Raw genomic sequence first — 88,243 nt, forward strand, 5'->3', positions numbered from 1 at the left:
GGCGCCTGCGGCGGCGAAGAAGGGCTGTTGCCGTTGTCGTCGGGATGATCGTCATCATTGTCGGCGTCATCGCGCCAACGCCAGTCGGCCAGCGTCAACGGATCCAGGCCATAGGCGATGCGCGCCTTGTCGCACTGCGGGCTGGCCTTGCCGTACTCCCACGATGCATCCACCTCACGGCACACGCTGGGCCGGTTGGGGTGGATGGTGCAGCGTGAATACACGCCGATCTGCGCATCCAGCGCCACGCAGCGCACCGGCTTGGAATGGGTGCCGCGCATGCACAGGCGATGCGGGTCCAGTACCTCGGTGAGCTGGTGTGGCACGCCACCGGGGGTGACCTCGTCTGATTCCATCCAGTGGAAGGCCACGCGGTATTGGGTGCAGCAGGCGCCGCAGGTCATGCAGGGATGTTGCATGGGCAAGCCGCCTCGGGCGGCAGTCGGAATCAGGAACGAGGGTGCGGATTTTCCACGAAGTGGGGCGCCGCGCAAGAAATTCCGTAAGCGGCGACAATGAACGGATGAACCGACCCTGCAACATTGCCGCGCGCCTGCCTGAACTGGCGCGTGAACGCCCCGACCAGATCGCCATCCGTTGCCCCGGCCGCCGGGGCGCCGGCAACGGCATGGCCGCCTACGACGTCACCCTGGATTACCGCCAGCTGGACGCCCGCAGCGACGCCATGGCCGCCGGCCTGGCCGGCTACGGGATCGGCCGCGGGGTGCGCACGGTGGTGATGGTGCGGCCCTCGCCGGAGTTCTTCCTGTTGATGTTCGCCCTGTTCAAGCTGGGCGCGGTGCCGGTGCTGGTCGACCCGGGCATCGACAGGCGCGCGCTGAAGCAGTGCCTGGACGAGGCACAGCCGGAAGCCTTCATCGGCATTCCGCTGGCCCATGTGGCGCGGCTGGTGCTGCGCTGGGCACCGTCGGCGGCGCGCCTGGTGACCGTCGGCCGCCGCCTCGGCTGGGGCGGAACCACCTTGGCCGCGCTGGAGCGCGCCGGCGCCAACGGGGGGGCGACGCTGGCCGCCACCGACGGTGAGGACATGGCGGCGATCCTGTTCACCAGCGGCTCCACCGGCGTGCCCAAGGGCGTGGTCTACCGCCATCGCCACTTCGTCGGCCAGATCCAGCTGCTGGGCAGCGCCTTCGGCATGGAAGCGGGCGGGGTGGACCTGCCGACCTTCCCGCCGTTCGCGCTGTTCGATCCTGCGCTGGGCCTGACCTCGGTGATCCCGGACATGGACCCGACCCGGCCGGCGCAGGCCGACCCGGCGCGCCTGCACGACGCCATCCAGCGTTTCGGCGTGACCCAGCTGTTCGGCTCGCCGGCGCTGATGCGGGTGCTGGCGAAGCATGGCCGGCCGCTGCCGACGGTGACCCGGGTGACCTCGGCCGGTGCGCCGGTGCCGCCGGACGTGGTCGCCACCATCCGCAGCCTGCTGCCGGCCGACGCGCAGTTCTGGACGCCGTATGGCGCCACCGAGTGCCTGCCGGTGGCGGTGGTCGAGGGCCGCGAGCTGGAGCGTACCCGTGCCGCCACCGAGGCCGGCGCCGGGACCTGCGTGGGCAATGTGGTTGAACCGAACGAAGTGCGCATCATCGCCATTGATGACGCGCCGCTGCCGGACTGGTCGCAGGCACGCGTGCTGGCCACCGGCGAGGTCGGCGAGATCACCGTAGCCGGGCCGACCGCCACCGACAGTTATTTCAACCGCCCGCAGGCCACGGCGGCGGCAAAGATCCACGAGACGCTGGCCGATGGCAGCACGCGCGTGGTCCATCGCATGGGCGACGTCGGTTACTTCGATGCGCAGGGCCGACTGTGGTTCTGCGGGCGCAAGACGCAGCGCGTGGAGACCACGCGCGGACCGCTGTACACCGAACAGGTCGAGCCGGTGTTCAACACCGTGGCCGGGGTGGCGCGCACGGCGCTGGTCGGTGTCGGCGCCCCGGGTGCACAGGTGCCGGTGCTGTGCGTGGAACTGCAGCGTGGCCAGGCAGACAGCCCGGCGCTGCAGGAAGCGCTGCGTGCGCATGCCGCAGCGCGCACGCCTGAGGCCGGCCTGCAGCACTTCCTGGTGCATCCGGCGTTCCCCGTCGATATCCGTCACAACGCCAAGATCGGCCGCGAGAAGCTCGCCGTCTGGGCCAGCGCCGAACTGGAGAAGCGCGCATGAAGATCCTGGTCACCGGTGGTGGTGGTTTCCTTGGCCAGGCGCTGTGCCGCGGGCTGGTCGAACGTGGCCACCAGGTACTGGCGTTCAACCGCAGCCATTACCCGGAACTGCAGGCGATGGGCGTGGGCCAGATCCGTGGCGACCTGGCCGATGCGCAGGCAGTGCTGCACGCGGTGGCCAGCGTTGACGCGGTGTTCCACAACGGTGCCAAGGCCGGTGCGTGGGGCAGCTATGACAGCTACCACCAGGCCAACGTGGTCGGCACCGACAATGTGATCGCCGCCTGCCGCGCGCACGGCATCAGCCGGCTGGTCTACACCTCCACGCCCAGCGTGACGCACCGTGCCACCCACCCGGTGGAAGGCCTGGGCGCGGATGAAGTGCCCTACGGTGAGGACTTCCAGGCCCCGTATGCGGCGACCAAGGCGATTGCCGAACAGCGCGTGCTGGCGGCCAACGACGCCTCGCTGGCGACGGTGGCACTGCGCCCGCGCCTGATCTGGGGCCCGGGCGATCAGCAGCTGGTGCCGCGCCTGGCCGAACGTGCACGGCAGGGCCGCCTGCGTCTGGTGGGCGATGGCAACAACAAGGTGGATACCACCTACATCGACAACGCCGCGCTCGCACACTTTCTCGCTTTCGAGGCATTGACGCCGGGGGCCGCGTGTGCGGGCAAGGCCTACTTCATTTCCAACGGCGAACCGCTGCCGATGCGCGAGCTGGTCAACAAGCTGCTGGCCGCCGTTGGTGCGCCGACGGTGGACAAGGCGATCAGCTTCAAGGCCGCTTACCGCATCGGTGCGCTCTGCGAGCGCCTGTGGCCGCTACTGCGCCTGCGCGGCGAGCCGCCATTGACCCGCTTCCTGGCCGAGCAGCTGTGCACGCCGCACTGGTACAGCATGGAGCCGGCACGCCGTGACTTCGGCTACGTGCCGCAGGTCAGCGTCGAAGAAGGGCTGCGCAGGCTGAAGGCTTCATCTGCTGCATAGATCGCCGTCACTGGCTGCACACCGCCAGATCGGGAGGATGGACCCACGCCATCCAACGGCCCGGACATCTGCGAGGAGCGCCATGCTGCATTACGCCGTCATCTTTTTCGTCATCGCCATCATCGCCGCTGTGCTCGGCTTCTCCGGCATTGCCGGCGCTGCCAGCAACATTGCCTGGATCCTGTTCGTTGTGTTCCTGGTACTGGCAGTGATCTCGATGTTCCGCAAGCGCGGGTAGAAGACCGCAGGGTAGTGCCGGCCGCTGGCCGGCACGCCCTCTTTGTAGCGTCGAGCATGGCTCGACGCTACACACAGCGCCGCTACACGGCGCTGTGCAATCCGCGATCGGCTTCATGGCGCTCCAGCGCCAGTTCGATCAGCCGCGTGATCAGCGTCGTGTAGTCCACACCGCTGGCGCCCCACAGCTTCGGGTACATGCTGATGCGGGTGAAGCCCGGCAGCGTGTTGACCTCGTTGATGACGATGTCACCGTCTGTGGTGAGGAACACATCCACGCGCGCCATGCCCGCACACTCCAGCGCCTGGTAGGCCCGCAGCGCGGTCTGCTGGATGCGCGCCTGGGTTGCAGCATCGATATCCGCCGGCACCACCACCTCGGCGCCGTCGGCGTTGATGTACTTGGTGTCGTAGGCGTAGAACTCGTCGTGCACCACCACTTCCCCACACAGGCTGGCCTGAGGATGTTCGTTGCCCAGCACCGCGCACTCGATCTCGCGACCGACCACCGCCGATTCCACCAGCACCTTGTGGTCGTAGCGCAGCGCCAATGCCAGCGCCTCGGCGAAGCCCGCTGCATCCTTGACCTTGCTCACCCCCACCGACGAACCCTGGTTGGCCGGCTTCACGAACAACGGCAGGCCGAGCTGCGCGATCACCGCATCGACATCGACTGCCGCCGCCTGATGGCGACGGATGCACAGCCACGGTGCCACCTGCAGCCCGGCGTCGCGCAGCAGGCGCTTGGTCACGTCCTTGTCCATCGCCACCGCCGAGCCCAGTACCGGTGAACCGACGAAGGGCAGGTTGGCCATGCGCAGCAGCCCCTGCAGCGCACCGTCCTCGCCCAGCGGCCCGTGCACGATCGGCAGCACCACATCGATCTGGACGAGCGCGCTGGCCGCATCGGACGGCTGCAGCTGCGCCTGCTCGGCGCCCGGGCGCACCGCCAGCGACGTACCGGACCGATGCAGGGCGATGCGCGACGGATCATCGGCATTGATCAGGAAGGTATCCGGCTGGCTCAGATGCCACTGGCCCTGCTTGTCGATACCGACCAGCACCGGCTCGAAGCGCTCGCGATCGAGCGCATCGAGGATGTTCTTCGCTGACTGCAGCGAAACTTCGTGCTCGGAAGACTTGCCACCGAAGATGATGCCGACCCGGGTCCGTGCCATGGGGAATGCGATGTCCTGTGCGTTGCGTGGCCTCATAGCATGAACCTTCATCGGCCTTCCGCGTGAGGCACAGATGAACCAGAAATCCATCCACGCATGGCGTGGATCTACCGTGTCGACCAAGGTCGACACCCACCACAGCAACACAGAAAGCCGCCCTGACAGCAGCGGGAAACTGTCGAAGGCGGGGTGGGTCCGGTTGTGGGGGTGTCCGCGGCATGGATGCCGCGGCCAAGCCCCCACGGACGGGTTTACGGCGTCCCCCGCCACTGGATCCGCCCCGCCCCCCACGGAATGCCCGCTCTTGCTGTTGCTTCGGCTACTGCTGTTGCCGTTGCCTCTGCGGGTGCCGGGCGGCAGCCCGGCCCAAGCCCCCCACCCACGCAGGTAGAATGCACACATGGCTCTCTCCCTGCTCAAGTCCCTCAAGCCGGTCGCCGGCCGCGCCCTGCAGATCGCCCTGAACCGCGCGCTGGCGCTGGATCCGGATACCCGCCATGCGCTGACCAGCCTGGATGGCCGGCATATCGATCTGACCCTGGAAGCGCCGTCGCTGGCCATGCGCATCAGCGTCGACGGCGACCAGCTGCGGGTCGGCCCGGTGGATGCGCAGGAAGCCGACCTGGCCGTGCGCAGCAGCCTGGCCGGCGTGCTCGCGCAGCTGCCGCTGCTGGCCAACGCACGGCGCGGTGACAACAACGGCAAGGGCCGCGTGCGCGTGGCCGGCGACGCCGAACTGGCACGCCGCCTGCAGCAGCTCGCCAAGGGCTTCGACCCGGACTGGCAGCAGCCCTTCGTCACCGTGTTCGGCGAGGTACTGGGCGTGCAGGTCGCCAATACCCTGCGCAGCGCCCTGCAGCACGCACGCCAGGGCGCGGTCGACCTGGCCCACAGCGCCGCAGAATTCATCACCGAGGAATCGCGCGATGTAGTGCCGCGCGCTGAACTGGATGCCTTCCACGATGATGTGGACGTGCTGCGCGACGACGTGGAGCGCCTTGGTGCACGCGTACAGCGCCTGCGGGGTGCCGCATGAAGGCCGTGCTGCGCGCCAGCCGCATCGGCCGGGTGATCCTGCGTTACCGCCTCGACGACCTGCTGCAGGGCACACCGGCCGAGCGCTGGTTGCGCCTGGCCAAGCCGTTCGTGCCGCGCGCCTCGGCCGACATCGCCGCACAGTCGCGCGGTGCGCGCCTGCGCCTGGCGCTGCAGGATCTCGGCCCGATCTTCGTCAAGTTCGGCCAGATCCTGTCCACCCGCCGCGATCTGGTGCCGCCGGATGTGGCCAATGAGCTGACTCTGCTGCAGGACCGGGTCAAGCCGTTTGATGGTGAGACCGCGCGTCGCATCGTCGAGGAAGCGCTCGGCCTGCCGGTCAGCGAGGCCTTCGCCAGTTTCGACACCGAACCGCTGGCCTCGGCCTCCATCGCACAGGTGCACGCGGCCACGCTGGCCGATGGCCGCCAGGTGGTGGTCAAGGTGCTGCGCCCGGGCATCGAGAAGCAGATCGACGCTGATATCGCCCTGCTCAATTCGCTGGCCGCCCTGGTCGAGCGCACCCATCCACGCGCCGACAAGATCCGTCCGCGCGAAGTGGTGGCCGAGGTCGAAAACACCCTGTCCGCCGAGCTGGACCTGCAGCGCGAAGGCGCCAATGCCAGCGTGCTGCGCCGCTTCTGGGAAAACAGCGACGACCTGTACGTGCCGGAAGTGATCTGGAGCCACACCGCCGAGCGCGCGCTGACCCTGGAGCGCGTGTGGGGCATTCCGTCCGACGACATCGCCGCGCTGGACAAGGCCGGCATCGACCGCAAGGCGCTGGCCGCCAAGGGCGTGCGGGTGTTCTACACCCAGGTGTTCCGCGACAACTTCTTCCATGCCGACGCGCACGCCGGCAACATCTGGGTCGACACCGATCCGTCGCGTCGCGCCAACCCGCGCTTCATCGCGCTGGACTTCGGCATCATGGGCCAGCTCTCGCAGGAAGATCAGTACTACCTGGCCGAGAACTTCATGGCCATCTTCAACCGCGACTACCGCCGCATCGCCGAACTGCATGTGCAGGCGCGCTGGATGCCGGACAACGTGCGCATCGATGATCTGGAAGCGGCGGTGCGTTCGGTATGCGAGCCGTACTTCACCCGGCCGCTGTCGCAGATCTCGCTGGCCGAAGTGCTGATGAAGCTGTTCCGCGTGGCGCAGCGTTACCAGCTGACGTTGCAGCCGCAGCTGATCCTGCTGCAGAAGACCCTGCTGAACATCGAGGGCGTCGGCCGCCAGCTGGACCCGCAGATCGACATCTGGGCGGTGGCCAAGCCGGTGCTGGCGAAGATCCTGCGCGAGCGTTACAGCCCGCGCCGGGTGGTGCGCGAGCTCGGCAAGCGCCTGCCGGAAATCATGACCCATGCGCCGGACATGCCACGCCTGGTACACGCCTGGCTGACCCAGCAGGTGGAAGGCCGCCACGAACTGTCGATGCGTTCGCGCGACCTGGCCGCACTGGATGCCAGCGTGCAGCGCCTGCAGAAGCGTGCGGTGGGCGCGATCACCGGTGTCGGCCTGCTGGCCATCGCCGCGCTGATCTATGTGGTGCAGCCGCCGGGCTGGTACTGGGGCGACCTGCCGATGTGGAGCTGGCTGTCCGGTGTGGTCGGCGTGGTGGCGCTGGCGCGCGCGTGGTGGAAGTAGGTCCCATGCTGCAGGCACTCAAGGACGAACTGGCCCGCTTCGGCACCGACAACGATGCCCGCGAAAGCGCGCGCGGGCGCCGCATGCTCAACATCACGCCGGAGACGGGTGAATTCCTGTCCGTGCTGGTCCGCTTCGGCGCTGCGCGCCAGGTGCTGGAGATCGGCACCTCCAACGGCTATTCGACGCTGTGGCTGGCCGAGGCTGCCACAGCCATCGACGGCCACGTGACCACGCTCGAACACGCCGAGGACAAGGTGGCGATGGCGCGTGACACCTTCGCGCGCAGTGGCCTGGCCGATCGCATCACGCTGGTCCACGACGATGCGGGACCGTGGCTGGCGCTGGTCGCCGATGCCAGCGTCGACCTGCTGTTCCTCGATTCGGATCGCGGGCAGTACGCCGGCTGGTGGCCGCAGCTGCGCCGCGTGCTGCGGCCCGGCGGCCTGCTGGTGGTGGACAACGCCACCTCGCATGCAGAACACATGGAACCGCTGCGGGCGCTGCTGGAGGCTGATCCGGACTTCAGCACCAGCCTGGTGCCGGTGGGCAATGGCGAGCTGTTGGCCGTACGCAGCGCCTGACTGCTCTACAGGCAGGTGCCAACCTTGGTTGGCACGCCGTTGCCGGTCGCGCAGAGCCGCCGAGCGCGGGCTCGGCTCTACAGAAGGCAGGCCTTTATAATCCCGCGGTGAGCACCGAACCCGAGACCCTCGCCGCGGTCGAGACCGACACCGCGCCCCTGCAGCTGCTGCACCTGGATGAACGCCTGGCCGTGGTCAACAAGCCTGCCGGGCTGATGGTCCACGACAGCAAGCTGGCCCGTGGCGAAGACGACTTCCTGGCCGACCGCCTGCGCGAGCAGCTGGGCCGCCCGATCTTCCTCGTGCATCGCCTGGACCGGGCCACCAGCGGCTGCCTGCTGTTGGCCTTCGACCGCGAAACCGCCAGCGCGCTGGGCAAGGCATTGATGGGCGGTGAAGTGCTGAAGGACTACCTGACCGTCTGCCGTGGCTGGCCGGCAGAACCGTCCTGGCGGGTCGACCACGACCTCGACGGTGGCCCGGGCAAGCCGGTGAAGAAGCCGGCGGTCACCGACTTCCAGCGCCTGGCCACCGGCGAGCTGTCGGTCCCGGTCGGTGAGTTCACCCGTTCGCGCTACGCGCTGCTGCGCTGCCAGCCACAGACCGGGCGCTTCCGGCAGATCCGCCGGCACCTGAAGCATCTCTCGCATCACATGATCGGCGACACCAGCCACGGTGATGGTCGCCACAACCGCATCTTCCGCATGCAGGGCGTGCACCGCATGCTGCTGCATGCCGAGCGCCTGCGTTTCCCGCATCCGGACGGTGGCACGGTGGATGTGCGTGCGCCGCTGGACCGCGAGTTCCAGAAGGCGCTGGGCCTGTTCGGCTGGCAGGTGGACGACGCCTGATGCTGCTGCGGTAAGCCGAGCGTGGGCTCGGCTCTACAGCCAGCGGCTGGGCGTGGCTCGGCGCACCCCGTTATTTCTTTTCCGGCTCGTTGACGATCGCTTCCAGGTCCTTCTGCAGATCCGCGAACAGCGGCTGCATGCGCGCCTGGATGGCCACCATCACGTTCTGCATCAGCGCCGGGGTCTTGTCCAGCAGGCTCTGGCCGGCCGCGCTCTCGTAGAACTCGGCCATCGCCAGCACGTCTTCCTTGCTGAAGGTCTTCTTGTAGAGGTCCACGTACATCGGCCGCAGCTGCTGCCACGACAGGGCCTGGCGCAGGGTCTGGCTGGTCCGCGCCTGGATCCGCTTCAGCTGTTCCTGCTGCTGGGCGTTGAGCTGGCGCTGTGCGGCCACCTGCTGGAACTGCTGCTGCTGCATCGCCTCGATCTGCGGCAGCATGGTGTCGATCATGCTCTGCGCCCGTGACGCGGACAGCAGGCGGTTGATGTCGCCATCGGTCGGTGGCGCGGCCAGGGCCGGAACGCTGGCCACGGCCAGCGCCAGCAGCAGGGCGGCGCGGCGCAGCAGGGACGGCAGGCCGGGTGCGGTGCGGGTCATGCGGGCTTCCTGCGGTACATGGGACGGCCAGCATACCCGCAGCCAAGGCGAAGGCGGCGTGTTCGGTACCTGATCGGCGGCATACGGTGCGCGATGCCGCACTCCGGCACGTGGCTGCCGCTACAATGCGCGGATGGGCAGTGGACCGGTCACCATCAGCGCGCAGCTTGAAATCCCCGACGGCGAGATCGTCGAGCGGTTCGTGCGTGCCAGCGGTGCCGGTGGCCAGAACGTCAACAAGGTCTCCACCGCGGTGGAACTGCGTTTCGATGTGGCCAACTCGCCCTCGTTGCCCGAACCGTTGCGCGCGCGCCTGTTGGCGCGGCGTGACCGGCGCATGACCGGCGAAGGCGTGCTGGTCATCGGCGCGCAACGTTTCCGGACCCAGGATCGCAATCGCGAGGATGCGCGCGAGCGGCTGGCGGCCTTCATCCAGGCCGGGCTGAGCGTGCCCAAGCCGCGCAAGGCCACCAAGCCGACCCTCGGGTCGAAACTGCGTCGTCTGGACGCCAAACGCGGGCGCGCGCAGATCAAGCGCGGGCGCTCATCACGTGACTGGGAGTGATTGCTTGAACAACCCGACTTCGTTGCTGCCGGCCGTGCCGCCGCAGATGCCGCAGGTCAAACCCAACGCCTTCCTGCGCTGGCTGGCGCGCTGCACCCTGCGCATGGGCGGCTGGAAGGTGACCGGCACCCTGCCTGACATTCCCCGCCTGGTGTTCATCATCGCGCCGCATTCGTCCAACTGGGACGGCCTGTGGGGCATGGCGGCCAAGATCGCGCTGGGAATGAAGGTCAAGGTGCTGGGCAAGGCATCGCTGTTCTGGTGGCCGCTGGGCCCGCTGCTGCACAAGCTGGGCGTGATCCCGCTGGACCGCAGCTCGCCGCAGGGCACGGTGGGCCAGGCGGTGGACCTGCTGCGCAACAACGAGAAGATGTGGTTCGCCATCACCCCCGAGGGCACCCGCAAGGCCGTGAAGGACTGGAAGGCCGGCTTCCTGAAGATCGCCCGGATGGCCGACGTGCCGATCCTGGCCGCGTATTTCCACTACCCGGAAAAGACCATCGGCATCGGCCCGCTGTTCACGCCCAGCGGCGATGATGCCGCCGACATGGCCGCCATCCGCGAGTTCTACCGGCCGTGGATGGGCAAGACCCGCGGTACGGTCTGAGCCTGCCGCAGGCCGCCGCATAGACGCCACGTCCGGCACATGCCGGGCGAGCGCGACAGGAGTAGGGTGGAGGGCTGGTATCCCGTACCGTCTGCCCAAGGAGTGTTTTACATGTCGCGTACCGTAGTCCTGGCCGCCGCCATCAGCCTGGCGCTGGCGGCCTGTTCCGGCAAGGAGTCCACCCCCGTGTCCGATGCCCAGAAAGCCCCGGCCCAGCAGCCGGCCGAAGCCTCCACCAATCCGCTGCTGAGCGCCAGCACGTTGCCGTTCCAGGCGCCGCAGTTCGACAAGATCAAGGACAGCGACTACCTGCCGGCGTTCGAGGAAGGCATGCGCCAGCACCTGGCCGACGTGCGCAAGATCGCCGACAGCAGCGAGCCTGCCACCTTCGACAACACCATCGTGGCGATGGAGCGCAGCGGCGAGACCCTGAACCGCGTGTCGCGCATTTTCTTCGGCCTGGTCCAGGCCGATACCAACGATGCACGCCAGAAGATCCAGGAAGAAGTGGCGCCGAAGCTGGCCGCGCACCAGGACGAGATCAACCTCGATCCGAAGCTGTTCGCGCGCGTGAAGTCGCTGTACGACCAGCGTGACACGCTGGAACTGGACCCGGTGCAGAAGCGCCTGGTCGAGCATTACTACGACGGCCTGGTGCGCGCTGGCGCACAGCTGTCCGACGCCGACAAGGCGAGCCTGCGCAAGCTCAACGTGGAAGAAACCACCCTTTCCACCCAGTTCCATACCCGTCTGGTGGCCGCCACGGCCGCTGCGGCCGTCGTTGTCGACGACAAGGCCAAGCTGGCCGGCCTGGACGAGAATGCGATCAACAACGCTGCCACCGCCGCCAAGGATCGCAAGCTGGATGGCAAGTTCCTGCTGCCGTTGCAGAACACCACACAGCAGCCGGTGCTCGGCTCGCTGAGCGACCGCGACCAGCGCGCCGCCGTGCTGAAGGCTTCGGAAACCCGCGCCGAGCGCGGCGATGCCAACGACACCCGGCAGACCGTGCAGCGCCTGGCCCAGCTGCGTGCGCAGAAGGCCAAGCTGCTCGGCTTCGACACCTTCGCCGACTACCAGCTGGGCGACCAGATGGCCAAGACCCCGGCTGCCGCGCTCAAGCTGCTGACCGACACCGTGCCGGCCGCCACCGCCAAGGCACGCGCCGAAGCCGGCGAGATCCAGAAGGTGATCGACGCGCAGAAGGGTGGTTTCCAGGTCGCCGCTTCGGACTGGGACTTCTACGCCGAGCAGGTGCGCAAGGCCAAGTACGATCTGGACGAATCGCAGATCAAGCCGTACTTCGAACTGGACAACGTGCTGCAGAACGGCGTCTTCTACGCCGCCACCCAGCTGTACGGCATCACCTTCAAGCCGCGTACCGACATTCCGACCTACAACCCGGACATGAAGGTGTACGAAGTGTTCGACAAGGACGGCACCTCGCTGGCGCTGTTCTACACCGACTACTTCAAGCGTGACAGCAAGTCCGGCGGCGCCTGGATGGACGTGTTCGTCGAGCAGGACGGCCTGACCGGTGCCAAGCCGGTGGTCTACAACGTCTGCAACTTCACCAAGCCGGCCGCCGGCCAGCCTGCGCTGATCAGCTTCGACGACGTCACCACCATGTTCCATGAGTTCGGCCATGCGCTGCACGGCATGTTCTCGAACGTGAAGTACCCGTCGATTGCCGGCACCGCCACCTCGCGTGATTTCGTCGAGTTCCCGTCGCAGTTCAACGAGCACTGGGCGCTGGATCCGAAGGTGTTCGCCAACTACGCCAAGCACTACAAGACCGGCGAGGCGATGCCGCAGGAACTGGTCGACAAGATCCTCAAGGCGCGCAGCTTCAACCAGGGCTATGCGACCACCGAATACCTGTCGGCCGCGCTGCTGGACCTGGCCTGGCACACGCAGAAGGCCGACGCGCCGCTGCAGGATGTCGGCGCCTTTGAAGCCAGCGCGCTGAAGAAGTTCAAGGTCGACCTGCCGCAGGTGCCGCCGCGTTACCGCACCACCTACTTCGACCACATCTGGGGTGGCGGTTACTCGGCCGGCTACTACGCCTACTTCTGGGCCGAAGTGCTGGACCATGACGCCTACCAGTGGTTCACCGAACACGGTGGCCTGACCGCGGCCAACGGCCAGGAATTCCGCGACAAGATCCTCTCGCGCGGCAACAGTGTGGAGCTGTCGACCCTGTACCGCGATTTCCGTGGCAAGGACCCGTCGGTGGAACCGCTGCTGAAGTTCCGCGGGCTGAAATGAGAAGGCGAAAACGGCGGGGGCAACCCCGCCGTTTTTCCTTGCTCTTCTGTAGAGCCGAGCCTACGCTCGGCTGCCTTTCGCGCCCTTGTAGAGCCGAGCCCATGCTCGGCTGGTTTTCCACGAAAGGAAGCACGCTACGTCCCCACATGCACCCGGTTCGCCTGCTCGGCCAGCCCCAGGTGATCCAGTGCGATGTCCAGCGCCAGCACATAGCTCTGCGCGCCATAGCCGGCGGCGATGCCCAGGCGCTGGCCGACACCGGCCGGCAGGCACGGCTCGGCCACCGCGCCGTCGTCATGCACTTCCACGTACGCGTTGTGCAGATAGGGCAGCAACCGTTGCAGGCGCAGGCTGTTGGCACATGCACCCGGATCGAGCAGCGTCACCTCGCCGCGACTGTGGTCGGCCACGCGCAGTGCGTCCAGCAGTTCCTGTTCCGAACCGCAGGCACGGATCGCCACGCTGGTGCCGGCATCGATCGCGCGATGCACCAGCGACTTCAGTACCGGCGCCGGCAGTGGCATTGCCGTGCGAATCAAGGCGCCGGCGGCTTCCGGGCCGCGGATGATGAAGATCGACATGGCTCAGCCCTCCTGCGCCAGGCGACGGCCGACGATGGCCAGCGACAGCGGATAGCCGGCCTGCTGGCTGCGCTGGTCGACCACCACCGCGGCGGGGCCGTGCTGCAGGCGCAGGCGCGCATCCAGGCCGGGCTCGCTGGGCGACTGCAGCTCGATGTACTGCGCCGGCAGCCGTTCCAGCGCCGCCTGCAGTGCGCCACCCTCGGCCTGCCATTGCGCCTCGTCGGCCACGCCGACATCCAGCAGCACCCAGTCGGCCGAGCGCGCCTGCGGCTGGCACAGGCACTGGCGCACTTCGGACAGACTGGCGCAGTCGCTGCACAGCACGCGATGGCCGCTCAGCTGCGCCGGCAACTGCGGGCGCGGCGCCGACGGAGACGCGTGGCGGATCACCAGGAGGGTCATACAACACCTTGCGGAATGCGCCCTGCGGCGCGGTGGAGACACGATGCGCGTGCTGGCCGTAAAGGTGCGATGCCCGTGGCCGGGGCACGGCGTAAAACCTGCGTAACCCATCCTGTAGAGCCGAGCCTACGCTCGGCTGGCGTGCACCGACGCTTGAAGAGCAGCCGAGCGCGGGCTCGGCTCTACAGCAAGCCGGTGCGGGAACCTCTTCGGCCCGGATGTGGTCTGATGCAGCTACCACTGACCCGGAGCCTGCCATGGACGCTGTTGCCCGCCCTCCCTTTTCCGAACGCGCGCTGGCCTGGCTGAAGAAAGAGGCGCTGCCGTTGCTGGTGATGCTCGGCCTGCTCGCCGCCGCCCGCGATACCCTGGCCAACCACTACGTAGTGCCCAGTGGCTCGATGCAGCCGACCCTGCAGCCCGGCGACCGGGTGGTGGTGGACATGCGTGCCTATGGGCTGCGCCTGCCGTTTACCGGCAAGGAACTGATGGCGACCGGCACCCCGCAGCGCGGCGAGGTGGCGGTGTTCGATTCGCCGGCCGACGGCACCCGCCTGATCAAGCGGGTGGCCGCGGTGGCCGGTGACCATGTGCAGCTGCACGAAGGGCACCTGAGCATCAACGGCCAGCCACTGCAGACCGCCGACCTGCAGGACGCGGAAGCCTTCGGTGAACGCCGTGCCCGCCTCGATCTGGACATGGGCGGCGGCCCGGACATCGCCGATCTGGTGGTGCCCAACGGTAAGGTGCTGGTGCTGGGTGACCACCGCGGCAACAGCTTCGATGGCCGCTTCTTCGGCTTCGTCGACGCTGACAAGGTCTACGGCCGCGCTGTGGCGGTGTACTACCGCCGGGGCGCCGGCTTCGAGTGGCAGCGCCTGTAAGCTGAATTGATACTTTCTGTGTATCAATCCTGACCTATCAGGTTATGGATCGACTGGATGGACGGGCCTAGTCTGAGGCCCGTTCCCTCCCATACCCGGCCGTCCCCACCGGCCCACCGATCCCATGACTGGCGAAACCGCCGCGACCGTCGAACGCCGCCCCCACGCTGTTGACCCCGCTTCCGACACCCGCATCCAGCAGGGCACGCCGGCTTTCCGCCGCACCGCGCTGGCGCTGTTCCTGGCCGGCTTCTCCACCTTCGGGCTGCTGTACACGGTGCAGCCGCTGCTGCCCGAATTCAGCCGCCACTTCGGCGTGTCCGCCGCCGGCAGCGCAATGTCGCTGTCGCTGACCACCGGCACGCTGGCGGTGGCCATGCTGCTGGCCGGCCTGCTGTCCGACGCGGTCGGCCGCCGCCCGTTGATGATTGCTGCGCTGCTGGCCTCGGCCATGCTGTCGCTGAGCACCGCGCTGGTGGACGACTGGACCACGTTGCTGTTGCTGCGCACCCTGCTGGGCCTGGCGCTGAGCGGCGTGCCGGCCGTGGCGATGACCTACCTGGTCGAGGAAATGGACAGCCGCGCGCTGGGCCTGGCGATGGGCCTGTACATTGGCGGTAACGCCATCGGTGGCATGAGCGGGCGACTGCTGGCAGGCATCATCGCCGACCACTGGGGCTGGCGCTGGGGCATCGGCGTGGTCTCGATCATCGCCGTGGCCAGCACCGTGCTGCTGTGGCTGCAGCTGCCGCCGTCGCGTCACTTCCACCCCCGCCGTGATGGACTGCGCCAGTTGCCGTCACGCTGGCGCATGCTGTTCGCCGACCCGGGCCTGCCGTGGCTGTTCGCCACCTCGTTCGTGCTGATGGGCGTGTTCGTCACCCTCTACAACTACCTGGGCTACCACCTGCTGGCGCCGCCGTACCACCTCAGCCAGACCGTGGTAGGCCTGATCTTCAGCGTCTACCTGGTGGGCACTTTCAGTTCGGCGTGGATGGGCCAGCAGGCTACGCGTTACGGACGCGGCCGCATCCTGTCGATCTCGTTCGCGCTGATCGGTGCCGGCATCGCGCTGCTGGCATTGCCTTGGCTGAGCACGATGGCACTGGGCATCGCGCTGGTCACGTTCGGCTTCTTCGGTGGTCACTCGGTGGCCAGCAGCTGGGTTGGCAGCCGTGCCGGCACGATGCGCGCGGAAGCCTCGGCGCTGTATCTGTTTGCCTATTACCTGGGTTCGAGTGTGCTCGGTGGTTTAGGCGGCCTGGCTTATGCGGCGTGGGACTGGCTGGGTGTGTGCCTGTTCGCCGCCGTGCTGACCCTGATCGGCGGTGGCATTGTCTGGGCGCTGCAGCAGCGCGCCCCGCAGCCGGTGACCGCGTGATCCTGGTCTGGTAGAGGCCGACCTTGGTCGGCGTTGTGGTCGTGGGCCAACCAAGGTTGGCCACTACCGGGGGGTGCACGCTCAGCCCTCCACGAACGCCTCGCGCAACAACCCGGCGAAATTGCGGATCAGCGGCGTCACCCCCTCGCGGTGCCACGCCAGCTGCACCTCCGAATGCGCACCGGCATCGGCCAGCGCCACGAAGCGCGCGCCCTCCACCCGGATGTGATCGCATGACGACGGCAGGATCGCCGCACCCAGGCCGGCAGCAGCAAGACTGATCAGGGTCGAGGCTTCGCCCGCCTCCTGCGCGATGCGCGGCGTGAACCCGGCGGCCGCGCACAACGCGATCATGTGGTCATGGATGCCCGCACCGGCGCTGCGGCGAAATGCCACGAACGGCTCCTGCGCGAAGTCGCGCAGCGACAACGTGCCCTGCTTCGAAAGCCTGTGCAGGGCAGGGTGGCCGGCATGCACGATCAACGCCAGCGGATCGACGAACAGGCTGTGCGCCACCAGTTCCGGCGGCAACGCGCGCTTGCGGATGATGCCCACGTCCAGGCTGCCGTCGAGCAGCGCATCGATCTGCTGCAGCGTGTTCATCTCGCTCAGCTGCAGCCGTACCTGCGGGTACTGCTGGCGGTAGCGCAGGATCGAACGCGGAATCTGCGGTGACAGTGGCGTGGCCCGGGTCAGGCCGATACGCAGTTCGCCCTGCTCGCCGCGCTGCGCGCGCTGCACCTCGTCCACCGCTGTTTCCACCTGCTGCACGATGGCGCGTGCACGCTCCTGCAGCAGCTCACCGGCAGGCGTCAGCTGCACACGACGGTGGCTGCGCACGAACAGGCGCGCCCCGATCAGTTCCTCCAGCTGGCGGATCTGCTGGCTGAGCGGCGGCTGCGACATGCCCAACCGCTCCGCCGCCTGGCCGAAGTGCAGTGTATCGGCAACAGCGAGGAAGTAGCGCAGGTGACGGAGTTCGATGGACATGGGTCCAGTTTATTCATCGTCAGCCGGAAATGAATCAGAGGCGGGGTCAGAGCCCGTTGCGCAGCAACGGGATCCGACCCCGTGCCGACCAACGGTCGGCATCCACCATGGGAAGCATTTGCCACAGTTCGCAGAAAACGGTCGAAGGCGGGGTGGGTCCGGTTGCGGGGGCGTGAGCGCCATGGATGGCGCGACCGAGCCTCCATGGACGGATTTACGGCGTCCCCCGTAACCGGACCCACCCCGCCATCCCACGGAAAGCCCGCTGTCGCCGTTGCTGTTGCTTCGGCCTCTGCGGGTGCAGGGCGCAGCCCTGCCGAACACCCCTACCGCTCGGAATGCCCGCTCTGGTCGTAATCGCGCGGACTGAACAACTCCGGCTGGATCAGCTCGATGAACGCCCGCGCCTGCGCCGACAACGCCTTGCCACGCCGCACGATCACCCCGTAGCTGCGCTCGGGGAACCAGCGCTTCATCGACCGCGCCGCCAGCCGCTCGTGGTCGGCCTCGTTCAGGCACAGCGCCGGCACGATGGAAATGCCCATGCCCATCGCCACGTACTGCTTGATCACTTCCCAGCCCCCCACCTCCAGCGCCACGGTGTAGGCGATGCGGTGGCGCTGGAACACCTGGTCCACCAGCCGGTAGGTGATCTGCCGCTTCGGCGGCAGCACCAGCGGATAGCGCGCAATATCGGCCAACTCCAGCTCGCCGCCCTTGGCCAGCGGATGGTCATGCGGCGCGATCAGCACCTGTTCGAAGCGGTAGGCCGGGGCGTAGGTCAGGTCGGCCGGCACATCGGTCATCGAACCGATCGCCAGGTCGGCGGCATCCTCGCGCAGCAGGTCGGTGCCGTCGGCGCTGATCGCGTTGTGCAGGGTCAGGCGCACGTCCGGGTAGTGCAGGCGGAAGCGTTCGACGATCTTCGGCAGCAGGTACAGGATGGTCGAGCTGTTGGCGGCGATGTTCAGCTCGCCCGCATCCAGGCCGCGTACCTTGTCGCGGAAGCGTGCCTCCAGCCCGTCCAGGTTCTCCACCAGCGGCTGCGCCATTTCGTACAGCAGCTGGCCCTCGCGGCTGGGCACCAGGCGACGCCCGCTGCGCTCGAACAACGGCACGCCCAGCTCCCGTTCCAGGGCCTGCAACTGCAGGCTGATGGCCGGCTGGCTGACGAACAATGCCTCAGCCGCCCGTGAGACAGAGCCCAGACGCACGGTCTGGCAGAACGCGCGCAACGGCTTCAACCGGTCGGATTTGTAGGAAAAACGCGGACTTGGCGAGGGGCGCGTGGTCATGGCGTTACAAGTATTAGCACAACTTATGTAGAGCATTGCAAAAACTGTTTTGCCAAATACTCGGCCCGGGCGGCACCGTGGAGGCGTTCCCCACCGCTGGAGTCGCCCCATGTCCGCCGTCGCTTCCGCTGTTCCCACCCCTGCCAGCAAGGCCACCCCCGGCATCGCCCTGGCGACCCGCGTGGCCGGTCAGGACACCGTGCTGCCGGCGCCGCTGCTGGCCCTGCTGGTGTCGCTGCACCGTGCGGTGGAACCGGGCCGGCAGGCACGGCTGCAGGCCCGCCGTGAACGCCAGGCGTTCTTCGACCAGGGCGGCCTGCCGGACTTCCGTGAAGACACCACCGCGATCCGTAGCGGCGACTGGCGCGTTGCGCCGCTGCCGGCCGCGCTGCAGGATCGCCGCGTCGAGATCACCGGCCCGACCGACCCAAAGATGGTCATCAACGCACTGAACTCCGGCGCCAAGGTGTTCATGGCCGATTTCGAGGATTCGACCTCGCCGACCTGGCGCAATCTGCTGGCCGGGCAGCAGTCGCTGGCGGCGGCGGTGCGTGGTGATCTGGAATTCACCGCCGCCAACGGCAAGCACTACACGCTGCGCCCGTACGACGAACAGGCCGTGCTGATCGTGCGCCCGCGCGGCTGGCATCTGGACGAGAAGCACGTGCGCATCGACGGCCAGTTCATCGCCGGCGGCCTGTTCGACGCGGCGGTGTTCGCCTTCCACAACGCCCGCACCCTGCAGGCCAAGGACCGCGGCCCGTACTTCTACCTGCCCAAGCTGCAGAGCATGGAAGAGGCCGCGCTGTGGGAGACCGCGCTGTCGCACATCGAAGGCATGCTCGGCCTGCCGCACGGCCAGATCAAGGTGACCGTGCTGATCGAAACGCTGCCGGCGGTGTTCGAGATGGACGAGATCCTGCACGCACTGCGTGACCGCATCGTCGGCCTGAATTGCGGGCGCTGGGATTACATCTTCTCGTACCTGAAGACCTTCCGCCGCCACGCCGACCGCGTGCTGCCCGAACGCGGCCAGGTGACCATGACCCAGCCGTTCCTGAAGGCCTATTCGGAGCTGCTGATCCAGACCTGCCACCGCCGTGGTGCGCATGCGATGGGCGGCATGGCCGCGCAGATCCCGATCAACAACGATGCCGCCGCCAACGAACAGGCGATGGCCCGGGTGCGCGCCGACAAGCTGCGCGAAGTCACCGCCGGCCATGACGGCACCTGGGTTGCGCACCCGGCGCTGATTCCGGTGGCGATGGCGATCTTCGACGAACACATGCCCGGTGCGAACCAGCACAGCGTGCTGCGCCAGGATGTGCGCGTGGGCCGCGATGAACTGATCGCGCGGCCGCCGGGCACCATCACCCGTGCCGGCTTCGAAGGCAACGTGGAAGTCTGCGTGCGCTATCTGGCGGCGTGGCTGGATGGCAACGGCTGTGTGCCGATCCACCACCTGATGGAGGACGCGGCTACCGCCGAGATCAGCCGCAGCCAGCTGTGGCAGTGGCTGCATACGCCGGGCCAGCAGCTGGACGATGGCACTGCGATCGATCTGGCGCTGCTGGATTCCACTCTCTCGCAGCTGCCGGCACGGCTGGGCGATACCGCCGCGCTGCCCGGTGGTGCACGCATCGGGGAGGCCATCACCCTGCTCGGCGAACTGAGCCGCAGCGACGAACTGACCGATTTCCTGACCCTGCCGGCCTACGCGCGCATCGATTGACTCCCGCCCGCGTTTCCACGCCGTTTCCCTCCCCGCTGCACGCACGAACCGAACTGGAGAAAGACATGAGCAAGCTGCCCACTGCCGAACAGATCCAGCACGACTGGGATACCAACCCGCGTTGGGAAGGCATCCAGCGCAACTACAGCGCCGCCGACGTGGTGCGCCTGCGCGGCACCGTCCACATCGAGCACTCGCTGGCCCGCCTGGGTGCGGAGAAGCTGTGGGCGTCGCTGCATGAGCGCGAGTTCGTCAACGCGCTGGGTGCGCTGACCGGCAACCAGGCCATGCAGCAGGTCAAGGCTGGCCTGAAGGCCATCTACCTGTCCGGCTGGCAGGTGGCGGCCGACGCCAACCTGGCCGGCCAGATGTACCCGGACCAGTCGCTGTACCCGGCCGATTCGGTGCCGGCAGTGGTCAAGCGCATCAACAACACGCTGCTGCGCGCCGACCAACTGCACCACGCCGAAGGCAAGGATGACATCGACTTCCTGCAGCCGATCGTGGCCGATGCAGAGGCCGGTTTCGGTGGCGTGCTCAATGCCTTCGAACTGATGAAGGCGATGATCGAGGCCGGTGCCGCCGGCGTGCACTTCGAGGATCAGCTGGCCTCGGTGAAGAAGTGCGGCCACATGGGCGGCAAGGTGCTGGTGCCGACCCGTGAGGCGATCGAGAAGCTCAACGCGGCGCGCCTGGCCGCCGACGTGCTGGGCGTGCCGACCCTGCTGGTCGCGCGCACCGATGCTGAAGCAGCGGATCTGCTGACCAGTGACATCGACGGCAACGACAAGCCGTTCACCACCGGTGAGCGCACCGTCGAAGGCTTCTACAAGACCCGCAATGGCCTGGACCAGGCGATCAGCCGTGGCCTGGCCTATGCACCCTACGCCGACCTGGTGTGGTGCGAGACCGGCAAGCCGGATCTGGAATTCGCACGCAAGTTCGCCGAGGCGATCCATGCGAAGTTCCCGGGCAAGCTGCTGGCCTACAACTGCTCGCCCAGCTTCAACTGGAAGAAGAACCTGGACGACGCCACCATCGCGAAGTTCCAGCGCGAGCTGGGCAGCTACGGCTACAAGTTCCAGTTCATCACCTTGGCCGGCTTCCATGCGCTGAACTACGGCATGTTCAACCTGGCCCACGGCTATGCACGCCGCCAGATGAGCGCGTTCGTGGAGCTGCAGGAAGCCGAGTTCGAAGCGGCCGAGCGTGGCTTCACTGCGGTCAAGCACCAGCGTGAGGTCGGTACCGGTTACTTCGACGCGGTGACCCAGGCGATCCAGCAGGGCCAGTCGTCGACCACCGCGCTGACCGGCTCGACCGAGGAAGAGCAGTTCCACGGCGGGCGCAGCGAACGCGCTGCGTGATGCGGTAGTGCCGGCCGCTGGCCGGCAACCATCTGGACCTCGGGAACATCGACGGGTTGCCGGCCAGCGGCCGGCACTACCGGGCCTCAGAGCGATCAGGGTGGCCAGGGAAGGGCCAGACAACGCCGGCCGGTCGGGGGACCTGCCGGCGTTGTTGTATCGATGCAAAGGCGCGGCCAGCAGGCAGCGTCAATCAGGCGCACCCCGTGTGCCGGCAACTTAGCCGAAACCCTGTGAAACCCGGCATCGGATTGATCCAGCAGGGGTTTTGCCCGGACACCCGTGACCAGAACGCGCCACCATCGATCTTCACATCAATCAAGATCGGCAGAAGGGTCAAAATGAGATAGGGCGCACACTTTAAAGCGGTGCTATGCTCCGCGGCTCACCAGGGGACGCTGGCGGCGGGTGCAGGGAATGACCGGCAGGGGTGCGGCCGAGAACAGTGATGTGACGTCAGGTATCGCCCGGGTGGCGATGGCCGAGATCGTGCACGCGCTGCTGTCCGCTGCCGAGGTGGCATTGTTCGCCAGATTTGCCCGTCCATGCAAGCTTCATGCCGGACAGTGGTTGTTCCAGCGTGGCCATCGCGGCGAACGGATGTATGTGATCCTCCAGGGCCAGATCGAACTGGACTTCGGCGAGGACCTGGTGATCAAGACGCTCGGCCAGCATGAGTTCTTCGGTGAGCTTGGCCTGCTGGTCGGTGATCACCTGCGCAGCGCCAGTGCACGCGCGCTGGCCGACTGCGAAGTACTGGAGCTGGGCCCGGCCGATTTCCATCGCCTGGTGGAATCCGATCCCGGCCTGGTCGCCTACTTCCTGCGGCGCACGATCATGCGCGTGCTGACCAACGAGCAGGCCCTGATCAGCCAGCTGCGCCGGCGCAACCATGATCTGGAAACCGCGCTGGACAATCTGTACATCACCACCCATCAGCTGACCCACACCCGTGAGCTGGTGCGTACCGATGAACTGACCGGGCTGCACAACCGCCGTGGCCTGACCCTGTACCTGCAGGAGTGCCGCGCCGACGGTGACGGGTTGCCGCAGGCCCTGCTGCTGATCGACTGCGACCGCTTCAAGCAGATCAATGATCGTCACGGCCACCAGGCCGGCGACCGTGTGCTGCAGAGCATGGGCAACATCCTGCGCTCGATGGCCGGTGAGCAGGACCTGGCCTGCCGCCTCGGCGGCGATGAGTTCTGCCTGATCCTGCGCCGTGGCAATCACGAGATCGTGCAGCACGCGGCCGAGTTCATCCTCAGCGCGGTGCATGGCCTGCTCGAACGCAGTCATGGCACGCCGCATGTCAGCCTGGTCAGCATCGGTGCCAGCCTGCTGGCGCCGGAGGCCGGCTGGAGCGAGTGGTATGCCAGTGCGGACCGCGCGCTGTACCAGGCCAAGCGCGATGGCGGCAACTGCCTGCGCTGGGTGGATGCTCCGGACGGCCCATAGGGAGATGCAGGCGATGAATGGCGACAACGGAACGTCAGCCCCGCATAGCCCCCAGCTACGCGCCCTGCTGTTCACCGATCTGTGTGATTCGCTGCAGCTGGTCGAGCGGATCGGCGACGTCGCGGCCGCGAGCCTGTTCCAGGAACACGACCGCCTGGTGCTGGTGTTGCAGCACCGCTGGAATGGCCAGCTGATCGATCGCTCCGACGGTCTGTTCATGCTGTTCGAGCGCGCCATCGATGCGCTCGGTTTCGCGCTGGACTACCAGTGCGAACTGCACACGCTGGGCCAGCAGCGTTCGATTGAACTGCGCGCACGTGCCGGCCTGCATGTGGGTGACGTACTGACCTGGGACAACAGTCCCGAAGCGGTGCGCGCCGGCGCCAAGTCGATGGAAGTGGAAGGGCTGGCCAAGCCGATGGCGGCGCGCCTGATGATGCTGGCACGGCCTGGCCAGATCCTGTTGTCGGCCGTCGCTGAGTCACTGACGCGCCGCGCCACCGATGCGTTGGGCGAGCGCGGCCCGCGCCTGCTGTGGAAGTCGCACGGGCGCTGGCGCTTCAAGGGCGTGCCGGTGGTGCAGGAAGTGATCGAAGTGGGCGAGATCGGTGCGGCGCCGTTGCGCATGCCGCGTGCCAATGCCAAGGCGCGCCGTGACCTGCCGCTGTGGCGGCAGCCGCTGGTGCTGGCCGCTGAAGGTCTGGTACTGACGGTGGTGGTGCTGGGCGGCTGGCTGCTGCTGCGACCGGAACCGGCGATCGCGTTCGCCGAGCGCGACTGGGTGGTGCTCGGCGATGTCGACAACCTCACTGGCGACCCGATCTTCGACGACTCGATGCGGCACGCCATCCGGATTGCGCTGGAGCAGTCGCGTTACGTGAACGTGCTGTCGGAGGGCAAGATCCGCGAGAGCCTGGAAATGGCGCGGCTCTCGGGCGATACCCGGCTCAACCGCGATACCGCGGCCGAGGTGGCGGTGCGCGAGGGTGCGCGCGCCGTGTTGTTGCCGACCGTGCGGCAGAAGATTGGTGGCTATGAGCTGGCCATCGACGTCGCCGCACCCGGCACCGGCCAGGTGATCCAGACGTTCACCGCCACCGTGGATCGATCCGATCAGATGGTGTTCGCGGTGGACGACGTGGTCGGGCGCCTGCGACGTGGCCTGGGCGAATCGGTGGCGAGCCTGGAACAGTCGTTGCCGCTGCCGCGGGCATCGACCCAGGACCTGCGCGCACTGCGTGCGTTTGCCCTGGCCGAAAGCGCACTGGGCCAGCGTCGCTTCGAAGAAGCACGCAACCTCTACCAGGCGGCGATCGATATCGATCCCGGTTTTGCCCTGGCCTACATGGGCGTGGCCAAGCTGCTGGCCCGCACCGCGCAGGTTGCGGACGCGCGTGACGCGCTGGAGCACGCGCTGGCCCAGCAGCAGCGTTTGCCCGCGCGTGAGCGCCTGTACCTGAAGGGCTGGCAGGCCGAACTGGAACCCGGTGGCTGGCCGCTGGAACAGTGGCGTGCACTGGCCAAGATCTATCCGGATTCGTTTGCGGGGCTGTCCAATACCTCCTGGGGGCTGCTGCAGGACAATCGCTTCGCCGAGGCCGTGCCCTACGCGCGCGCCGCGACGGTGCCTCAGGACCCGTTGCGGCTGTATCCGATGATCCATCTGGCGCGGGCACAGTTGGGCCTCGGCCAGCCGCAGCAGGCAATGCGCACCTTGCACCAGGCACAGATGCTGCGCGGCAATGACGAGGCCGACGACCTGGATGTGGACGTGCTGGTTGCGCAGGGCCTGGACGCACAGGCACAGCAGCTGTTGATGCGGTTGCCGCGGGGGGATGACCTGCAACAGCGCATGCGCCTGCGGGCAAACCTGCTGGTGGCTGCGGAGCAGCGTGATTGCAGCAGCCTGCATGCCGCGATCGCTGCGGATGGCCCGGCACCGGATCTGATCGACTACCAGATCCATCAGCGCCTGCAACACGCCACCGTGACCACGTTGTGCACGGCCGGCGATGCAAAGGAGCTTGAATCCATCGCCGCCATGCTGCGACCGCTGCTGCGGAAGAACGACGACTCCGCCGTGGGTAGCCGCAGTCTGCAGTTGCTGGCCCTGACCTATCTGGCCCAGCGCCAGGGCCAGCATGCGCTGGCCGCAGAGTGGCTGCGTGACCACGGCGAACTGCTGGAGCGGCAGCGCAGCCCTGTGGTGGGCAAGTGGCGCCGGGTTGTGCTGGCGATGGCCGAACTGGCGCAACAGCGTCCGCAAGCGGCACGCCATCTGCTCGAGCCCACCTTTGATGGCAGCGAACCGGTGCAGGCCCATGTTGTGCTGCTGCAGGCATTGCGTGCCGAGCAGGACACTGCCGGCGTGCGCCGCGAGCAGGCCTGGCTGGCCCGGCACCACGGTCAGGCCATTGCCGAGGTGGCGTCCATGCAGGTCTGGCAGCCCCTGAATGTGCACGACATCGCCACGGAGGCGACGTCGGTGCGGGTGCCGCGCTGATGCGGACTCAGGCGTTGACGCGCTCGTCGATCCGGTCGGCTTCGAAGCAGAACACCACCGTCATCGAGGCGGTTGAGGCACTCAGGTACGCATGCAGCGAATCGCGGGTGCGGCGCAGCTCCTCGACCGAAGCCAGGGTGCCGATCTTCATGCAGTCGTTCTCGCCAACCGCACCGTCCAGGCCGATCGAGGCCAGGGCCCTGCCCGGCGATGCGGTGAAGTGGTTGCGGAAGTCGTCGTTGCCGATGAGGTGGTCCAGCAGGGTGCTGGCGTCTTCGGCGGAAAGGCGGGGATGGGTGCTCATGGGGATCGTCCGTAGGTTGAGTTTCTCGTATCGGCCGCGACAGCCTGCCATTGAGGGCGGTGGCGTGCATGTCGCTAAAGTTGGCCGCGTCGCGGTCGTTGCTGCTATGCCGGTTGTGCGGCAGAAGGAAGGAAACCCATGCGCCTGCGCCGCTGCGCCAGCCTGATGTTCGAGCCCCGCGAGTCGGTCACCCTGGACCTGCGCGCGATGCTGGCCGGCCAGGCCGAGATGGACAGCCAGATCAGCTGGGTGGCCCTGGCCGCCCATCTGGACCAGCCGCTGCCGGTGGACGCCGAGGAGCGCCAGCTGCTGGGCGAGCTCAGCGCGCACCGCTGGAGCGAACCGCCGGCCGGCACCTCTCCGGCGATGCTGGCGCGCCTGGTCGAGCAGGGGCTGGTGCTGACCGACCCGCCGGATGAGGTCGGGCACCAGATGCGTGATGAGGCATTGCGACGCAGCCAGTGGTGGCCGTTGGCCGCATTGGCCCATCGCCATGCGCGCTGGCAGGCGGTGGACAGCGTGGAGGACATGCGTCGCCAGGGTCTGGATACCGCTGCCGGCCTGCGCCAGCGGCTGGGGCCGCCGCCACCGGTGGTGCAAGCCCTGCAGGGCGACTACCAGCCGCTGCCGCGCAGCGAAGAGGCCGCGTTCGACGCGCTGCTGGCGCAGCGCACGACCTGCCGCAATTTCGACCCGCAGCGTGCACTGCCATTGCCGCTGCTGGCCCAGGTGCTGCAGCGCACGCTGATGGCCCACGCGGTGCAGAAGGTCGAGCGTGATACGGAGTTCCTGAAGAAGAACGTGCCCTCCGGCGGCGGCCTGCATCCCACCGAAGGTTTCCTGCTGGTACAGAACGTGGAAGGGCTGGTACCAGGGCTGTACCACTACCACCCCGTGCAGCACGCGGTACTGCCGTTGCCCTCGCCGCCCCCCGATGCATTGCCCGCGCTGGCACGGCGGATACTGTCCGGTCAGGAGTGGTTCGCCGATGCACCGGCGCTGCTGGTGCTGGCACCGCGGTACGACCGCTGCTTCTGGAAGTACCGCAACCACGCCAAGGCGTATCGTGCGGTGACGCTGGATGTCGGCCACATCTCGCAGCTGCTGTACCTGTGCGCAACCGAGCGTGGCCTGGCGGCATTCGTCACCGCAGCCATCAACGATGCCGATGTCGATCGTGCCTTCGGTTTCGACGGCATCGGGCAGAGCGCGATGGCCATCTGCGGCCTGGGCTGGCGCAGTGCCACGCTGGACACGGCCGAATTCGATCCTGCTGGCCGGGTGGTGGTGGGCGACGACCGCTGAGCGGTCGCCGCCGCGGCGTTCACGCCGCCTCGAAGTCCACCAGTACTGCACCGTCACCCACCTGGTCGCCGGCCTTGGCGCGGTAACCCTTCACCGTGCCGTCCGCCGGTGCCTGCAGCGTGTGCTCCATCTTCATCGCTTCCAGCACCACCAGCGGCGTGCCGCGCTTGACCTCGGTACCGGCGGCGACCAGCGTCGCAACGATCCTGCCCGGCATCGGCGCCAGCAGGCTGCCGGCGTCGGCCACGGCGTGATCCGATTCACCCACCGGATCGTGCAGGGTGAAGCGGTGCTGGCCGTCGGCGCCGAACAGGTACAGCTGGTCACCGTCGCGCAGCAGCTGCAACGACCAGCGGCGCTCGCCCAGCTGCACCGTCAGGCCCTGCATATTGGCCGTGCCGATCACCTGCACCGGCGCCGCATCGTCGCACTGCACGCGCCAGCCATCGGCCTGCGCCCACACCTTCAGCGTGTGCCGGCGATCGCCCTGCTGCAGCGGCAGCACGCGTGGTGCCGATGCGCCGAGGCGCCAGCCGTCCTGGGCCTGCCACGGCGAATGCGGGTCGCGCGCGTCGGTGCTGGCACCGGCAGTGCTTGCAACGGCGGCCACGGCGACCAGCTGCCACAGGGCATCATCCGTATCGCCCCCTGCACTCAATGCCGCCTGTTCGCGTTCGATCAGCGCGGTATCCAGCTTGGCGTGCGCGAACGAATCGGTGTTCACCAGCCGGCGCAGGAAGCCGGCATTGGTGGTCACGCCCACTACCTGGCAGTCGGCCAGCGCCTGGCTCATGCGGCGCAGCGCGGCATCGCGGTCCACGTCCCAGACGATCAGCTTGGCAATCATCGGATCGTAGTACGGGGTGATGCTGTCGCCTTCCTCCACGCCGGTATCCACGCGCACATGGGCAGACGGCGCCGGCAGGCGCAGGCGGCGCAGGGTACCGGTGGAGGGCAGGAAGCCGCGGTCGGCATCTTCTGCGTACAGGCGTGCTTCGATGGCATGGCCGTGGATCGCCAGCTGCTCCTGGCGCAGCGGCAGCGGCAAGCCCGAGGCCACGCGCAGCTGCCATTCCACCAGGTCGGTGCCGGTGATGTATTCGGTCACCGGGTGCTCGACCTGAAGGCGGGTGTTCATTTCCATGAAGTAGAAATCGCCGTCCGGGCCGGCGATGAACTCCACCGTGCCGGCACCGACGTAGCCCACCGCGCGCGCGGCATCGACCGCCGCCTTGCCCATTGCAGCACGACGTTCTGCGCTCATGCCCGGGGCGGGTGCTTCTTCCAGCACCTTCTGGTGGCGGCGCTGCACCGAGCAGTCGCGCTCGAACAGGTAGACCGCCTCACCGTGGCTGTCGCCGAACACCTGGATCTCGATATGGCGCGGGCGCTCGACATACTTCTCGACCAGCACGTGGTCGTTGCCGAACGCCGAGGCGGCCTCGCGCTGGCAGCTGGCCAGCGCATCGACGAAGTCCTCGCTGCGCTCGACCTTGCGCATGCCCTTGCCACCGCCACCGGCGCTGGCCTTGATCAGCACCGGGTAACCGATGGCGTCGGCCTGTTCGCGCAGGAAGGACGGTTCCTGCTGGTCGCCGTGGTAGCCCGGAGTCAGCGGCACGCCGGCTTTCGCCATCAATGCCTTGGCCGCGCTCTTGTCGCCCATCGCGCGGATGGCGCTGGCCGGCGGCCCGATGAAGGTGATGCCGGCGGCGGCGCAGGCATCGGCGAAGTCGGCATTCTCGGAGAGGAAGCCGTAGCCGGGGTGGATGGCCTGCGCGCCGGTCGCGCGTGCGGCGTCGAGCAGGGCATCGCCGCGCAGGTAACTCTCACGTGCGGCGGCCGGGCCGATGTGGATGGCTTCGTCGGCCAGCCGGACGTGACGCGCGTTGCGGTCGGCATCGGAATATACCGCCACGGTGGCGATGCCGAGGCGGCGGCAGGTGGCGATGACGCGACAGGCGATTTCGCCGCGATTGGCGATCAGGACTTTGGTGAACATGGCAACAGGCTCGGTCATGGCACGGGTTACATGCGGAACACGCCGAAGCGCGTCTGCTGCGGGGCGGCGTTGAGGCTGGCCGACAGCGCCAGGGCCAGTACGCGGCGGGTGTCGGCCGGATCGATCACGCCGTCGTCCCACAGGCGCGCGCTGGCGTAGTACGGGTGGCCCTGCTGCTCGAACTGCTCGCGGATCGGTGCCTTGAACGCATCTTCCTCCGCTGCCGGCCACTGGCCGCCCTTGGCTTCGATGCCATCGCGCTTGACCGTGGCCAGAACGCTGGCGGCCTGTTCGCCGCCCATCACGCCGATGCGTGCGTTGGGCCACATCCACAGGAAGTTGGGCGAATAGGCGCGGCCGCACATGCCGTAGTTGCCGGCACCGAACGAGCCGCCGATGACCACGGTGAACTTGGGAACCTTGGCGCAGGCTACTGCCATCACCAGCTTGGCGCCGTCCTTGGCGATGCCGCCCTGTTCGTACTTGCGGCCGACCATGAAGCCGGTGATGTTCTGCAGGAACACCAGCGGGACGTTGCGCTGGGTGCACAGCTCGATGAAGTGCGCGCCTTTCAGTGCCGACTCGGAGAACAGGATGCCGTTGTTGGCGATGATGCCGATCGGGTAGCCGTTCAGATGCGCGAAGCCGGTAACCAGTGTTGCGCCATAGCGCGGCTTGAACTCGTCAAAGCGCGAGCCATCGACCAGGCGTGCGATCACTTCGCGCACGTCGTAGGGCTTGCGCGTATCGGCGGGAATCACCCCATACAGTTCATGCGCCGGCAGCAGCGGTTCCTCGGGCGCCTGCACCGCCATCGCCGGCTCCGGCTTGCGCCAGTTCAGCTGGGCGATGATCGCGCGTACCCGTGCCAGCGCCTGCAGATCGTTGTCGGCCATGTGGTCGGCCACGCCGGAGATGCGCGTGTGTACGTCGGCACCGCCCAGTTCCTCGGCCGTCACCACTTCACCGGTGGCGGCCTTCACCAGCGGCGGGCCGCCGAGGAAGATCGTGCCCTGCTCGCGCACGATCACCGTCTCGTCGCTCATCGCCGGCACGTAGGCACCACCGGCGGTGCAGCTGCCCATCACGCAGGCGATCTGCGGAATGCCCTGCGCCGACAGGTTGGCCTGGTTGTAGAAGATGCGGCCGAAATGATCGCGGTCGGGGAACACCTCATCCTGCAGCGGCAGGAAGGCGCCGCCGGAATCGACCAGGTAGATGCACGGCAGGTGGTTCTGCTCGGCGATCTCCTGCGCGCGCAGGTGCTTCTTCACCGTCATCGGGTAGTAGGTGCCGCCCTTGACCGTGGCGTCGTTGGCCACGATCACGCATTCCACGCCGCTCACGCGGCCGATGCCGGCCACCACGCCGGCGGCGGGCACGGCATCGTCATACATGCCGTGCGCGGCCAGCGGCGCGATTTCCAGGAAGGCGCTGCCGGGGTCGAGCAGGGCGTCGATACGGTCGCGCACCAGCAGCTTGCCGCGCGCGGTGTGCTTGGCGCGTGCCGCCTCGCTTCCGCCCAGTGCAGTGCGGGCAAGCGTGGCGTGCAGGTCGTCGACCACGGCCTGCATGGCCGCGCGGTTGCTTTCAAACGTTTCGCTGCCCGGTTGCAGCTGGCTGTTCAGGACGGTCATCGCGGTGGCCTTACAGGGTGCGCTGGAACAGTTCGCGGCCGATCAGCATGCGGCGGATCTCCGAGGTGCCGGCGCCGATTTCATACAGCTTGGCGTCGCGCCACAAACGGCCGGTCGGGTATTCGTTGATGTAGCCGTTGCCGCCCAGGATCTGGATCGCCTGGCCGGTCAGCCAGGTCGCCTTCTCGGCGGCGTACAGGATGGCACCGGCGGCGTCCTGGCGGGTGGTGCGGCCCTGGTCGCAGGCGCGTGCCACGGCATAGACATACGCACGGCAGGCGCCCAGGCCCACGTACATGTCGGCAATCTTGCCCTGGATCAGCTGGAAGCTGCCGATCGCCTCACCGAACTGGTGGCGCTCGTGCACGTAGGGCATCACCACGTCCATCGCCGCGGCCATCAGGCCCAGCGGGCCGCCGGACAGCACCACGCGCTCGTAGTCCAGGCCGGACATCAGCACGCGCACGCCGCCACCGATCTGGCCCAGCACGTTTTCTTCCGGTACTTCGCAGTCCTGGAACACCAGCTCGCAGGTGGGCGAGGAACGCATGCCCAGCTTGTCCAGCTTCTGCGCGGTGGAGAAGCCCTTCATGCCCTTCTCGACCAGGAACGCGGTGATGCCCTTGGCGCCGGCGTCCATGTCGGTCTTGGCATAGACCACCAGCACGTCGGCATCCGGGCCGTTGGTGATCCACATCTTGTTGCCGTTGAGCACGTAGCGGTCACCACGCTTGTCGGCGCGCAGTTTCATCGACACCACGTCCGAACCGGCACCCGGCTCGCTCATCGCCAGCGCGCCGACCAGGCTGCCGTTGCACAGGCCCGGCAGGAAGCGCTGTTTCTGTTCTTCGTTGCCATTCTTGCGCAGCTGGTTCACGCACAGGTTGGAGTGCGCGCCGTAGGACAGGCCGATGCCGCCGGAAGCACGCGAGATCTCTTCCATCGCCACCACGTGGGCCAGGTAGCCCATGCCGGTGCCGCCGTATTCTTCTTCCACGGTGAGGCCGAGCAGGCCCTGTTCGCCCAGCTTCGGCCACAGGGCCAGCGGGAACTGATTGGTGGCATCGGCCTCGGCGGCCAGCGGTGCGACCTCGGCGGCGGCAAAATGGGCCACGCTCTGGCGCAGCAGGTCGATGTCTTCGCCAAGGTCGAAGTTCAGGGATGGCACGTGCATTGTGGTGGCTCCACGGCGGGATGGCAGGAAATGGACGCACCCGGCGGGGGAGCGGGCGGCGGTCTGCAGGACCGCTGCCCGCACGGGCGATTGGACCCCAGCGTAGCGGGGTTCGGGTAAGAAGTGAATACAAATTCAAAAATTGAAACTAGAATCAAAACATGGCCTACAAACGCTCTGCACTGATGGAAGAACGGCTGGCCGGGGCCCGTGAACGGATCCTGTTGGCCACCCGCGAGCTGGTCGCCACCGGCGGCTGGCGCAATGCTCCGGTAACCGCCGTGGCGACCCAGGCGGGGGTGTCCACCGGCCTGATCTACCGGCACTTCCCGTCCAAGGCCGAGTTGTTCGTGGAGGTGCTCAACGCCGCCGTGGCCCACGAGGTTGCGATCATGGAACGCATCGCCAGCGGCCCGGAGGTGGCCAGCGAGCGCCTGCGGCTGGCGATCACCGCCTTCGTCCGCCGCGCCCTGGCCGGGCCGGGGTTGGCGCACGCCTTCATCGTTGAACCGGTCGACCCGGACGTGGAAGCCGAGCGCATGCGCGGTCGCCGCGCGTTCGGTGACGTGTTCCTGCGGCTGGTGGAGGAGGGCGTGGCGGCCGGTGAGCTGCCGGCGCAGGACGCGCATGTGGCCGCCGCCTGCCTGGTCGGCGCCTTCACCGAAGCCATGGTCGGCCCGACCGCGCCCAGCCGCGAAGCACACCGCGACGAAGACGCACTGGTGGATGCGATCTGCAGCTTCTGCCTGCGTGCGATCGGCGCCCCCGCAAAACGGTAGCGCCGGGCCATGCCCGGCGGCTGTTGCCATCCTCGACCGTTGTTGCCGCGCTTCGCGCTCGCCGGGCACGGCCCGGCGCTACCCGCATGCGGCCACGGCCGCATGTTGCGCCGCACCAGCAGTGACGCCTGTTGTCGCACGCAAAGCGCGTTCTATACTCGGTCCATCACGCAGTCGCTCAGCCGTGGTCCAACGACTATCAGCCAGGGGTAACGAAGAGTGCGGAATTACGATCTGGAGTTCCTGAAACGCTTCTCCATGGTGATCGCGCTGCTGGCGACCATCACCCTCGGCCTCATCCTCCTTGCCGCCTACATCCACACCCGGATTCCGCCCGAGGTGTCGCCGACCGCGGCCAAGCGCACCGAACAGCGCATCTCGCCCACCGGCGCGGTCTATGCCGGCAGCACCGGCGCCGCCGCGCAGGCCGCCGCCAAGGCCGCCGCGCTGGCCAAGGCCGCGTCGCAGGTGGCCTACGGCGGCACCAAGGACGGCAAGGTCATCTTCGACAACCTGTGCACCGCCTGCCACACCACCGGTGTGGGCATGGCGCCGACACTGGACCATTCGCACTGGGACAAGCGCATCGCACAGGGCAAGGACACCCTCTACAAGCACGCCATCGAGGGCTACACCGGCCCGGACGGCGGCATCATGCCGCCCAAGGGCGGCAACCCGGCGCTGACCGAGGAACAGATCCACGCCACCGTGGACTGGATGCTGGGCAACCTGAAGTAGACGCCCCAACGCGCCGCTTCCTGTAGAGCCGAGCCCACGCTCGGCTGCTCTCCGCGCGGCGTGGCCATGTGCAGCCGAGCATGGGCTCGGCCCTACGATCCCGAGGCTTTGCCCAGCGAGGCCTGATCGCTCAGATGACCCCGCTGCGCAGGCGGGGTTTCGCATTTCAGGGTTAGTCTGTGCGCCTCTTCCATGGAGTCGCCCGTCGATGCGCCGCCGTTCCCTCGCCCTTGCCCTGTCCCTGCTGCTGCCGGCCAGCGCCTTTGCCCAGGCCCAGCCGCAGGCCGCACCGGCTACGACGCCCGCTGCCGCGCGCAGCAGCGCCAGCGTGGTGCTGACCGCCGCGCCGGCCGACTGGCGCGCGCTGGATGGCCAGCGCGTGCGCATCGCCGCACCGCTCACCCTGGCCGGCACCGATGGCCTGGAGCGCTTCGGCCAGCTCACCGTGGCCTTCGATGGCCGCCTCTGGCAGCCGACCGAAGTGGCCGCGCCGGGTACGGCCGGCTATGAGCAGGTGATGGCCGACAACCAGCGTCGTCGCCTGGTGCTGGACGATGGCAGCGATGCCCGCGATCCGGCCAGCGTGGCCTACCTGCCGGGCAACCCGGTGCTGCGCACTGGCATGCAGCTGCGCAATGTGGAGGGCATCGTGCGCGTGGATGCACAAGGCCGTCCGCGCCTGCAGGTCGAGGGTGCGCTGAAACTGCCGGAACTCAAGCGCCCGGCAGTGCCGACCGTGCCGGGTAGCCTGCATGTGGCCGCTTTCAACCTGGAGAACTTCTTCAACGGTGATGGCCAGGGCGGTGGCTTCCCGACCCTGCGCGGCGCGCGCACGCTGGACGAGCACAAGGCGCAGGTGGTCAAGCTGGTCACCACGGTCAACGCGCTGGGCGCCGATGTCGCCGCGCTGATGGAGCTGGAGAACGACGGCTACGGTCCGCAGTCGGCCATCGCCGAACTGGTCGATGCGCTCAACCGGGACCGCGGTGCGCAGGGCGACTGGCGCTTCGTCGACGCGGGCAACGGCCCCGGCGACAACCCGATCCGGGTCGGCATCATCTACCGCAGCGCGCGCCTGCAGCCGGTCGGCAAGCCGGCCACGCTGACCGGTGGCCCGTTCGTCGAGCACAGCCGCGTGCCGCTGGCGCAGGCCTTCCAGGGCAAGCACGGCGCGCCGTTCGTGGTGGTGGCCAACCACTTCAAGTCGAAGGGCTGCCGCGACGCCGCCGGAGCCGACGCCGACCGCAACGACAACCAGGGCTGCTGGAACGCCACCCGCGTGACCTCGGCGCAGCAGCTGCATGCCTGGCTGCAGACGGATCCAACCGGTACCGGTGCAAAGGACGCGGTGCTGCTCGGCGATTTCAATGCCTACGCGATGGAAGACCCGATCCGCACCCTGCATGACCTGGGCTGGCAGGACGCGTTCAAGGTCGCCAAGGTCGAGCATCCCTACAGCTACGTCTACAACGGCTATACCGGCCGCCTCGACCACGCGCTGCTGAGCCCGGGCATGGCCAAGCGCCTGCGCGGCGCCGCCGAATGGCACAGCAACGCCGACGAGCAGGACGCCAGCGGCTACCAGGGCCGCAACGTGCAGGGCTCGTGGCGCAGCTCCGACCACGACCCGCTGCTGCTGGGCTTCGACAGATAAGGTTCGCCGGGGATCTGCTCTGGGAGGCACCTTGATCGGCACGGATGCTGCCGTTGCTTTTGATCTACCAGTCCGCCTTCAAGCGAGCCGAGCATCGCAGGTGAATCAGGGGCGAAGAGGCGCCGATGTCTGAGCGCAGCGACTTCGGCGCCGTCCCCTGGTTCACCGAGAAGCGCAGGGAACCGGTGCACAGCACCGGCTCGCGGCTGGCGGCGCGTTTCTTTTGGTTACTTTTCTTTTCGCGCGAAAAGAAAAGTGACATCCCACCGCGGGCGCGGAAATGGCCCGCCGCAACCAACGCTCACCCCCAGGCGATCAACCCGATCGCCAGCACCGCCAGCGCCAGACCTGTGCGGTTCCACCTCGTGGTCGCCTCGCCGAAGACGAACACGCCCACCAGCGCGCCCAGCACCACCACGCCGATGTTCATGCCGGCGAACACGGTGGCTGGGCTCTCCGGCATCGACTGGTGCGCATGCACATAGAACAGGATGTTGCCGCCGTTGAGCAGGCCCAGCAGCGCACCCGCGCCGAGGTTGCGCCAGGCCAGCCGGCTGCGGCCACTGAAGTGCCGCCACAGCTGCAGCGCCAGCATCAGTACGAAGGCCACGCTGAAGCTGGCCAGCACCGCCGCCATCGACGGCGTGCCCGACAGCGCCACCTGCTTGAGCAGCACGTCGACCACCGCGAACCCGGCCCAGACGCCCAGCAGCCAGCCCCAGCCACCGGGTGAGGACGACACCGCCGGTCCGCGCGGGCGCAGGCTGATCGCCACCATGGCGACCAGGCCCAGCGCCAGGCCGACCAACTTCCACGGCGTGGCGGTCTGGCCGAAGAACAGGAACGCGGCGGCCAATGACAGCAGCAGCGACAGCCGCTGCGCCACGTCGCTGCGGACGATGCCGGCCACCGCCACCGCGCGGCCCAGCACCAGGAAGATCGACGGCAGCACCACCGCCAGCGCCAGCAATGACAGCCACGGCGCATGCGGCGCGCGCAGTGCATCCAGCGGCGGCTGCAGCACCCCGGCGGTGAGCGTTGCAGCCACCAGATAGTTCCAGGTGACCATCTGCGCCACATCCAGCTGGCGGCGGTTGGCCAGCTTCAACAACACCGAAACCAGCACGCTGCAGATCACGGCCAAGGAAAGGTAGAGCATGGGGCGGGCACAGGGCGGGGGCAGGGGACGGTATCATGGTGCCATGCACAAGCCTTCGTTCCCCGTCGCCCCTGGCGAAACCGCCTGCCTCGAACTGGACGGCCCGGCCGGCCCGCTGGAAGTGGTCGTCGACCTGCCCAAGGCCGATGTGCCGGTGCAGCCGATCGTGGCCATCGTCTGCCATCCGCTGTCCACCGAGGGCGGCACCCTGCACAACAAGGTGGTCACCATGACCGCCACCACCCTGCGCGAGCTGGGCATCGCCACGGTGCGCTTCAACTTCCGCAGTGTTGGCGCGTCGGCCGGTGAGTTCGACCACGGCGTGGGCGAGCAGGACGACCTGAAGGCCGTCGCCGCCTGGGTGCGCAGCCAGCGTCCGGACGACCGCCTGTGGTTGGCCGGTTTCAGCTTCGGCTCGTTCGTGTCGCTGAAGGCCGCTGCCGCGCTGCAGCCGGAAGCGCTGATCTCGATCGCGCCGCCGGCCGGTCGCTGGGATTTCGATGGCATCGCACCGCCGGCGCGCTGGCTGGTGATCCAGGGCGAGCAGGACGAGATCGTCGACCCGCAGGCCGTCTACCAGTGGCTGGACACGCTGGACTTCCCGCATGAGCTGGTGCGCATGCCCGAGACCAGCCACTTCTTCCACCGCAAGCTGATCGACCTGCGTGGCGCGCTGACCCACGGCGTGAAGCATTGGCTGGGCGCAGCGGCATGAGTGCAACCGAGTTGACCCCGTCGCAGCGGTACGCGGAAGGGGTCGCCCGTGGCGACTGGCAGAACGACCCGGCCCAGCATGCGGCGCTGGCCGAGCTGGACCGCATCCACCTGGGCCTGCTGGACAGTGCCGAGGACGGTTGGCTGGACCGCCTGTCCTCGTTCTGGAAGAAGCCCGAGCCGGTGAAGGGCCTGTACTTCTGGGGCGGCGTCGGCCGCGGCAAGACCTTCCTGGTCGACCTGTTCTACGACGGCCTGCCGATCAAGCAGAAGTACCGCACCCATTTCCATCGCTTCATGCGCAGCGTCCACGAGCGCCTGCGCGAGCACCAGGGCCAGAGCGACCCGCTGGCGAAGATCGCCCAGGAATGGCGCAGCAACCTGCGCGTGCTGGTGCTCGACGAGTTCTTCGTCACCGACATCGGCGATGCGATGCTGCTGGCGCGGTTGCTGGAGCGCCTGTTCGCCGAGGGCGTGACCCTGGTCACCACCTCCAACACGGCGGTGGAGAACCTGTACCTCAATGGCCTGCAGCGCGAGAGCTTCCTGCCGGCCATCGGCCTGCTGCAGCGCTTCTGCGTCGAGTTGTACGCCGAAGGCACCGAGGATTACCGCATGCGCGCGCTGACCCGCTCGCCGGTGTACCGCGCACCGCTGGCGGCCGACAGCGATGAGTGGCTGGCTACGCGCTGGAACGAGCTGAGTGGTGGCCAGCCGGCCAAGGCCGGCAACATCGAGATCGAGGGTCGCAAGATTCCGGTCCGTGGCCGCGGCAAGAGCATCGCCTGGTTCGATTTCGCCGCGCTGTGCGAGGGCCCGCGGGGGCCCTCGGACTACATCGAGATCGCGCACGAGTTCAACACGGTGCTGCTGGGCGGCATTCCGGCATTCGATCGCCTGAACGAAGATGCCGCGCGCCGCTTCGTCAACCTGATCGACGAGCTGTACGACCGCCACGTCAACCTGGTCTGCACCGCCAGCACCTCGCCGATCGAGCTGTACACCGGCCAGCGCCTGCAGGGCGCGTTCGAGCGCACTGCTTCGCGCCTGATCGAAATGCAGAGCGCCGAATACCTGGGCACCCCGCACCGGGCGTGAGGGTAGTGCCGTTTGTAGAGCCGAACCCACGCTCGGCTGCCTTTGCATGATGTGCCGAAAAGCAGCCGAGCGTGGGCTCGGCTCTACGACAGCACAGCGCGGCTATCGGGTGGGCGCAACCGCGCTCCCCAACGGCCGCTCATCCGGCCCGGCCGACACATGCAGCCCCGTACCGCTGCCGTGCTCCGCCCGTACGCTCTCGCCGCGCTCCAGCAGCCGCAGTGGCTGTCCCTGGTAGCGCACTTCCAGCGCATCGTGGGCCTCTGCCAGTGAACGCACCAGCGGGCAAAGGGCCATTGCCTTGGCTTCCAGCTGCTGGCTGCGCGCTTCCATGCGGCGGTCGACCTCGGCATCGAGGCGGTCGGCGCGGCGCTCCATGGCCCCGGCGCGGCCGGTGAACACCTGCCACAGCACGCTGCGGGTCATCGACCCGGCCATCGTCTCGGCCATCTGCTCGATGTGCGCGTCGAAGCCGTCGCCGAAGGCTTCCTGTTCCCAGTAGCCGCGGCCCAGGCTGGCGTCGATCCAGTCCTGCATCTCGCCGCGCATCGCCCGCATCTGGCGGTTGCGGGACTTGCCGGTGATGGCCTCGAAGGCAGCGTCCAGCGCATCGAAGGTGACCCCGGAGACTTCGTGGGCCAGTGCGGTGGCCGCCGGCATCAACTGGCGGGCACCGGCCTCCATCTGCCGCAGGCGGGCGGCATCGGCGGCGCTGACCGGCACCATGGTGCCGTCCAGGCTCAGCTCGCCATCGTGGAACACCACTTCATGCGGCGCCTGCGGGCCATGCCGCAGCCAGATGCCGCCGCTGTCCACCAGCACGTCATAGTCGGTATGGATGCCGCACTGGTCCGAACGCAGGTCCGGCCCCTCGGCGGCCAGCGCCGGGGCAATGAACAGGGCAGGCAGCAGGGCCAGCGCGGGCAACCACAAGTGCATCGGAGCATCCTTTTCCCGGAGCGAGTGGCCAGCATCCGCTGCCCGCCCGAGCGCGTCACCGGCCGGAAGTCACCCGTCCACCGGATTCCCACCGGCTGCCCACCACCTATCCACAGGGTTGTCCCTAGCCAGTTTCATCACTGTCATGTGAAGCTGTCATTGTTCCGTTTTCGCGGTGCGTTGTACCACCGCAATGACGCCTTTCGGGCTTGACTGCGCAGCCCGTTCCGGCAGGTCTGAAGCGTCTGATCCGGGCGCCGATGGCACGATCCTTGCGGCGCAAGGGATTGCCGAATTTCACTACATTTGGCGTTGACGGACCCCATTACCCCCACTATCTTGTGGCCATCGGTCGCAGCAACCCCAATTCCAGGGGGTGCCAGGGGTACCCATCCGCGATCGCCAACGGCAGTGGCAGGCGCAGGGTCTCATCCCCTGCGACGCCGTCCTGCCATCCTGGGCTGTCATGTCCCGGGCTGCGTCACCCGATGCATCGAGCACCCACCAATCACGCCAAGAGGACACACGCCGTGACCACCGAATCCAGCGCCACCATCGAGAAGGAAAGCGAATTCCTGTTGACGTCGCCGCCGACGGCCAACGCGATGAGTGTGACCAAGCGCAATGGCACGACCGAACTGGTGGACCTGAACAAGATCGTGCGCGCGGTGCAGCGTTCCTCCGAAGGCCTGCACGCCGTCGATCCGATGCGCGTGGCCACCCGCACCATTTCCGGCCTGTACAACGGCGCCACCACCCGCGAGCTGGACGAACTGTCCATCCGCACCGCCGCCCTGCTGATCGGTGAAGAGCCCGAGTACGGTCGCCTCGCTGCGCGCCTGCTGGCCAACTACATCGCCAAGGAAGTCTCGGGCCAGGAAATCTACGCCTTCTCGCAGTCGGTCAGCCGTGGCCACGAAGTGGGCCTGATCAACGACCGCCTGCTGAACTTCGTGCAGACCAACGCACGCAAGCTCAACGATGCCATCGACATCTCGCTGGACCTGAACTTCGATTACTTCGGCCTGCGTACCCTGTACGACCGTTACCTGCTGCGCCACCCGCACACCCGCAAGGTGATCGAGACCCCGCAGCAGTTCTTCCTGCGTATCGCCAGCGCGCTGAGCGAGGACGTGTCCGAGACCCTGGCGCTGTACAAGCGCATGGGCAACCTGGACTACCTGCCGTCCAGCCCGACCCTGTTCAACTCCGGCACCACCCACGAGCAGCTGTCCTCGTGCTTCCTGCTGGATTCGCCGCAGGACTCGCTGGAGTCGATCTATTCCAAGTACGGCGACATCGCCCAGCTGTCGAAGTTCTCCGGCGGCATCGGCGTCAGCTACACCCGCGTGCGTTCGCGTGGTTCGCTGATCAAGTCGACCAACGGCCACTCCAACGGCATCGTGCCGTGGCTGAAGACCATGGATTCGTCCGTGGCCGCGGTGAACCAGGGCGGCAAGCGCAAGGGCGCGGCCTGCGTGTACCTGGAAACCTGGCACGCCGACATCGAGGACTTCCTCGAGCTGCGTGACAACACCGGTGACGAAGCCCGCCGTGCGCACAACCTGAACCTGGCCAACTGGGTGCCGGACCTGTTCATGAAGCGCGTCGAAGCCGACCAGGAATGGTCGCTGTTCGATCCGCGCGTCGTGCCGGAGTTCACCGACCTGTTCGGCGAAGCCTTCGAGCAGGCCTACCTGCAGGCCGAAGCCCAGGGCAAGGCCAACCGCACCATCTCCGCGCGCAAGCTGTACGCCCGCATGATGCGTACGCTGGCCGAGACCGGCAACGGCTGGATGACCTTCAAGGACAAGTGCAACCGCGCCAGCAACCAGACCCTGCGTCCGGGCAACGTGATCCACCTGTCCAACCTGTGCACGGAAATCCTGGAAGTCACTTCCAACGATGAAACCGCGGTGTGCAACCTGGGTTCGATCAACCTGGGCAACCACTTCGACGAGCACAACGAGTTCGACTTCGAGAAGCTGGCCGAGACCGTGCGCCTGGCCGTGCGCCAGCTCGACCGCGTCATCGACCTGAACTTCTACCCGATCGAAACCGCCCGCCGCGCCAACCTGCGCTGGCGTCCGGTCGGCCTGGGCTGCATGGGCCTGCAGGACGTGTTCTTCCGCAAGCGCCTGCCGTTCGACAGCGCCGAAGCCCGCGCCCTGTCGAAGAAGATTGCCGAAGCGATCTACTTCCACGCGCTGGAAACCTCCTGCGAGCTGGCCCAGGAACGCGGCAAGCACCCGTCGTTCAACGACACCCGTGCCGCCAGCGGCGAACTGCAGTTCGACGCCTGGAACGTGGTGCCGGAAGACACCGCACGCTGGGATGCCCTGCGTGAGCGCATCAAGGAACACGGCCTGCGCAACTCGCTGATGATCGCGATCGCCCCGACCGCAACCATCGCCTCGATCGCCGGCTGCTACGAGTGCGTCGAGCCGCAGGTGTCCAACCTGTTCAAGCGCGAGACCCTGTCCGGTGACTTCCTGCAGGTCAACCGCTACCTGGTGAACGAGCTGAAGAAGCTGGGCCTGTGGACCGCCGACATGCGCGATGCCATCAAGCTGGCCGAAGGTTCCATCGCCGGCGTGGCGCAGATTCCGGAAACGCTGCGCGAGGTCTACCGCACCGCGTGGGAACTGCCGATGCGCTCGCTGATCGACATGGCCGCCGAGCGTGGCGCCTTCATCGACCAGTCGGCCTCGCTCAACCTGTTCATGGAAAGCCCGAACATCGGCGCGATGTCCTCCATGTACATGTACGCCTGGAAGCAGGGCATCAAGACCACCTACTACCTGCGTTCGCGCCCGGCCACCAAGATCGCCAAGACCACGGTGAGCAGCGCGGCCCCGGCCAAGGTGTTCAGCCCGGACGAAGCCATCGCCTGCTCGCTGGAAAACCCGGAAGCCTGCGAGGCCTGCCAGTAACACGCCGCGCGGTGGCTGCCGACCGTTGGTCGGCACTCGAACACCTCGCACCTGTAGAGCCGAGCCATGCTCGGCTGCAGCACGGAAACACCAAGGTAGCGCCGGGCCACGCCCGGCGTTTTGACCCGAGAATTCAAGGAAACACCCATGGCCGACAAGCCCAAGCAGATGCTGCTCGATCCCGGTTTTGAACTGACCCTGCGCCCGATGCGCTACCCGCAGTTCTATGACATGTACAGGAACGCGATCAAGAACACCTGGACGGTGGAAGAGATCAACTTCCAGATCGACATCACCGACCTGCACAGCAAGATGTCGCCGGGTGAGCGCCACCTGATCCACCGGCTGGTCGCGTTCTTCGCCACCGGCGACTCGATCGTGTCCAACAACCTGGTGCTGAACCTGTACCAGCACCTCAATGCGCCGGAAGCGCGCATGTACTTGTCGCGCCAGCTGTATGAAGAAGCGCTTCACGTGCAGTTCTACCTGACCCTGCTCGACAACTACCTGCCGGATCCGGAAGAGCGCGCCAAGGCGTTCTCGGCGGTGGAGAACATCGACTCGATCAAGAAGAAGGCCGACTTCTGCTTCAAGTGGATCGACTCGATCCAGAGCCTGACCCGCATCGAGACCCGCGAACAGCGCCGCCAGTTCCTGCTCAACCAGATCTGCTTCGCCGCTTGCATCGAAGGCCTGTTCTTCTTCGCTGCCTTCGCCTACGTGTACTACTTCCGTTCGCGTGGCCTGCTGCCGGGCCTGGCCTCGGGCACCAACTGGGTGTTCCGCGACGAGAGCGCGCACATGGAGTTCGCGTTCGAGTCGGTGCGTGTGGTGCGTGAGGAAGAACCGGACCTGTTCGACGAAGAGATGAAGCAGCAGGTCTACGACATGCTGGCCGAGGCGATCGAGTGCGAAGTGCAGTTCGCCGAGGACGTGCTGTCCGGCGGCGTGGCCGGCATTTCCACCCGCGACATGCGCCAGTACCTGCAGCACTGCGCCGACCAGCATTTCGCCAAGCTGGGCATGGAAAAGAAGTACAACGTGCGCAACCCGCTGCCGTTCATGGAACTGCAGGACGTGCAGGAACTGACCAACTTCTTCGAACGCCGCGTCTCGGCTTACCAGGTCGGCGTGCAGGGCGAAGTGGCCTTCGACATGAACTTCTGATCGAACCGGTCAAGCCTGTCGCAACAAAAAACCCCGGCGATCGCCGGGGTTTTTTGTTGCGCGCCTGGCTTTTGCAGAGTCGAGCCATGCTCGACTGCTGTCCGCGAAGATCAGTCGAGCATGGCCCGACTCTACAAAGAGCGGCTATCGCCGCCCTTCCACCGCCATGCGCACCGCCAGCCCGGCCAGTACCGTGCCCATCAGCCAACGCTGCACCATCTGCCAGGTGGGGTGCGCGGCCAGGAAGCCGGCGATGCTGCCAGCGGTCAGCGCGATCATGCCATTCACGCTGACACTGACCAGGATCTGGGTGGAGCCCAGCACGATCGACTGCATCAGCACGCTGCCTTCGCTGTCCGGGTGCAGGAACTGCGGCAGCAGCGACAGGTACATCACCGCCACTTTGGGGTTCAGCAGATTGGTCAGGAAGCCCATCGTGAACAACTTGCGCGGGCTGTCCTGCGGCAGGTCGCGCACTGCAAACGGCGAACGGCCACCCGGCTTGAGCGCCTGCCAGGCCAGGTACAGCAGGTACAGCGCGCCGCCAATGCGCAGCGCGTCGTAGGCGAACGGTACCGTCATCAGCAGGGCGGTGATGCCCAGCGCTGCGCACAGCATGTAGAACACGAAGCCCAGCGCCACCCCGCCCAGCGAGATCAGTCCCGCCATCGGGCCCTGGCAGATCGAGCGCGAGATGACGTAGATCATGTTCGGCCCGGGCGTGATCACCATGGCCAGCGAGACCAGTGCAAAGGCCAGAAGGTCGGAAGTGGCGGGCATGGGTGGTCCTGGCGGTGGGCGTGGCGCAGTGTAGCGCCTGCCATGGGCGGGGCCTGCGCAGGCACCGCTGCCAGGTGGCCATTGCACATGCGTTCCGATGGCCGTCACGCCGGTCGCATAAAATTATCGGACCCCACACACCGAAGCACCCCCATGACCCCGATCCCCGAGACCGTGCCGCCCACCGAAGTGCGCATGGCCGAAATCGTCTTCCCGAACCACACCAACCACCTCGGCACCCTGTTCGGTGGGCAGGCACTGGCGTGGATGGACAAGGCGGCCTTCCTGGCCGCCGCCCGCTACTCACGCCGCACCGTGGTGACCGCGCGCAGCGACCAGGTCGACTTCAAGCTGCCGATCCGCATCGGCCAGATGGTGGAGACCATCGGCCGCATCGTCGAAGTCGGCCGCAGCTCGATGAAGGTCGAGGTGGAGCTGGTCGCCGAGGACCTGCACAGCGGCGAGCGCAAATTGTGTACCCGCGGCCACTTCGTGATGATCGCGCTGGACGAGGAAGGCCACCCGATCGCGGTGCCACCGCTGCCGGCGGCCTGACCCGGCCAACGGACCGGCGCTTGCGGGGGCGCCGCCGCGCCCCCATCTGGCAACCATGACCCCGCCACTGACCGACTTCATCGACCGCGCCCAGCGCCTGTTCGTGCTGACCGGCGCTGGCTGCAGCACCGCCTCGGGCATTCCCGATTACCGCGATACCGACGGCCAGTGGAAACGCACGCCGCCGGTGACCTACCAGGCCTTCATGGGCGAGGCGGCCACCCGCCAGCGCTACTGGGCGCGCAGCCTGCTGGGCTGGCCGCGCTTCGGCCTGGCCCGGCCCAACGGCACCCACCAGGCCCTGGCTGCCCTGGAAAGCCGCGGCAAGCTGCAGGTGCTGCTGACCCAGAACGTGGACGGCCTGCACCAGCGGGCCGGCAGCCGCAACGTGATCGACCTGCATGGCCGACTGGATCGGGTGCGCTGCATGGGCTGCGAACGCCGCAGCGGCCGCGAGGACTTCCAACAGCGCCTGCTGGACGCCAATCCGGGCTGGGACGCGCTGGAGGCCGGTATCGCCCCGGATGGCGATGCCGATCTGGAGACCGATTTCTCCAGCTTCGTGGTGCCCGATTGCCCGTCCTGCGGCGGCCTGCTGAAGCCGGACGTGGTGTTCTTCGGCGAAAACGTGCCCCGTGAACGCGTGGCAGCGGTGCATGAGCACCTGCAGCAGGCAGACGCCGTGCTGGTGGTGGGTTCTTCGCTGATGGTCTATTCCGGTTTCCGCTTCGTGCAGGCGGCGGCCAGGGCAGGGCTGCCGGTGGCGGCGCTGAACCGCGGCCGCACCCGTGCCGACGACCTGCTGCAGTTCAAGGACGAGCGGGACTGCGCTGAGGCGCTTGCAGGGCTCGTTACCGGGTAGCGCCGGGCCATGCCCGGCGGAAACGGGGTGCCGCGCCGCACGTTCGCCGGGCATGGCCCGGCGCTACCCATCATGCGTCCCCGCGAAACAGCGATCCATCCAGATGGTTGATCCGCGAGCCGCGCAGCGGTGCAATACGCACCCCCTACGTCGTTCATCACCGTCTTGAGCCAGCTGTTCTCGCCGATTTCATTCGGCCCCCTGACCCTGTCCAACCGCATCGTCATCGCGCCGATGTGCCAGTACTCCGCCGAAGACGGTCGCGCCAGCGACTGGCACGCCATGCACCTGGGCAACCTGGCGCAGTCGGGCGCTGGCCTGCTGATCCTGGAAGCCACCGCGGTCGAGCCGCGCGGCCGCATCAGCTGGGCCGATCTGGGCCTGTGGGACGACGGTACCGAAGCCGCGTTGGCACAGGTGCTGGCCAGCGTCCGCCGCTGGTCGCCGATGCCACTGGGCATCCAGCTCGGCCACGCCGGCCGCAAGGCCTCGGTGAAGCGCCCGTGGGACGGCGGCGGCCAGTTGCCAGCCGATGATGCGCGTGGCTGGTCCACCGTGGCGCCGTCGCCGCTGCCGTTCCATGCCGGCGATCCGGCACCGCAGGAACTGGACGAGGCCGGCATCGCCGAGGTCATCGCCGCCTTCGCCGCCAGTGCGGTGCGCGCCGAGCGCCTGGGCTTCGAGCTGATCGAGCTGCATGCCGCGCACGGCTATCTGCTGCACCAGTTCCTGTCGCCGCTGAGCAACCGCCGCACCGATGGCTATGGTGGCTCGCTGCCGAACCGCCTGCGCCTGCTGGTGGAAGTGTTCGACGCGGTGCGTGCGGTAGTGTCCGACAAGGTCGCCGTGGGTGTACGCATTTCCGCCAGCGACTGGGTCGACGGTGGTTGGGATCTGGTGCAGAGCGAAGCACTGGCCCAGGTGCTGGACGCGCGCGGCTGCAATTTCCTGCATGTCTCCAGCGGCGGCCTGGACGAGCGCCAGAAGATCACCGTCGGCCCGGGCTACCAGGTGCCGTTCGCGGCGGCGATCAAGGCCAAGGTGCGCATGCCGGTCATCGCTGTGGGCATGATCACCGAGCCCGAGCAGGCCGAATCGATCCTGCGCCATCGCCACGCCGATGCCGTGGCCCTGGCGCGCGGCATCCTCTACGACCCGCGCTGGCCGTGGCATGCCGCCGCCGCGCTGCGCGACAGCGTGGAACCGGCGCCGCAGTACCTGCGCTGCGAGCCGCGCGACGCGCGCGGCGTGTTCAAGGCGCGCTGAGGCTCACACCCGCCAGGCCGGCGCCATGCCGGCCTGCAGGTGTTCGAACAGCGCGCGGATCTTGGCGGTGAAATCGCGGCGGTCGCTGACGCAGAAATAGACCTCCATCGGTTCCGGACGCCACGCGGTGTCGGCGCCGAACACCGCCTGCAGGCGGCCATCGCGCAGGTACGGCTCGGCCACGAATGCGGCCAGCCGGGTGATGCCGGCACCGGCCGCCGCCAGCGTCGCCAGCGCATCGATGTCATCGCAGACCATGCTCGGTGGCAGCGCGGCGTCCACGCGCTGGCCGTCCTTCAGCAGGCCCCAGCGCAGCGGCCGGCCATCGGTGGGGAAGCGGTGCAGCAGCCCGCGATGACCGCTCAGCTCGGAGGGTTGCTGTGGGGTGCCATGCGCTTTCAGATAGGCCGGCGAGGCACAGAACACGAAGGGCACGCGTGCCAGCTGCCGTGCGACCACGCCATCTTCCAGCTGCGCACCGATGCGGATGCTGGCATCCACCGCTTCCGGGCCATGCTGCACGGCGCGGTCGGTCAGGCGCAGCTCCAGCTGCAGTTGTGGGTAACGCTGCTGCAGTGAAGGCAGCAAGGGGGCAAGCACATGGCGACCGAAGGCGCTGCTGCTGGCGATGCGCAGCGGCCCGGCCGGCTCGATGTCACCGGCAGTGACCATCGCCTGCGCGCGCGCCAGGTCGGCTTCGATGTGGCGCACCTGCGCCAGGTACAGCGCGCCGGCCTCGCTGAGGGCCAGCTGCCGCGTACTCCGGTTCAGCAACCGTACGCCCAGATGGGCCTCCAGCCGGTTGATGTTCTGGCCGACCGCGGTGGCGCTGATGCCAAGGATGCGGGCCGCGGCGGCAATGCTGCCGGTCTCTGCGGTGCGGGTGAAGCTGCGGATCAGTTGCAACAGGTTCATGACCGACCAGCTTGCCACGGGAAGATCCAAGTATCGCTTGGTACTGAACCAAGCAGGTCGGTTGCACCCGTGATCATCCGGCCGCTGGGCAGGGCGCTGCCCTACACTGTGGCGATGCGCCCCGATTCCATCCTCACCCTGTCCTGCCCCGACCGTACCGGCATCGTCTATCGCGTGTCCGGCCTGCTGTTCGACCACGGCTGCAACATCCTCGACGCCCAGCAGTTCGGCGACGAGGAAAGCGGCCGCTTCTTCCTGCGCGTGCATTTCGATCGCGATGCCGGCCTGCCGCTGGAGACCGTGCACGCCGCGATGGCCACGCTCGCCCAGGACTTCGGCATGGACTGGCAGCTGCACGATGGCCGCCGCCGCGCACGCCTGCTGGTGCTGGTCAGCAAACAGGGGCATTGCCTCAACGACCTGCTGTTCCGCGCCCACAGCGGCCAGCTGAAGGTCGACATTGCGGCGGTGGCGTCCAACCACGCCGACTTCGCGCCATTGGCCGCCTCCTACCAGGTGCCGTTCCACCACCTGCCGGTGACCGCCGATACGCGCGCGGTGCAGGAGCAGCAGATCATCGACCTGGTCGAGCGTGAGCGCATCGACCTGGTGGTGCTGGCGCGCTACATGCAGATCCTGTCACCCACGCTGTGCCGCGCGCTGGCCGGCCGTGCGATCAACATCCACCACAGCTTCCTGCCCAGCTTCAAGGGCGCGCAGCCGTACCACCAGGCGCACGCGCGCGGGGTCAAGATCATCGGTGCCACCGCGCACTACGTCACCGAGGACCTGGACGAAGGCCCGATCATCGAACAGGACGTGGCCCGCGTTGACCATGCGATGGCGCCGCGCGAACTGGTGCGGCTGGGCAGTGATACCGAATCGCTGGTGCTGGCGCGTGCGGTGCGCCGCCATGTGGAACACCGCATCCTGCTCAACGGGCATCGCACGGTGGTGTTCCGGTAATCGCCCATCCCGCGTCCGCCGGGCATGGCCCGGCACTACCGAATCCTGATTTCATCCAGTGAAAAGCCCCCGGTTCGGCCGTCCCGCGATCTGTAGGGGGGCGTAGTTGGGGGGCTGGATGAATCGATTGTGTTGTCGTGGGCAGGAGCGCGCAAGCGGCATAAGCGACGTGCGCGGTAGCGCCGGGCCATGCCCGGCGGTCGCCCGTCAGGCGATCGCGATCCCCGCCTTGCCCAGCGCCTCGCGCACCATCGTATCGTTGGCCTCGGTCACCGGCCGGGTCAGCTCCCACAGGAACTTCACCCGGAAGCCGGACTTCACCGCGTCCTGCGCGCTCCACAGTACGCAGTAGTCGCGGGCCAGGCCGCACACATGCACTTCGCGGATGCGGCGCTCGTGCAGCCAGCCGGCCAGGCCGGTAGCTGGGCGCTCGCCATCGGGGCCATGGTTCTCGCGGAAGGCGCTGTACGAATCCACCTGTTGGCGCGTGCCCTTGCGCAGGATCAGGTCGGCCACGGTCCAGTCCACGCCCGGGTGCAGGGCGGCACCGGCGCTGCCCTGCACGCAGTGGTCCGGCCATAGGGTCTGCGGCTGCGCGTGCAGCAGGATGGTCTCGAAGGGGCGTTGGCCGGGGTGCTGGCTGGCGAACGAGGCATGGTCGGCCGGGTGCCAGTCCTGTGTCGCCACCACGGTGCGGTAGCGGCGCTGCGCCAGCAGACCGGCAATCGGTACCACCAGCGCATCGCCCTGGTCGCAGGCCAGCGTACCGCCGGGCATGAAGTCTGGCTGCAGGTCGATCACCAGCAGGGCGACATCGGCGGGCAGGGCGGTCATGGCAGGTCCACTACAACGTGAAGGGGCGACCAGCGTGGCCGCCCCGGCGGCACAGGTCAATCGCCCTGCGGCGTCCCAGCGTCCTGCCCGTAGTACAGCAGGCCGATCTTGATCCGCTCGCGGCCATTCTCGCGGCGATGGCGGTTGGCATCGCGCAGCGAGTACACGCAGCCGCAGTACTCCTGCTGGTAGAACTGCTCGCGCTTGCTGATCTCGATCATGCGGCTGGCACCGCCGCCCTTGCGCCAGTTGTAGTCCCAGTACTGCAGGCCCTCGTAGCGCGACGCGGCGCGGATGCCGCAGTCGTTGATCTGCGCCATGTTCTTCCAGCGCGAGATGCCCAGCGAAGAACTGATGGTGTCATAGCCGTGTTCGTGCGCGTACAGCGCAGTGCGCTCGAAACGCATGTCGAAGCACATCGTGCAGCGGATGCCGCGTTCGGGCTCGTTCTCCATGCCGCGCGCACGGCTGAACCAGTTGTCGGTGTCGTAGTCGCAGTCGATGAACGGGATGTCGTGCTGCTCGGCGAAGCGGATGTTCTCCTGCTTGCGCAGCTCGTATTCCCTCACCGGGTGGATGTTGGGGTTGTAGAAGAAGATCGCGTAGTCGATCCCGGAGGCGGTGATCGCCTCCATCACTTCGCCGGAGCAGGGCGCGCAGCATGAATGCAGCAGCAGGCGCTTGCCGTCGGCGGGCAGGGTCAGGGTGGGACGTTGGAGCTCGGTCATCGTCAGGTACCGCATGGACCGCCGGCAACGGCGGTGGCCCATGCATCAGCGCGTGGGTGAACAGGTCTGGCCGGATACCGTGAAAAGGACGCGCGCGGCCGCATCGCCTGCACGCGCAGGACAAGGACGGCCCCGGCAACCTCCCCGCGGAGATTCCAGGTCGAATCAGGGGACGGTCGTGTCCCCCGGCCGGGGCCGGTATTCGGGCTGATGGACACGGGCCGCAGCCCACCTACTACCTGCCGCTTCCCAGGCGCGAGCCCAGTGCTGTTGGCAGGATTCGTTTCCATTCACCGCTGCGGGGCAGCTCCGGAATGGGCGCGCGAGGCGCCTTCACCGGATTCCCGTTTAAATCCCGGCCGCCATCAATGCCACGGCCGGGATACCTTCGGCGTGCCCACGGTGGACGCGTCGAGTCCAATGGTCAAGGGCCAATCAAAGCGCAGGGCTGTGGCTCGTTTCTCAGGCTGTGAGAGCCCCTCTTGCCATACTGTGCATCGACAGACGGGAGGTGACTCGTGGCGGCGAAGTACTGCGATCTGGTCATGAAAGGCGGCATCACCAGCGGCATCGTGTACCCCAATGCGGTACTGGCGCTGGCGCGCGAGTATCGCTTCAAGAGCATCGGCGGCACCTCGGCCGGCGCCATCGCTGCGGCGGTGGCGGCCGCGGCAGCCTGCGGTGATCGCCGCCAGCAGGCGGGCGAGCACCTGCCTGGCGATGCCGGCTATGGCGGGTTGTCGGCGGTGTCGGCGCAGCTGTCGCGGCGCGGCTTCATCTACAGCCTGTTCCAGCCGGCACGGGGCGCGCGTGCGGCCTATCGGCTGCTGGTGGTGCTGACCGGCAATGCCCGCCTGCCGCACAAGCTGCTGTGCCTGGCCGTTGCCGTGTTCGAGATCGCGCCGCTGGAAGTGCTGGTGTCGCTGGCGCTGCTGCTCGGCCTGGGCTGGTGGGGTGGTGGCTGGAGCGGCGTGGCCGCCACGCTGCTGCCGTCGCTGCTGTGCGCTTACGGTGCCGGCGTGGCCGGTGCCGCGCTGCGGGTGGCGCGGGTGGCGCGGCGCAATCTGCTGGGCCTGTGCAGCGGCCTCGGCCGTGATGCACGCAAGCCGGCGTTGACCGAGTGGCTGCACGAGTGCCTGCAGCAGTTGTCCGGCAAGCCGCTGGATGCACCGCTTACCTTCGCCGACCTGCACGATGCGCCGCGCTATGCCGGCGAGCCGGACAGCCCGCATGCGATCAGCCTGCAGATGATCACCACCTGCGTGTCGCACAACGAGCCGCGTACGCTGCCGCTGGGTGGCGCGCAGTTCTGGTTCCTGCGCGAGGAGTTCGAGCAGCTGTTCCCGGCCAGCGTGGTGCAGTGGCTGGTGGATCAAGCTGGCCCGCCGTTGGAGGTGGAGGGGCGACGGTACTACCACCTGCCGCAGGGCCCGAAGCTGCCGGTGCTGGTGGCCACGCGCATGAGCCTGAGCTTCCCGTTGCTGATCAGCGCGGTGCCGCTGCATGAGCCCTCGCGGCGCGAGCGTCGCTGCGAACCCACCGCGCCTGCCGCCGACCAGGAGCACAACGTGGCCGACAGCATGGAAGGGCTGACCAGTGCCGGGCAGACCTGTGGCCCGGTGATCACCGCCTTCCGCATCTGCTGGTTCTCCGATGGCGGCATCAGCAGCAACTTCCCGATCCATCTGTTCGATGCCGCCTTGCCGCGCTGGCCGACCTTCGCCATCAACCTGGTCTACCCGCAGCACGCTGAAGAGGTGAGCCACGGCAGCAGCGGCCGCCAGTCGCTGGAACACGCGGTGTTCCTGCCCACCGAAAACCGTCATGGCTGGCAGCGCACCTATCAGTCGATCGCCACGCCGTTGGCGGCCGCGGAACTGGGGCGTTTCCTGTTCGCGGTGGTGGCGACCATGCAGAACTGGCGCGATCTGCTGCAGGCGCGCGCGCCGGGTTACCGCGACCGCATCGTGCACGTCAGCCTGCAGGGCGACGAAGGCGGCATGAACCTGGACATGCCGCAGGAGGTGCTGACCCGCATCGCCGACAAGGGCAGCCTGGCGGGCGCGCGCTTCTGTTCGTTCTCGTTCGAGAACCACTACTGGATCCGCTGGCGCAACCTGGCCTCGGCCTACCAGCGCTACACGCTGGAAGTGGCACGCACCGACGACCCGGCGCAGCAGGTGCTGGCCTACCGCGCGGCGTACGCGATGGTTGCCACTGGCCAGCCGACGCCACCGTCATACAAGCTGGGTTCGGAAGACAAGCGGCTGGCCTCGCAGCAGCTGTGGGGGTTGATGGTCGAACAGGGTCGCAGCTGGGAGGACCTCGGCCCCGACCTCACCGACGGCGCACCGCGCCCGTTGCCGCAGATGAAGGTGACGCCGATCTACTGACCCGGTAGTAGATCCACGCCTTGCGTGGATGGAACCCCATCGAAATCGAATATTTCGAACGTTCATCGAAGAACATCCACGCATGGCGTGGATCAAGCGTGTCGACCAAGGTCGACACCTACCAGAGCAATACGTCGTTCCGACAGATGGAAGGAAACCGTCGAAGGCGGGGTGGTGTCGGATTGCGGGGTGTCCGCGGCATGGATGCCGCGGCCAAGCCCCCAGGGACGGGTTCACGGCGTCCCCGCAATCCGACACCGCCCCGCCATCCCACGGAATGCCAGCTTTTGCTGTTGCTGTTGCTGTTGCTTCGGCTTCGGCAGGTGCAGGGCGCAGCCCTGCGGAACCAACCCTACCTCCCCGGCAACTGCGCGAACGCGCGCTGCATGCAGTCCTCGCGCGGGCACACCCGGCACCCCGGGCCGATCGACACCGAATTGCCCGGGCTCTGCACATCCAGCCCCAGCGAATACACCAGCCGTTCGGCATGCTGCAGATCGCAGCCCAGCGCCACCGCGAAGGTCTTGCGGGGCTGGCCATGACCGACCGGACCACTGCTGACTTGCCGTGCCAGCCAGAAATGCCGTCGCCCATCGGGCATGCGCGCGGTCTGCGTAAGGATGCGCCCGGGCTGGTTGAACGCCTCGTAGACGATCCACAGCGGGCACGAACCACCCACCTGCGAGAAGTGGAAGTCGGTGGCCGAATGGCGCTTGGACACATTGCCCGCGCGGTCCACGCGGATGAAGAAGAACGGCAGCCCGGGCGCGCTGCGCCGTGCCAGCGTGCTCAGCCGATGGCAGACCGCTTCGAAGCCGACGCCGAACTGGTGTGCCAGCAGTTCGATGTCGTAGCTGCTGGCCTCGGCCGCACGCAGGAAGCGCATGTACGGCATCACCAGGGCGCCAGCGAAATAGTTCGACAGACCGATGCGGGCCTGAGCGATGCGTGCCTCATCGGTGAAGCCGGCACGCGCCACCACCGCATCGATCTGCGGCAGGTAGCCGTGCAGGGCCAGCTCGGCGGCCATCTGGAATGCCTGCTGGCCCGGTTCCAGATAATCGGGCAGCCACAGCCGCCGCGTGCCGGCGTCGTACTGGCGCTTCTCGCGCCCGGCCTGCAGCGCGGCCACTTCCACCAGCACGCCGTGGCGGTCGGCCAGCAGCTGGCGCAGGCGTGGTGCCACGTGCCCGGGCGACAGCCCCCACTCGGCGAACAGACGCTCGGCCAGCTCGTCCAGTTCGGGAATGTGGTTGTGCATGCGGTTGAAGAACTCACGCACCTGGTCGCCTGCGGGCAGGATGCTGCCGGCGCCGGGCTCGCCCAGCTGGAACTCCAGGGCGGCGGCATGCTCACGCAGCGCCAGGTGGCGGCGGTGCAGATCCAGCAGGGCGCGGCTGACCTGCGGCAGGTTGCCGGCCAAGGCGCGCAGCTCGGTCGCGCTGACCTCCGCCAGGCCCAGGTCGCGCAGGGTTTCGCCCAGCGCTTCCTGCAGCGCGGCAGGCTCATCTTCGTCGAATAGTGAGGAAACGTCGCCCAATACTTCGCCCAGCTTCTTCTGCACGGCCGGGGTGAGTGGGCGCTTGTTACGCTCGATCTGGTTCAGGTAGCTGGCCGACAGCCCCAGCGCACGTGCCAGGTCGGCCTGGCTGTAACCACGCTGCTCGCGCAGCCGCAGCAGGCGCAGGCCAAGTTGTCGCTGGGTGGCTGAATAATTCACAGAATTAACATGAATCGTCTGGCGTGTTGGCCAGATTAAGCGGATTCAGCCCGGAAATCGAGGTGGGTGATGTGAATAATGCCAAGCATCTTTCGAGCCCGTGGGATTGTCATCATGACTGTTGCAGCGCCCCGTATCCGCATGCTGATCGATGGCCAGTTCATCGAATCGGCCACCTCCCACTGGCAGGACGTGATCAATCCGGCCACCCAGGACGTGCTGGCCAAGGTGCCGTTCGCCACCACCGGCGAAGTGGACGCCGCCGTCGCCGCCGCCAAGGAAGCCTTCAAGACCTGGCGCAAGACCCCGATCGGCACCCGTGCACGCATCTTCCTGAAGTACCAGCAGCTGATCCGCGAGCACATGAGCGAGCTGGCCCACATCCTCACCGCCGAACAGGGCAAGACCCTGCCCGACGCCGAAGGCGATGTGTTCCGCGGCCTGGAAGTGGTCGAGCACGCTGCCGCCATCGGCAACCTGCAGCTGGGCGAGCTGGCCAACAACGTGGCCAACGGCGTGGACACCTACAGCATCATGCAGCCGCTGGGCGTGTGCGCCGGCATCACCCCGTTCAACTTCCCGGCGATGATCCCGCTGTGGATGTTCCCGATGGCGATTGCAACGGGCAACACCTTCATCCTCAAGCCGTCCGAGCAGGACCCGATGGTGACCATGCGCCTGGTTGAGCTGGCGCTGGAAGCCGGCATTCCGAAGGGCGTGCTGAACGTCGTCCACGGTGGCGAGGAAGTGGTCAACGCGATCTGCGACCACCCGGACATCAAGGCCGTGTCGTTCGTCGGTTCCACCCGCGTCGGCACCCACGTCTACAACCGCGCCTCGCTGGCCGGCAAGCGCGTGCAGTGCATGATGGGCGCCAAGAACCACGCCGTGGTACTGCCGGACGCCAACAAGGAACAGACCCTCAACGCGATGGTCGGCGCCGCCTTCGGTGCGGCCGGCCAGCGCTGCATGGCCGCCTCGACCCTGGTGCTGGTGGGTGAAGCTCGCAACTGGGTGCAGGATCTGGTGGCCAAGGCGCAGACCCTCAAGGTCAGCGGCGGCACTGTGTCCGGCACCGACGTCGGCCCGGTCATTTCCTGCAGCGCCCGCGAGCGCGTCGAAGGCCTGATCGCCTCGGGCGTGGAGCAGGGCGCCAAGCTGGTGCTCGATGGCCGCAAGCCGCAGGTCGATGGCTTCGAGAAGGGCAACTTCGTCGGCCCGACCATCTTTGCCGGTGTCACCCCCGACATGCGCATCTACCAGGAAGAAATCTTCGGGCCGGTGCTGGTCATCCTCGAAGCGGAAACGCTGGAAGACGCCATCGCGATGGTCAACAGCAACCCCAACGGCAACGGCACCGCACTGTTCACCCAGTCCGGCGCCGCCGCGCGCAAGTTCCAGGAAGACATCGACGTCGGCCAGGTCGGCATCAACGTGCCGATCCCGGTGCCGGTGCCGTTGTTCTCGTTCACCGGTTCGCGCGCGTCCAAGCTGGGCGACCTGGGCCCGTACGGCAAGCAGGTGGTGCTGTTCTACACCCAGACCAAGACGGTCACCGCGCGCTGGTTCGATGACGAAACGCTGAGCCACGGCGTCAACACCACGATCAGCCTGAAGTAACGGCAGGAGCAGCCATGAGCCACTCGATGACGACGGAACTGGAAGAAGCGCAGCAGGCGTACCGCGAGGCTGCGCGCGACTTCGCACAGGCCGAACTGGCGCCACACGCCGCGCGATGGGATGCGGAGGGCATCTTTCCGCGCGAGGCGATCGCCAAGGCCGGTGAACTGGGCTTCTGCGGTCTGTACATGGACCCGGAAGTGGGCGGCAGCGGCCTGAGCCGACTGGACGCCGCCGTCGTCATCGAGGAGCTCGCCAACGTCGATCCGTCGACCGCGGCCTACATCAGCATCCACAACATGGCCTCGTGGATGGTGTCCACGTGGGGCCAGCCGGCACTCCGCGATGCGTGGGGCACCGACCTGTCTTCGGGCAACAAGCTGGCCTCGTACTGCCTGACCGAGCCGGGCGCCGGTTCCGATGCGGCCTCGCTGAAGACCACCGCCGTGCGCGATGGCGACTTCTACGTGCTGAACGGCGCCAAGGCCTTCATCTCCGGCGCCGGTGCCACCGAACTGCTGGTGGTGATGGCGCGTACCGGCGGTGCCGGTGCAGGTGGCGTCAGCGCCATTGCCGTGCCGTCGGACCTGCCGGGCATCAGCTTCGGCCGCAAGGAAGAGAAGATGGGCTGGAACAGCCAGCCCACCCGTGGCATCACCTTCGAAAACGTCCGCGTGCCGGTCAGCCACCTTCTGGGAGAGGAAGGCGGTGGCTTCAAGCTGGCGATGAAGGGGCTGGATGGTGGCCGCATCAACATCGCCGCCTGCTCGCTGGGTGCTGCGCAGGGCGCATTGGATGCCGCGCGCCGCTACATGGGCGAGCGCCGCCAGTTCGGCAAGGCGCTGGCCGAGTTCCAGGCACTGCAGTTCAAGCTGGCCGACATGGTCACGCAGCTGGTGGCCGCGCGGCAGATGGTGCACACCGCCGCGCGCAAGCTCGATGCCGGTGCCAGCGATGCCAATGTCTGGTGCGCGATGGCCAAGCGTTTTGCCACCGATGCGGGTTTCAACGTCTGCAATGAAGCACTGCAGATCCACGGTGGCTACGGCTACATCCGCGAATACCCGATCGAGCGCCTGCTGCGTGACTGCCGCGTGCACCAGATCCTGGAAGGCACCAACGAGATCATGCGGGTGATCGTTGCCCGTCACCTGCTCAACACCGAAGAGGAACTGCGATGAAGGATTGGCGTACCCAGGAGCACGTGGGCCTGAAGGTCGAGGCCGACGGCCACACCGCCGTGGTCACCCTGAACAACCCGCCGGCGCACACCTGGACCGTGCACAGCCTGTCCGCGCTGCGCGACCTGGTGGGCGCGCTCAACGCAGACCGCGACATCTACGCACTGGTGATCACCGGTGACGGCGAGAAGTTCTTCTCCGCCGGTGCCGACCTCAACCAGTTCGCCTCCGGCGACAAGGCCGCCGCACGCGAGGCCGCGCGCCGCTTCGGCGAAGCCTTCGAAGCGCTGTCCGGGTTCCGTGGCGTGTCGATCGCCGCGATCAACGGCTACGCCATGGGCGGTGGCCTGGAATGTGCGCTGGCCTGCGACCTGCGCATCATCGAAGACCATGCCCAGGTCGCGCTGCCGGAGGCCACCGTCGGCCTGCTGCCGTGCGCCGGCGGCACCCAGAACCTGCCGCGCCTGGTGGGCGAGGGCTGGGCCAAGCGCATGATCCTGCTGGGTGAGCGCATCACTGCCGAGACCGCACTGCGCATCGGCCTTGCCGAAGAAAAGGTTGGCAAGGGCGAAGCCAAGGCACTGGCGCTGGAATGGGCGAAGAAGGCCGGCAAGCAGAGCCCAACCAGCATCGCCGCCTGCAAGACCCTGGTGCAGTCCACCCGCACCGGCACCCACGCCTCGGCGCTGGTGGCCGAGCGCGAAGCCTTCGTCGACCTGTTCGACACCGCCGACCAGGTCGAGGGCGTGACTGCCTTCCTGGAAAAGCGCACCGCGCAGTGGAAGAACGCATGAGCACCGACACCGCTGCCGACGACGCACCGGTGCTGTTCGAAGAGCGCGTGGCCGGCAACGGCACGCGTATCGGCATCGCCACGCTCAACGCGCCGCGCACGCTCAATGGTTTCTCGCTGCCGATGGCGCACCTGCTGCTGAAGCAGTTGAATGCCTGGGCCGACGACGACGGCATCGCCATGGTGGTGCTGCAGGGCGCCGGCGAAAAGGCGTTCTGCGCCGGCGGCGACCTGCACAGCCTGTACAAGGCCATGGTCGCCTTCCGTGAGGCCGGCCGCAGCGACATCCGCGAGAACGACTACGCCGCTGAGTTCTTCGACGTTGAATACCGCGTCGATTACCTCATTCACACCTACGCCAAGCCGATCCTGTGCTGGGGTCATGGCATCGTGATGGGCGGCGGCATCGGCCTGATGTCCGGCGCCAGCCACCGCGTGGTCAGCGAGCGCTCCAAGTTGGCGTTCCCGGAAATCACTGTTGGCCTGTTCCCCGATGTCGGTGGCAGCTGGCTGCTGCCGCGCGTGCCGGGCAAGGGCGGCCTGTTCCTGGCCCTGACCGGCGCACTGCTCAACCCGGGCGATGCCATCTACGCCGGCTTGGCCGACGTGCACGTGGCCGAAGAGCGCCGCAGTGCAGTGTTCGATGCGCTGCTGCAGGTGGCCTGGTCGGGCGATGCCGCACACAATCACGAACGCCTGACCCATCTGCTGCAGTCGCATGCCAGCGATGCAGCCACCGGCCCGCTGCTGGCCCATGCGGCGCAGGTCGATGCGCTGTGCGAGGGCGATGACCTGCCCGCGATCATCAACCGCATCAGCGCGCTGCAGACCGAAGATGCCTGGCTGCAGGCGGCACAGAAGACCCTCGCCGCCGGTGCGCCCGGCTCGGCGCGGCTGGCCTTCGAGCTGCAGCGTCGCAGCGCCGGCCAGGACCTGGCCAGCGTCTATCGGCTGGAGTACATCACCGCGCTGCACTGCGCCGCCCACGGCGATTTCGCCGAAGGCATCCGCGCGCTGCTGATCGACAAGGACCGCAACCCGCAGTGGAACCCGGCCACCCTGGCCGAGGCCACCGCCGCGTGGGCGGACACCTTCTTTGTTTCCCCCTGGTCCGAGGCTGCGCATCCGCTGGCCGACCTGGGCACTCCCCTTGTTGAAAGGAGCCTTGCATGAGCCGCATTGCATTCATCGGGTTGGGCAACATGGGTGGCCCGATGGCCGCCAATCTGGTCAAGAACGGCCATACCGTGCGCGTGTTCGATCTGGTCCCGGCCGCGGTGCAGGCCGCCGTCGATGCCGGCGCCAGCGCGGCGGCATCGGCGCGCGAAACCCTGGCCGATGCCGAGGTGGTGATCTCGATGCTGCCGGCCAGCCGCCACGTCGAAGGCGTGTACCTGGGCGACGACGGCATCCTCGCCGCGATTCCGGCCGGTGCACTGGTCATCGACTGCAGCACCATTGCCCCGGCCAGCGCGCGCAAGGTTTCTGAAGCCGCGGCAGCACGTGGCCTGCAGATGATCGACGCGCCGGTGTCCGGCGGTACCGCCGGTGCCCAGGCCGGCACCCTGACCTTCATCGTCGGTGGCGAAGAGGACGCGCTGGAACGCGCGCGCCCGGTGCTGCAGGCGATGGGCAAGAACATCTTCCACGTGGGCGCCAGTGGTGCCGGCCAGGTGGCCAAGCTGTGCAACAACATGGCGCTGGGCGTGATCATGGCGGTGACCGGTGAAGCCATCGCCCTGGGCGTGGCGCACGGGCTGGACCCGAAGGTGCTGTCGCAGATGATGGCAGTCAGCACCGGCCGCAGCTGGGCCACCGAAGTGTGCAACCCGTGGCCGGGCGTGCTGGAGAATGCGCCGGCCTCGCGCGGTTACAGCGGCGGCTTCGGCAGCGACCTGATGCTGAAGGACATGGGCCTGGCGGTGGAAGCGGCGATGAGTGTCGGCGCCTCGATCCCGCTGGGCGAAGTGGCCCGCAACCTGTACTCGATGAACCACCAGGCCGGCCGCGGCAAGCTGGATTTCTCCAGCGTCGTGCAGCTCATCACCAGCGACCGGTAACCGGTCGCTGGTCCGCGCATTCCACCTTATCCCCGCGCCGTTGGCGCGCCCCCTTGAACAACAAGGGGGCTCTCCTCCAGAAGGATGGATGCGCGCCGTAGCGAATGCGTCCCCGGCCGCGCGCCGGGGCCCACCCGAGGTGGGATGGGCGGATGCCCGGTTTCGACCGGCATCCGCCCATTTTTTTGCCTTTCATGTTGGTAGTGCCGGCCGCTGGCCGGCAGCACCGCATCAGGCAACGATCAGCGTCACGTCGATGTTGCCGCGGGTGGCGTTGGAATACGGGCACACGATGTGCGCCTTCTGCACCAGCTCTTCCACCTGCTCGCGCGGCACGCCCGGCACGTTGATGGTCAGCTCGGCCTCGATGCCGAAGCCGGTCGGGATCTGGCCGATGCCGACCTTGCCGGTCACGGTGGTGTCGGCCGGCAGCGCGACCTTGGCCTGGCCGGCCACGAACTTCAGTGCGCCCAGGAAGCAGGCGGAGTAACCGGCCGCGAACAGCTGCTCCGGGTTGGTACCCGGGCCACCCGCGCCGCCCAGCTCGCGCGGGGTCGACAGCTGGATGTCCAGCACGTTGTCGGAAGAGACGGAACGACCTTCACGGCCGCCGGTGGAGGTGGCCTGGGCGGTGTACAGAACCTTTTCGATGGACATCGGGATGCTCCTGGTCAGTGGGTGGGTGTTGCGTTGGAGCCTACTTTGCCCGGTTTTCGCGTACCTTGGGTTGCAATGCGTACGAAAAACTTGATCGATCGTCCTGTGGGCCTAGATCGTCCATTCGCGATCGGTGGTGAACATGATGGTCAGCCAGCGGTCCGGCGAAGCCTCGCCGAGCGCATCGCCGATCTCATCACGCAGCTGGTCCCATTCCACCAGTGGCCGCGGTGGGTCGTTTTCCGGCACCACGAAGAACAGCTCGATCTGCTCGCCTCGCCCCACCTGGGCCACGTAGCTGCGGTGCTCGACGAAGCCATGCTTGGCGACGATGTCGCGCGCCACCGCATCCACGTGCGCCTGCAGCTCCGGCGGGGTGACCAGCAGGATGCCGGCCAGCGCGCGGCGCACGGTACCGAGCGGGGCGATCATCACCAGCACGCAGACGAAGGCGAGGATGGCGGGGTCGATGTATGGGCCGACCCAGGCCAGCGAGGTGCCCTGCACCAGCACACCGCCGAGGAAGGCCAGCAGATAGCAGGCCGACATGCTGGCTGCGATCACCCAGTTCTTCGCGTCCAGCGCAATGAACTCCGAGCCGATGCGGCGGTTGGCGCGCAGGATGAACCACGCCAGCGCGCCTTCGCCCACGATCGACAGCCCGGCGAAGGCGATGGCCGGGCCCAGCGCAATGTGGCGGCCCCCGGACATCAGTGCATCCACCGCATTGACCAGGGCATACAGTGCCGCACCGATCATCAGCGTGCCGCTGACCCCCAGCACGATCGGCTCCAGGTGCCAGAAGCCCATGGTGAAGCGCTGGTTGAGCCGCGATTGCAGCGCGTCGGTCTGGGTGGACAGCGCGATCAGCCGTGCCACCAGCAGCGACAGCCAGGTCATCACCACGTCGATCAGGCCGTAGATGCCGTCGAAGATGATCAATGACGAATTGGCCAGCAGGCCGAACACCACCGCCGCCGCGGCCAGCAGCAGCGAAGCGGCGATCGACAGGCGCAGCACGCCCTGTTCGGTGGCGGGGTCGAAGAACTGCGGGCGATCAGTAGCCATGCCCCGATTGTAGAGCGGCGCCATGCCCCGCGGCCTTTCGCGGCCGGTCGCGCTACCTTCGTGCGGCCGCTTCCCGTAGACTGCGCCCCTCCCAACGCACCGACGCCCGCCTGCAGTGATTACGCCACCCTGACCCTTGCCGCCCATCGGCAGCCGGCTCGCCCGGCTCAGGAACCCGCGTCTTTCCACTGCAGCGCCACGTGGCCCCATGCCCGTGCGCGCGGAGTTTTCCCATGCAAACGTCCTATCCCCTGCGCCACCAATGGCTCGGCAACCTCCGTGGCGACCTGCTGTCCGGCATGGTCGTCGCCCTGGCCCTGATTCCCGAGGCCATCGCCTTCTCGCTCATCGCCGGCGTCGACCCCAAGGTCGGCCTGTATGCCGCGTTCTCGATTGCCGTCATCACCGCCATCGCGGGTGGCCGCCCCGGCATGATTTCCGCCGCTACCGGTGCAATGGCGCTGGTGATGGTCGACCTGGTCAAGGATCACGGCCTGCAGTACCTGTTCGCCGCCAGCATCCTGGCCGGGTTGCTGCAGGTGCTGGCCGGCGTGTTCAAGCTCGGCTCGCTGATGCGCTTCGTCTCGCGTTCGGTCATCACCGGCTTCGTCAACGCGCTGGCGATCCTGATCTTCCTCGCGCAGATGCCGGAACTGATTGGCCGCGGCCCTACGGTCTACGTGCTGTGCGCCGCCGCGCTGGCGATCATCTATCTGCTGCCGCGCCTCACTCGCACGGTGCCATCGCCGCTGGTGGCCATTGTGGTGCTTACCGCCGTGGTGATCGGCTTCGGCGTGGACGTGCGCAGCGTGGGTGACATGGGCCAGCTGCCCGACAGCCTGCCGCATTTCCTGCTGCCTGATGTGCCGCTCAGCTGGGAGACGCTGCGCATCCTGCTGCCGGTGTCGGCCACGCTGGCCGTGGTCGGCCTGCTCGAATCGATGATGACCCTGCAGATTGTCGAGGACATCACCGAGACGCCCAGCGAACGCAACCGCGAATGCGTCGGCCAGGGCGTGGCGAACACGGTCACCGGTTTCCTCGGTGGCATGGCTGGCTGCGCGATGATCGGCCAGTCGGTGATCAACGTGACCTCCGGTGGACGTGGCCGCCTGTCCTGCCTGGTGGCCGGCGTGTTCCTGCTGGTGCTGGTGGTGTACGGCAGCGACCTGGTGAGGCAGATCCCGATGGCTGCGCTGGTGGCGGTGATGATCATGGTCAGCATCGGCACCTTCAGTTGGCGCTCGCTGCGCGACCTGCGCACGCATCCGCGCAGCTCGTCTGCGGTGATGCTGCTGACCGTGGTGGTCACCGTGGCTACCCACGATCTGGCCAAGGGCGTGCTCAGTGGCGTGCTGCTGTCGGCGCTGTTCTTTGCGCGCAAGGTGGGCCGTATGCTGGATGTGCAGCGCGACGATGCTGGTGACACACAGGTCTACCGCGTGCGTGGGCAGGTGTTCTTTGCCTCGGCGGGGCAGCTGGGTGCGGCGTTCGATTACCAGCACGTGGCGCCGAAGGTGCAGATTGACCTGCGCGATGCCCACCTGTGGGATCTGACTGCTGTGGCCGCGCTGGAGCGGGCGCAGGAAAAGCTGGCTGCGCACGGTGCGGAGGTGACGGTGGTGGGGCTCAATGCAGCCAGCCAGACGCTGATCGAGCAGGTCGGGGGCGCGCGCGGGGGGCATTGATCGCGTAGGGCATGCTGGTAGCGCCGGGCCATGCCCGGCGGGCGCAGCGGCAGCGATCAGGCGGTGCCAGCGGGTTGCTTGTCGGCTTGCACGATGAGATGCACCCCGAGCGCTGACAGTACCCGCTGCACGGTATCGAAGCGTGGGTGTGCTCCGGGACGCAGCGCCTTGTACAGGCTCTCGCGTCCAAGACCAGAGACCTCGGCAACGCCGCCCATGCCGCGGGCGCGCGCAACAGTTCCGAGCGCCTCCTGGAAGTGGCCCGCATCACCTGCTGCCAAGGCCTCGCTCAGATAGGTGGCGATTGCGACGTCATCATCCAGATAGTCTGCGGGATCGAAGGGAATCGTCTTCAGCTTGCTCATGGGGAGAGTCCTGGCAACGGCATGGAATCAAATGGTGGCTACAGCAGATCCGCGAGCCTGACCGCTTTTTCGATATCGCGACGCTGGCTCGACTTGTCGCCACCGTGCAGGAGTACGACGATGGATCTTCCGCGACGTGTGAAATACACGCGATATCCCGGCCCATGGTTGATTCGCAGTTCGCTCACGCCATGACCCACTGATCGAACATCTCCCTCGAGACCGCGGGAGACCCGCTGCAGGCGTTCCACGATCACTGCTCGGGCGCCGCTGTCGTTGAGCCCGCGCAGCCAGCGCGTGAACGTCTCTGTTGCCTGGAGGGTCGCCATCCACAAATCGTATCCAAAAGGATACACCGTTCAATTGGCATCTGCGTCAATGCGTGGCGTACTGCGCTGGACCCGCTGGTCGTATCCATGGAGAACGCAAACCCCAAGCTCCCCGAGGGCAGGAAGCGTCCGCTGCCACCGCCCAGCCCACCCCGGCCGCCAGCCGGAAGCGGGCCCAGCCGGCGCTTGCCGCGCGGCTGACCGGGCGCATTCAGCCACCCGGTGTAAACTATTGATCTCACTGGCAATGCCAGTCTCCACGATCAACGCCCCGATGACGTCCGCCACCGCCCGTTACGCCGATTCCCTGCGCCTGTCCGTTGCCCCGATGATGGACTGGACGGACCGCCATTGCCGCGTGTTCCATCGCGTGCTGGCGCCGGGTGCGCGCCTGTACACGGAAATGGTGCACGCCAACGCGGTCATCCACGGCGATCGCGAGCGCCTGCTCGGCTTCGATCGCAGCGAACAGCCGCTGGCGCTGCAGCTGGGTGGCAGTGATCCGGCCCTGCTGGCGCAGGCCGTACGCATCGCTGCCGAGTGGGGCTATGACGAGGTCAACCTAAACTGCGGTTGCCCGTCCGACCGCGTGCAGGCCGGGCGTTTTGGTGCCTGCCTGATGCGCGAGCCGGTGCTGGTGGCCGAGTGTGTGGCGGCCATGGTCGATGCGGTCGACATCCCGGTAACGGTGAAATGCCGCCTGGGCGTGGACGAGGACAACGACTACGACGTGTTTGCCAGCTTCGTCGACCGCCAGGTTGCCGCCGGTGCGGCGATGGTGGTGGTGCATGCGCGCAACGCGTGGCTGAAGGGCCTGTCGCCGAAGGAGAACCGCGAGGTTCCGCCGCTGAAGTACGACTGGGCCTACCGCCTGAAGCTGGAGCGCCCGGCACTGCCGGTGGTGATCAACGGTGGCCTGGCCAGCATCGAGGCGGTACAGGCGCAGGCCGCGCACGTCGATGGCGTGATGCTGGGCCGCGCGGCCTACCACGACCCCTACCTGCTGCATCAGCTGGAGGCGCTGCACACCGGCGCCCCGCTGCAGGCCCGTGGTGACCTGCTGCGCGCGATGCGCCCCTACATCGAGGCGCGGCTGGGCGAAGGCCTGGCGCTGAAGCACATTACCCGCCACCTGCTCGGCCTGTTCCACGGCCAGCCCGGTGGTCGCGCATTCCGCCAGGTGCTGAGCGAGGGCGCACATCGCCCGGGCGCCGGCTGGAGCCTGATCGAACAGGCCCTGGCGGTCACCGAACGCGAAGCTGATCGCGCCGCAGCGTGACCGCAGTCACATTCCTGACTTGACAAGGGGCAGCGATTCGTCCCGAATGTTCACTTAGCTGAACGACACGGGCGCAGGGCCGGAAAAGTTCAGACCGGATTCACCGCTGTAAACCAAGAATTTGCAAAAGATTTGTAAAACGCTGGGTTTCGAACCCGGCGCCGGATTTACGACTTTTGAACGAATCGCCGTGCTCGGCTAGGATCGCATCGATGTCTTCCGCTCCCTTCCATCGCCGCATTGCCCTGGCCACCTGCGTGGTGCTGTCGGCTGTGCCGCTGTCTTCGGCGCTGGCGCAACAGCCGCCGCGTGGCGAGCAGGCACGGGCGGAGATGATGGAGCGGGGCGAGCGTGGCAACCGTGGCGACGAGCGGTCGCTGTCCGATGCCGTGCGCCGCGTGCAGCGCACCACCGGCGGCCACATCCTCGGCGCCGAGCGCGTGCCGTTCGATGGTCGTGATATCAACCGGGTGAAGTACATGGACGATCGGGGCCGGGTCCGCTACATGGACGACCCCGCCCCGTCGCGTTCACAGCCGCGCACGCCGCGGTCGGATATGTCATCACTACGCGGCGATAACCCCTGAACAGGGATAGTTGTCGCTATCAACCCGTACCCCACAGGCCTCCGGGCCACACCCAGGACACTAGGGAGAGTTCATGCGTATCCTTCTGGTCGAAGACGAAGCCCCGCTGCGTGAGACCCTGGCAGCCCGGCTCAAGCGCGAAGGCTTTGCCGTCGATGCTGCGCAGGACGGCGAGGAAGGCCTCTACATGGGGCGCGAAGTTCCGTTCGATGTCGGCATCATCGACCTTGGCCTGCCCAAGATGTCGGGCATGGAGCTGATCAAGGCCCTGCGTGACGAAGGCAAGAAATTCCCGGTGCTGATCCTGACCGCGCGTTCGAGCTGGCAGGACAAGGTCGAGGGCCTGAAGCAGGGCGCCGACGACTATCTGGTCAAGCCGTTCCACGTCGAAGAGCTGCTGGCCCGCGTCAACGCGCTGCTGCGCCGCGCCGCTGGCTGGAGCAAGCCGACGCTGGAATGCGGCCCGGTTGCCCTGGACCTGGCTGCGCAGACGGTCAGCGTGGCCGGCAGCAATGTCGATCTCACCAGCTACGAGTACAAGGTGCTGGAGTACCTGATGATGCACGCCGGTGAACTGGTCTCCAAGGCCGATCTCACCGAGCATATCTACCAGCAGGACTTCGACCGCGACTCGAACGTGCTGGAGGTCTTCATCGGCCGCCTGCGCAAGAAGCTGGACCCGGATGGCGAACTGAAGCCGATCGAGACCGTGCGCGGCCGCGGCTACCGTTTCGCGATTCCGCGCAACGAGGGCTGAGCCGGCTCACCCTGGCGATAGCACGATGTCCGGCCGTCTGTGGTTCTTCCGACGCTGGCGGCCGCGCTCCCTGCAGGCGCGCCAGATGTTCGCCGCGTCCGTGGGCCTGGTCGCGTTCCTGGCGCTGGCCGGTTACGCGCTCGACGCCGCCTTCGCCGATACGGCGAAGGCGAACCTGCGTGAGCGCCTGAAGAACTACGCCACCGCCTACGCGGCCGGCATCGACTTCACCCGCGACCGCTCGCTGTACATCCGCGAGCAGCCGCCGGATTCGCGCTTCGACGTGCCGGGCAGTGGCCTGTACCTGCAGGTGGTGATGCCGCACGGCAAGGGCAATTCGATGTCCGCCGAAGGTCCGATGCTGCCCACCGCGGGCGGTGGCCTGCTCGCGCCGCGCCAGGAAGTGTTCGAAGGCCCACTGCCGATGATCCAGATCGACGGCAGCCAGGGCTCGGTGTACCGCTATGGCCTGGGCCTGGTGTGGGACGCCGACGCCGACCCTGCCACCGAGTTTCCGTACACCATCTACGTGATGGAAGACTCGCGCGCGCTGGGTGCGCAGCTGCGCGTGTTCCGCAGCCGGGTCTGGTTCTACCTGGGCGGCATCGGCCTGATCCTGCTGCTGCTGCAGACCGTCATCCTGCAGTGGAGCCTGCGCCCCCTGCGCCGCGTGATCACCGAGCTGACCAAGGTGCAGCGCGGCGAGACCGAGCGCATGAGCGAGCGCCACCCGCGCGAACTGGAACCGCTGACCGACAGCATCAACGCCTTCATTGAAAGCGAGCGCGAGAACCTGGAGCGCCAGCGCAACACCCTGGCCGACCTGGCGCACAGCCTGAAGACGCCCATCGCCGTGCTGCGCACGCAGATGGACAGCGGTGCCGGGGACGGCGCGCTGCGCGAGGAGCTGGACGTGCAGCTGCAGCGCATGAACAACCTGGTCTCGTACCAGCTGGCACGTGCTGCGTCGTCGGGCCACAAGCTGTTCTCCGCACCGCTGCCGATTGAATCCAACGCCGAGGAAATCGTGCGTGGCCTGGAGAAGGTCTACGCCTCCAAGGGTGTGCTGTGCGAATTCGACATCGACCCGGCCGCGCGCTTCCATGGCGAACCAGGCGACCTGCAGGAACTGCTCGGCAACCTGCTGGAAAACGCCTTCAAGTGGGCCAACCGCCGCGTGCTGCTGACCGCACAGCCGCTGCCGGCACCGAACGCGCGCCGTGCCGGCCTGCTGCTGGCGGTGGACGACGATGGCCCCGGCATCGCCCCGGACGACATCGGCAAGGTGCTGCAGCGTGGCGTGCGTGGCGACGAGCGCGTACAGGGCCACGGCATCGGCCTGTCGATCGTGCAGGACCTGATCAAGGATTACCGCGGTGAACTGGCTGTGGGCCGCTCCGAGGAACTGGGCGGCGCTCGTTTCGAAGTGCGCCTGCCGCCGGGGCCGTAGCCTTGTGGAGAGTCGAGCCATGCTCGACTGCTCCGCAAAATGCAGCCGAGCATGGCTCGGCTCTACATAAGCTGCGGTAGTGAATCAGCCGACCATCGTCGGCGGCTCGCCATAGAACCGCCGCAGCTGCGCGGCCACCTCCGGCAATGCCTGCTGCAGCAGATCCGGCGCCGAGAAGTGATACTCGCTCGCTACCGCGAAGAACTCTTCCGGCGCTTCGGCCGCGTACGGATCGATCAGCGTTTCCACGCCCGCGTCCACCTGCGCACAGAAAGCATCGTAAGCCTGCTGGAACGTAGCCGCCCACTCGCGCTGCCATTGCCGCGGCAGCGGCGGCGTGCCGTCCATCGCGCCATCCAGCGCATCCAGCTTGTGCACCATCTCGTGCACCGCCACGCAGTAGCCCTCGTGCGGCGCCGACAGGTCGGCCTGCACATCGGCCCAGGACAGGATCAACGGACCGCTGTCCCACGATTCGCCGATCAGTTCGTCATCCCACTCGTGCAGTACGCCGGCCGCATCCATGTGGCTGCGGTGCACGCGGAACGCGTCGGGGTAGACGATCAGCTGCGACCAGCCTTCCAGTCCCACTTCGCCGAACTCCAGCAGCGGCAGGCAGCACAGCGCGGCCAGCAGCACGCCATCGCCGGCCTGCAGCTGCAGATCGCCGATCGGGGTGATGGTCTTCTCGTGCAGGAAGCGCGTGGCCAGCAGGCGCAGTCGCCCACGACGCCCGTCATCCAGGCCGTGCAGCCACGCCGCGCGTTGGCAGGCGTCTTCCCAAAGTGCATCGTCAATCGGCCGCGGTGCAGGCCGCAGCCACTGCAGCAACGACTTGATCAGCGGAACATTCCCGGCAGGTAGCTGTGCCACTTCGGCGCGCGGACGCGCGGCAGCATGTCGTCGTCGCTGCCACCGCCGCCGGTGGTTGTGCTGGCAGCCGGGCGTACCGGTGCCGCCTTGGTGCTGGCAGCCGATGCGCTGGCGGTGGGCGCGCGCTGCGAGGCGGCATCGCCATTGGAGGACACGCATGCCCCACGGCTGTCGTCCAGCGCTGCTGTCGCAGACGCCGCGAAGGGCATCGTCAGCAGGATCAGGCAATGGGCATAACGGCGCATTGACGACATCCACGTTAAGGGAGGGTGAGTTCCCGATTCTAGCCCGAACCCGGCACCCGGTTGGAAGCCCCTGCGGCCCACCGGTGGCGGGCGTCGCTGGCGGCTTTCCCGCATAATTCCTTTCTGACTTCGTGGAAGCTGCCGTGGACGATCGCCAATTGCTGGCCAAACTCGCTGCCGGTCGCCTGTCCGGCGACGCCCTGGCCCGTGAGCTGGGTCAGACCCGGGCGGCCATTTGGAAGCGTATTCAAGGACTTAGGGCTGCCGGTGTGGACATCGAGGGCCGCGCTGGCGAGGGCTATGGCCTGACCCGCCCGGTCGACCTGCTGGACCCGGCCGCGATCCGCGCCGGCCTGCCCGCCCACGTTCAGGCCCTGCTGCACGACCTGCAGGTGGCCTGGACAGTGGACTCCACCAACGCAGAATTGCTGCGTTGCAGCGCGCCCCTGCGCGGGGTGAGCGTCCTGCTGGCCGAACGCCAGACCGGCGGCCGCGGCCGTCGCGGCCGTACGTGGGCGTCGCCGCTGGCCGCGCATATCTACCTGTCGGTGCTGCGCCTGTTCTCCGGCGGCCTCGGCCGCCTGGCCGGGCTGAGCCTGGTGGCCGGCATCGCCGTGGCCGAAGCGCTGCACGACCTGGGCTACACCCAGGCGCAGCTGAAGTGGCCGAATGACCTGATCGTTGATGGCAAGCGCAAGCTGGTCGGCCTGCTCGCAGAAGGCGGTGGCGAATACGCCGGCCCGGCGCGCGCGGTGATCGGCATCGGCATCAACACGCACATGCCGCCGTCGTTCGCCGAGCAGATCACCCAGCCGTGGGTGGATCTGGACACGCTGGCTGGCAAGCCGGTGGACCGCAACGTGGTCGTTGCGGCCGTGTTGACGCGCCTGCTGCCGGCGCTGGAAGAGTTCGATCGCGAAGGTCTCGCTCCGTTCCTGCCGCGCTACGCCGCGTTCGACATGCTGGCCGGCCGCGAAGTACGGGTGGAACTGGAAGGGCAGTGGCAGCATGGCACCGCGCTCGGCCTGGCCGATGACGGCGCCTTGCGCGTGCGCATCGATGGCCGCGAGCGCCTGCTGCACGCCGGCGAAGTCAGCGTGAGGGCGGCATGAGCGATTGGTTGTTCGACCTCGGCAACTCGCGGTTCAAGTTCGCGCCGTTGCAGGGTGACCGTGCCGGTGACGTGCAGGCCTGGGCGCATGGCGCCGAAGGCATGGCCGGGCAGCCGCCGCACAGTCTGCCCAGCGGCACCACCGCGTTCGTGGCCAGCGTGGCCGCACCGTCGCTGACCAGCGCCATGCTGGACCAGCTGCAGCGTCGCTTCGAGCACGTGCACGTGGTGCGCACCAGCGCCGAATGCGCCGGTGTGCGCATTGCCTATGCCAAGCCGGAGAAGTTCGGCGTCGACCGCTTCCTGGCCCTGCTGGCCGCGGCCAAGGCGCAGCGCCCGGTGCTGGTGGTCGGTGTGGGCACCGCACTGACGATTGATCTGCTCGACGCCAATGGCCAGCACCACGGTGGCCGCATTTCCGCATCGCCCACCACCATGCGCGAAGCACTGCACGCCCGTGCCGTACAGCTGCCGGCTACCGGTGGTGACTACAGCGAGTTCGCCAACGATACCGCCGATGCGCTGGCTTCCGGTTGCGATGGTGCGGCGGTGGCACTGATCGAACGCAGCGCACAGCAGGCGCAGACGCTGCTGGGTGTTGCGCCCTCGCTGCTGGTGCATGGTGGCGGCGCACCGGCGCTGATGCCATTGCTGCCCGGCGCCGATTACCACCCCTCGCTGGTGCTGGATGGCCTCGCCCGCTGGGCGGTGCACCAGCCCGCAGGCTAGTATCCGCGCATGCTGACCCGTGCCCTGATCGTCGTACTGGCCATCCTCAATCTTGGCGTCGCTTGCTGGTGGCTGCTGCGCGATGCGCCGCAACCGCCTGCGCCGCCGCCGCAACCGGCCGGCGTCGCCGAGCTGCGCTGGGTGCCCGGTGGCGTTGATGCGGCTGAGGCCGCCGATGCCACTGCTGCCGCACCTGTTGCGCCGCTGATGGATCGCGAACCGGCCGAGAAGACGGCTGTGGCTGCCACGCCGGCGCCCGCCGCCCCGGCCAGGCCGGAGATTGCCAAGCCGCAGGTGGCTGAGGCTACGCCGGTTGCTGCCGCTGCCAAGCCCGTAACACCGCCTGCACCCGTACCGGCACCGGAAAAACCCGCAACCCGGCCCGTGGCTGCCGAACCGGCGCGCTGCGTGGCGTTGGGCCCGTTCGCCGACCGCGCGGCCGCGACCAGTGCACAGGGCAAGGCCGGCAGCGTCATCAGTCAGGTACGCCTGCGCGAACAGCCCGCTGCCAGTGGCAGCGCCCGTTTCCGGGTGATGCTGCCGGCCGCCGCCAACCGCGAAGAAGCCCAGGCCACGGTGAAGCGCATCGTCGCCGCCGGCCTGAGCGACTACTACATCATCAGCCAGGGCGAGGACATCAACGCCGTGGCGCTGGGCCAGTACCGCAACCGCGAAGGCGCCGAGCGACGCATGGCCGCCGTGCAGGCCGCCGGCTTCCAGCCGCGCCTGGTGGCCAGCGGCGACGCCGGCCAATGGTGGCTGGAAGGGCAGCTGGCCGCGGGTACGCAGCCGGCCCAGGCCCAGCAGCGCAGCGGCGCGGCACAGAGCCGGTCGCTGGAATGCACGCGGTTGCGCTAGAATCCCCCGGACCGCGGCGCTGCCGCCGGTGATGCACCCATGCCGCTTTAGCTCAGTTGGTAGAGCAACTGTCTTGTAAACAGTAGGTCATCCGTTCGATTCGGATAAGCGGCACCACACGGCAGTTTCATGCGGTGGCAGGAAAACCCAAAAACAGTAAAAAACCCCGCGAAATGCGGGGTTTTTGTGCACGTTGGTTCAGAACGTCCCAGGGAAGCCGAGCGCATTTGGGGGACCACCTGGGGGAACCAGAGGATCTGCTGGGGGCATATTTGGGGGAACCGGTCGATCTCCGTGGGGGAACCAGAGTGCTCGGCGACCTTTACTAGGCCGGTGACCCCTGACCGGGCCACGGCCCACGCGCCGACGCGCGTTCTGGTTTCCTAGAACGTCCTCGCCCAGCGGTGCATGGCGATCACCGCTGGGCGAGCATTTTCGGGGCGGCGAACGCCCCGAGCAGGAATCCGGCCCGACGATTGCGGCGAGTCAGGCCGCCTGACGCTTGCTCAGTTCCGCGATAGCCAGATCCAATGTCGCGAGTAGCTCGCGTCGCGGTTTGCAGTCGTCGTAGCCGCGCTCGACGATCCGGCGGGCCTTCGTGAGTGCCTCGAGACATTCGGCCGTTGTCTCGCAGATCGACTCACTGGGCCCGCCAAAGTAGAGGTCGTCGACACCCTCCTCCTGCCGATGCTCGATGAGCGACCAGTCCTCCAGCTGCGATCGTGCAACGTTCAGCTTCTGGCCCACGCGCCATGAAAAGTCATGGCACAGCGTCTTCAACAAGGAGCCCAGCTGCTGATGCAGCTCGAGCGGCATCGGTTTGGTCGGTCGCCAGCGCGAAGGGATGCCTGCCGCGCCACCGTAGGGTGTCGCACCTTTATGTTCCCGCCAGGAGGGGCCGGGCCGCGGCCGGCGCGGTTTCTCATCCGCCTGACGCTTCGGGCTGACGAAGTCGTCGCCGCAACGGCCGGTTTCGTGAGGCCACTCCGTCGGCTCCGTGACGGACTCGACCTTGGCCAATGCCTCGGCGACACGCTGCAGCAGCGTGATATCGGGGCCAATCAGGCGGGGTAGGCAGTGACCCGGATAGTAGATGCCCTCCCAATCCGGCGCGACCATGTGCAAATCGTTGCGCTCGAGCCAACGCTGGCGCTCTGCTGCGACGCTTTCTAGCGCGGGCGCATAGGGTTCATCGAGAAAGACGTAGCCCTCGGTCACAGGATCGAACCACAGCGACTGATGGTCGCGGCCGGGCAGCTTCTCCAATGGCCGCAGAAGGTCTCGACCCTTCTGGGTTGTGACGGGTTGTAGCCCGGTCGCCTCCATGAACCGCAGGCTGCGTGTCGCCGTCAGCAGTGCCTTGCGAGCCGCCTCCTGGCCGATCACGTTCGTGCGGTGCTCCAAGTGATCTTCGTATTCCATGCGGAATCCGGAGACGCCGCGGCCGTACGCGACACGGTGCTTGGCGACGATCTCAGGCAACGGGTGGGTTAGATCGACGCGCAGGACCTCACGACCGGCGCGCAGTCCCGCGGAATTGCCGTTGCGCTCGAGCGGGGTCTGCCAATGAGCAGAGAGATAGACGGGGAAGTGGCGCGAGGCACCGGCCCCGACCAGCTGACGCCTTGCATGCACGAAGTTCTCGTAGCCCGCCCGGCGGCTGGCATCTTCGAGGGCTTGGGTGTAGGGGATGTTGTGCTCGCGGCGAATCTTCTTAGCGAGCTGCTTGATGCCGTCCACGGTGGACGGACGAATGCTGGCGATAACCATGCGCTTCAATCCTTATGGCCTAGTTCGCAGCGTCACCGTCGCCACCGCTGTAGGCCGGGATGAAGGCATCGGCCAAAAGGTTACAAGCACTGCTCTAGGAGCTTCGAAAGACGGTGTCATGCGCGTGCCAGCGCCCCTACTAAGCTAATTGCCCCTTGCGTGGCAGTCAACCGGGGGACGTGTGCGAGCTGATGTGAGGATATTGATGACCCTATTCCTTACCGGGTAGCGGTCCAGCTGAATGCGGGCAGGAAGGTCCATTCATAACGACTGGTCACCACTGCCCTGCGGAGGCCGCATCCCCCACCCAGGGCATCCACTTCCATTGCTTGACTTGGAGAAATGGCATTCACTGGTGGTAAAATTTCGATGAGACTTGCGCTCATCGCGAACCTTTCGGAATGCAGGCAACATGAACGTAGGTCAAGCCATTCGACTATGTCGGACGCAAAGGGGAGCTTCCCAGGGGGCTATTGCTCAACGGGCCAACTGCTCCGTTTCGTACCTGTCGATGCTTGAGAACAACAAGCGCGATCCGACGCTCTCAACGGTCACAAAGATTGCTGAGGCGCTGCATATTCCTGTCGGCTTGCTGTTCGTTTTGGCAGCCGATCAGGATGACTTGGGGGAAATCGACGAGAGCATTACGGCTCAGCTGATGCAATCTGCGCTGGCATCACTGGAAACGACGGCCAACATGACCACGCGGGCGGGTAATCACTATGGCTAATGCAGATCAACTCAAAGCGCTAGTGAAATCCCACATCGAACGGGATGATCAGCATTTCTACTCGGTAGCGATGCAGGTTGCAGCCCGGGAGGCGAGAGTCGGTCACGGCAAGCTCGCCGAAGAGCTGCGCGAGATGATTGACGCGGCGAAGGCTCGAGCCTCGTCGGAAGGCACGTCGGGCAAGCTGGTGCCATTGGCTCGACCACGTGGTGAACTGGCAAACCTGCTGACGGTTTCCTATCCGAAGAATCGTCTATCTGACATGGTGCTCGATGCGGAAATGGCTGAGCAGCTTGGTCGCATCATGAAGGAGCAGAAGCACCATTCGCGCATCCGCGAGCATGGGCTGTCACCTCGGCGGAAACTGATGCTGGTCGGCCCGCCGGGCACCGGCAAGACGATGACGGCCTCCGTGCTGGCTGGCGAACTCGGTATTCCGCTGTTCTCCGTTCGACTGGATGCCCTGATCACCAAGTACATGGGGGAGACGGCGGCGAAGTTGCGCCAGATCTTTGATGCCATCAACGATGTACGTGGCGTCTATTTCTTCGATGAATTCGACGCCATCGGCTCGCAGAGAGGCATGGACAATGATGTGGGGGAGATCCGCCGCGTCTTGAACAGCTTTCTGCAAATGATCGAGCATGACCAATCGCATAGTTTGATCATCGCAGCAACCAATCACGTAGAGATTCTTGACTACGCGCTTTTTCGTCGATTTGACGATGTGATCGAATATCGGCTTCCGACGACGCCACAGGCAACAAAGTTGATCCAATCGCGGCTTGGGAAGTTTGCGCCCAAGCCTTTTCCACTCAAGGCACTCACAACCAGGACGGAAGGCTTGAGCTATGCAGAGATCAAGCGAGCTGTAGACGAATCGATCAAGGAAGCGGTGATGCACGACGAAGAGCGAGTGAAGGCCGATGTTCTGGCGCGCGCTTTCGATGAACGCCGCAAATTCAGCCTCAGGATGAACAAGAAGAAGGCCGTGTCCAGCCATGCCGGATCAACCCCAACCTAAGCGCCCGCATTTCATTCTCCGCGGTACATCGAAGGCCGTCGAATTCAAAGCACACTCTGCTGGCGGACGATCTACAGACGACGTTCCCGCGCTCCCCCGGGCGCAGCATAGTGCGTCCCTTCGTGCCCAGATCGAGAATCTGAAACCCGCAGCAGAAAAAGCTGTTGAGGGACAAAGAGACTTGCAGCTGGAAAGCGGGTTAGGCCTGCAGATCCAGTTCTCCAGTCAACCCGATGTCAAGTTGGCATTCGACAGCTTGGCGAACGAGCCGAAGAAGATTGAGCTCCTCAGTGTTCGTCATGAAGGCAACCAGACATTTGCCAATGTCTTTGTCCCTGATGGTGGACTGGCGCACTTCGAGAAATACATCACCGACTACTTGGCGGAGAAGAAGGACAGTCTGGGACGTCCACGTGATCATCAGAAGTTGCTGGATGCCATCGACTCTATCCGAGTAGCCGAAGTCCGGGCTTTGTGGACTGATGACCCTGATCTCCTCCCTGCAGACCTAGGGCTTGCCTTCTGGTGGGAGGTGTGGCTTCCGGTGCGAGGCCCGGGTCAGCGGCAGGCTGTGGTGGAAGACTTCAAGAAGCTTGCGCGCCTGGCGGAATGTGTCGTCAGTGACAAGCAGGTCAATTTCCCCGAGCGCACGGTTCTGGTGATGTATGGCTCGCAGCAGCAGCTTTCGCGATCGGTCATGACGCTGAACTGTGTTGCTGAACTCCGCTACGCCAAGGAGACTGCGGAGTTCTTCGATGGCATGGAAGTACGCGAGCAAAGGGAATGGAGCGATGATTTGCTGCGTCGACTCCAAGCGCCGCCATCGGACGACGCGGCCCCGCGCGTCTGCCTATTGGATTCCGGGGTGAATCGCGGACATCCGCTCCTAGAGCCACTGATGGATGCCGGCGACCTGCACACGGTGGAACCCGCATGGGGCGTGGACGATGGGGCCAATCATGGCACTGGCTTGGCCGGCCTTGCCGCTTATGGCGATCTCACCGATGCCCTGTCATCCGCTGATGCCATCAACATCCCTCATCGCCTGGAGTCGGTCAAGCTGATACCCGCGGAAGGTGCAAACGAAGGCGATGCGCGCCACCACGCCTACCTCTTCATGGAAGGCGTCGCGCGTCCCGAAATCTCAGCCCCTCGCCGTGCTCGCGTTTTCACGTCGGCCGTAACCGCCTCGGACTACCGGGACCGTGGGCGCCCATCCTCATGGTCTGCCGCCGTCGATGGCCTTGCAGCCGATACGGACGGCGCTGGCGAGAATCCACGCCTGTTCGTCCTCTCTGCGGGCAACACAAGCGATCCCAATGCCTGGGCCGGGTATCCCACTAGCCTATCCACTAATCTCGTGCACGACCCTGGCCAAGCGTGGAACGCTATCACCGTCGGGGCGTATACGAATAAGGTCGATACGGAAGGTCATCCGACCTTGAACCCCATCGCCCAAGCGGGTGGCCTCAGCCCCTTCACTACCACCACCAGAACGTGGGAGCGTGTGTGGCCTTTGAAACCGGAAGTGGTGCTGGAAGGAGGAAATGCGGCCAAGGACGACGTTGGCCCCGTCGGAATGGCGAGCCTGAACCTTCTTACCACCCACAACCAGCCGATTGATCGGCTGTTTACGACCAGCAATGCCACCAGTGCCGCGTCGGCCCTTTGCGCCGGAATGGCAGCCCAGATTCTGGCGGCCTATCCGCATCTCCGCCCGGAGACCGTACGTGCCCTACTGGTGCATTCAGCACAATGGAGCGAGGGTATGCGCGGGATGTTCCTTCCCGCTCTGCCGAACAAGGATGACTACGTCAACTTGATTCGCCACTGTGGTTGGGGCACGCCGGACCTGAATCGAGCGCTTTGGAGTGCAGGGGATTCGCTGACCTTGCTGGTGGAGGATGAGGTGTATCCTTACAAGAAGGTTCAAGGTCAGGGTGTCGAGACACGCGACATGAACTTGCATTCCTTGCCTTGGCCGAAGGAAGAGCTGGAAGCATTGCAGGACACGCCCGTCGAAATGCGCATCACGCTCTCCTATTTCATCGAGCCCAATCCGTCTGCGCGTGGCGTCGCCTCGAAGTATCACTATCCTTCGCATCGCCTGCGATTTGACGTGCAGCGTCCGCTGGATGGATCGACCGAGCACTTCGTGGCACGAGTGAACGCTGCGGCGCAACGCGAGGATGACGGAGATCCTGTGAATCCCTCCGACCCCAATTGGCTGCTTGGCGAGAGGCAACGACACCGTGGCTCGCTCCATCAGGATGTCTGGAAGGGGACGGCGGCTGAACTGGCCAGCCGTGGGTTCATTGCAGTCTATCCTTCGGCAGGGTGGTGGCGGACTCGGCCCGCTTTGGAGCGCTACGATCTGCCCGCCCGATATAGTCTCGTGGTGTCCATACAGACGCCACAAACAGACGTCGATCTTTACGCCGCTGTCGCTCAGAAAATCCCGGTTGCCAACGCTGTTGTCGTGGGGACATGAGCAATTGCCTCCCCTGCTTGTCGGCTCACGTCCTTGGTGGGCGACGATGACGCAGGGTAATGTACGCTTGTCGTCGAAGGCACGGGCTGCACAGTGAGCAGCCCGTCGTCTTCATAGATTTCCCGCCGATAGCGAATAAAGCGATCAAGGTACCAAGGCCGGCACGCTAGGTCCGCCAGTTCCTCGAACCTACTCACTCACCGTCTACTTCGAGACTGCCTTCATGGTGGCCGCTTTCTTGCCGGTGACCTTCTTGCTGGCCGTTGTAGAGCTGCCCGTCGATGTACCGGCCGTCATCTTTCCAGGGCTACCCGTCGATGTACCGGCCGTCATCTTTCCAGGGCTACCTCCGGGACGCGGGCTTGAGCGGGACACGGCGGCCCCCGACTCGACGTGGAGTGACACTCCGCTGTCACGGCAAAAGCACTCCAGATGCACCAACGAACGTGCCCCGCAGGCCTTGTCCGGCTTCACTTGGATGCGCGAAAGATCTTCAAGACCAAGAAGGTTTTTGCCGCCAGCGTGTCTCAGGGCAAGCGCTACGCCGAGCGCTGGTGCGCCTCCAGGCTGTATCCCGACCTGCCATTGCGCAAGGCCGTTGCCCGGCTGACTGACACCACGCCGATCCAGCCGGCACCGCCACCTCCTGGCCTGCCGCCAACCCGCGAGCAGCAGCAACCGGCCCGGCGCCTGGCCGAGGCCGGTACGGTGGGACTGGCGTGAATCAAGGAGGTGCTGGAACCACGCCGACCGCTGAAGGAGACCAGGCCCAGGACGAGGGATCCCATGAAGGCGTGGGTGATAGCAGGACGCCCGCATCTTGGAGCCGTGCTCCGTTGAAGCTCTATCGTTTTCCGTGGAAGTGGCTAAAGCGGTTTGGGTGCCACGGTGCGCTTACGCTTGTGTGAAGCGACTGGACTGATTGCGAAGGCAAGTTTTGTGGGCCTGTTCCAGCGGCTGAGGGTTCCGGTGACTGTGCCGATTTCAGGAATGCTCTCGTCAGCACCGGATCCACTTCGTCCGCACATCGAAGCGCGGATTCTCGCCATGCAGCCATCTCTTCCGGGTGCACAGGCGACTCACTTCCAGCGTTCGCTTCGGCGACCGCTTCGACGTAGCTACGAATGTCCTGCGCGAGCCGATAGGCTGTGGCATCCGCCAAGAGCTTGTGAAGGCGTGCCTCGCGATCCGCCTCTTCGGCAGCTTCGCGATCGCGTATTGCTTGGAGCCTCTTCTCCTCCTGTCTACGTATCGCGCCGTTGTGCATGTCAATAGCCAATTGATATGACTGGGCTACTCCCTGGCGATGCATCGCCTCCACCGCCAAAGCCAAGGTGGCCGCAATCTCGCTCGCAGAGTCTTCAATCTGGGAGGCCTTGCCGTCCTGCCATTCGCGACGGAAAGGTGCGGCCGAGCGAAAGTACCAGGAGATTTCTAATTTCAAAGGGTCTGACGCTGGGCGGTCGGCCTTCGACATCGCGAAGTAGCTGCTCCGCGAATCAGTCTTCTTGGGGTGATCTAGTCGAAAGGTCACGCTGGATCCCTCGTTGGCAAATACCGTGAACTCGTTGGCATCTTTCCCTTTGGCCTGACAGCTAAGTCCTGTCTTCGATATCCCCTTGAATATTGCGCTCAGCAAACGGAGGCGCCTCTTCTCGAAGGGCGAAACGTAATAGGGTTGGTCGTAGCTCCAGGGATAGTCGGATTGAGAAATTTTCTCTATCCGCTTCGCGTCTATGGCTAGCATCCTTGCCACAGCGGGGTGGGGCGCAGATAGAGACTTAGGGATGGTCACCGTCCCAATCTCAGTTTTTAGCCGAGTGAGCAGGTCATCGAGTGATTCGTCGTAGACCTTGAGTGGACTAGGCATTGGCGGGATTTCGGGGTCTGGCCGGCCGCTGCTTCCCGGGCTATGTTCATCCTCTCGGCCTACCCTGACCACCTCTGACTCTCCGAGTCCCCTTGGCGGAAGCCTTCTCTTCAGAGCGTGCTTGCCGGCTGCGACCTTGGCCCAGTAGCCCCGTTCCGGCGCCGGAATTCCATATCGCTTAGCCGCTTTTCCGAGGGCGACGTCTGAAATGCCTAGATCCTTTGCGATCTTACTGACCGGCGCTGACCAAAGCAGGTCATAGAATTCCGTTCTCGAGAAAAGCGGCATGGGTGGCTCCTCGTTGGCAGCCTGATCATGCCGCAATGAGGTGACCAATTGCCGCACCTACCTCAGATACGGCACACGAAAGGCACACAGCACCCCGGCAGCCCCTGTGCCGCAAGGGGTTTTGGTTCCGATAAGCGCACCATCCTCGGATGTTTTTTACCGGGACACTGTCATCTGGTCGGGATCTGATTCAGGCATGGCCACGGTAGGGCGTGAAACGCCGTTCGGCGCGGAAGAACCCCAACCCCGTGTCGCCCCTGAAGCCTGAGTCGATCATCAGATCGGCCAGGCCTGCCGAAATCAATAGATCCCCGGACTGTGGCTCCCTGGCGATCCGGCCCATTTCGGAGGGCGCATCGAGAAACCAGGTCTGGTTGAAGTAGATGATGTTGCCGTCATCGTCCCGCTCGGCTTCAGAGCGGGCGTGGTCGATGGCTTCGACGCTCCTGGAAGCGTTGACGATCACAGGCAGTCATGCTGCAGCAGCTTCTGCGCGCTGCACTGGAAGAACACGGGTGGCCTGTCCATCGTTTGCGGATAAGGCTGCCCCTCCAGCAGGGCGAGGTAGTCGAAGTTGGAGCAGGACGCCTCATAGGAGCCGATGCGGGCGTCATAGGTGCCAATCAGCTTCTCGTTGTAGTGGATCGGGGTCTTCCAGCTCAGGATCATCTGTTGTTCCCGCCCCCTACAGGGGCTCGTTCGGGCAATAGCCCACGGGTAAACGCACTAGCAGGACAACGGCATCGTTGCTTCTGCGGCAATGCCATGCATTGCCCACACACGGGGCCGGGTCAATCCGCTTCACTCTGGCTCCGCCATCAATTTCCTGTTGAAGGAATCCTTCTGTTCCCGATGGTTGGTGTAGCCGAGGGTCTTCTCGCTCAGGATCCTGGCAACAGTGTCGACATCGGGCCTGATGCCGTTGCGGCGCAAGGCGGAATGGATGATTGGAACCGGATAGGAGTAGCGCTCGGGCCTGGCAAGCACATCGTTCACCAGCCTGGGGCCGAGGTCGAAGAGGTTGGAGATGATCGGCAAGTCGGTTTCCAGGAGCCTCTGGAGCAGGCTTCGGCAGGTACGTTCAACGCCTTGCTCCGTGACAGGCAGTAGGGGACAGGCCTCGCGCTCGCTGACGGTTGACATGCAATACACCAGTTTCGCGTTTGCCAGGTTGGATGGATAAGGCGGATCGATGCGTTCGAGCTCCATCTGCAGGATCGGATGCTCGGCATAGACGAGGGTTTCGTAGCTCCTGGTGTTGGCCAGATACTCGAAATGCAGGATTGCAACGGCCCCCGACCGATGCTTGATTACGATCTTGTTCTTGCTGACCACCAGCCCGGGATGGCCTGCCAGCTCGGTTTTCAGATGAGCTTTGAGCGCATTCTCAAATGTGTTGCGCAGTTCCTTCAAAGAGCGTTCCATCGTTCCTGGTCCTGGGGGCGATTGATGGGCTGCGGTGGGAGTATTGAACCAAACGTACTTCGACGCGCGCACCGTAGGACGCGCGCGGTGGACGCAATCATCCCGTAAACACCACCATCGCGCGAATCAGTCTCGTGCGGCTGCAGCCCAAACAAAACAGATATCAGGTTTGGAATGGCTGTGCTCATCCCAGCAGCGGCCCTGTTTGATTTGACGGCCGGGGAAGGGACGTTGGGTACCTGCGCGCCGGGGCCCCGGTATTCCGCTTTACGGAGCCCCTCGCTCCTGCAACGCCACATACTCCGCCAGCCCCCGGCAGGCCAGCATCAGCCCCTCGCGCGCACCGTCGCCGATATCGTCTTTCTCTTCCCCATCCACGCGAACGCGCTCGGTAGCGTGATACAGCTCCAGCAGCGACACCAGGCCCACGGCGGCGCGGTCCCTGCGTGCGGCGGCCACGGCCTGGCCGGGTGTGCTGGCGGGCCCCGTCCACGGCTGTCCATCGGCGGCGTCACCGGCCTGGATGCGCTGCAGGCAGCCGGGCAGGTTGATCGGCGCGGGCGTCTCGTTGGCGGCAGCGAAAGCGGCCTCCAACGGCTGCGCCAGTTCGGGCGGCAGGCGCAGGGCCGCCTCGCCCAGGGTGGCGGTCAGGTACGGGTGATGGGTCTTGGGCATGCGGGCATCCTCGTCGGGAACAGAGGTGCCACCCGAAGAGGGTGGCGGGCGATGCGTGGCTTCCAAGACCGGGTCAACGAATCGGCGGGCACGAGGCCCCCACGCACCGCCCGCCGTCGATCGGCTAACGGATTGCCAGCCGGCGCCGTACTTGGGAGGACGACGCCGGCTGGCAAGCGTATACATCGTTGACAACACGGGCTTGGAAGTCCCGGCCACCCTTGCAGATGGCGATTCATCATGCGCACGTGAAATCACCGCCTGCCAGTCGTTTGTTTCGATGGCATCGGGTGATCTGAAAGGAAAAATGAATTATCGCGTTTAGCCCGTTTCGAGCATCGCAATGCCAGAAGCGACATTTCGCGCGGAGCTGCAACCAACGATGAATCCTGGTGCGTCATTGCTGTAGCACGGCCTTTCATGGCCCAGGAAGTAAAGCTGGCTTAACTTCCCCGGCAGGGCTTCCAGAACACCCTACCAGACATGAATCCCCACGCGCGCCGTCCGGATCTTGATGTTTCTCACGGACAGCCCGCAACGCCCCACCGCATACTGCCGCCACGCGCCCAACCTGGGCCCCTTCGGGATCTGCACATGCGTCGCCATGCCCTGTCGCTCACCGCCGCACTGTTGTCCACCGCCTTCGTGGCCCCGGCCATGGCTGCGGTACCGTTCTTCAACGCCAGCTGCCCGGGCGGCATCGATGTGCACGCCGACGAAGGCGGGCCGGTCTACGTACAAGGCCGCGAGGCCACGCTGAAGCGCTTCAACGACCGCTACTTCGAAGCACGCGATGCCAACAGTGGCATCACGCTGTCGATCAGCCGCAGCGATGACGGCACGCCGCAGATCAGCTATACCGGCCGAGGCGGCGCCAATGGCATCTGCCAGGTCAGTGCCAGTGGAACGCCCGCGCCGTCTGAACATCGCGACCACCGTCGCCACGATGACGACAACGACGCGGTGCTGCCGCGCGAAGTCACCTGCGAATCCACCGGCCAGCAGCAGGTGTCGTGCGACATGGATACCCGCGGCAACGTGGAAATCGTGCGCCAGCTCAGCCACGCCCGCTGCGAGCAAGGCCAGAACTGGGGCCTGTCGCGGCATTCGGTGTGGGTGAATGGTGGCTGCCGTGCGGTCTTCCGCAATGCGTCCAAGGCGGCCAACGGCGCGCCGCCGGGGGATACCGCGCTGGGTTCCTGCAATATGCGCAAGGGTGCGCAAGGCACGCTGGTGACTCAGCTACCGGTGGGCAGCGATTATCAGGAGTTGATCATCGATTATCCCGATGGCCGCTTCCTGTGCATGATGCGCAACAACGGCCAGGTGCAGAGCGTAACGCCGGTTCGCCACCGCGGCGGTTGAGTTCGTCGCAGGCAGGGACCTCCGTCAGCCGCCTGATGTTCGCAGCAAAACCCACGCCAGCAGCAGGGCGAACGTTCCGAACAACGTCAAGCCGAACCACAGCGCGGCCACCTTCACGTTGCCGATCAACGCCGCCAGCATACGGTGCAGTTCGCTTTTCAGAATCGGGTATTCAGCGTGCGCCTTGCGCAGACGCTGCCAGCCCAACCCGAGGAATACCAGGGTCGAGAACGGCACCAGCAGCAGTGTCGCCTGCATCAGCCAGCCATTCGGCGACGCATCGATCGAGTTGCTCAAAAAAACCGCAAAAACGGCGACCGGCAGCGCCACGGTGAAAAAGCGTGGCCACGCGGTATTGATGAAGGGCGACATCGCAATCTTCCATGAAGGACGGTCGGGTCCGCGCGGCATCATGCCATGCCAATGCCCTGCTGCACCGCCGCGAGTGGTGTCACACAGCTCTGGCTAGACTGTGCTTCTTTTTCCGCGCAGGAGGCACCCATGGCCCATCCCATCTCCGTATCCCTGATTGGCGTTCCCACCGATGTCGGTGCGGGCCATCGCGGTGCACGGCTGGGGCCGGAAGCGCTGCGCGTGGCGGGCCTGCCGGAGGCGCTGGAGGCGCGCGGTGTGGACGTGCGCGACCTGGGCAACCTGGATGGCCCGCGCAACCCGTGGACCGCGCCGGTGGAAGGTTACCGGCACCTGGATGAAGTGGTGGCGTGGAACCATGCGCTGATGGAAGCCAGCTATGCCGAACTGCAGGCCGGCCGCATGCCGATCATGCTCGGTGGCGACCACTGCCTGGGCATCGGTTCGATCACTGCCGTGGCACGCTGGTGCCGCGAGCAGGGCAAGACCCTGCGCGTGCTGTGGCTGGATGCGCATTCCGATTTCAACACCAGCGATGTCACCCCGTCGGGCAACATCCACGGCATGCCGGTGGCCTGCCTGTGCGGCCTCGGCCCGAAGGCGCTGACCCACCTCGGCGGCAGCGCACCGGCGATCACCCCGTCGCAGATGCACCAGATCGGTATCCGCTCGGTGGACCCGGACGAGAAGCGCCTGATCAAGACCCACAAGGTCGATGTGTACGACATGCGCTACATCGACGAGAACGGCATGAAGCGCGCGGTGGAGGCGGCGCTGGCCGGCATCGACGAGAACACCCACCTGCATGTCAGCTTCGATGTCGACTTCCTCGACCCCAGCATCGCGCCGGGCGTGGGCACCACCGTGCCGGGCGGGGTGAACTACCGCGAGGCGCAGCTGGTGATGGAAATGATCGCCGACACCGGGCGCATGGGTTCGCTGGACATCGTCGAGCTCAACCCCTTGCTGGACAAGCAGAATGCCACCGCTGAACTGGCCGTGGACCTGGTGGAAAGCCTGTTCGGCAAGTCCACCCTGATGCGCGACTGACCGCCCCTGCTGAACGGATTGCCGAACCGTTCACGCCCGCTCCACGCCCCTGCCGCCAGATTGCACTTCACGCGGCGGCAGTGGGCATTGGTGCCCTCCCGCCGAGCGAAAGAATCCCATCCGCGAATGAAGCGGTATAGCGGCGAACCCAAGGAGAAGCCCATGAAGCGCGTAGTTGCCCTGATGCTGTTGTCGATGTTCTCGGTGGCCCTGCTGGCCGGTTGCAACACCGTTGCCGGTGCTGGCAAGGACGTGCAGAAGGCCGGTGAAAAGGTTGAGGACGCCGCCAAGGGCAAGTAAGCCCGGCGCGGAACGGAAAGAGAAAGGGCCGGGGGACATCCCCGGCCTTTTTTGTGCGTGCTTTTCACTGCGTGATGTCGAAGCGTAGTGAACCATTCAAGCAGGTGAGCAGTGTTTTCATGGTCGGTTGACCGGTACCCAACAGCTGCTGCGCGAAGCTGGAGCCACGGTAAGAACGCCGTTGCAGCCAAGGATTCCCAGCAATGAACAAAGACATCATTTCCGGCAAGTGGTCGCAGCTGAAGGGCAAGGCCCAGGCCAAGTGGGGCGATCTGACCAACGACGATTTCGATGTGGCCGAGGGCAATGCCGAGTATCTGGCCGGTCGCCTGCAGGAACGTTATGGCTGGGCCAAGGACCGCGCCGAGAAGGAAGTCCGTGAGTTCCAGGACAGCGTCAGCAAGGACTACCCGGACTACAAGTAAGCGCTTCGGTTTCCCTCACAACACAACGCCCGCACCGAGAGGTTGCGGGCGTTGTGTTGTCTGGGCGGGAGGATCAGCGCGCCGGCGGGTCCGGCACGTAGCGGTTGGGGAAGGCCTGGGGCTCGCGCGGCAGGCGCGAGGGTGAATCCACCAGGATGCCGCGTGCGCGCAGGTTGCGGGCGCTGTCGTAGCGCAGCTGCGGGACTTGGGCGGGGCTGCGGCTGGCGCGTTCGAAGTTGGTATCGCGTACCGACGACTGTTCGCGAGCGCCGTGGCCGGTGCCCAGCGCAGGGGCCTGCGACTTGCTGGCATAGCCCTCGATGCGGCTGGCACTGGCATCAGCGGCAGCCTCGGCTTGCGCGGCCGGGGCCGGCAGCGGCAGGCCACGGCGCAGGATCGGTTCGGGGCGCCAGCGGCGCGCTTCCTCGAACACGGCCACGCCCACCACGCCGATGTTGTCCGGGCGGCCGGTGCGGCTGGCATAGCTGCCGCTGGGGCTGCTGAACACGAACTGCGCCACTTCGTCCTGGCTCTTGCGCCAGCCGGTGATGTCGGCGCGCTGGCCGGGGTTGAGCACGTAGCCGGTCTGCGAGGGATCGGCATCCTCGCCGGAGATGGCGTTGACGCCGTCCACCGACAGCACCACCAGCACCCGGCGCGGGCTGTCGTTGTACAGGCGCACGGCGTAGCGGTGGCCGCGCTCGCCGGCCACCCAGCGCTGGCCCTCGGCAGGGTAGCTGCGCAATTCGGTACCGCGGTCGCGGTCGACCAGGGACATGCGCACGGGGCCGCCCTCGTACACCGGCGGCGGCATGGGAGCCGGGCGGAAGCCGGCCAGGGGCAGGATCAGCAGCAGGGGCAGCAGGCGTTTCATCGGGCGTCTCCAGCGGGGTTGCGTGAATGAACGCGCCGCGGGCCCTGACGGGGTTGGTGGCGTGCAAGGTAAACTGGCCCCGTTCATCGAAGGTTACCCCACGCAGTCATGACGACCCGAGTCCTTACCGGCATCACCCCCTCCGGCACGCCCCACCTGGGCAACTACGTTGGCGCCATCCGTCCGGCCATCGCGGCCAGCCGCGCGCCGGGGATCGAGAGCTTCTTCTTCCTGGCCGACCTGCACAGCCTGATCAAGTCCCAGGACCCGCAGCGCACCCAGCGCGCGACCCTGGAGATCGCGGCCAGCTGGCTGGCCTGCGGCCTGGACCCGGAACACGTGTGGTTCTACCGCCAGAGCGACATCCGCGAGACCACCGAGCTTATGTGGTTCCTGACCGCCATCGCCAGTAAGGGCATCCTCAACCGCGCGCACGCCTACAAGGCGGCGGTGGACAAGAACCGCGAGGAAGGCCTGGACGAGGACGCAGGCGTCAGCGCCGGCCTGTTCATGTACCCGGTGCTGATGGCTGCCGACATCCTGATCTTCAAGGCCAACCAGGTACCGGTGGGCCGTGACCAGATCCAGCACATCGAGATGGCGCGCGATTTCGCCCAGCGCTTCAACCACGTGTACGGCAAGGAGTACTTCCCGCTGCCGGACGTGGTGATCGACGAGCAGGTGGCGACGCTGGCGGGCCTGGATGGCCGCAAGATGAGCAAGAGCTACCACAACACCATTCCGCTGTTCGTGCCGCGCGAGGAGCTGAAGAAGCTGGTGTTCTCGATCCTGACTGACTCGCGCGCACCGGGCGAGCCGAAGGACACCGAAGGCTCGGCGCTGTTCCAGATGTACCAGGCCTTCGCCACCCCGGAACAGACCGCCGAATTCGCCAAGGCGTTCGCCGCCGGCATCAGCTGGGGTGATGCCAAGCAGCAGCTGTTCGAGCGCATCGACAGCGAGCTGTCGCCGCTGCGCGAGCGCTACAACGCGCTGATGGCCGAGCCGGAGAAAATCGAAGCGTTGCTCAAGCGCCGTGGCCAGCAGCTGCGCGAGCAGCTGGCGGTACCGCTGCTGGAAGAGCTGCGCCACGCGGTGGGCCTGCGTGACCTGTCCAGCGCCGGCGACATCGCCAGCGAGGATGCCGGCGTGGCCCGCGTGGCACCGCCGCTGTTCAAGCAGTACCGCGAGAAGGACGGCCGCTTCTACTTCAAGCTGACCGCCGGTGACGGCACGCTGCTGATCCAGAGCGAAGGCTTCGATTCGCCGCGTGATGCCGGCCAGCTGATCGCGGTGATCAAGCAGGCCGAGCAGGGCGACCAGCTGCAGAGCGAACTGTTCAAGCTGGAAGCCGAAGTGGACGCCGTGCTGGCCGCGCTGGCCGTGCTGCGCGAAGGGACCTGATCGCCGGGCCTGCCTGCCCTTTGTAGAGTCGAGCCATGCTCGACTTTGCTCCGCCTCTGTAGAGCCGAGCCCATGCTCGGCTGGGCTGCAAAGCAGCCGAGCATGGACTCGGCTCTACAGGGAAGCACTCCGCCGGCACGACCGTGGCACAGCGCCCATGGCATGATGTCCGCGCGCCTCCGGCGCGATGACATGGAGTCTGCGATGGCCTGGTTGTCGCTGCTGCTGTTCCTGCCCTGGTTCCTGCTGCTGGGCAGCCTGTACTGGCTGTTCCCGCGCCAGCCGCGTACCCCGCGGCGGCGCCTGTTCGACAGCACCACCCTGGCGCTGGCCTTCGCCCTGAGCATCGTGTCGATGCTGTGGGGCTACCGCATCGGCGTGGTGCAGCCCGGCGCCGGACCCATCTGGCCACAGGTGCTGGCGGTGCTGTATGCCTACGGCGCGTTCCTGGCGGTGCTGGTGCTGGCATTGATGCTGCGGCCGCGATGGCTGGACCGGTAGCCCCGCTTTTGTAGAGTCGAGATCCTATGTTCGTGGTCAAGCCTGCTGGAAGCAGGCTTGACCG

Annotated in this window: 84 protein-coding genes, 1 tRNA gene and 1 riboswitch; of the genes, 53 read left to right on the forward strand and 32 right to left on the reverse strand. The window is 66.6% G+C overall.

The annotated features are described in order from the left end of the window. A partial coding sequence (locus N5D20_RS15385) for a YkgJ family cysteine cluster protein (RefSeq protein ID WP_279948129.1) occupies positions 1 to 419 on the reverse strand: 419 nt, incomplete at its 3' end. 104 nt (positions 420 to 523) lie between these two features. Here N5D20_RS15385 and oleC point away from each other — a divergent pair. The 3 genes from oleC (at position 524) to N5D20_RS15400 (ending at position 3,409) form a co-directional block, all read left to right on the forward strand. After that, positions 524 to 2,182 carry an olefin beta-lactone synthetase gene (oleC, locus tag N5D20_RS15390; protein WP_279915256.1) on the forward strand — a complete coding sequence of 553 codons (1,659 nt, stop codon included), beginning with the start codon at positions 524 to 526 and terminating at the stop codon, positions 2,180 to 2,182. Next, entirely contained in the window at positions 2,179 to 3,171 is a 993-nt protein-coding gene (gene oleD / locus N5D20_RS15395) for a 2-alkyl-3-oxoalkanoate reductase (protein WP_272773914.1), read from the forward strand. The genes oleC and oleD overlap by 4 nt, the downstream gene beginning before the upstream one ends. An 82-nt stretch (positions 3,172 to 3,253) precedes the next feature. Next, entirely contained in the window at positions 3,254 to 3,409 is a 156-nt protein-coding gene (locus tag N5D20_RS15400; protein ID WP_004153593.1) for a DUF1328 domain-containing protein, read from the forward strand. An 82-nt stretch (positions 3,410 to 3,491) separates the two neighbouring features. Here N5D20_RS15400 and ddlA read toward each other — a convergent pair whose 3' ends face one another. Next, positions 3,492 to 4,586, reverse strand: a complete 1,095-nt coding sequence (gene ddlA, locus N5D20_RS15405) for a D-alanine--D-alanine ligase (protein WP_272773915.1) — start codon at positions 4,584 to 4,586, stop codon at positions 3,492 to 3,494. 400 nt (positions 4,587 to 4,986) lie between these two features. On the opposite strand from ddlA, the gene N5D20_RS15410 reads away from it, so the two are divergent. The 4 genes from N5D20_RS15410 to N5D20_RS15425 all read left to right on the forward strand — a co-directional run bounded on the left by N5D20_RS15410 (position 4,987) and on the right by N5D20_RS15425 (position 8,709). Next, a complete protein-coding gene (locus tag N5D20_RS15410; RefSeq protein WP_143994024.1) occupies positions 4,987 to 5,622 on the forward strand; it encodes an SCP2 sterol-binding domain-containing protein in 636 nt (211 codons plus the stop codon). Continuing rightward, positions 5,619 to 7,274, forward strand: coding sequence for a ubiquinone biosynthesis regulatory protein kinase UbiB (gene ubiB / locus N5D20_RS15415; RefSeq protein ID WP_126560772.1), 1,656 nt, complete (start codon positions 5,619 to 5,621; stop codon positions 7,272 to 7,274). Before N5D20_RS15410 ends, ubiB begins: the two co-directional genes overlap by 4 nt. 5 nt (positions 7,275 to 7,279) lie before the next feature. Then, positions 7,280 to 7,858, forward strand: a complete 579-nt coding sequence (locus tag N5D20_RS15420) for an O-methyltransferase (protein WP_279915242.1) — start codon at positions 7,280 to 7,282, stop codon at positions 7,856 to 7,858. Between the two features lie 107 nt (positions 7,859 to 7,965). Next, entirely contained in the window at positions 7,966 to 8,709 is a 744-nt protein-coding gene (locus N5D20_RS15425) for a pseudouridine synthase (RefSeq protein ID WP_010487096.1), read from the forward strand. A 70-nt stretch (positions 8,710 to 8,779) separates the two neighbouring features. Here the strand turns inward: N5D20_RS15425 and N5D20_RS15430 are convergent, their stop codons facing one another. Then, positions 8,780 to 9,307: a DUF2059 domain-containing protein gene (locus N5D20_RS15430; protein ID WP_279915241.1), complete on the reverse strand. Its 528-nt coding sequence runs from the start codon at positions 9,305 to 9,307 to the stop codon at positions 8,780 to 8,782. Between the two features lie 133 nt (positions 9,308 to 9,440). On the opposite strand from N5D20_RS15430, the gene arfB reads away from it, so the two are divergent. The 3 genes from arfB (at position 9,441) to dcp (ending at position 12,747) form a co-directional block, all read left to right on the forward strand. Beyond that, positions 9,441 to 9,872 (forward strand): alternative ribosome rescue aminoacyl-tRNA hydrolase ArfB, encoded by a 432-nt coding sequence (gene arfB, locus N5D20_RS15435; RefSeq protein WP_053504961.1) that lies wholly within the window; start codon positions 9,441 to 9,443, stop codon positions 9,870 to 9,872. A gap of 4 nt (positions 9,873 to 9,876) precedes the next feature. Next, on the forward strand, positions 9,877 to 10,479 hold the full coding sequence (locus tag N5D20_RS15440) for a lysophospholipid acyltransferase family protein (protein ID WP_043400664.1): 603 nt from the start codon (positions 9,877 to 9,879) through the stop codon (positions 10,477 to 10,479). Between the two features lie 111 nt (positions 10,480 to 10,590). Beyond that, positions 10,591 to 12,747 (forward strand): peptidyl-dipeptidase Dcp, encoded by a 2,157-nt coding sequence (gene dcp / locus N5D20_RS15445; protein WP_019337438.1) that lies wholly within the window; start codon positions 10,591 to 10,593, stop codon positions 12,745 to 12,747. A gap of 134 nt (positions 12,748 to 12,881) precedes the next feature. On the opposite strand, the gene N5D20_RS15450 is transcribed toward dcp, so the two are convergent. Then, positions 12,882 to 13,328, reverse strand: a complete 447-nt coding sequence (locus N5D20_RS15450; RefSeq protein WP_004153636.1) for a 3-dehydroquinate dehydratase — start codon at positions 13,326 to 13,328, stop codon at positions 12,882 to 12,884. A gap of 3 nt (positions 13,329 to 13,331) precedes the next feature. Continuing rightward, entirely contained in the window at positions 13,332 to 13,733 is a 402-nt protein-coding gene (locus tag N5D20_RS15455; protein WP_010487081.1) for a hypothetical protein, read from the reverse strand. Between the two features lie 257 nt (positions 13,734 to 13,990). On the opposite strand from N5D20_RS15455, the gene lepB reads away from it, so the two are divergent. Together lepB and N5D20_RS15465 are read left to right on the forward strand one after the other, a co-directional pair. Further along, the gene (gene lepB, locus N5D20_RS15460; RefSeq protein WP_143994095.1) at positions 13,991 to 14,617 is read left to right on the forward strand and encodes a signal peptidase I; all 627 of its coding nucleotides are present in this window, start codon (positions 13,991 to 13,993) and stop codon (positions 14,615 to 14,617) included. Between the two features lie 124 nt (positions 14,618 to 14,741). Beyond that, complete coding sequence (locus N5D20_RS15465; protein WP_010487076.1) at positions 14,742 to 15,998, forward strand: MFS transporter; 1,257 nt, start codon at positions 14,742 to 14,744, stop codon at positions 15,996 to 15,998. Between the two features lie 81 nt (positions 15,999 to 16,079). Here N5D20_RS15465 and N5D20_RS15470 read toward each other — a convergent pair whose 3' ends face one another. Together N5D20_RS15470 and N5D20_RS15475 are read right to left on the reverse strand one after the other, a co-directional pair. After that, positions 16,080 to 16,988 carry a LysR family transcriptional regulator gene (locus N5D20_RS15470; protein ID WP_043400644.1) on the reverse strand — a complete coding sequence of 303 codons (909 nt, stop codon included), beginning with the start codon at positions 16,986 to 16,988 and terminating at the stop codon, positions 16,080 to 16,082. Positions 16,989 to 17,314: 326 nt separating this feature from the next. After that, positions 17,315 to 18,283 (reverse strand): LysR family transcriptional regulator, encoded by a 969-nt coding sequence (locus tag N5D20_RS15475; RefSeq protein ID WP_071306331.1) that lies wholly within the window; start codon positions 18,281 to 18,283, stop codon positions 17,315 to 17,317. A gap of 109 nt (positions 18,284 to 18,392) precedes the next feature. On the opposite strand from N5D20_RS15475, the gene aceB reads away from it, so the two are divergent. The 4 genes from aceB (at position 18,393) to N5D20_RS15495 (ending at position 25,343) form a co-directional block, all read left to right on the forward strand. Then, positions 18,393 to 20,015: a malate synthase A gene (gene aceB / locus N5D20_RS15480; protein ID WP_279915193.1), complete on the forward strand. Its 1,623-nt coding sequence runs from the start codon at positions 18,393 to 18,395 to the stop codon at positions 20,013 to 20,015. 65 nt (positions 20,016 to 20,080) lie between these two features. Then, the gene (gene aceA / locus N5D20_RS15485; RefSeq protein ID WP_019661879.1) at positions 20,081 to 21,382 is read left to right on the forward strand and encodes an isocitrate lyase; all 1,302 of its coding nucleotides are present in this window, start codon (positions 20,081 to 20,083) and stop codon (positions 21,380 to 21,382) included. A 417-nt stretch (positions 21,383 to 21,799) separates the two neighbouring features. Beyond that, a complete protein-coding gene (locus tag N5D20_RS15490; protein WP_019337655.1) occupies positions 21,800 to 22,840 on the forward strand; it encodes a GGDEF domain-containing protein in 1,041 nt (346 codons plus the stop codon). 4 nt (positions 22,841 to 22,844) lie between these two features. Then, positions 22,845 to 25,343, forward strand: coding sequence for a putative peptide modification system cyclase (locus N5D20_RS15495; protein ID WP_279915190.1), 2,499 nt, complete (start codon positions 22,845 to 22,847; stop codon positions 25,341 to 25,343). Between the two features lie 7 nt (positions 25,344 to 25,350). Here the strand turns inward: N5D20_RS15495 and N5D20_RS15500 are convergent, their stop codons facing one another. Beyond that, positions 25,351 to 25,647 (reverse strand): NHLP-related RiPP peptide, encoded by a 297-nt coding sequence (locus N5D20_RS15500; protein ID WP_109815138.1) that lies wholly within the window; start codon positions 25,645 to 25,647, stop codon positions 25,351 to 25,353. Between the two features lie 138 nt (positions 25,648 to 25,785). Here N5D20_RS15500 and N5D20_RS15505 point away from each other — a divergent pair, with 138 nt between their 5' ends. Then, a complete protein-coding gene (locus N5D20_RS15505) occupies positions 25,786 to 26,952 on the forward strand; it encodes a putative peptide maturation dehydrogenase (protein WP_159359657.1) in 1,167 nt (388 codons plus the stop codon). 19 nt (positions 26,953 to 26,971) lie between these two features. On the opposite strand, the gene N5D20_RS15510 is transcribed toward N5D20_RS15505, so the two are convergent. The 3 genes from N5D20_RS15510 to N5D20_RS15520 are packed head-to-tail and all read right to left on the reverse strand — an operon-like array spanning position 26,972 to position 31,765. Beyond that, positions 26,972 to 28,954, reverse strand: a complete 1,983-nt coding sequence (locus tag N5D20_RS15510; RefSeq protein ID WP_279915189.1) for an acetyl/propionyl/methylcrotonyl-CoA carboxylase subunit alpha — start codon at positions 28,952 to 28,954, stop codon at positions 26,972 to 26,974. 26 nt (positions 28,955 to 28,980) lie between these two features. Beyond that, entirely contained in the window at positions 28,981 to 30,591 is a 1,611-nt protein-coding gene (locus N5D20_RS15515; protein WP_164171012.1) for a carboxyl transferase domain-containing protein, read from the reverse strand. Between the two features lie 10 nt (positions 30,592 to 30,601). Then, on the reverse strand, positions 30,602 to 31,765 hold the full coding sequence (locus N5D20_RS15520) for an isovaleryl-CoA dehydrogenase (RefSeq protein ID WP_019337659.1): 1,164 nt from the start codon (positions 31,763 to 31,765) through the stop codon (positions 30,602 to 30,604). Positions 31,766 to 31,926: 161 nt separating this feature from the next. On the opposite strand from N5D20_RS15520, the gene N5D20_RS15525 reads away from it, so the two are divergent. From N5D20_RS15525 to N5D20_RS15535, 3 genes are all read left to right on the forward strand, one after another. After that, positions 31,927 to 32,544, forward strand: coding sequence for a TetR/AcrR family transcriptional regulator (locus N5D20_RS15525; protein WP_019337660.1), 618 nt, complete (start codon positions 31,927 to 31,929; stop codon positions 32,542 to 32,544). Between the two features lie 219 nt (positions 32,545 to 32,763). Continuing rightward, a complete protein-coding gene (locus tag N5D20_RS15530) occupies positions 32,764 to 33,282 on the forward strand; it encodes a c-type cytochrome (RefSeq protein WP_005407662.1) in 519 nt (172 codons plus the stop codon). Positions 33,283 to 33,490: 208 nt separating this feature from the next. Continuing rightward, on the forward strand, positions 33,491 to 34,936 hold the full coding sequence (locus N5D20_RS15535) for an ExeM/NucH family extracellular endonuclease (RefSeq protein ID WP_279915188.1): 1,446 nt from the start codon (positions 33,491 to 33,493) through the stop codon (positions 34,934 to 34,936). A 301-nt stretch (positions 34,937 to 35,237) separates the two neighbouring features. Here the strand turns inward: N5D20_RS15535 and N5D20_RS15540 are convergent, their stop codons facing one another. Next, a complete protein-coding gene (locus N5D20_RS15540) occupies positions 35,238 to 36,095 on the reverse strand; it encodes an EamA/RhaT family transporter (protein ID WP_197654740.1) in 858 nt (285 codons plus the stop codon). Positions 36,096 to 36,138: 43 nt separating this feature from the next. On the opposite strand from N5D20_RS15540, the gene N5D20_RS15545 reads away from it, so the two are divergent. Both N5D20_RS15545 and zapE read left to right on the forward strand, forming a co-directional pair. Beyond that, the gene (locus tag N5D20_RS15545; RefSeq protein WP_043400616.1) at positions 36,139 to 36,810 is read left to right on the forward strand and encodes a CocE/NonD family hydrolase; all 672 of its coding nucleotides are present in this window, start codon (positions 36,139 to 36,141) and stop codon (positions 36,808 to 36,810) included. Further along, positions 36,807 to 37,907 (forward strand): cell division protein ZapE, encoded by a 1,101-nt coding sequence (zapE, locus tag N5D20_RS15550; protein ID WP_029380119.1) that lies wholly within the window; start codon positions 36,807 to 36,809, stop codon positions 37,905 to 37,907. The genes N5D20_RS15545 and zapE overlap by 4 nt, the downstream gene beginning before the upstream one ends. Positions 37,908 to 38,009: 102 nt before the next feature. Here the strand turns inward: zapE and N5D20_RS15555 are convergent, their stop codons facing one another. Next, a complete protein-coding gene (locus tag N5D20_RS15555; protein ID WP_262103086.1) occupies positions 38,010 to 38,846 on the reverse strand; it encodes a YggN family protein in 837 nt (278 codons plus the stop codon). A 530-nt stretch (positions 38,847 to 39,376) separates the two neighbouring features. On the opposite strand from N5D20_RS15555, the gene N5D20_RS15560 reads away from it, so the two are divergent. Both N5D20_RS15560 and N5D20_RS15565 read left to right on the forward strand, forming a co-directional pair. Beyond that, positions 39,377 to 41,779 carry a ribonucleoside-diphosphate reductase subunit alpha gene (locus N5D20_RS15560; protein WP_049409985.1) on the forward strand — a complete coding sequence of 801 codons (2,403 nt, stop codon included), beginning with the start codon at positions 39,377 to 39,379 and terminating at the stop codon, positions 41,777 to 41,779. Positions 41,780 to 41,926: 147 nt separating this feature from the next. Then, positions 41,927 to 42,946 (forward strand): ribonucleotide-diphosphate reductase subunit beta, encoded by a 1,020-nt coding sequence (locus tag N5D20_RS15565; protein WP_005407669.1) that lies wholly within the window; start codon positions 41,927 to 41,929, stop codon positions 42,944 to 42,946. Positions 42,947 to 43,090: 144 nt separating this feature from the next. Here N5D20_RS15565 and N5D20_RS15570 read toward each other — a convergent pair whose 3' ends face one another. After that, positions 43,091 to 43,726, reverse strand: coding sequence for a LysE family translocator (locus N5D20_RS15570; RefSeq protein ID WP_043400609.1), 636 nt, complete (start codon positions 43,724 to 43,726; stop codon positions 43,091 to 43,093). A 153-nt stretch (positions 43,727 to 43,879) separates the two neighbouring features. On the opposite strand from N5D20_RS15570, the gene N5D20_RS15575 reads away from it, so the two are divergent. The 3 genes from N5D20_RS15575 to N5D20_RS15585 all read left to right on the forward strand — a co-directional run bounded on the left by N5D20_RS15575 (position 43,880) and on the right by N5D20_RS15585 (position 46,409). Next, the gene (locus tag N5D20_RS15575) at positions 43,880 to 44,281 is read left to right on the forward strand and encodes an acyl-CoA thioesterase (protein ID WP_004153688.1); all 402 of its coding nucleotides are present in this window, start codon (positions 43,880 to 43,882) and stop codon (positions 44,279 to 44,281) included. Between the two features lie 55 nt (positions 44,282 to 44,336). After that, the gene (locus N5D20_RS15580) at positions 44,337 to 45,143 is read left to right on the forward strand and encodes an NAD-dependent protein deacetylase (RefSeq protein WP_019337782.1); all 807 of its coding nucleotides are present in this window, start codon (positions 44,337 to 44,339) and stop codon (positions 45,141 to 45,143) included. Between the two features lie 165 nt (positions 45,144 to 45,308). Beyond that, positions 45,309 to 46,409, forward strand: coding sequence for an NADH:flavin oxidoreductase/NADH oxidase (locus tag N5D20_RS15585; RefSeq protein WP_010487030.1), 1,101 nt, complete (start codon positions 45,309 to 45,311; stop codon positions 46,407 to 46,409). A gap of 3 nt (positions 46,410 to 46,412) precedes the next feature. Here the strand turns inward: N5D20_RS15585 and N5D20_RS15590 are convergent, their stop codons facing one another. Beyond that, positions 46,413 to 47,324 carry a LysR family transcriptional regulator gene (locus N5D20_RS15590; RefSeq protein ID WP_279915038.1) on the reverse strand — a complete coding sequence of 304 codons (912 nt, stop codon included), beginning with the start codon at positions 47,322 to 47,324 and terminating at the stop codon, positions 46,413 to 46,415. A 114-nt stretch (positions 47,325 to 47,438) separates the two neighbouring features. Between N5D20_RS15590 and purU the strand changes: the two genes are divergently transcribed. Then, the gene (purU, locus tag N5D20_RS15595) at positions 47,439 to 48,290 is read left to right on the forward strand and encodes a formyltetrahydrofolate deformylase (RefSeq protein WP_026347242.1); all 852 of its coding nucleotides are present in this window, start codon (positions 47,439 to 47,441) and stop codon (positions 48,288 to 48,290) included. A gap of 207 nt (positions 48,291 to 48,497) precedes the next feature. On the opposite strand, the gene pncA is transcribed toward purU, so the two are convergent. Beyond that, positions 48,498 to 49,124, reverse strand: a complete 627-nt coding sequence (gene pncA, locus N5D20_RS15600; protein ID WP_049480007.1) for a bifunctional nicotinamidase/pyrazinamidase — start codon at positions 49,122 to 49,124, stop codon at positions 48,498 to 48,500. A gap of 56 nt (positions 49,125 to 49,180) precedes the next feature. Continuing rightward, positions 49,181 to 49,852: an epoxyqueuosine reductase QueH gene (locus N5D20_RS15605; RefSeq protein ID WP_032952814.1), complete on the reverse strand. Its 672-nt coding sequence runs from the start codon at positions 49,850 to 49,852 to the stop codon at positions 49,181 to 49,183. A 175-nt stretch (positions 49,853 to 50,027) separates the two neighbouring features. Further along, positions 50,028 to 50,243, reverse strand: a riboswitch (cobalamin riboswitch). Positions 50,244 to 50,397: 154 nt separating this feature from the next. Here N5D20_RS15605 and N5D20_RS15610 point away from each other — a divergent pair. Then, positions 50,398 to 52,245 carry a patatin-like phospholipase family protein gene (locus N5D20_RS15610; RefSeq protein ID WP_049480029.1) on the forward strand — a complete coding sequence of 616 codons (1,848 nt, stop codon included), beginning with the start codon at positions 50,398 to 50,400 and terminating at the stop codon, positions 52,243 to 52,245. A gap of 352 nt (positions 52,246 to 52,597) precedes the next feature. Here N5D20_RS15610 and N5D20_RS15615 read toward each other — a convergent pair whose 3' ends face one another. Further along, complete coding sequence (locus N5D20_RS15615; RefSeq protein WP_279915037.1) at positions 52,598 to 53,965, reverse strand: short-chain fatty acyl-CoA regulator family protein; 1,368 nt, start codon at positions 53,963 to 53,965, stop codon at positions 52,598 to 52,600. A gap of 114 nt (positions 53,966 to 54,079) precedes the next feature. Here N5D20_RS15615 and N5D20_RS15620 point away from each other — a divergent pair, with 114 nt between their 5' ends. The 5 genes from N5D20_RS15620 to mmsB are packed head-to-tail and all read left to right on the forward strand — an operon-like array spanning position 54,080 to position 59,619. Beyond that, positions 54,080 to 55,585: a CoA-acylating methylmalonate-semialdehyde dehydrogenase gene (locus tag N5D20_RS15620; protein WP_279915036.1), complete on the forward strand. Its 1,506-nt coding sequence runs from the start codon at positions 54,080 to 54,082 to the stop codon at positions 55,583 to 55,585. Between the two features lie 14 nt (positions 55,586 to 55,599). Then, positions 55,600 to 56,766, forward strand: a complete 1,167-nt coding sequence (locus tag N5D20_RS15625) for an acyl-CoA dehydrogenase family protein (RefSeq protein WP_029380118.1) — start codon at positions 55,600 to 55,602, stop codon at positions 56,764 to 56,766. Continuing rightward, on the forward strand, positions 56,763 to 57,560 hold the full coding sequence (locus N5D20_RS15630) for an enoyl-CoA hydratase (RefSeq protein ID WP_010487013.1): 798 nt from the start codon (positions 56,763 to 56,765) through the stop codon (positions 57,558 to 57,560). The genes N5D20_RS15625 and N5D20_RS15630 overlap by 4 nt, the downstream gene beginning before the upstream one ends. After that, the gene (locus N5D20_RS15635) at positions 57,557 to 58,732 is read left to right on the forward strand and encodes an enoyl-CoA hydratase/isomerase family protein (RefSeq protein ID WP_279915035.1); all 1,176 of its coding nucleotides are present in this window, start codon (positions 57,557 to 57,559) and stop codon (positions 58,730 to 58,732) included. The genes N5D20_RS15630 and N5D20_RS15635 overlap by 4 nt, the downstream gene beginning before the upstream one ends. Next, entirely contained in the window at positions 58,729 to 59,619 is an 891-nt protein-coding gene (mmsB, locus tag N5D20_RS15640) for a 3-hydroxyisobutyrate dehydrogenase (RefSeq protein ID WP_049464149.1), read from the forward strand. The genes N5D20_RS15635 and mmsB overlap by 4 nt, the downstream gene beginning before the upstream one ends. A gap of 231 nt (positions 59,620 to 59,850) precedes the next feature. Here mmsB and N5D20_RS15645 read toward each other — a convergent pair whose 3' ends face one another. Continuing rightward, positions 59,851 to 60,276: an organic hydroperoxide resistance protein gene (locus N5D20_RS15645; protein ID WP_004153735.1), complete on the reverse strand. Its 426-nt coding sequence runs from the start codon at positions 60,274 to 60,276 to the stop codon at positions 59,851 to 59,853. Positions 60,277 to 60,387: 111 nt separating this feature from the next. Next, complete coding sequence (locus N5D20_RS15650; RefSeq protein WP_071306312.1) at positions 60,388 to 61,368, reverse strand: cation transporter; 981 nt, start codon at positions 61,366 to 61,368, stop codon at positions 60,388 to 60,390. A 209-nt stretch (positions 61,369 to 61,577) separates the two neighbouring features. On the opposite strand from N5D20_RS15650, the gene N5D20_RS15655 reads away from it, so the two are divergent. Then, positions 61,578 to 63,032 (forward strand): SulP family inorganic anion transporter, encoded by a 1,455-nt coding sequence (locus N5D20_RS15655; protein WP_279915034.1) that lies wholly within the window; start codon positions 61,578 to 61,580, stop codon positions 63,030 to 63,032. Between the two features lie 56 nt (positions 63,033 to 63,088). Here the strand turns inward: N5D20_RS15655 and N5D20_RS15660 are convergent, their stop codons facing one another. Continuing rightward, a complete protein-coding gene (locus tag N5D20_RS15660; protein ID WP_004136660.1) occupies positions 63,089 to 63,397 on the reverse strand; it encodes an addiction module antidote protein in 309 nt (102 codons plus the stop codon). A gap of 38 nt (positions 63,398 to 63,435) precedes the next feature. Continuing rightward, positions 63,436 to 63,726, reverse strand: coding sequence for a type II toxin-antitoxin system RelE/ParE family toxin (locus tag N5D20_RS15665; protein ID WP_019337795.1), 291 nt, complete (start codon positions 63,724 to 63,726; stop codon positions 63,436 to 63,438). A gap of 247 nt (positions 63,727 to 63,973) precedes the next feature. Between N5D20_RS15665 and dusA the strand changes: the two genes are divergently transcribed. The 4 genes from dusA to N5D20_RS15685 all read left to right on the forward strand — a co-directional run bounded on the left by dusA (position 63,974) and on the right by N5D20_RS15685 (position 67,799). After that, entirely contained in the window at positions 63,974 to 65,005 is a 1,032-nt protein-coding gene (dusA, locus tag N5D20_RS15670) for a tRNA dihydrouridine(20/20a) synthase DusA (protein ID WP_071306310.1), read from the forward strand. 212 nt (positions 65,006 to 65,217) lie between these two features. Beyond that, positions 65,218 to 65,592 carry a hypothetical protein gene (locus N5D20_RS15675; RefSeq protein WP_010487000.1) on the forward strand — a complete coding sequence of 125 codons (375 nt, stop codon included), beginning with the start codon at positions 65,218 to 65,220 and terminating at the stop codon, positions 65,590 to 65,592. 73 nt (positions 65,593 to 65,665) lie between these two features. Next, complete coding sequence (locus N5D20_RS15680) at positions 65,666 to 66,349, forward strand: response regulator transcription factor (protein WP_004136763.1); 684 nt, start codon at positions 65,666 to 65,668, stop codon at positions 66,347 to 66,349. Between the two features lie 25 nt (positions 66,350 to 66,374). Beyond that, positions 66,375 to 67,799 (forward strand): sensor histidine kinase, encoded by a 1,425-nt coding sequence (locus tag N5D20_RS15685; RefSeq protein ID WP_019337797.1) that lies wholly within the window; start codon positions 66,375 to 66,377, stop codon positions 67,797 to 67,799. An 84-nt stretch (positions 67,800 to 67,883) separates the two neighbouring features. Here the strand turns inward: N5D20_RS15685 and N5D20_RS15690 are convergent, their stop codons facing one another. Together N5D20_RS15690 and N5D20_RS15695 are read right to left on the reverse strand one after the other, a co-directional pair. Beyond that, a complete protein-coding gene (locus tag N5D20_RS15690) occupies positions 67,884 to 68,672 on the reverse strand; it encodes a M90 family metallopeptidase (RefSeq protein ID WP_029380115.1) in 789 nt (262 codons plus the stop codon). Then, positions 68,639 to 68,917 (reverse strand): hypothetical protein, encoded by a 279-nt coding sequence (locus tag N5D20_RS15695; RefSeq protein WP_279915033.1) that lies wholly within the window; start codon positions 68,915 to 68,917, stop codon positions 68,639 to 68,641. Before N5D20_RS15695 ends, N5D20_RS15690 begins: the two co-directional genes overlap by 34 nt. A gap of 143 nt (positions 68,918 to 69,060) precedes the next feature. Between N5D20_RS15695 and birA the strand changes: the two genes are divergently transcribed. The 4 genes from birA to N5D20_RS15715 all read left to right on the forward strand — a co-directional run bounded on the left by birA (position 69,061) and on the right by N5D20_RS15715 (position 71,732). Further along, positions 69,061 to 70,029, forward strand: a complete 969-nt coding sequence (gene birA, locus N5D20_RS15700) for a bifunctional biotin--[acetyl-CoA-carboxylase] ligase/biotin operon repressor BirA (RefSeq protein WP_049409962.1) — start codon at positions 69,061 to 69,063, stop codon at positions 70,027 to 70,029. Beyond that, the gene (locus tag N5D20_RS15705) at positions 70,026 to 70,757 is read left to right on the forward strand and encodes a type III pantothenate kinase (RefSeq protein ID WP_010486989.1); all 732 of its coding nucleotides are present in this window, start codon (positions 70,026 to 70,028) and stop codon (positions 70,755 to 70,757) included. Before birA ends, N5D20_RS15705 begins: the two co-directional genes overlap by 4 nt. Positions 70,758 to 70,766: 9 nt before the next feature. Then, positions 70,767 to 71,615: an SPOR domain-containing protein gene (locus N5D20_RS15710; protein WP_049409959.1), complete on the forward strand. Its 849-nt coding sequence runs from the start codon at positions 70,767 to 70,769 to the stop codon at positions 71,613 to 71,615. A 41-nt stretch (positions 71,616 to 71,656) separates the two neighbouring features. Further along, positions 71,657 to 71,732: transfer RNA gene (locus N5D20_RS15715), tRNA-Thr, on the forward strand. A 369-nt stretch (positions 71,733 to 72,101) separates the two neighbouring features. Here N5D20_RS15715 and N5D20_RS15720 read toward each other — a convergent pair. Then, positions 72,102 to 73,385: a DUF5623 domain-containing protein gene (locus tag N5D20_RS15720; protein ID WP_197591208.1), complete on the reverse strand. Its 1,284-nt coding sequence runs from the start codon at positions 73,383 to 73,385 to the stop codon at positions 72,102 to 72,104. Positions 73,386 to 73,797: 412 nt separating this feature from the next. Between N5D20_RS15720 and N5D20_RS15725 the strand changes: the two genes are divergently transcribed. The 4 genes from N5D20_RS15725 to N5D20_RS15740 all read left to right on the forward strand — a co-directional run bounded on the left by N5D20_RS15725 (position 73,798) and on the right by N5D20_RS15740 (position 78,353). Next, positions 73,798 to 74,115 (forward strand): helix-turn-helix transcriptional regulator, encoded by a 318-nt coding sequence (locus tag N5D20_RS15725; protein ID WP_075076390.1) that lies wholly within the window; start codon positions 73,798 to 73,800, stop codon positions 74,113 to 74,115. 22 nt (positions 74,116 to 74,137) lie between these two features. Further along, the gene (locus tag N5D20_RS15730) at positions 74,138 to 75,139 is read left to right on the forward strand and encodes an AAA family ATPase (RefSeq protein ID WP_279915031.1); all 1,002 of its coding nucleotides are present in this window, start codon (positions 74,138 to 74,140) and stop codon (positions 75,137 to 75,139) included. A gap of 181 nt (positions 75,140 to 75,320) precedes the next feature. Continuing rightward, entirely contained in the window at positions 75,321 to 77,630 is a 2,310-nt protein-coding gene (locus N5D20_RS15735) for a S8 family peptidase (protein WP_279915030.1), read from the forward strand. A 474-nt stretch (positions 77,631 to 78,104) separates the two neighbouring features. Next, positions 78,105 to 78,353 (forward strand): hypothetical protein, encoded by a 249-nt coding sequence (locus tag N5D20_RS15740; RefSeq protein ID WP_312661668.1) that lies wholly within the window; start codon positions 78,105 to 78,107, stop codon positions 78,351 to 78,353. A gap of 121 nt (positions 78,354 to 78,474) precedes the next feature. Here the strand turns inward: N5D20_RS15740 and N5D20_RS15745 are convergent, their stop codons facing one another. From N5D20_RS15745 to N5D20_RS15765, 5 genes are all read right to left on the reverse strand, one after another. Beyond that, the gene (locus N5D20_RS15745; protein ID WP_279915029.1) at positions 78,475 to 79,788 is read right to left on the reverse strand and encodes a hypothetical protein; all 1,314 of its coding nucleotides are present in this window, start codon (positions 79,786 to 79,788) and stop codon (positions 78,475 to 78,477) included. A 190-nt stretch (positions 79,789 to 79,978) separates the two neighbouring features. Continuing rightward, the gene (locus tag N5D20_RS15750; RefSeq protein ID WP_279915028.1) at positions 79,979 to 80,254 is read right to left on the reverse strand and encodes a hypothetical protein; all 276 of its coding nucleotides are present in this window, start codon (positions 80,252 to 80,254) and stop codon (positions 79,979 to 79,981) included. Then, positions 80,251 to 80,457, reverse strand: a complete 207-nt coding sequence (locus N5D20_RS15755; RefSeq protein ID WP_279915027.1) for a hypothetical protein — start codon at positions 80,455 to 80,457, stop codon at positions 80,251 to 80,253. The genes N5D20_RS15750 and N5D20_RS15755 overlap by 4 nt, the downstream gene beginning before the upstream one ends. A 132-nt stretch (positions 80,458 to 80,589) precedes the next feature. Then, positions 80,590 to 81,213: a hypothetical protein gene (locus tag N5D20_RS15760; protein WP_279915026.1), complete on the reverse strand. Its 624-nt coding sequence runs from the start codon at positions 81,211 to 81,213 to the stop codon at positions 80,590 to 80,592. Between the two features lie 267 nt (positions 81,214 to 81,480). After that, positions 81,481 to 81,888: a hypothetical protein gene (locus tag N5D20_RS15765; RefSeq protein ID WP_279915025.1), complete on the reverse strand. Its 408-nt coding sequence runs from the start codon at positions 81,886 to 81,888 to the stop codon at positions 81,481 to 81,483. A gap of 594 nt (positions 81,889 to 82,482) precedes the next feature. Between N5D20_RS15765 and N5D20_RS15770 the strand changes: the two genes are divergently transcribed. Further along, complete coding sequence (locus tag N5D20_RS15770) at positions 82,483 to 83,253, forward strand: DUF3011 domain-containing protein (RefSeq protein WP_197654766.1); 771 nt, start codon at positions 82,483 to 82,485, stop codon at positions 83,251 to 83,253. 24 nt (positions 83,254 to 83,277) lie between these two features. On the opposite strand, the gene N5D20_RS15775 is transcribed toward N5D20_RS15770, so the two are convergent. Further along, positions 83,278 to 83,625, reverse strand: coding sequence for a hypothetical protein (locus tag N5D20_RS15775; RefSeq protein ID WP_197654765.1), 348 nt, complete (start codon positions 83,623 to 83,625; stop codon positions 83,278 to 83,280). Positions 83,626 to 83,754: 129 nt separating this feature from the next. Between N5D20_RS15775 and rocF the strand changes: the two genes are divergently transcribed. The 3 genes from rocF (at position 83,755) to N5D20_RS15790 (ending at position 85,400) form a co-directional block, all read left to right on the forward strand. Further along, a complete protein-coding gene (gene rocF / locus N5D20_RS15780) occupies positions 83,755 to 84,675 on the forward strand; it encodes an arginase (RefSeq protein ID WP_043401829.1) in 921 nt (306 codons plus the stop codon). A 162-nt stretch (positions 84,676 to 84,837) separates the two neighbouring features. Then, on the forward strand, positions 84,838 to 84,975 hold the full coding sequence (locus N5D20_RS15785) for an entericidin A/B family lipoprotein (RefSeq protein ID WP_014035659.1): 138 nt from the start codon (positions 84,838 to 84,840) through the stop codon (positions 84,973 to 84,975). A gap of 203 nt (positions 84,976 to 85,178) precedes the next feature. After that, positions 85,179 to 85,400, forward strand: coding sequence for a CsbD family protein (locus N5D20_RS15790; RefSeq protein ID WP_004137109.1), 222 nt, complete (start codon positions 85,179 to 85,181; stop codon positions 85,398 to 85,400). Between the two features lie 73 nt (positions 85,401 to 85,473). Here the strand turns inward: N5D20_RS15790 and N5D20_RS15795 are convergent, their stop codons facing one another. Next, entirely contained in the window at positions 85,474 to 86,274 is an 801-nt protein-coding gene (locus N5D20_RS15795) for a hypothetical protein (protein ID WP_279915024.1), read from the reverse strand. 108 nt (positions 86,275 to 86,382) lie between these two features. Between N5D20_RS15795 and N5D20_RS15800 the strand changes: the two genes are divergently transcribed. Continuing rightward, the gene (locus N5D20_RS15800; protein WP_279915023.1) at positions 86,383 to 87,678 is read left to right on the forward strand and encodes a tryptophan--tRNA ligase; all 1,296 of its coding nucleotides are present in this window, start codon (positions 86,383 to 86,385) and stop codon (positions 87,676 to 87,678) included. Between the two features lie 204 nt (positions 87,679 to 87,882). Next, positions 87,883 to 88,179, forward strand: coding sequence for a hypothetical protein (locus tag N5D20_RS15805; RefSeq protein ID WP_197643773.1), 297 nt, complete (start codon positions 87,883 to 87,885; stop codon positions 88,177 to 88,179). Positions 88,180 to 88,243: the final 64 nt, after the last annotated feature.

Source organism: Stenotrophomonas sp. GD03877 (assembly GCF_029840555.1).
Lineage (GTDB): Bacteria > Pseudomonadota > Gammaproteobacteria > Xanthomonadales > Xanthomonadaceae > Stenotrophomonas > Stenotrophomonas geniculata.

Coding starts and splice junctions, on each gene's coding strand:
- arfB (WP_053504961.1), top strand. CDS start 9,441: ATGGGCAGTGGACCGGTCACCATCAGCGCGCAGCTTGAAATCCCCGAC.
- dcp (WP_019337438.1), top strand. CDS start 10,591: ATGTCGCGTACCGTAGTCCTGGCCGCCGCCATCAGCCTGGCGCTGGCG.
- N5D20_RS15665 (WP_019337795.1), bottom strand. CDS start 63,726: ATGGCGACCCTCCAGGCAACAGAGACGTTCACGCGCTGGCTGCGCGGG.
- N5D20_RS15420 (WP_279915242.1), top strand. CDS start 7,280: ATGCTGCAGGCACTCAAGGACGAACTGGCCCGCTTCGGCACCGACAAC.
- N5D20_RS15490 (WP_019337655.1), top strand. CDS start 21,800: ATGACCGGCAGGGGTGCGGCCGAGAACAGTGATGTGACGTCAGGTATC.
- dusA (WP_071306310.1), top strand. CDS start 63,974: ATGCCAGTCTCCACGATCAACGCCCCGATGACGTCCGCCACCGCCCGT.
- N5D20_RS15625 (WP_029380118.1), top strand. CDS start 55,600: ATGAGCCACTCGATGACGACGGAACTGGAAGAAGCGCAGCAGGCGTAC.
- N5D20_RS15545 (WP_043400616.1), top strand. CDS start 36,139: ATGCACAAGCCTTCGTTCCCCGTCGCCCCTGGCGAAACCGCCTGCCTC.
- N5D20_RS15540 (WP_197654740.1), bottom strand. CDS start 36,095: ATGCTCTACCTTTCCTTGGCCGTGATCTGCAGCGTGCTGGTTTCGGTG.
- N5D20_RS15680 (WP_004136763.1), top strand. CDS start 65,666: ATGCGTATCCTTCTGGTCGAAGACGAAGCCCCGCTGCGTGAGACCCTG.
- oleD (WP_272773914.1), top strand. CDS start 2,179: ATGAAGATCCTGGTCACCGGTGGTGGTGGTTTCCTTGGCCAGGCGCTG.
- N5D20_RS15785 (WP_014035659.1), top strand. CDS start 84,838: ATGAAGCGCGTAGTTGCCCTGATGCTGTTGTCGATGTTCTCGGTGGCC.
- N5D20_RS15605 (WP_032952814.1), bottom strand. CDS start 49,852: ATGACCGAGCTCCAACGTCCCACCCTGACCCTGCCCGCCGACGGCAAG.
- aceA (WP_019661879.1), top strand. CDS start 20,081: ATGAGCAAGCTGCCCACTGCCGAACAGATCCAGCACGACTGGGATACC.
- N5D20_RS15790 (WP_004137109.1), top strand. CDS start 85,179: ATGAACAAAGACATCATTTCCGGCAAGTGGTCGCAGCTGAAGGGCAAG.
- N5D20_RS15805 (WP_197643773.1), top strand. CDS start 87,883: ATGGCCTGGTTGTCGCTGCTGCTGTTCCTGCCCTGGTTCCTGCTGCTG.
- lepB (WP_143994095.1), top strand. CDS start 13,991: ATGGACGCTGTTGCCCGCCCTCCCTTTTCCGAACGCGCGCTGGCCTGG.
- mmsB (WP_049464149.1), top strand. CDS start 58,729: ATGAGCCGCATTGCATTCATCGGGTTGGGCAACATGGGTGGCCCGATG.
- rocF (WP_043401829.1), top strand. CDS start 83,755: ATGGCCCATCCCATCTCCGTATCCCTGATTGGCGTTCCCACCGATGTC.
- N5D20_RS15710 (WP_049409959.1), top strand. CDS start 70,767: ATGCTGACCCGTGCCCTGATCGTCGTACTGGCCATCCTCAATCTTGGC.
- purU (WP_026347242.1), top strand. CDS start 47,439: ATGCGCCCCGATTCCATCCTCACCCTGTCCTGCCCCGACCGTACCGGC.
- N5D20_RS15720 (WP_197591208.1), bottom strand. CDS start 73,385: ATGGTTATCGCCAGCATTCGTCCGTCCACCGTGGACGGCATCAAGCAG.
- N5D20_RS15570 (WP_043400609.1), bottom strand. CDS start 43,726: ATGCCCGCCACTTCCGACCTTCTGGCCTTTGCACTGGTCTCGCTGGCC.
- N5D20_RS15505 (WP_159359657.1), top strand. CDS start 25,786: ATGCGCCTGCGCCGCTGCGCCAGCCTGATGTTCGAGCCCCGCGAGTCG.
- N5D20_RS15705 (WP_010486989.1), top strand. CDS start 70,026: ATGAGCGATTGGTTGTTCGACCTCGGCAACTCGCGGTTCAAGTTCGCG.
- N5D20_RS15555 (WP_262103086.1), bottom strand. CDS start 38,846: ATGCACTTGTGGTTGCCCGCGCTGGCCCTGCTGCCTGCCCTGTTCATT.
- pncA (WP_049480007.1), bottom strand. CDS start 49,124: ATGACCGCCCTGCCCGCCGATGTCGCCCTGCTGGTGATCGACCTGCAG.
- N5D20_RS15575 (WP_004153688.1), top strand. CDS start 43,880: ATGACCCCGATCCCCGAGACCGTGCCGCCCACCGAAGTGCGCATGGCC.
- N5D20_RS15590 (WP_279915038.1), bottom strand. CDS start 47,324: ATGAACCTGTTGCAACTGATCCGCAGCTTCACCCGCACCGCAGAGACC.
- N5D20_RS15800 (WP_279915023.1), top strand. CDS start 86,383: ATGACGACCCGAGTCCTTACCGGCATCACCCCCTCCGGCACGCCCCAC.
- N5D20_RS15510 (WP_279915189.1), bottom strand. CDS start 28,954: ATGTTCACCAAAGTCCTGATCGCCAATCGCGGCGAAATCGCCTGTCGC.
- N5D20_RS15655 (WP_279915034.1), top strand. CDS start 61,578: ATGCAAACGTCCTATCCCCTGCGCCACCAATGGCTCGGCAACCTCCGT.
- N5D20_RS15610 (WP_049480029.1), top strand. CDS start 50,398: ATGAAAGGCGGCATCACCAGCGGCATCGTGTACCCCAATGCGGTACTG.
- N5D20_RS15745 (WP_279915029.1), bottom strand. CDS start 79,788: ATGCCGCTTTTCTCGAGAACGGAATTCTATGACCTGCTTTGGTCAGCG.
- N5D20_RS15470 (WP_043400644.1), bottom strand. CDS start 16,988: ATGTCCATCGAACTCCGTCACCTGCGCTACTTCCTCGCTGTTGCCGAT.
- N5D20_RS15760 (WP_279915026.1), bottom strand. CDS start 81,213: ATGGAACGCTCTTTGAAGGAACTGCGCAACACATTTGAGAATGCGCTC.
- N5D20_RS15410 (WP_143994024.1), top strand. CDS start 4,987: ATGGCTCTCTCCCTGCTCAAGTCCCTCAAGCCGGTCGCCGGCCGCGCC.
- N5D20_RS15675 (WP_010487000.1), top strand. CDS start 65,218: ATGTCTTCCGCTCCCTTCCATCGCCGCATTGCCCTGGCCACCTGCGTG.
- ubiB (WP_126560772.1), top strand. CDS start 5,619: ATGAAGGCCGTGCTGCGCGCCAGCCGCATCGGCCGGGTGATCCTGCGT.
- N5D20_RS15775 (WP_197654765.1), bottom strand. CDS start 83,625: ATGTCGCCCTTCATCAATACCGCGTGGCCACGCTTTTTCACCGTGGCG.
- zapE (WP_029380119.1), top strand. CDS start 36,807: ATGAGTGCAACCGAGTTGACCCCGTCGCAGCGGTACGCGGAAGGGGTC.
- aceB (WP_279915193.1), top strand. CDS start 18,393: ATGTCCGCCGTCGCTTCCGCTGTTCCCACCCCTGCCAGCAAGGCCACC.
- N5D20_RS15500 (WP_109815138.1), bottom strand. CDS start 25,647: ATGAGCACCCATCCCCGCCTTTCCGCCGAAGACGCCAGCACCCTGCTG.
- N5D20_RS15525 (WP_019337660.1), top strand. CDS start 31,927: ATGGCCTACAAACGCTCTGCACTGATGGAAGAACGGCTGGCCGGGGCC.
- N5D20_RS15645 (WP_004153735.1), bottom strand. CDS start 60,276: ATGTCCATCGAAAAGGTTCTGTACACCGCCCAGGCCACCTCCACCGGC.
- N5D20_RS15455 (WP_010487081.1), bottom strand. CDS start 13,733: ATGACCCTCCTGGTGATCCGCCACGCGTCTCCGTCGGCGCCGCGCCCG.
- N5D20_RS15430 (WP_279915241.1), bottom strand. CDS start 9,307: ATGACCCGCACCGCACCCGGCCTGCCGTCCCTGCTGCGCCGCGCCGCC.
- N5D20_RS15580 (WP_019337782.1), top strand. CDS start 44,337: ATGACCCCGCCACTGACCGACTTCATCGACCGCGCCCAGCGCCTGTTC.
- N5D20_RS15475 (WP_071306331.1), bottom strand. CDS start 18,283: ATGACCACGCGCCCCTCGCCAAGTCCGCGTTTTTCCTACAAATCCGAC.
- oleC (WP_279915256.1), top strand. CDS start 524: ATGAACCGACCCTGCAACATTGCCGCGCGCCTGCCTGAACTGGCGCGT.
- N5D20_RS15465 (WP_010487076.1), top strand. CDS start 14,742: ATGACTGGCGAAACCGCCGCGACCGTCGAACGCCGCCCCCACGCTGTT.
- N5D20_RS15725 (WP_075076390.1), top strand. CDS start 73,798: ATGAACGTAGGTCAAGCCATTCGACTATGTCGGACGCAAAGGGGAGCT.
- N5D20_RS15795 (WP_279915024.1), bottom strand. CDS start 86,274: ATGAAACGCCTGCTGCCCCTGCTGCTGATCCTGCCCCTGGCCGGCTTC.
- N5D20_RS15685 (WP_019337797.1), top strand. CDS start 66,375: ATGTCCGGCCGTCTGTGGTTCTTCCGACGCTGGCGGCCGCGCTCCCTG.
- N5D20_RS15635 (WP_279915035.1), top strand. CDS start 57,557: ATGAGCACCGACACCGCTGCCGACGACGCACCGGTGCTGTTCGAAGAG.
- N5D20_RS15630 (WP_010487013.1), top strand. CDS start 56,763: ATGAAGGATTGGCGTACCCAGGAGCACGTGGGCCTGAAGGTCGAGGCC.
- N5D20_RS15695 (WP_279915033.1), bottom strand. CDS start 68,917: ATGCGCCGTTATGCCCATTGCCTGATCCTGCTGACGATGCCCTTCGCG.
- N5D20_RS15770 (WP_197654766.1), top strand. CDS start 82,483: ATGCGTCGCCATGCCCTGTCGCTCACCGCCGCACTGTTGTCCACCGCC.
- N5D20_RS15520 (WP_019337659.1), bottom strand. CDS start 31,765: ATGCACGTGCCATCCCTGAACTTCGACCTTGGCGAAGACATCGACCTG.
- N5D20_RS15765 (WP_279915025.1), bottom strand. CDS start 81,888: ATGCCCAAGACCCATCACCCGTACCTGACCGCCACCCTGGGCGAGGCG.
- N5D20_RS15450 (WP_004153636.1), bottom strand. CDS start 13,328: ATGTCGATCTTCATCATCCGCGGCCCGGAAGCCGCCGGCGCCTTGATT.
- N5D20_RS15515 (WP_164171012.1), bottom strand. CDS start 30,591: ATGACCGTCCTGAACAGCCAGCTGCAACCGGGCAGCGAAACGTTTGAA.
- N5D20_RS15495 (WP_279915190.1), top strand. CDS start 22,845: ATGCAGGCGATGAATGGCGACAACGGAACGTCAGCCCCGCATAGCCCC.
- N5D20_RS15400 (WP_004153593.1), top strand. CDS start 3,254: ATGCTGCATTACGCCGTCATCTTTTTCGTCATCGCCATCATCGCCGCT.
- N5D20_RS15565 (WP_005407669.1), top strand. CDS start 41,927: ATGGCCGACAAGCCCAAGCAGATGCTGCTCGATCCCGGTTTTGAACTG.
- N5D20_RS15755 (WP_279915027.1), bottom strand. CDS start 80,457: ATGATCCTGAGCTGGAAGACCCCGATCCACTACAACGAGAAGCTGATT.
- N5D20_RS15620 (WP_279915036.1), top strand. CDS start 54,080: ATGACTGTTGCAGCGCCCCGTATCCGCATGCTGATCGATGGCCAGTTC.
- N5D20_RS15535 (WP_279915188.1), top strand. CDS start 33,491: ATGCGCCGCCGTTCCCTCGCCCTTGCCCTGTCCCTGCTGCTGCCGGCC.
- ddlA (WP_272773915.1), bottom strand. CDS start 4,586: ATGGCACGGACCCGGGTCGGCATCATCTTCGGTGGCAAGTCTTCCGAG.
- N5D20_RS15660 (WP_004136660.1), bottom strand. CDS start 63,397: ATGAGCAAGCTGAAGACGATTCCCTTCGATCCCGCAGACTATCTGGAT.
- N5D20_RS15650 (WP_071306312.1), bottom strand. CDS start 61,368: ATGGCGCCGCTCTACAATCGGGGCATGGCTACTGATCGCCCGCAGTTC.